Raw genomic sequence first — 112,215 nt, 5'->3', positions numbered from 1 at the left:
AGGCGCCCATGAGAACGCCGAGCGGCACTGCGATGATCGCTGCGAGCGCAAAGCCGCCGACGACGCGCCAGATCGTCATGCCGATGTCGAACACAAAACCCTGCTTGGCCAGCAGGTCATAACCTTCCTGCACCATGGTCAGCGGGTTGGCGAGAAAGGTCTTCGACACATAGCCGCCAAAGGTCGCCCACGACCAGAGGGCAACGAACACCACGAAGAATGCAAGGCCGTAGGCCACGCGCTGCTTCGATGTAACAGGGTCCAGGGGACGCATCGACGATATATCCGGGCGGTGAACAGACTTGCCGGCCCCGCCGCGAGACGGGGCCAGCAGCGCGTGAGTGACTTACTTGATGAAGCTGGCGTCGAAGAGATCCTCGACCTTCGGCGCAGCCTTGATGATGCCGATCTCGAGCAGCAGCTCGGCGGCCTCCTTGTTGAAGGTCAGGAAGTCGCCGGCGAAGAACTTCTGGTTCGCGGCCTTGTCCTGCCAGCGCAGATACTTCGCCGAGTTGCCGAACTGCTCGCCGCTCTGCTTCACGTCCGCACCCATGATCTCGTAGGCCTTGGCCTGGTCCTTGGCGATCATGTCGAGCGCCTCGAAATAGCTGTCGGCAAGCGCCTTGGCGGCCTTGGGATTGTCGGTCAGGAATTTCGGCGTGCAGCCGAAGGTGTCCATGACCATCGGATAGTCCAGCGTGGTCGCGATGATCTTGCCCTTGTCGGGCGCAGCGCGCACCGTCGACAGATACGGCTCATAGGTCATCGCCGCATCGTTCTGGCCGGAGACGAAGGCCTGCGCGGCCGCGGCCGGCTCGAGGTTGACGACGGTGACGTCCTTCACCGTGAGGCCGTTTTTCTTGAGCATCCAGGCCAGCGCGAAATAAGGCGAGGTGCCGGGCGCGGACGCGGCGACGGTCTTGCCCTTCAGGTCCTTGATCGCGGCGACATCGTTGCGCACAGCCATGCCGTCGGCGCCAAAGCTCTTGTCGAGCTGGAAGATCTGCTTGGTCGCAACGCCGTTCGCGTTCCAGGAGATCCAGGTCTCGACCGTGGTCGCCGCGCACTGGATGTCGCCCGACGCGATCGCAAGGTGCCGGTCCTTCTGCGGAATTTTCTTGATGGTGACGTCGAGGCCGTTCTTCTTGAAGATGCCAGCCTCCTTCGCCAAAGTCAGCGGCGCGAAGCCGGTCCAGCCGGAGATGCCCACGCCGACCTTGACGTCGTCGGCGAGCACGGGAGTGGCGGCCGAAAGAGCAATGATTGTCGCAAATATCGTCGAACTACGCATGATTGTCGTCCTCTTGCCGATCGATGGATAGACGTCCTGTTGATCATTGTCGGTCCGGATGGACCGTTGCCCGAAGCGTTGCACGATTTGTGCCGACATGTCCTCTCAGCCTCCCTTGAATCGCGCGACAAGGCGGTGAGAGTCACCGGGATAGAGCAGGCGCACGGCGGTGATGGTGCGTGCGCTGCGCCAGGTGTAGCGGTCGATCACGAGACAGGGCGCGCCGACGGCGATCGCGAGCGCGTCCGCCGTGCGATCGTCTGCAACGATGGCGCTGATCGTGTGCTCGGCCTCGGTCCATGGGACATGGTGCAGCAGCCAGGAGCCCGGCGGCTCGCGCGAGAAATCGGCGGTCGCAGCGTCAGGCACGGATGCAAGGTCGATCAGCCGGTCCTCGATGGCAAACGGCACCTTGTCGGCGCTGTGCCGGCAGGTGATCGCGACCACCTTGCCGACCTTCCTCACGCCGAGACGGTCACGGTCGGCAGTGGTCGCGGTGCGCAGCTTGCGGCCGATCAACTCATAGCCGTAAGCGCGCCCCAGTGCGGTGATCTCGGCGCGGATGTCGGCGATCTTGAGCACCGCCGACATGTGCTGCGGCCGCCGGACGAAGGAGCCGGCGCGCCGCCGCCGCTCGATCAAATCGGCCTGCGCCAGCTCCGACAGTGCCTTGTTCACCGTCATGCGCGAGCAGCCGTAGCGCGCCACCAGTTCATGCTCGAACGGGATGCGATGCCCCGGCGGCCATTCGCCGGTCAGGATGCGCTTCTCGATGTCGGCGCGAATCCGCTTGTACAGCGTCGGCTTGTCGGCCGCGTCGGTGGCAAGGCTCATGCGACAAGCCTCCGAACCGCCGCGTTGAAGCGCTCGCGTGCAGCTTGTCGCAACGCATGACGTCCGCCTTCGACCACCTTGTGACCGCCGGCCCAGACGCAGTCGATCGCGCCGCTGCCCGCGGCAAAGATCCAGCCGTCGATCGTGGCATCGCCGTGACGCCCTGCCAGCGAGGGATGTGCGCCGTCAAGCGTGACGATATCGGCGCGTGCGCCGGGCGCGATGCCGACGGTCGGCTGCGCCAGCGCCTGTGCGCCGCCTGCGAGCGCATGATCGAACAGCGTCCGTCCGGTCGAGCGGCCTGCACCGGCGGAGAGCACGTTGCGCTCGCGGTGCTTGAGGCGCTGCCCGTATTCGAGCTGGCGCAATTCGTCGGCGACGCCGACCAGCACGTTGGAATCCGTGCCGACGCCAAAGGCGCCACCGGCAGCGACAAATTCACGGGCGGGAAAGATGCCGTCGCCAAGGCTTGCTTCGGTGATGGGGCAGAGGCCAGCGACCGCGCCGCTCTTCGAGAACGCGCTGACTTCGTCATCCGTCATGTGCGTCGCGTGAATGAGGCACCAGCGCCGGTCGACGGGCGCGTGCTCCAGCAACCATTGCACCGGGCGCCGGCGGGACCAGGCCAGGCAATCGTCGACTTCCTTCACCTGCTCGGCGGCGTGGATATGCACCGGGCCGCCCTCGGCGAGCGGAATGATCGCTGCAAGCTCGTCAGGCGTTACCGCGCGCAGGCTGTGCGGCGCGATGCCGATGTTGGCGCCGGGCAATGTGCTGATGGCCCTGCGCGAAGCGGCCATCAATGCCGCGAACTGATCGACCGAGCAGATGAAGCGGCGTTGGCCGTCATGAGGCGCTGCGCCGCCGAAGGAACCGTGCGCATAGAAACTCGGCAGCAGGGTCAGGGCAATGCCGGAGGCTTCGGCAGCCTGCGCGATGCGCGCGGCCATCTCGGCGGGATCGGCATAGGGCGAACCGTCGCGATCATGATGCAGATAATGGAATTCGCCGACGCGGGTAAATCCCTGCTCGAGCATCTCGACATAGAGAAGTGTTGCGACGGCGGCGACGTCGTCCGGCGTCATTGCCAGGGCGAAGCGATACATCGTCTCGCGCCAGGTCCAGAACGTGTCGGTGGAATTGCCGCGCAGCTCGGCGAGGCCCGCCATGCCGCGCTGGAAGGCGTGGCTGTGCAGGCTCGCAAGTCCCGGAAGCGCGATGGCGTGGCGCTCGTCGCCGGCGGCCGGCTGCACACCCGCGGACACCGCCGCGATCGCGCCGGCGGTGATCACCACCTGCACGTCATTGGCCCAGCCCGAGGGCAGGAGCGCGGAGGCGAAATGCAGTCGGGTCATGATTACACGCCGGCTGGACAGAACGGTCCCACGATTATATGTCTAGACATATAAGTCAAGCATCCCACGCGAAGGGACCGTTGCATGGCAGAGCGCTTCGACCGGATCTGGCACAATGCCCGGCTTGCCACGATGCGGGCCGACCGGCCCGATCTCGGCGAGATCGAGCCTGGCCTGATCGCCGCGCGCGGCGGCCGTATCGTCTATGCCGGTGCGCAGTCCGATTTTCCGGCGGATGCCGACGCGGCCGAACGGATCGACTGCGAAGGTCGCTGGATCACGCCCGGCCTCGTCGACTGCCACACCCATCTCGTCTATGGCGGCAACCGCGCGCACGAGTTCGAGCTCCGCCTGAAGGGCGCGAGCTACGAGGAGATCGCGCGCGCCGGCGGCGGCATCGTCTCGACGGTGGCGGCGACGCGCAAGGCGAGCGAAGCTGATCTCGTCGCGAGCGCGCTGCCGCGGCTCGATGCGCTGATCGGTGAGGGCGCGACCACGGTCGAGATCAAGTCGGGCTACGGCCTCGACACCGAAACCGAGATGCGCCAGCTCGCGGCCGCGCGCAGCATCAGCCGCCAGCGGCCGGTTGCCATCCGCACCTCCTTCCTCGGGGCGCACGCTCTGCCGGTGGAAGCGGACGGGGACAAGGATCGCTATATCGATCTGGTCTGCAACGAGATGCTGCCCGCTGTTGCAAAGGCGGGCCTCGCCGACGCTGTCGACGCCTTCATGGAAGGCATCGCCTTTTCGGCGGAGCAGACCGCGCAGGTGTTCGAGACGGCGAGGGGGCTCGGGCTGCCGGTCAAGCTCCATGCCGATCAGTTGTCGAACCTCGGCGGTGCGGCGCTCGCTGCAAGATTCTCGGCGCTGTCGGCCGATCATCTCGAGCATACCGACGAAGCCGGCGTCGCCGCGATGGCGAAGGCCGGTACGGTGGCCGTGCTGCTGCCTGGCGCATTCTACTTCATCCGCGAGACGCAGAAGCCGCCGGTCGAGGCGTTCCGCACCCACGGCGTTTCCATGGCGCTCGCGACCGATTGCAATCCCGGTAGTTCGCCGCTGACCTCGCTTCTGCTCACGATGAACATGGGCGCGACCCTGTTCCGGATGACCGTCGCCGAATGCCTCGCCGGAATCACCCGCGAGGGCGCGCGGGCGCTGGGGGTGATCAGCGAGACCGGCACGCTGGAAGCCGGGAAATGGTGCGACCTCGCGATCTGGGGCATCGAGCGGCCCGCCGAGCTTGTTTATCGCATCGGCTTCAATCCGCTGCATCGCCGGGTGTGGAGGGGACAGTGACGGAGCAGGGCACAGCGATCGTCGTCAAGCCGGGAGCGGTCAGTCTCGACGATCTCGCGCGCGTGCTGGAAGGCGCATCCGTCGTGCTCGATCCGTCGTTCTGGCCACGCGTGGAGGCGGCTGCGGAAATCGTCGCGAAGGCCGCGCACGCCGACGCGCCCGTCTATGGCATCAACACCGGCTTCGGAAAGCTGGCCTCGAAGCGCATTCCGTCCGACCAGACCGCGTTGCTCCAGCGCAACCTCATCGTCTCGCATTGCTGCGGCGTCGGCCCAGCCACGCCCGAGCCAATCGTGCGGCTGATGATGGCGTTGAAGATCGTCTCGCTGGGGCGCGGCGCTTCCGGCGTGCGCCGCGCGGTGATCGAGCAGTTGCAGGCCATGCTGGCGCGGGGCGTCACTCCGCTGGTGCCGCAGCAGGGCTCGGTCGGCGCCTCCGGCGATCTTGCGCCGCTCGCGCATATGACGGCGGTAATGATCGGCGAAGGGCAGGCGATCGTTGATGGAAAAACGGTGTCCGGCAGCGAGGCGTTGACGGCTGCCGGTCTTGCGCCATTGACGCTCGGCCCCAAGGAGGGGCTCGCGCTGATCAACGGCACGCAGTTCTCGACCGCTTACGCTATTGCCGGCGTGCTGCGCGCGTTTCGCCTGGCCCGTGCGGCGCTCGTGACCGGTGCGCTGTCGGTCGACGCCGCGATGGCCTCGACGGCGCCGTTCCGTCCCGAAATCCAGGCACTGCGGGGGCACGCCGGCCAAATCGCCGCAGCCGCGACGCTGACCGCGCTGCTGGATGGCAGCGACATCCGCCTGTCGCATCTCGAAGGCGACGAGCGCGTGCAGGATCCCTATTGCCTGCGCTGCCAGCCGCAGGTCGCGGGCGCAGCGCTCGACCTGATCACGCAGGCCGCGCGCACATTGATCGTCGAAGCCAACGCCGTCACCGACAATCCGCTCGTCCTGGTCGAGACCGGCGAGATTGTCTCCGGCGGCAATTTCCACGCCGAGCCGGTGGCCTTCGCTGCCGACGCGATCGCGCTGGCCCTGTCGGAGATCGGCGCGATCAGCGAGCGGCGCATTGCGACGCTGGTCGATCCGGCGCTGAATTTCGGCCTGCCGCCGTTCCTGACCCCCGATCCCGGCCTCAACTCCGGCTTCATGATCGCCGAGGTGACGGCGGCCGCGCTCTATGTCGAGAACAAGCAGCGCGCAGCGGCCTGCTCGATCGACTCGACGCCGACCAGCGCCAATCAGGAAGACCACGTCTCGATGGCCGCGCATGCCGCGCGGCGACTGTCCGACATGGCCGACAATCTCGCCGCCATCCTCGGCATCGAGCTGCTGGTCGCTGCCCAGGGCATCACGCTGCGCGCGCCGCATGCGACCAGTGCTCCGCTCGTTGCGGTCATCGCCGCGTTGCGCGAGCAGGTGCCGGCGCTCAGTGCGGACCGCTACATGGCCGGCGATCTGGCCAAGGCCGCTGCACTGATCGATGCGGATGCGTTGCCGGCCATTGCGATCACTGCGCTTCCATCCGATCCGTTTCCGAGACTTGATTAAGAGGTCCGCATGAACCGCCGACTGGACAACGACCGCACCATCCGCGCCCCCCGCGGCAGCGACATCAGCGCCAAGAGCTGGCTGACCGAAGCGCCGCTGCGCATGCTGATGAACAACCTCGATCCTGATGTCGCGGAGCGCCCGAGCGAGCTCGTGGTCTATGGCGGTATCGGCCGCGCCGCGCGCGACTGGGACAGCTTTGACCGGATCGTTGCGGCCTTGCGCAAGCTCGAAGGCGACCAGACGCTGCTGGTCCAGTCCGGCAAGCCGGTCGGCGTGTTCCGCACCCATGCGGATGCACCGCGCGTGCTGATCGCGAACTCCAACATCGTGCCGCATTGGGCAACGCTCGACCATTTCAACGAGCTCGATCGCCAGGGCCTGATGATGTACGGCCAGATGACGGCCGGCTCCTGGATCTATATCGGCAGCCAGGGCATCGTGCAGGGCACCTACGAGACCTTCGTCGAGGTCGGTCGTCGCCATTATGGCGGCAGCCTTGCCGGCAAATGGATTCTCACCGCCGGCTTGGGGGGCATGGGCGGTGCGCAGCCGCTGGCCGCGACCATGGCCGGCGCTTCCATGCTCGCGGTCGAATGCCAGCCGAGCCGCATCGAGATGCGCTTGCGTACCGGCTATCTCGATCGCCAGGCGGCAACGCTCGACGAAGCGCTGGCGATCATGGAAGATGCCGCCAAGACGAAGAAGGCGGTCTCGGTCGGCCTGCTCGGCAATGCCGCCGAGATTTTCCCGGAGCTCGTGCGCCGTGGCGTCAAGCCGGATGTCGTCACCGACCAGACCAGCGCGCACGATCCGGTCAATGGCTATTTGCCGAAGGGCTGGACGCTAGCCGAGTGGGAAGCCAAGCGCGGCTCCGATCCGAAGGGGGTGGAGCGCGCGTCGAAGACGTCGATGCTCGAGCACGTCCAGGCCATGCTGGATTTCCATGCGCAGGGCATTCCGACGCTCGACTACGGCAACAACATTCGCCAGATGGCGCAGGACATGGGCCTGAAGAACGCCTTCGATTTCCCCGGTTTCGTCCCCGCCTATATCCGTCCCCTGTTCTGCCGCGGCGTCGGGCCGTTCCGCTGGGCCGCGCTCTCGGGAGATCCCGAGGACATCTTCAAGACCGACGCCAAGGTCAAGGAGCTGATGCCGGATGACAAGCATCTGCACAATTGGCTCGACATGGCCAAGGAGCGCATCAAATTCCAGGGCCTGCCGGCGCGGATCTGCTGGGTCGGCCTCGGCGATCGCGACCGACTCGGCCTTGCCTTCAACGAGATGGTGGCGCGCGGTGAGCTCAAGGCGCCGATCGTGATCGGCCGCGATCATCTCGACAGCGGCTCGGTGGCAAGCCCGAACCGCGAGACTGAAGCGATGAAGGACGGCTCGGACGCGGTGTCCGACTGGCCACTGCTGAACGCGCTGCTCAATTGCGCCAGCGGCGCGACCTGGGTGTCGCTGCACCATGGTGGCGGTGTCGGCATCGGCTATTCCCAGCACGCCGGCATGGTGATCGTCGCCGACGGCACGCCGGAAGCGGCCAAGCGGATCGAGCGCGTGCTCTGGAACGATCCCGCCAGCGGCGTCATGCGCCATGCCGACGCGGGCTACGAGACCGCGATCGACTGCGCCCGCGACAAGGGCCTCGATCTGCCCAGCCTTTCGAAGTAGCTAGCCGCGGGCTCGATCAACCTCTCCCCGCTTGCGGGGGAGGTCGGCGCGGAGCGCCGGGTGGGGCTCTCTCCAATCAGGGAGTCTCTCTGCGGAGGCACCCCACCCCAGCCCTCCCCCGCAAGCAGGAGAGGGAGCGCACCTCCTTCGGGGCAGCGTCGCCGATTCAGCCGCTGACCAAGAGCTTCGGCATCGTCGTCTTCGCGCCGTCCATGAAGGTCTGGACGGCGTCGCGGACGATGGCGTCGAGATCTGGCGGGATCGGCGTCTCGTAGATGAACTTGCGGATGGCGAGATAGAAGATGCGGCCGTGCAGGCCCCAGAACAACTCGGTCTCGCGCTCGCTCAATGAGTGAGCTTTTGCGTCGGGCAGTTTGAGCTCAAAGCGGAGTTCGGCTGCCGCCGGTTCGATGATCTCGCGCCTCACGATGTCGAGGTAGCGGCTGGTGATGCCGAACGACTTCATGCCGGAGAACACGAAGATCCGCACCCAATTATATTCGAATACGCGCTCGACATAGTCGAGATAGAAGCGCGTGAGCCTCGCTTCCAGCGACAGCGAACGGTCGCGGACCATCGGTCCCCAATCGGGCGACCAGCGGCTGAGATAGACCTCCTGGTAGACCCGCTCGATCAGCGCTTCCTTGCTGGGGAAGTGACGGTAGATCGCCGAATGAGTGATGCCCATGCGCTTGGCGAGCTCGCGGGTCTGGCCTTCGAAGCCGCGCTCGGCAAAGAAGCGGATGGCCTCGTCCACGATCGCGCGCTCGCGGTCGGCCGCGCGCATGTTGCGACGCTTTGGCGCGGGCTTGCTGCCTGTCTCAATCCGCTTGCGGACCGGTCGCCTCAAAGTTTTCTGCGCTTTTCGGGCCATCTCGTCGCTGAATCAACGTGCCACTACCTTCATAGCCCAAGGCGCTTTTGTGACCAAATGGTCATTTCCTGTTGACCGGCCTTGGGAGGCGTGTCAGGATTTTGAGACCAGATGGTTACAAATCTGGCATCCCGGCTGATGAGCCGATGGATCTCGGGGAAACGGCAGTGAAGGCGAAGGCTTTCAGCTATTTTCGGGCTGCGACGATCGACCAGGCGCTGGATGCTCACGCACGCGCCGGGGACGATGCGCGTTTCATCGCCGGCGGCCAGAGCCTGGTGCCGGCGCTGTCGCTGCGGCTGCAGGCGCCGCGGCTTTTGATCGACATCACCCACATCGGCGAGCTGCGCGGCGTCAGGCGCGAAGGCGACGCCTTGCGCATCGGTGCGCTGACGCGCCATTGCGAGATGCTGAGCGAGCCTTTGATTGCCGAGTTCGCGCCGCTGCTGCACGCCGCGGCACCGTTCGTCGCGCATCCCGCGATCCGCAACCGCGGCACCTTCGGCGGCAGCGTCGCGCTCGCCGACCCGGCTTCCGAATTTCCGGCGATGACCTTGGCGCTGGATGCCGAGATCGAGATCGCCGGCCTCTCAGGCCGCCGACGCGTGAAGGCCGATGATTTCTTCATCGACCTGTTCGAGACGGCGCTCGAGCCCGGCGAGCTGATCACCGCGGTCTACGTTCCGCTGTTCAGGGCGGATCAGCGCTTTGCGTTCGACGAGCTGGCGCGGCGGCGTGGGGATTACGCGCTGGTTGGTTGCGGTATGCTTGCGACCTGCACCGGTGAGCGCATTGACGACATTCGCATCTCATTCTTCTCCGTTGGCAATACGCCGACGCGGGTGAAGGGGGTCGAAGCCACCTTGATCGGCGCGAGGTTGGATGCAGAACGCATCGCTGCCGCGCAAGGCGCGCTCGAAGGCGATCTCGCGCCGCCCGAGGGCGACGAAGTGCCGCCCGCGATGCGGCTGCATCTCGCTCGCGTGTTGCTTGGCCGCCTGCTCGGACGTCTCGGTGAGGGCGCATGACCGGCTTCGACGATAGTCTGCTGAGCGAGGCCGACGAGACGGTGCGGGTCCGCTTCGTCGTCAACGGGCGCAAGGTCGCCTGCGAGGTCGCGCCGCGCGACACGCTGGTCGATTGCCTGCGCGACAAGCTCGAGCTGACGGGCACGCATGCCGGCTGCGAGATGGGCGCCTGCGGCGCGTGCCTGGTGCAGCTCGACGGCCGCGCCGTGCATTCCTGCCTGATCTTCGCGGTGCAGGCTGATGGCGGCAGGATCGACACCATCGAGGGGCTCAGCGAGAGCGGTCTGCTCGCCGATCTCCAGGCCGAATTCCATCGCCGCAATGCGTTGCAGTGCGGCTTTTGCACGCCGGGCATGTTGATCAACGCCTACGAGCTGCTCTCGCAAACGGCGCAGCCGAGCCGCGAGGATATCCGCGACGCGCTGTCGGGCAATTACTGCCGCTGCACCGGCTACGAGGCGATCGTCGACGCCGTCGACGCCGCGGCCAAAGCGCATAGTGAGAATGGAGGCGCGACATGAGCGCGCCGCTGACCTCGCTCGATCGCCCGAACTCCTATATCGGCCGTGCGCTGCCGCGGCCCAACGCCAAGCGGCTGCTTGCCGGGCGGGGACGTTACGTCAGCGATCTCAAGCTGCCGCGCATGCTCTACGCCGCGTTCCTGCGTAGCCCGCATGCGCACGCGAAGATCGTCTCGATCAAGATCGACGAGGCCTGTGCGCTAGAGGGCGTACATCTCGTCGCCACGGGCGCTGATCTCGCAAAAATCTGCACGCCCTGGACCGGCACGCTCGATCATTTCAAGGGCATGACCTCCGCGCCGCAATTGCCGCTGCCGCTCGATCGCGTGGTCTGGGCCGGACAGGCGGTGGTCGCCGTCGCTGCCGAGAGCCGGGCGATTGCCGAAGATGCGCTGGAGCTGATCGAGGTGGACTACGAGGACCTTCCCGTCGTCGTTGACATCGACGGCGCACGTAAGGCGGACGGTCCGCTGGTCAATCCAGGCAGTGCCAACAACACCTGCTTCCGCAGCCAGCTCGACAGCGGCGTCGTTGATGACGCCTTTGCGCATGCGGCCCATGTGGTGGAGGAGGAGTTTTTCTTCGGCCGCCACACCGCGGTGACACTGGAGCCGCGTGCCATCGTCGCCGACTACGATCCATCCGCGGGCATGCTCACCGTGCATCACGGCACGCAGACCCCGTATCAGTTTCAGGACCTCTATTCGCGCCACTACAACATTCCGGAAGCCCGCGTCCGCGTCATCGCGACCGACATCGGCGGCTCCTTCGGCATGAAGCTGCATGTCTATCACGAGGACATGGCGGTGGTCGGTCTCTCGATCCTGCTCGGCCGGCCCGTGAAATACGTCGCCGACCGGATGGAGTCCTTCGTCTCCGACATCCACGCCCGCGACCATCGCGTCCGCGCCCGGATGGCGCTGGATGCCAAGGGCGAGATCCTGGCGATGGATGTTCTGGACCTGACCGCGATCGGGGCGTTCTCGACCTATCCGCGCACCAGCGTCGTCGAGGGCAACCAGGTCATCCGCCTGATCGGCGCGCCCTATCGCTTCAAAAATTACCGAGCCACGCTGGAGGTGATCTTCCAGAACAAGGTGCAAACCAGCCAGTACCGCGCCGTCGGCCATCCCATCGCCTGCGCGGTGACCGAGCGTCTCGTCGACATGGCAGCAAGCAAGCTCGGTCTCGATCCCTTCGCCATCCGCGCGCAGAACGTCATCTCCGACGATGCCTATCCGCAGACCTCGCCGACCGGCTATCGCTTCGAGGCGCTGTCGCATCAGGCCTGCCTGAAGCGCCTGCACGAAATGATGGGCTATGACGCACTTCGTGCCGAGCAGGCCGACTTGCGCAAGCGCGGCATCTATCGCGGCATCGGCATCGCGGCCTTCGTCGAGATCACCAATCCCAGCCCGGCGTTCTATGGCGTCGGCGGTGCGCGCATCTCCTCGCAGGACGGCGCGATCCTCAGCCTGACGCCCTCTGGCGAGGTGCGCTGCCTGATCTCGGTCACCGAGCAGGGGCAGGGCACCGAGGCGATCATCAGCCAGATCGTGGCCGATCAGCTGGGCCTCGCGCAGGAGTGTGTCAAGGTCATCACCGGGGATACCGAGGTGACGCCGCATGGCGGTGCGACCTGGGCTTGCCGCGGCGCCGGCATCGGCGGCGAGACCGCGCTGCAGGCCACGCGCGCGCTCAAGCGCAACATCCTGGAGATTGCCGCGCTCATTCTGCAGGAGCAGCCATCGGCGCTCGATATCCTCGATGGCGAGATCGTCGATGCAAGCACGCGGAACCCGCGCCTGCCGATCGCCGAGATCGCGCGCATCGCCTATTTCCGCTCCGATACGCTGCCGCCGGGCACACAGGCGCAGCTCACCGTGAGCCATCATTTCGCGCCGCAGGGCTATCCGTTCGCTTTCACCAACGGCATCCAGGGCTGCTCGCTGGAGGTGGATGTCGAGACTGGCTTCATTAAGCTCCTGAAGCATTTCATCGTCGAGGATTGTGGCCGCGTCATCAATCCGATGCTCGTGGACGAGCAGCTCCGCGGCGGCATCGTGCAGGGGCTTGGTGCGGCGCTGTTCGAGGAATGCCGTTACAGCGACACCGGCCAGCTCATGAACGGCTCGCTCGCCGATTACCTCGTGCCGATGCCGATGGAGATGCCCGACATCGTCATCGGCCATGTCGAGACGCCGACCGCCGATACCGAACTTGGCGCCAAGGGCGTCGGCGAAGCCGGTACGGCCGCGGCGTCCGCCTGCGTGCTCAACGCCGTCAACGACGCGCTCGCGCCGTTCGATGCGACGATCAATTCGATTCCGATCACGCCCGCCAAAGTCCTGAAAGCCCTGAAGCGTTTCTAGAAAAAAGACAGTTGGAGGAAATCATGCTCAATTCCGGTTCGACCCCGAAAGTAACCCGCCGCACTGCGCTCGCCGGCCTTTCGGCCAGCGCGGCGCTACTCGCCCTGCCGCGGATCGGCCGTGCGGCCGACGAGACGATCCGCATCGGCTTCCCGACGCCGCTGACCGGCCCCTTCGCAGCGGAAGCACGCGATCAGGTCAAATGCGCCGAACTTGCGGTGAAGCTCGTCAACGACAAGGGCGGCATCGGCGGCCGCAAGGTCGAGCTGCTGGTGCGCGATGACAAGCTCAATGCCGGCGAGGCCGCGACGCGGACGCTCGAGCTGATCGAGAAGGACAAGGTTCATGCCGTGGTCGGCGCGCTCTCCAGCGCTGTGCAGCTTGCGGTCAACGAGGTCACGCGCGCCCGCGGCGTGATCTACGTCTCGATCAGCCAGTCCGACACCATCAACGAGGCCAAGGATTTCAGCAAATACACGTTTCACGAGGCGCTGAACCCGCACATGACGACAGCCGCGGTGGCGCGGCAGACGCTGAAGAAGGGCATGAAAGTCGCCCATCTCGTCGCCGATTATGCCTACGGTCACGAGATGCTGCGCGGCTTCAAGCGTGCGCAGGCGGCGATTGGCGCGGACCATGTCGGCGAGATCCTGCATCCGTTCGGTGCGGCCGACTATTCCACCTTCATGCCGCGCCTGATGTCGATGCGGCCGGACGTGCTCTGCATCTCCAATTTCGGCCGCGACCAGGCCAATGCGATCAAGCAGGCCGTGGATTTCGGCGTCAAGCAGCAGATGAAGATCGTGGTCCCCGTCATCCTGCACAACCAGCGGCTCGCGGTCGGCCCCGACGTGTTCGAGGGCGTGGTCGGCGGCGCCAATTATTATTGGGGCCTGGAGGCGCAGAGCAAGTCGGCCGCCAGCTTCAACGCGGCGTTCAAGGCCGCCAATGGCGGCGCGATCCCGACCGATTACGGTGCCTACGGCTATTCCGGCGTCGGATCGCTGCTGGCGGCGATGCAGGCCGCCGGCGGCACCGACACCGACAAGGTGGTCGATGCTCTCGAAAAACTGCAATATGATCTGACCAAGGGCCCGCAGCATTACCGCAAATGTGACCACCAATCGGTGCAGTCGGTGCTGGTGCTGGAGTCCAAGAAGAAGTCCGCCATGGCGGGCGACAACGATCTGTTCGCCATTCTCGCCAACGACACAGGCTCGGACGACATGCTGCGCAGCTGCAGCGAGCTCGGCCACGCCACGTAAGTCTTGAGACGATGGACCTGTCGCTGATCATCATGCAGCTTCTCTCCGGGATCGCCCTTGGGGCGGTCCTGGTGATCACTGCGCTTGGACTGACGATCGTGTTCGGCATGCTCGGGGTGGTCAACTTCGCCCATGGTGCGCTGTTCATGATCGGGGCCTATGCGGGGCTGTATCTGGCCTCTCTCACCGGAAGCTTCTGGTGGGGGCTGCTGCTGGCGCCCATCCTGATCGGCGCCTTCGGCATGCTGATCGAGTTCGTGCTGATCCGCCGGCTGTATGGACGCTCGATCGACGATCCGCTGCTGCTCACGTTCGGCCTCAGCTACGTCCTGGTCGAGGGCGTGCGCATCGTGTTCGGCAGCGACGGCATTCCGTTTCCGACCCCGCCGCAGCTGATCGGCGTGCTCGATCTCGGCATCGGCTTCTTCCCGCGTTACCGCCTGTTCGTCATCGTGCTGGTGGCGGTGGTGCTGCTTGTGCTCTGGCTGACGCTGGAGAAGACCCGGGTCGGGTTGATCGTGCGCGCGGGTGCGCGCGATCCCACCATCATGCAGGTGCTCGGCGTCGACATCGGCCGCGTCTGGCTCGCGATCTTCGGGCTCGGCGTCGGACTTGCCGCACTCGGCGGCGTGCTTGCGGGTCCCATGCGCAGCGTCAATCCGGAGATGGGCTCGCTGGTTCTGGCCGAAGCCTTCGTCGTCACCGTGATCGGCGGCCTCGGCTCGATTGTCGGCGCGGTCGTGGCCGGCCTCATGGTCGGCATTTCCATCAGCCTGGTGGCACTGTTCGCGCCTGAAATGGCGACCATCGTGATGTTCGCGCTGATGGCGGTGGTGCTGCTGATCCGCCCGCAAGGCCTGTTCGGCGTGAGAGGGAGGACGGCGTGACGCATCCTTCGAGCGGCGAGGTTCTTGCCAAGGCTGCGCCGAGCGGGCTCGGCCGGCTTCTCGACCACCGCGTGCTGCTCTCCATCGCCGTGCTGGCGATATTGCCCTGGCTGTTGCCGTCCAAGGCGCTCGCCGTCAACGTCCTGATCTACGGCGTCGTGGTGATGGGCTATAATCTGCTGTTCGGCTACACCGGGCTGTTGTCGTTCGGCCAAGCCGCGTTCTTCGGTGCGGGGGCCTACTTCACCGGCATTGCGATCGGGCGTTACGGCGTGCCGTGGTTTGCCGCGGTCGCGATCGCCGTGTGTCTCAGCACCTGCCTTGCGGCTCTGATCGGCATTGTCTCGACGCGCACGCGCGGCATCTATTTCTCCATGGTGACGCTCGCGCTGGCGCAGCTCGTCTATTACGTCGCGCTCCAGGCCTCGTCCTTCACCGGCGGCGAGAACGGCCTGCGCGGCTTCACCGTCGACCGCATCAGCCTGTTCGGCCTTCAGGTCAACTTCCTCGACCCCGTCAACAAATATTACGTGCTGATGGCCTTTGCGGCGCTGGCGATGTGGTTCCAGTCGCGCATCCTGAATTCGCCGTTCGGGGCCGTCATCGAGGCGATCCGCGAGAACGAGCAGCGGGCGCGGGCCTGCGGCTATGACGTCGAGCGCAGCAAGCTGGTCGTGTTCATGCTGTCGGGCGCGATCTCCTCGCTCGGCGGCTGCATGCTGGCGCTGCATTTGTCGATCGTGCCGCTCGACATCCTGCACTACCAGACCTCGGGCATGATCGTGATGATGGTGCTGCTCGGCGGCGCCCGCAGCTTCTTCGGACCCTTCGTCGGCGCGGCGAGCTTCCTGATCCTGGAGGACGTCATCTCGCTGTGGACGCCGCATTGGCAGATCTTCGTCGGTGCGATCTTCGTGCTGTTCGTGTTGTTCCTGCCCAAGGGCATCTGGGGAACGCTGCTGGACGTCCTCGGTACCGGAAAGGCGCGGCGATGAGCGGCGAGCTGCTTCGCGCCGAGGGAATCGGCAAGCGCTTCGGCGGCTTCGTCGCGCTCGAGGATATTACCTTGTCCTTTGCGGCGGGGCAGCTGACCTCGATTATCGGGCCGAACGGGGCCGGCAAGAGCACGTTCTTCAACATCCTCTCCGGTGTATTGACGCCGACGTCCGGCAAGCTGCACTTCCGCGGACGCGAGCTGAACGGCTTGCCGCAGCACCGCTTCGTGCACCAGGGCATTTCGCGCTCCTACCAGATCACCAACATCTTTCCGGACCTGTCAGTGCATGAGAACGTCCGCGTCGCGGCCCAGGCGCTGGCCGTGAGCTACGACATCTGGCGCAACCGCGCCCGGCTGACCGAATTGCATGCGCGTGCTGATGCGGCACTCGACGCGGTGGGGCTTCTCGGCAAGCGAAGCGAATTTGCAAAATTCCTCTCGCATGGCCAGCAGCGCGCGCTGGAGATCGCGATCGCGCTGGTCTCCGAGCCCGAGCTGCTGTTGCTCGACGAGCCGACCGCCGGCATGGGGCCGGAAGAGACCAAGGATATGGTCGCGCTGCTGGAGCGCCTTGCCGACAAGCGCACCGTTCTCCTGGTGGAGCACAAGATGAAGATGGTGCTGGGCCTGTCCAAGCGCGTCGTGGTGCTGCATCATGGCCGCCTGCTCGCCGACGGCGCGCCCGACGAGATCAGGAGCAATCCGGAGGTCCGCCGGGTCTATCTCGGACAGAGTGAAGGTTATGGCTGAAACCGCGCTGCTCGAAATCGAAGATCTCCACGCCTGGTATGGGGCGAGCCACATCCTCCACGGCATCTCCCTGCACGTGAAGGAGGGCGAGGTGGTTGCCCTCGTCGGCCGCAACGGCGCCGGCAAGACCACGACCTTGCGAACCATGATGGGCCTGATGCCGAAGGCGACCGGCCGCGTGCGCTTTGCAGGCAGGGAGCTCCTGCCGTTGCGCGCCCATCAGCGCTTCCACCTTGGCCTGGCCTACGTGCCCGAGGAGCGGCGCATCGTTCCCGGGCTGTCGGTTCGCGAGAATCTCCGGCTCGGCCTGGTCGCGGCCGGCAGCGACATCGAGGAGCGGACGGCGATCGACGAGATCGCCGAAACCTTTCCGCGCCTGAAGGAGCGCCTCGACCAGGAGGGCGTGACGCTCTCCGGCGGCGAGCAGCAGATGCTGGCGATCGCGCGCGCGCTGATCGGCAAGCCCAAGATGATCCTGCTGGATGAACTCTCGGAGGGCATCATGCCCGTCCTCGTCGAGGAGATGGGCGTGCTGTTCCGCCGTCTGCGCGACGAGGGCAAGACACTGCTGCTGGTCGAGCAGAACGTCGAATGGGCTCTTCGATTGGCCGACCGCGCCGTGATCATCGACCAGGGCGAGGTCGTGCATCAAAGCAGCGCGGCGGCGCTGCTGGCGGACAAGGACATCCAGGAACGCTACTGCGCGGTGTGAGCGGTCTCAGGCCACGACCTTGGCGCCGTCGAGGCGCTCGCGTTCGCTCGCAAGATAGTCGCCGATCGCATCGCCCGACATCGGTTTTGCGAAATAATAGCCCTGTATGAAGTCGCAGCCGAGCCGGCGCAAGGTATCGAGCTGGGCGCGGGTCTCGACACCTTCGACGACGCAGGCGATCTCCATGTCGTCGCAGAGGCCCGTCAGCGACTTGATGATCTTGTGACTGACCGGATTTTCGTTGATGTCGGCGACGAAGCTGCGGTCGACCTTGATCTTGTCGAGCGGCAGCCGGTGCACGTGGCTCAGCGACGAATAGCCCGTGCCGAAATCGTCCAGCGAAATGCCGCAGCCCATCGCCTTCAGCGTCGCGATCGACTGCTGCGCGCGCACGAAATCGAAGGTGACGGCGGTCTCGGTGATCTCGAAATCGATCCGTCGTGGCGACAGGCCGCTTTTCTCGATGATGGAGATCAGCGGCAGGATGCCTTCGGCGGCACAGACGTCGTGAGCCGACAGGTTGAACGACAGGCGGATGTCGTCGGGCCAGGTCTTGGCGGTCGCGAGTGCACGCGCCAGCAGCGTCTGCGTCAGTGGCCGGATCAGGCCGATGCGCTCGGCGGCAGGGATGAAGTCGGCAGGGGACACCCAGCCGAGACGGGGGCTGTGCCAGCGCGCCAGCGTCTCGAAACCGGCAGTGTGCTCGCTCATGGCGTCGACGATCGGCTGGAACACCAGCTCCATCTCGGCGCCAAAATCGGAGGTGCGCAACAAATTCTCGATCACGCCGCGGCTCCGGATCTCGGCCTCGAGCTCGCCCGAGAAGATCACGGTGCGTCCGCGCAGATGGCGCTTGGCGTGATAGAGCGAATAGTCGGCACATTCATAGAGAGCTTCCGACGTCGTCGCGGAGTCCGGAAACAGCGCAAACCCGATCGAGCAGGACAGGCCGGTGTGGGCGGTGTCGAGCTGGTAAGGCAGCTTGACCTGCCCGCCGATGCGTTCGCCGAGCCGTGCCAGATCGGCATCGTCGGGGTCACCACGGACGACGAGGCCAAACTCGTCGCCGCCGAGCCGGGCGAATTCCACGCGTTGCGGGCCGAAGCCCTCGCAGATCTCGCGGATGCGGCGGCCCGCCTCGATCAGCACGCGGTCGCCGACGCTGTGGCCGTAATTGTCGTTGATCGGCTTGAAGCCGTCGAGGTCGATGATGCCGACCGCGACGCGAACGTTCCTGCGCTCGGCGTCGGCAAAGGCGCTCGACAGCTCGGCGAAGAAGCGGCGGCGGTTCGGCAGCTCGGTGAGGGAATCGAGATTGGCAAGGCGGAAGTTCTCGTCCGAGAGCGCCTGGGTCGCCGCTTGCTGTGCCAGCAGCGACTTGCGGCTGGCGACGAGATCGGCGAAGTCCCGGTAGTAGATGGTCAGCACCGTCACCATCGCGCCGGTGACCAGCAAATTGTTGACGGCCATCGCCTCCAGCGTCGGCTCGCCGGTGGCGAAGTAGAACACGACGTAGGGCACGTCGACGACGAGAGTCACGATCAGTGCGGCCGAACGCAGATGCATCAGCGAGAAGATGCAGCCGATCACGGTCACCGCCATGTAGAAAGCGACCTGGCTCTTGGCAAAGGGATCGCCGTAGGGATAGAGGGCGAACGACCAGATGGTGAAGCCCGCCGCGATCGGGGCCGCGATCCAGTTGGTGAGACGCAGATTGCGCAGGATGTCGGCGTCGCTGCGGACGAGGTGGCGCTGCCGCAGCCACCAGAAGGTCCGATAACCCGCCACCGCGACCAACACGCCCGGCACGATCATGCTGAGCGAGGCCGGCGCCAGCGGCACATAGGTATATGCGACCGCGATCGTGTTGGTGATCAGGATGAAGTAGAGCAGCGGGATCTGCTTGGAGAAGGCGTCGAACTGCGCGCGCGTCAGCTCGGGATTGTCGGCGGGCACGCGAAACAGCCGCATTGCGGCGGCGAAGTGAGACTTCAAATCGGCAACAGGCATTGAAATACGAGCCCCGGATCCCTGAAATTGCCGGCGATCTTGCATAGCGTGGGTAAAGGGCGCGTTAGATCGGGTCCTGCGCGAAAGACCAGCACAGGGTTGCACGCTACCGCAGAATTTCCGGACGCGTGCAATGGTGAGGCCGTGTTAACGATACGGGGCCGCGTCGGCAGGCATATCGGCGGCGAAGTCCTGCAAAGCAGCCGTTACGCTCTGCTAACCATGCGCTTCGGCGCAACGATGCTTTGCATCGCCCGGAACTCGCCGACCTCTCCCGCAAGCGGGAGCGGTGAACGAGCCGCCGCGGGAAACGATTCAGCCTAATGCCATTCCGCTCTAGCGTCCGACCGTGACGCCGGCGGTCGAGCGCATGGCATCGCGGAGGCTCCTCGCGTTCATGTCGTCGAGGACTTCTCGCGTCAGGACGGTGGTCTGGCCGGGCGTGTTGAGGATGGTCTCGCCGCGCGAGGAGGAGAGCCGGTCCGCCTTGGAGGGCGCGGCTGGATCGGTGGCGGGCGTGTGGTGAGGCCGCTTGCTGGACGCCGCGAAGGCTCCTTGCGAGACGCAGACGGCGGCGATCACGATCAGTCGCAACAGCTTTGCAGGCATGCGATCCCCATGTTCGGGAAACCTCAGCCTAGCACAAACGTGACGGCGCTTGCAGTGGAAAGGATCAGGCCGGAGCGGCCTGGCGTTCCCGCACCGGTTCGCGAATCCGGTCGAGCTTCCCTGGCTCGGCGAGCCGGGTGAAGCTGCGGTGGCTCGCCTGCGCGGGGGCCTCGACGATGACGCCCTCACAGACGATCTGTCCGCCGAGCATCTTGAATTCCAGCTTGTCGTAGCGCGGCATCGTCTCGCCGGGTGCAGGCGGCAGCAGCCCGACGCTGCCCTGGATGTTCAGCGTGGCTTCGCCGGTGCCGTGAAGGCGGGGGTTCCACATCCTGATTCCGCTTTCGGCCCAGCGCTGCCGGATCAGCGCGGCGCGATCGGCAGGTTCCGTTGCTTTCGCGCGAAGTTTCGGCGCACTGCGAATCTCCTCAGTGGGAGCTGCGAGAGCCGGAGCCGGCTCATCATGCGTGACCAAGATGGCGTCGGCGGAAGAGTCCTCCGCGGCGAGGGGGGCAGGATCGCTTGCAGCGATCGGTTCGATCGCCACCGCGGTGTCGCAGGTGGGATCGCTGTCGATGCTGTCTTCAGCGACAGTCTCCGCCGAGACGTCGGGATCGGCAAGCGTGACCTGGGTGTCGTCTACAACAGGCTCGACATCCACGGCGGCAACAATGGAGGGATCGTCGGCAACGACGAGAGCGGGAGCGTCAACCGAAGCGACCTCGACCGAAGCGACCTCAACTGAAACGACCTCGAGATTGGACGAGGTCTCCTCCACGACATCAGGCTCAACGTCGGCCGCGAGCTCGGGAGATGGATCGCTGCTGATGACGGGCTTAGCGGCTTTGGCCGGCTCGTCCTCGATGTCGATGGCCGCTACCGCTTCCGTGGCGACGGACTCGAGCTTCGTCGAGACCTCTACAGGCGGATCATTGTCGATGACGGGTTCAGGAACATCGACTGGTTTGGAACCATCGACCGTTTCGCTGATGACCTCGTCCGAGGCCAAGACCTCTGCCACGACGACCGGCTCGACCTCTGTCGGCGACTGCTGCAGGGACTCGTCGCTGCCGGCGATATCGGCTGCTGCTTCCGCGATGACAGGGCGGGCGGTGTCGTCCTCCGCGACCGCGGCGTCGCTGCGCAGTGGATCAGTGCCGATGCCGGTGTCGAGAGCCGGAAGAGCGTCAGCACTGTCAGTAACGATGACGGGCTGTTCCGCGACGACCGCCGCACCGTCGATGCTGCCGCCCTGCGGCAAGGGCCGAAGCCGGGTGAACGCCCATTTCACCGCGGGGATGCGGCGCAGCAACGATATCAGTCTCGAAAGCACTGGGAGTTGTCCAAGAGGTACTCGGCGTGAGGCAATCGCTGATTCGCCAGCAATGTGAAAAACTGCCCCGGCCGTCACACCCCTGTCAATGTAGACGGGACCAATTGCAGAACATCCAAGCATCGGGCGCGCCGGCCGCTGCATGATGTGTCAGGCATCATCGAGAAACTGCGGTTGTCACCAGGCCGCCGCGCACCGACTGCCAATGTGACCGCTCCCACAGAGCTGCGGCACCGATCATGGATACGCTTCCTTCGAAAGCGAAGGAGAAAAGACGTGATCCGCAAGATATATCCGGCTGCGGTCCTCGCCGCATTGATCTGCGCACCTGCCTCGGCAGATGATCTCACTCCAAAGATCGCCGCTCATTTGATCCCGCCGAATGCGGAAATCCACATTTCCTGGACCAGTCCCGCATCCGACCCGCAGGGCCGTTCGATCGAGGTGGCCTGCGGCGAGGTCACTGTCCGCAATCCGAGAGGCTTCGACACCATGACGTTCGCCTATGTCATCGGCGACGACAAGCTTTGGCTGGCCAGGGACATCGGATGGATGAAGGAGCCAGAGCCGCAGGGGATCCGCAGCGTGATGAGATATTGCCCCGGCCGTTGATCGACGCCTATCGGCCTGTGGGAGGGGACGATGATCCCCTCCGGGATTTTCGCTCTTCCGACTACTTGCCGGCGCCGCCGCTGCCGCCGCCTGCGCCGCTGCCTCCGGCCTGGCTGCCCATGTTATTCGTGTTGGTGCCGCCGGCCGATGGCGACTGCGCGCCCTTGCTGTCGCTGGCCTCGTTCTGCATGTTCGACGACTTGCCGGTCGTCATTCCCTTGGTCGCGGGGCCGCGCGAGGAGGGGCCGACGTCGCCTTGACCGGAGGCGCCGGGAGCCGGTTGTGTCTGCGCGAAGGCGCTACCGGTCGCCAGCGCCATGATGCATGCGGATGCCAGAATGATCTTTTTCATGGGATTCTCCTTGACATGACATCTCCGGACAATCCGCCTGCGGCCTCGGCGTTCCTGCCGATTTGACGCCATCGCTTCAACTCTCTGCGGCCGAATGTCGGGGTTCCCGTCGCCATCGCCATCGGCTATTCAGGACCGTCATTGTTTGTGGGGGACGACGCATGAGGAAGATTGTCGCCATCGGAGCGGTGCTGCTCTGGTCCACCATCGCGTTCGCGCAGGATCGCACCATCACGGTGGCCTCGACCACGTCGACGGAACAGTCGGGCCTGTTCGGCCATCTGCTGCCGCTGTTCTCGAAGGACGAGGGCATCAGCGTGAAGGTCGTTGCCGTCGGCACCGGACAGGCGCTGGATATCGGGCGGCGCGGCGATGCCGACGTGGTGTTCGTCCACGACCGGGCCGCCGAAGACAAGTTCATGTCCGAAGGACAGGGCGTGAAGCGCTTCGACGTCATGTACAACGACTTCGTCGTTGTCGGGCCCAAAAGCGATCCGGCGAAGATCGCCGGCGGCAAGGACGTCACGGATGCGCTGCGCAAGATAGCCGCGGCGAAGGCACCGTTCATCTCGCGCGGCGACAAATCCGGCACGCATGCGGCCGAGCTCCGGCTGTGGAAGGAGGCGGGCGTCGACATCAGTGCCGGCAAGGACAGCTGGTATCGTGAGATCGGCCAGGGCATGGGCCCGGCGCTGAACATGGCGTCGTCGTCGAACGCTTATGTTCTGTCGGACCGCGGCACCTGGCTGTCGTTCAAGAATCGCGGCGAGCTCGCCATCCTGACGGAGGGCGACAAGCGGCTGTTCAACCAGTACGGCGTCATGCTGGTGAATCCCGAGAAGCACCCGAATGTGAAGGCGAAGGATGGGCAGGCCTTCATCGACTGGCTCGTGTCATCGAAGGGGCAGGAGGCGATCGCCGGATACAAGGTTGGCGGCGAGCAGCTATTTTTCCCCAACGCGTCCCACTAGCAGGAAGGCGATGGTCGACACCGCGACGCTGAGCGCGAGCAGGATCAGGCCGAGCCCGAGTGCCAGCGGCAGATCGCCCTTGCTGGTCTCCAGCGCGATCGCGGTCGTCATCGTGCGCGTGAAGCCGCGGATGTTGCCGCCGACGATGATGATGGCACCGACCTCGGCGATGGCGCGCCCGAAGGCCGCGAGAAAAGCTGTCAGCAGCGAGGTCCGGCCCAGCGCGTACAGCAGCGCCATGCAGCGGAAGATCGACAGCCCGTCGATCCGTGCCAGATCGCCATATTCCGCCCACAGCAGGCTCGCCGGCCGGTGCACCAGCGCCACCACGATCGGGGTGGCGAGCAGCGTCTGCGCGATCACCATGGCGGCGGGCGTGAACAACAGTCCCGCCGCCCCGAGCGGGCCTGACCGCGACAGCAGAAGATAGAGCGCGAGCCCGACCACGACCGGCGGAAGGCCGAGCAGCGCATTGGTCAGCACGATGATCACCTGCCGCCCGCGGAAACGCGTGATCGCCAGCAAGGCCCCGATCGGTGCACCGATCAGCAGGGCAAGGACGCTCGCGGTCAGGCTGACGCGCACCGACAATGCGACGATGCCGAGCAGCTCGGCGTCGGCTTCGCCGATCAGCGAGAGCGCCGCGCCAACGGATCGTGCGAAGTCGTTCATGCGGCCTGACGCTTCGGCGCCGGGCGGAATGCCTCCTGATCGTCGATATCGGGTGTTCGTAGCGGCTTCACTGACCGGTTCCTGCGAGTCTTGCTGACATCCACAGAATACCCGGGAGGAACGGTTTGGAAACGCGATTCAATTCAAAAAATGCGGCTGGCGCCGCGTTATGCAGGCTCTTCTGACACGATCCGACGGGAGCTTTGCCTTTCGGGGGCCCAAAGCCAGCGCGCGAGCAGAACGGCGAGAACCGCGCCGATGAACTGGGCGGCAATGAAAGCCGGCATGCCTTGTGGGGCAATACCCGCGAACGTATCGGACAGCGAGCGGGCGATAGTGACCGCGGGGTTGGCGAACGAGGTGGACGAGGTGAACCAATACGCCGACGTGACATAGAGGCCGACAGCGTAAGGCACGGCGGTGTTGGTCCGGTGCCCGACGCCAAAGATCGTCGAGAGCAGACCGAAGGTGGCTACAGCCTCGGCCAGCCATTGTCCGGCTCCGGTGCGGGCCGTGAGGGAAAGCTGGAGGACAGGAAGCTCGAACATCAGGTGCGCGATCCCGACACCCGCGACCGCGCCGGCGATCTGGGCGATGGCGTAGGTCGCCGCGTCCGTCCACGTCGTTTCGCCGCGCAAGGCGAATGCGAGCGTGACCGCCGGATTGAAATGAGCCCCCGATATCGGAGCGAAGATCAGGATCAGCACCACCAGGATTGCGCCCGTGGCGATCGTATTGCACAGCAGCGCCAGAGCGACGTTTCCGCCCGAGAGCTTCTGCGCCATGATCCCGGAGCCGACCACCGCAGCAAGCAGGAACGCCGTCCCGAGCCACTCGGCGAAGGCGCGCTGTGCAAGGCTCGGCATCAGGCGCGATCCAGCCTGACGCGCTCGCCGTCTTCCTTGACGAATTCGCCCCGCTGCGGCGGCAGCAGATCCAGCACGAGCTCGGAGGGGCGGCAGAGCCTGACGCCTTTCGGCGTCACCACGATCGGCCGGTTGATCAGGATCGGATGCGCCACCATCGCGTCGAGCAACTGATCGTCCGTCAGCGCCGGATTGGCGAGCCCGAGCTCCGCATAGGGCGCCGCTTTTTCGCGAACCGCCTCACGCACCGAAATCCCCATGCGCGCGACGAGCTGCTGCAGTAGGGTGCGCGACGGCGGCGTCTTCAGATATTCGATCACGTGCGGCTCGATACCGGCATGCCGGATCATGGCAAGCGTGTTGCGCGACGTGCCGCAATCGGGATTGTGGTAGATGATCGCGTCCATTGCAGGTGCCCTCGTGCTCAGCAGCAGGCCCGCGAGGTTGCCGGCGCCGCCTGCGGCGCGCAGCAGGCCGATTGCTGCTCCGGTTTCTCATGCGCGACCCGCGCCTGGTTCTCGCCGCTGCCGTCGCCGTAATCGGTGCTCTCGCCCGTGGTGTGGAAGGTTTCCCAGGCGATGCCGGCCGGATCGTCGATCCAGGACTTTTCCGACTTGGCGTAGCAGCAGGTGGTCTGCCCCTGCTCGACGACGTTGCCGCCGGCCTTGCGCAGTCGGGCATAGACCTCCTGGAGCTCCTCGCCGGTCTCGACCTGGATGCCGAGATGATCGAGCCCAGCCGCGCGTCCGCGCGTCGAGATCGCAAAATTCACGCGGGGGTCGTCCAGCATCCATTTGGCATAGTCGGACTTCACGACCGAGGGCTCGCTCGCAAACAGGGCGGAGTAGAATCCGATGGAATGGGAGAGATCCTCGACGGACACGTGAACATGCAGGCGCTTCATGGTCTGTCCTTTCAGGCTGGCACTTTGCTGCGCTTCCGCGCCGGTTTCGAACGCCTTGCCGGAGCGCATGACACCCCGCCGCAGCAGTTTTCGGTCAGGAATCCGACCAGCGAATTCATGGTCTCGAACCGCGCCGCATAGATCATCGAACGCCCCTCGCGACGGACGGTCGCGAGCCCGGCCATCCGTAGCCGGTCGAAATGGAAGGTCAGCGTGTTGGGGGCGAGATCCAGCGCCTCGGCCACCGCGCCGGCGGACAGGCCTTCGGGGCCGGCTTGCACCAGCAGGCGGAAAACATCGAGGCGATTGTCCTGAGCAAGCGCGGCAAGCGCCGCGACGGCATCCGTCTTTTCCATATTTCAACGATTATTGAAATAATGGCGGCCTGTCAATCGAGATTGGCATGCGGAGAGCCAATCTCGATTGACGGGCCGCCGTCGCTGTTCAGCGCTTCACGCTGGCCGATGCCGAGACCGTGGGGGCTGCCCCGATGCTCTGCTGCCAATAGCGTTCGATCTGGTCGATCAAGGCAGGCGGGAGCGGGACGTAGTTGAGCGTCTGGGCCTCGGATTTTCCGTTTTCCAGCGACCAGCGGACGAAGTCGATGGCGGCTGCCGATCGTTCCGGTGATTTCGGCGCCTTCGGCATCAGCACGAAGGTCGTCGCCGTGATCGGGTAGGCGTCTTCACCGGGCGCGTTGGTGAGCACGAGATGGAAATCCTTCTCCGCCTTCCAGTCCGCGCTTGATGCCGCCGCCTGGAATGATGCGGCGTCGGGCACGACGTAATTGCCGGCGCTGTTCTGCACGATTCCAAAGGAAATCCGGTCGAGCCGTTGCAGCGCGTAAGTGTATTCGAGATAGCCGATCGCGCCGGGAATGAGACCGACGAGCGAAGCTACGCCATCATTGCCGCGGCCGCCGAGGCCAAGCGGCCACTCGACGGAGGTGCCTTCGCCCACGCTGGCTTTCCACTGCGGGCTGACCTTCGACAGGTAGTTCGACCAGTTGAATGTCGTGCCGGAGCCGTCGATGCGATGGACCACCGTGATCGCAGCGTTCGGCAATCTGACGTCGGGGTTGATCGCGGCGATCGCCGGATCGCTCCAGGATCTGAGCTTGCCGAGATAGATATCGGCAAGCACTTGCCCGGTGAAGCGGATCTGGCCGGGCTTGACGCCGTCGATATTGACCACTGGCACGACGCCTCCGATGACGATCGGGAATTGCATCAGGCCGAGCCTGTCGAGCTCCCTGGGGTCGAGCGGCATATCGCTGGCACCGAAATCGACGGCTTCCTTTTTGATCAGGCCGAGGCCGATGCCGGAGCCGACCGCTTGATAGCTGACGACGTTGCCGGTCTTGGCCTTATATGCGTCGGTCCATTTCGCCATCACGGGCGAAACGAAGGTTGAGCCGGCTCCTCTGGTCTCGGCTGCCAAGCCTGGCGTTGCGACGAGCAGAGCGGCGAGGATGATGGGAAGTGCAATATGTGTCTTCATTTGCGCGAGGCTAACAGGTGGGGCACGAAGCCGATGTGGTCGATCTCACAATTGCGTCGCGAGGCATTCGCGGTGGCCATTGCGCGCCGACTACACCACGCCGTCAGCTCCGCCGCGTCGTCCGATTGAGGGAGGCCGCTGTCCCGGCCGGGTAGGGACGCAATTTTGGGGCAAATTACGCGCCATGCGGCCAAATCGGGCCGTTTCGCGCCCGTCGGCGGCTTTATTCCCGCCGTGGATGCTTTAAGGAGAGGCAGGATCAGGTCGCAGGCGCCCCTCGGCGGTGCTAGAGCCTGATGCAGGGAATAATGGGCCGTGCCGTGTCGGCGGGGCCGCAAGGATGAAGGATATGGAGCAATGATCCAGACCGTTGGCATCATCGGGGCAGGGACCATGGGGAATGGTATCGCGCAGGTCTGCGCGGCGGCCGGGCTCTCGGTCGTGATGGTCGACATTTCCGATGCGGCGGTGAACCGCGGGCTGTCGACCGTCGGCGGCAGTCTCGAGCGTCTGGTCAAGAAGGAGAAGATGTCGGCGGCCGATCGCGAGGCGGCGCTCAAGCGCATCACCGGCACCACCGACCGGGCGAAGCTTGCCGATTGCGATCTCGTCATCGAGGCCGCAACCGAGAACGAGGAGCTCAAGGTCAAGATCCTGAAGGATCTCTGCGCGACCTTGTCGCCGCGAACGCTGCTTGCGACCAACACCTCGTCGATCTCGATCACGAAGCTCGCTGCGGCGACCGATCGTCCCGACCGCTTCATCGGCATGCACTTCTTCAACCCGGTGCCGGTGATGGCGCTGCTGGAGTTGATCCGCGGCCTGCAGACCTCCGACGACACCCACGCCAAGGCCCTCGATTTCGCCAAGCGCGTCGGCAAGGTGGCGATCACCGCCAAGAACAGCCCGGGCTTTGCCGTCAACCGCATCCTGTGCCCGATGATCAACGAGGCGATCTTCGCGCTCCAGGAGGGGATTGCGACCGCGGAAGAGATCGATGCTGGCATGAAGCTTGGTTGCAACCATCCGATCGGGCCGCTGGCTCTGGCCGATCTCGTCGGGCTCGACACCATGCTTTCGGTGATGGAGGTCTTTTACAAGGGCTTCAACGATCCTAAATACAGGCCAGCGCCGCTGCTCAAGGAGATGGTCGATGCAGGCCATCTCGGCCGCAAGACCGGGCAGGGCTTCTATACCTATGGTACGTGATCTTGTCATCGCGACAAAGACGGTTCCGTAGGGTGGGCAAAGCGAAGCGTGCCCACGTTCCGTGGCCGTATCGGACTGATGGTGGGCACGGCGCAAGTGCGCCTTTGCCCACCCTACGATACTGATCAAGGAGCAGGCGCCGGGCTCGAAACGCCCGCGGCCCAATCCCGCAATTTGCGCCAGGACAAAGATGTCGGGCGCATTTGGCCTGACGATGTCGAACGGGCGGCTCGCGGGAACGCGGGGAACAACGAACGGAAAACGAAGGACATGTCGGATCGACTGAAGGCCGAGCGCGAGGCGGCGGCCGCGCGGCGGAACCTGTTGACCCAGGATGCGATCGAGCGCACCGGGATTACCGAAGAGATGATCGGGGAACTCGTCACCCGCTTCTATGGGCGCGTGCGCGAAGATGCACGGCTGGGCCCGGTGTTCGGGATCGTGCAGAACTGGGACGAGCATCTCGCCAAGCTCAAAGATTTCTGGTCCTCAGTCGTGCTGATGAGCGGCCGCTATCACGGCTCGCCAATGCGGGCGCATTTACCACTGAGCCTGGTCGGCGATCATTTCGACCGCTGGCTCGATCTGTTCGAGCAGACCGCGCGCGAGGTCTGCCCGCCGCCAGCAGCTGCACTGTTCATCGACAAAGCGCGCCGCATCGCCGACAGTTTCGAGATGGCATCGGCCACCGTCTCCGGTTCTATCGCCGCGCCGCGCCACGTGCTTAGGTCCTGACGACGACCGGCTGCCTGCAAAACATGCAGGGTCGTCGCGCTGCGTTTGCGCAGCGCGACGAATAGCGCGTTGCACCAATTCCAACATCATCGGTCTGATCTGCAAAATCATCATGCCGCTCGCGCGGCGCGACGTTGAATTGTGAAAAGGCGCTTGAACACGTTCATCGTTGTTCAATCAACGCGAGCAAAGCCACATTGATGCACTGCGGTGCCAACTCTTCGCCTTGTTTTCGGCAGAGTTCCAGTGCCTGCTTGTGAACATGTCCCGCGCATCGTTCACAACCAATTCATCACCGTCCGAGAGTCCTGGGAAACCCGAAGCCGACGCCTGTGCCGAGCAGACGCGGCGAACGATCCTGCTTGGCGCGCTCGCCACCACCGCCTGCCTCGGTTGCTCCGCGTCTGCGCACGCGGGCGAGGATCCGCCCGGGTCCGACGAACGGCCGCAGAAAGGCGATGTGCTCGTCTTCTCCGAAGGCGACAAGGAGGGAAAGCCCATCACCGCGGCCGACCTGCCGGCCGGCGGACCGCCGGTGCATGCCTGGCCGAAGGATCCCAAGACATCGGTGGTGCGCAGCGCCTCCCGGCTCAACGAGATCCTGATCATCAAGCTCGATCCCGCCGAGCTTGACGAGAAGACGGCCGCGCGCGCGGTCGACGGCATCATCGCCTATTCGGCGATCTGCTCGCATGCCGGCTGTCCCGTCACCGCCTGGGTGAAGAGCGATGTCGGCGACAAGGAGGTGTTCAAGTGCATGTGTCACAACTCCGAATACGATCCTCGTGCGGGCGCACAGGTCGTGTTCGGCCCGGCGCCGCGACGGCTCGCGGCGCTGCCGGTGGCGCTCGCTGACGGCTCGCTCAGCGTCGCCGGCAATTTCATCGGAAAGGTAGGTGGCGCGCAGCCAGGATGACGGACGGTGCGGGCCCACGCCCGCGTCACGAGAGGTCGTATCCGCCGTTGGGCGGACGACGGGACGAACGACAAGAATTCAACACAAGAATTCAAACGGATGAAAAGGGGAACGTCCATGACCAGGAAGCAATGGTACCTGTCCGGCTTCGTCGCCTTCACCTGCCTCGCCTCGACCGCCGCCGTGTCAGGTCCGATCGAGAATTACGCACCGGTCACCGCGCAGCGGCTGGAGAATCCGGAGCCAAACAACTGGATGCTCTATCGGCGCACCTATGACGGGCACGGCTACAGCCCGCTCGATCAGATCAACACCTCCAACGTGAAGAATCTCACGCCGGTCTGGACCTTTGCCACCGGCGTCGTCGAAGGCCACGAGGCGCCGCCAATCGTCAACAACGGCGTGATGTTCGTGGCGACCCCGATGGGACAGGTGATCGCGCTCAACGCCAAGACCGGCGACGAATATTGGCGCTACAAGCGGCAGCTCCCCGACGATCTGTTCCAGCTGCACCCGACCAGCCGCGGCGTTGGCCTCTGGGAGGACAAGCTCTACCTCGCCACCACGGACGACCACGTCGTCGCGCTCGATGCCAAGACCGGCAAGGTGGTCTGGGACACCAAGGTGCAGGACTACAAGAAGGGCCAGTACATGACCCTGATGCCGCTGGTCGTCGACGGCAAGGTCATTGTCGGCGGCTCCGGCGGCGAGTTCGGCGTGCGCGGCTATATCGCGGCCTATGATGCCAAAGACGGCAAGGAGCTGTGGCGAACCTTCACCATTCCAGGCGAAGGCGAGCCGGGCCATGACACCTGGCAGGGCGACGACTGGAAGAACGGCGGTGGCTCGGCCTGGATGACCGGCAATTACGACAAGGAGACCAAGACGATCTATTGGGGCGTCGGCAATGCCGCGCCATGGCCCGGCGAGACCCATCCCGGCGACAATCTTTACACCTCCTCGGTGCTTGCGCTCGATCCGAGCACCGGCAAGATCAAGACCTATCACCAGTACCACCAGAACGATTCCTGGGACTGGGACGAGGTCGATGCGCCGATGCTGATCGACCTGCAACGCGATGGCCGCAACATCAAGAGCCTGGTCCATCCGGGCCGCGACGCGATCTTCTGGGTGCTCGAGCGCACGCCGACCAAGATCAACTACGTCGCCGGCTGGCCGTTCGTCTCGACCGACGTCTGGAAGGGCATCGAGCCCGAGAGCGGCAAGCCGATCGTCGACCCCGCGCACAAGCCGGTGATCGGCAAGCGTGTCGAGTTCTGTCCGTCGCTGTGGGGCGGCAAGGACTGGCCGTCGGCGGCCTACAGCCAGAAGACCGGCCTCGTCTACGTGCCCGCCAACGAGAATTTCTGCGGCGGGTTCACCGGCGAGAAAGTCGCCCTCAAGCCGGGTGAGCTCTGGCTCGGCACCAAGCCGGAAGACATCGGCCTGAAGACGAAGCCGGGCGCGGATCATTTCGGCGAGCTGCAGGCCTGGGATCCCACTACGGGCAAGAAGGTGTGGCAACACAACTTCCCGAAGTCGCAGCTGTTCGGCTCGGTGACGGCGACCGCGGGCGATCTCATCTTCGTCGGCGGCACCAATGACCGCAATTTCCGCGCCTTTAACGCCAAGACCGGCGAGCTCCTGTGGGAGCAGAAGACCAACTCCGGCATCATGGGCATGCCGGTGTCCTATGAGATCGACGGCACCCAATACATCGCGATCCAGTCGGGATGGGGCGTCGACGCGCAGCGCATCCAGGACGCGCTGGTGACCAACAACATCGGCATCGAAGCCAATGTGCCGCAAGGCGGCGTCATCTGGGTGTTTGCGCTGAAGAAGTAGCTCCGCGGCGGATCGAAAGAAGCGGAGCAGCAGGGGGGTGGCGAATGCGGCGGACGGCAACGTCCGCCGCATTTTTGCGATGGAAGGCGTCGAACGCGCTTACTTCCCTTCTCCCCTTGCGGGAGAAGGTGGCGCGAAGCGCCGGATGAGGGGTTCTATCCGCGCTCTCATCGCGAGGGGGACTCGCCGAGACAACCCCTCACCCAAGTGAGCTCGTGTCAGCCAGCGTCGCTGCCCTCTCCCGCAGGGGGAGAGGGCGCATCAATGCGCAGACGCGAAGGCTACTTCCCCTGACGCTCCACCTTGTCCTTTTCCTTCTGGTTCATCTCGCGAACCTTGGGATCCGGATTGTGCTGTCCGGTGGTCTGGGTGGTGGAGGCAGGCGGGGCGGCGTTGGGCAGCGAGTTCTGGTCCGGCGCGGTGGGGCGTGTCGCGGTGGCCGGCGGCGTCGTGTTGCTCTGGGCGAATGCGCCGGAGGCCGTCACAAGAAAGGCGCCCGACAGCAACGAGACTGCGAGCGCCTTTGAGATATTTGTCATCGATCTGCTCCTGTCAGATCGATGGAAACGGCGCGAGACCGCTTGTGTTCCGTCTCGCGCCTCTGTTCCGTCTCAGGCTTCCAATTGTTTGCCGATCGGAAGCGAGCGGATGCGTTTTCCGGTCGCCGCGAAGATCGCATTGATCAGCGCCGGTGCGAATGGCGGAACACCGGGCTCGCCGACGCCGCTCGGCGGCGTGTCGGGTCCGGGCGGCACGATGTAGACGTTGGTCACCACAGGAGATTCATCCATCCTGACGACCTGGAAGTCGTCAAAGTTCTTCTGCTGCACCTTGCCGTCCTTGAAGGTGATCTCGCCGTATTTGGCGAGGCTCAGCCCCATGATCGCCGCGCCTTCGATCTGCGAGGCGATGCGCTCGGGGTTGACATAGGTGCCGCAATCGATCGCCGTGTCGACCCGTGGCACCGTCAGCTTGCCCTTGTCGTCGACGGCGACCTCGACGATGGTCGCGATGTAGCTGACGAAGCTGCGGTGCACCGCGATGCCAAGGCCGTGGCCCTTCGGTACCTTGCGTCCCCACTCACCCTTCTCGGCGACCAGTTCGACCACCTTGCGCAAGCGCGCGGTGTCGATCGGGTAGCTCTCCTGGGGCTCGCCGTAGTTCCAGAGGTCTTTCACCTCCGGTTTGACGATGCGCGGGCTTCCGATCAGCGCGAGCAGCGTCTCCTTCTGGTCGCGGCCGGTCGCTTGCGCGATCTCGCCGACCATTGATTGCACCGCGAAGGCGCGCGGGATGTTCGAGACCGAGCGGAACCAGCCGATGCGGGTGAACGCCGCGGCTTCCGGATTCTCGCACGAGATGTTGGCGATCTCGAACGGCATGTCGACGAGGCCCATGCCGATCTCGAACGGGGCCTGGTGCACGGTCCCGGCAGCGAACGTCGAGGCGATGCTGGGGGCCACGCTGCGATGGCGCCAGGCGACCACCTTGCCGCTCTTGTCGAGGCCGGCCTCGATCCGCTCGACCGAGACGGTATGCAGGAAGCCGTTGTGGATGTCGTCCTCGCGCGTCCACTGCACCTTCACCGGTGCGCCGAGCTCTTTCGAGAGCAGCGCGGCCTCGAGCGCAAAGTCGCATTTCGACTTGCGTCCGAAACCGCCGCCGAGAAGCGTGACGTTGACGGTGACGTTGCCCTCGGGGATGCCGAGCGTCTTGGCGACGTCCTCGCGGGTGCCGCCGGGGCTCTGCACCGGCGCCCAGATCTCCGCCTTGTCGCCCTTGACGTCGGCGACCGCCACCGGCGTCTCCATGCTGACATGAGCAAGATGCGGGACGTAGTACTCGCCGACGATCACCTTGTCGGCGCCCTTCAGGGCAGCGTCCGCGTCGCCCTCCTTGCGCAAGACGAGGCCCGGCTTGCGCGAGGCTTCCTCGAGCTCCTTACGGTAGGCGACGGAGTCGTATTTGCCGTTGGGACCATCGTCCCAGACCAGCTTCAACGCATCCCGGCCCTTGATCGCCGCGCCAGTGTTGCGCGCGATCACGGCGACGCCGCCGAGCGGCTGGAACTTTGATGGCCACGGCCAGCCTTGAACCTTCAGCACTTTCTCGACGCCGGGGATCTTCAGCGCCGCATCGGGATCGAACGAGACCAGCTTGCCGCCGGTTACCGGCGGGCGCGCGATCACGGCATATTTCATGCCCGGCAGCCGCACATCGGCGCCGTAATGCGCCTTGCCGGTGGTGATGTCGTGGAGATCGACGATGCCGACCTGGCCCTTGCCGAGATACCGGAAATTCTTGGGGTCCTTCAGCTTGAGGCCTTCGATGCTGGGCACCGATTCCTTGGCGGCGTCGGCAGCGAGCTCGCCGAAGCCGAGCTTGCGGCCGCTGGCGCTGTGGACGACCTCGTGATTGACCGCCTTGACCTCGGTCGCCGGTACGCCCCAGCGCTTCGCCGCGGCCTGCTCCAGCATGGTGCGGGCCGAGGCGCCAATCTGGCGCATCGGGATCAGATAATGCCGCGTGCTGCGCGAGCCGTCGGTGTCCTGGTTGCCGAACTTGACCTCGTCGCCATGGGCTTGCTGCACCTTGACCCTGGACCAGTCGGCTTCCATCTCCTCGGCCACGATCAGCGGCAGGCTGGTGCGGACGCCGGTGCCCATTTCCGAACGGTGACCCACGATGGTCACGATGCCGTCGGGCCCAACCGAAACGAACACGCGCGGATCCACCACGACGCCGTGCGGCATCTTGCCGGCGCCGGTCTCGTAGGCCAATGCTTGGCGCGACATCACGGGTGCGGCGAGCACGAAGCCGCCGGTGATGCCGAGCCCCTTCAGGATGCTACGGCGCGAGACCTTCTCGACCTTGATGTTCTTTTCGAAGCCACGTTTTTCGAAGCTATGGAGCTTGCCGGGATTGTCGATGAAATTCATGTCACACCCCCGTCGATGCGAGATGGACCGCGTTCTCGATGCGCTGGTAGCAGCCGCAGCGGCAGATGTTGCCTGACATCGACTCGCGGATCTGGTCGTGCGAGGGTTTCGGGTTGTCCATCAGCAGGGCCGCAGCCTGCATGATCTGACCGGCCTGGCAGAAGCCGCATTGCGGCACGTTGACCTGGCGCCACGCCTTCTGCACCGGATGATCGCCAGTCGGATGCAGCCCTTCGATCGTAGTGACCTCGCGTCCGGCGACGTCGTTGACCGATGTGATACAGGCGCGCACGGCCTGCTTGTCGACGATGACGGTGCAGGAGCCGCACAGGGCCTGGCCGCAGCCGTACTTGGTGCCGGTCAGTCCGGCCTCGTCACGCAGGAACCAGAGTAGTGGGAGATCCGGGTCGCCGTCCCAGCTCTGTTCCTGGCCGTTGATCTTCACCTTGATCATGATCGTCCCTCGCTCTTCATAAGCATGCCAAATTCAAAACTTGCCGACGCCGGTCGGCGACGGTTCGTGCCGGGTCGCGCCACATCCCGCCCTCGTCCCGCGCGGGCAGATCCCGGAGGGAGGCAGGAACGCCGATGGCGATGTCTGGATGTGCTCGATACCTCCCCCGTTTTTGTTCTTAATTGATTGAACGTCGTGCGGCATCGTGACGGCGCGATCGTAGCAGAGATCACCACCGCCCGGCGTTCACAGCCGGGTGTTCTCACCGGGAAAAGATTGCATCGATGGTTTGTCAAAAGCAGGGCGCGTCAGCGCGCCGCGTGGGCCCACGTGTTCGCAAACAGGGGGTGCGATGAAAAAAGCTTCGTCCGCCAGAAAGACTGCGCGGACGAAGCAAGGTGCCTCAGTCGAGGGAGGGAGAAACGCAGGGGCCGGGAACTTCAAGACGGAAGTTGGCGGCGCTGCGCAGTCATTCAGAGACCAGGACTGAGGGAGCCAATCACGCTCGCATACGCGTAGCTTGCAGGGACGGCGGCATCGCCGCGACTGTCTCGGGGCCGGGCCCGGGCTCGCTGGCACTGATCGAGGCCAGCGAGCGGATAGGGCATGGCGAACGTCCGACCGCCTTGCTCAGGCGGCCTTGTTAGGCAGCCTTGGCTTTGGCGACGTGGGTCGCGATCGCGTCCATCAGCGCCGGTGACAGGCAATCATAGGGCTCGAGCCCGATTTCCTTCAGCCGCGAACGGATGCCCGCCATCTGCTCCGGCTTCACGCCCGCTTCGATCACCGAGGAGACGAAGGCGGCGAATTGCGGCGCCTGCGAGCCCTGCTCCTGGAACAGCTCGGGATGAATGAAGTCGAGACCGTAGAACGGGTGGCCCTTGTTCTCGATGCGGCCGTACATGTGGGTGCCGCACGCCTTGCAGGCGTAGCGCTGGATCACCGCGGACGGATCGACGATCTGGAGCTTGTCGCCGTTCTCGAGCACGGTGACGTTCTGGCGCGGCACCACGGCGACGACGGAGAACGTCGCGCCCTGCGGCTTCCAGCACTTGGTGCAGCCGCAGGCGTGATTGTGGGCGACGTCGCCCTTGATGCCGACCTTGACCTGGTGGTCCTTGCATTTGCAAGCCAGCGTGCCGCCGGCGAAGCTGCCGCTGCCCTGTTTGAGGCCGTTGTCGATCGATGGATGGAGTGCAACAGTCATGGGTCGATCCTCCTTGGGGTGACGCTTTCGAGCTAGTAGACGACGACTGAACGGATGGATTTGCCCTCGTGCATGAGGTCGAAGCCCTTGTTGATCTCTTCGAGCTTGAGCACGTGGGTGATCATCGGATCGATCTGGATCTTTCCGTTCATGTACCAGTCGACGATCTTCGGCACGTCGGTGCGGCCGCGGGCGCCGCCGAAGGCCGTGCCGCGCCAGTTGCGCCCGGTGACGAGCTGGAACGGGCGGGTGGCGATCTCCTTGCCGGATTCGGCAACGCCAATGATGATCGAGGTGCCCCAGCCGCGATGGCAGGCTTCCAGCGCCTGGCGCATCACCGTGGTGTTGCCGGTGCAATCGAAAGTGTAGTCGGCGCCGCCATCGGTGAGGCCGACGAGGTGCTGGACGATGTCGCCGGTGATCTTCTTGGGGTTGACGAACTCGGTCATGCCGAACCTGCGGCCCCAATCCTCCTTGGAGTCGTTGATGTCGACGCCGATGATCTTGTCGGCGCCGGCCATCTTGGCGCCCTGGATCACGTTGAGGCCGATCCCGCCGAGGCCGAACACGACCACGTTGGAGCCGGGCGTGACCTTCGCGGTGTTGACGACGGCGCCGACGCCGGTGGTGACGCCGCAGCCGATGTAGCAGCTCTTGTCGAAGGGGGCGTCCTCGCGGATCTTGGCGACCGCGATCTCCGGCAGCACGGTGAAGTTCGAGAAGGTCGAGCAGCCCATGTAGTGATAGACCGGCTTGCCCTTGTAGGAAAAGCGGCTGGTGCCGTCGGGCATCACGCCCTTGCCTTGCGTCGCGCGGATCGCGGTGCAGAGATTGGTCTTCTGGCTGAGGCAGCTTTTGCACTGCCGGCATTCCGGCGTGTAGAGCGGGATGACGTGGTCACCCGGTTTCACCGAGGTCACGCCAGGGCCGATCTCGCGGATGATGCCCGCCCCCTCATGCCCCAGGACCGACGGGAAAATTCCCTCGCTGTCGAAGCCGTCGAGCGTATAGGCGTCGGTATGGCAGATGCCCGTCGCCTTGATCTCGACCAGGACTTCGCCGGCCTTCGGTCCTTCCAGATCGAGCTCGACGATCTCGAGCGGCTTCTTGGCTTCGAAAGCGACGGCGGCACGTGTCTTCATTGGTAGCTCCTCAAATTCTCGCAAGGTGCCAAGAGGTAGTCTCGGCAGCCTCAGCAACGTTCATTTATGGCCCATACAGGCGTCTTCCGCCTTGGTGTAGGCCTCCGTTTTCTCCTCCTTCTTGGAGGGACGCTGCCGGCCCCATGCTTCGGTGGAGCGGGCGCGCAGATAGACGTACAGATCGTCCATGTAGCAGGCGACGTTCGGATTATCGCCGAAGGCGGGCATGACGTTCTCCTGCGCGGTCGAGATGTTCTTGCGACCGGAGGCGACAACGCCGAGGAAGTCGCCATAGCTCATGGACTTGACGGAATCCTTGAGCGCCGGCGCGTAGGTGGAGCCCATGCCGTCAGGCCCATGGCAGACGTGGCAGTCGGAGTGATAGCGGCGGTATCCGGAATAGGTGAACCAGTCCACGGTGCCGTCGGAAATCTTGTAGGTCGGAGTGCCTTCCTTATCGAGCCACTTTCCGTCGTCTTCCTTCTTCACGGCGGTCGGATCGCCCGGACCGTCCGCGACCGCAATTCCTCCGGACGCAACCAAGATCATCGCAGCAATGACAGAGCAGATTTTACGCAAGAGATTCATCCTCGAAGGAGCCCGGGGGAGACGAGCCGGCGCGTGGATTTGATTCCACGCGCCGGAGCGATGCTGATGGGCCTAGTTCGGCAGCGCGAACACGGTCAGCGTACCGCCGAGTGCCGTGTAGTTGCTGAGAGCCGCGTAGCCACCGACCGCGCCGAGACCTGCGGTCGGATCGGTCAGGCCTGCCGCCAGACCGATGCCGGCCCAGCCGCCGACGCCGGAGAGCACTGCGACATACTGCTTGCCGCCGTTCTCATAGGTGGTGACGTTGCCGATGATGCCGGAGGGAGTCTTGAACTTGTAGAGCTCCTTGCCGGACTTGGCGTCGACCGCCTTCAGGTAGCCTTCGAGCGTGCCGTAGAACACCACGCCGCCGGCGGTTGCGAGTGCACCCGACCAGACCGAGAACTGCTCCTTGTTCGACCAGACGATCTTGCCGGTCTTGCCGTCCCAGGCGATGAAGTTGCCCATGTGGGTTTCACCCGCCGGCGGATACATCGAGAGCGTCGCACCCACATAGGGCTGGCCCGCGGTGTAGCTCACCTTGAACGGCTCGTAGTCCATGCAGACGTGGTTGGTCGGAACGTAGAACAACTGCGTGTCCGGCGAGTAGGCTGCCGGCTGCTCGTCCTTGGTGCCGAGCGCGGCCGGGCAGATGCCCTTCACGTTGACGTCCTCGCCCGCCTTGTCGGTCGAAGCTGCGTCCAGCACCTTCGGACGGCCGTAGGTCGGCGAGTTCTTGTCCATGTCGACGCCGGAGGTCCAGTTCACCTTCGGATCGTACTTTTCGGCGACCAGGAGTTCGCCGTTGGTGCGGTCCATGGTGTAGGCTAGGCCGTTACGGTCGAAATGCGTCAGCAGCTTGCGCGGCTGGCCGTTGATCGACTGGTCCGAGAGGATCATCTCGTTGACGCCGTCATAGTCCCATTCGTCGTGGGGCGTCATTTGATAGACCCACTTGGCGACGCCGGTATCCGGGTTGCGCGCCCAGATCGTCATCGACCATTTGTTGTCGCCGGGACGCTGCTTCGGATTCCAGGTCGAGGGGTTGCCCGATCCGTAGTAGACGAGGTTCAGCTCGGGATCGTAGGAGATCCAGCCCCAGGTGGCACCGCCGCCGATCTTCCACTGATCGCCTTGCCAGGTCTTCAGGCTGGAATCCTTGCCGATCGGCTTGCCGAGCGCGGTGGTCTTGTCGTCGACCAGGAGCTGGTTGTCCGGTCCTTCCGAATATCCGCGCCATGCCAGCTTGCCGGTCTTGATATCGTAAGCCGACATATGGGCCTGGACGCCGAACTCGCCGCCGGAGATGCCGATCAGCACCTTGTCCTTGACGACCATGGGGGCCGACGTGCCGGTCTCGCCCTTGCTCGGATCGCCATTCTTGGCGGTCCATGCGACTTGACCGGTCTTGACATCGAGCGCGACGAGGGTGGTGTCGGCTTGATGCAGGAAGATCTTGCCGTCGCCGTAGGCCAGGCCGCGGTTGACGGTGTCGCAGCACATCACCGGGATGACGTTCGGATCCTGCTTCGGCTCGTACTTCCAGACGATCTTGTTCTCCTGCGAAAGGTCAATGGCATAGACCTTGTTCGGGAACGGCGTGTGGACGTACATCATGTTGCCGATGATCAGCGGGCCGCCTTCATGGCCGCGCAGCACGCCGGTCGAGAAGGTCCAGGCCACCTGGAGCTTGCCTACGTTCTGTGCGTTGATCTGGTTGAGCTTGGAATAGCGGGTATTGGCGTAGTCGCCGGTCGGCATCACCCAGTCTTTCGGGTTCTGCGACATCTTGACCAGCTCGTCATTGGCTGAGGCGCCCCCGACGGCGAGCGCCGCCGCGGAGCCAAGAAAGGTCGCCAGTAGCACCTTGCGCATAGTTATTCCTCCGTTGGTCTCGTTTATTGTTTCCGAAGCAATACTGATTCACCGGGCTTCTCGTCCGGCGTCTGCTCGTGCAGGGCGGTCACGATTGGGACCAGAAACGATGCTGTGCTGTTTCCTCCTCCTGATGAGAGCCACGGGTCCACGTGCAGGAGCGGCCCGTTCTTGTTGTTCCTGCCGCAATCCCTAACGACTTCGTCATCGGGAAACTTGCCCAAGAGAGAAGGCGGTTTGCTTGATAGCGCACGGACGCGAAGATTTTGATTTTGCAGTAGCGAATTCAGCGGCTTCCGCATCGCTTTGACAGTGCCTTCAACGCTCAGGTTCCCCTTGACGGCGCTGCAACTAAGGCGGAGGATTAAGTTTCAAGGGTGGCAATGGAACGATGGCGCTCGTGCCAAAAGACCGCTCAAATTCGAGGTAAACGTCACGCAATCACGGCTGAGGGCTCCGGCAGCGCTGGTTGCGATTCGCGTCTCTCCGGATCAAACCAGTGGCTGGATTAATGTCCGACACCATTCACACGCTCTCGACGACCGGCATGACGCCGAAGCGCCAGATCCAAAGCTGGATCGACGGGCTGACGAGTCTGTGTGGGCATTTCGACGTCGATCCGCTGGAGGCGTCCTCGCTCGAGGGCCGCATCGACTACACCAGCGTCTCGCGCCTGAAGCTCTGCCAGATCGAAGTGAGTCAGCATCGCATCGCCCATACGCTGGCGCGCGCCAAGGCCAACGAGCATCCGTACATCAAGATTCACTTCCAGACTTACGGCGTGTCTTATTTCGAACAAGAAGGCCGCCACATCGAAATCAACCCGGGCGACATCATCGCCTATGACGTCTCCTGCCCGCATTCGATCATCAGCCCGGCCTTCACCCGTCACGACGTCGTGATCGTGCCGAAGGCGCTGCTGCGCGATCGCGGATTCCCCTCGCAGCGGATGCCCGCCTGCAAGCTGTCGTCGAAGACAGGGACGGGGCGGATCGCCCATGATTTCGTTCACGCGACTTTCGACGAGGCGGCAAAGCTGTCGGCAAACAGCGCGGTCGGCGTCGCCGATTCGCTGATCGACCTGTTGCTGCTGCCGCTGCGCGAAGCCGACACGATGTTCGACCGTGTCGGGCCCGAAGCGATGTATGTGCGCGCGCAGTTCTTTATCCGCGAGCACCTGCGCGATCCGGATCTTTGCATCGACCAGATCTCGACCGAGCTCGGCTGCTCCAAGCGCTATCTACACATGCTGTTCTCGGAGCGCGGCACCACGGTGAGCGACTACATCTGGCAGGCGCGCCTACAGAACTGCCGCCAGGAGCTCGAGGCCCACGCCGGCAAGACCATCACCGACGTCGCGTTCTCCTGGGGCTTCTCCAGCTCATCGCATTTCAGCCGGGTGTTCCGGAAATATTTCGGCGTGGTGCCGTCCTCGATCCACAAGGCGCAGCAGGCCACCGCGAGTTCGGGCGAGCACTAGGCCGGACGCGAGGGGCTGTCAGCGATTGCGATCCCGCTTACGCCGACGTCGCAATATAGGGAATGCTGACCACGAGAGCGACGAGCAGCACCGCGTTGCCCAACATTCCGCTCCAATGTAGCCTGCGCAACCGACGCGGGGCTTCGGCATCGCCGGCGTCCCTTGCACTGAGCTGGTCGTCCATCCGCCGCATGAACCAGCTGCGCCCCCAGATTGCCAGGGCAGCGATCATGCCGACGCCCATCGCAGCCGCCAGGCGGCCGTCGAGGAGGAAGGCCACCGTTCCAATCACGGTGGCGATGCGCATCACCAGAAAATGGGCGTTGAACATTCCACGCAGCAGCTGGGCGACGGGCTGGATATCGAGCTTCACCAGCAGGAAGGCGGGCGATGCCAGCGTGAAATAGCCCATCGGAAAGAGCAGGATGACCATGACGGCGACAGCGACTCCATCCGGTGTCATGCAATCGGCCTTTCCCGTTCCGCCCCGATGAAGGCTCTCGGCGGTGGCGCACAATCATAGCGTGAAATTGCGCTTCCGACACTAGGCTTTGGTCGGAAGCCGGCCCGGGAAGGACGGCGGGCGCGTTGCGCCGCGCCTCGATCCTCAAGCCGGCTCGAGGCCGAGAGACTTCGCGCTCTCGATCCAGATCGGCAGTTCGCGCTGATACAGGGCGTTGCTCTCCTTGAAGCCGATTGCGGGTTCGAGCACGAAGGTCGCGAGGACTTCCTTCACTTTCGGATCGTTGTTGGCGGCAACGCACAGCTCAGCCAGGCGGTCGACGACCGCTTGCGGCGTCGCCTTCGGCACGGCCCAGCCCGAGAAGCCGCTCACGGTGAAGAATTTCGAGGTCGCGCCCTGCTCCGGGAGGGTCTTGATAGCAGGGATCGCATCGACCTTCTTCGAATGCACCGCGAACACGGTGCCGCGGTCGCTTTGCAGGACCGACTGGGCCGCCGTGTAGCTGCCCATCGCGGCATCCAGCGTGCCTTCGAGCATCCCCGTCCACATCGGGGCCTCGCCGCGGTAATGGACCGGCTCGATGGACAGGCCATACTGCTTGTTGAGCTCGTTGATCGTCATGTGCGGGGCCGAGCCGGCGCTATAGGTGCCGAAGTTCACCTTGCCGCTCTTGCGTGCGAACGCGACGAAATCCTCCAGCGTCTTGACCCCGGTCTTGGGGTTCGCGACCAGCAACAGGCCGGCACCCGGAATGACGCTGACGAGCGCCAAATCCTTGTCCATGTCGTAGCCGGGATTCTTCATCACCACCCGGTTCATGATGTAGGTGGTCGAGATCGAGCACAGCATGGTGTGGCCGTCGGGCTCGGCGCGGGCGACTTCGGCGGTGCCGATCGCGCCGGAGGCGCCGGGCTTGTTCTCGACGACGACAGTCTTGCCGACCTGCTTGGAGATGAACTCACCATAGGCGCGCGCGAGCAGGTCGGTCTGCCCGCCGGCGGGATAGCTGCAAATCATGCGAATCTGCCGCGACGGCCACGCGGCTTGCGCCGAGGCGTTGCGCATGACGAAGGGCATCGCAAGTGCGGTGGTACCGGCGGCGACGAAGTGGCGGCGATCGAATTTGGCGGACATGATTCCCTCCTGATTTTGGCCGAACCTACTGCATCAGGCTGGCGCCGCCATGGCCGGCGAGCGAGACAGATTGGCGCATTCGACACAGCGGCGAGGTGCCCATTCGCGCCTCACCCGGGGGGCGACCGCGCCTTACGCATGATGCGCAGCCACACGATCTCGGTCAGGGCCACGGCAATCAGGCCAAAGCTGCCGCCGATCAGCACGTTGACGATGCGCTCCTCCGCGATGCCGCTGGCGCCGCCGGCAAAGGAGGCCGCCAGCGCGATGAAGAAGCAGCGCAGGCCGAAGCCGAGGATGTAGCGGGAAAACGAGATCAGCGTGAGGGTCGCCGCCAGCACCGCGAGCGCGTAGCCGACGCGGCTCTGCGGCAATACGATGCCGGCGAGGAAGCCCAGCGGCACGCCGACGAAGGCGCCGATCGTACGCTGCTTCAGCTTGTCGGTGGACGTCGAGAGATCGCCGACCACGACGCTCGCGGCCGACCACATCACCCATTGCCCCTGCGCAAGGTTCAGGATCTCGACCAGCGCCGCCGCCGCGAACACCGCCATGGCGGTTGCCAGCGCGGGCAGAAACCATTCGGCCGCGGGCGGTCCGAACGAGGTTGCGGCATCGCCTTGCCCTCGCTGGTCGTAAATCCGGATGCCGCAGACCAGTGCCAGCGCGATCGGCGAGGAGGCGACGATCACGCCGGCATGGCGCAGCGCTTCGGCGGTGCTCACGCCCTCCCGCACCTCGCAGGCGAGATAGACGGCGGGGATGAATACCCAGTTGCCCAGCGTGCGGAAATGCTCGCCATAGCGGGTCCCTGCCACCGCCAGAAAACCGGCAAGCGCCGTCAGCACCGCGAATAGCGGCTTGATCGGGGCTGCCAGGAAGAGTGCGGCAAAGGTCACGAGGATGGCGAGGTAGTGCCAGACGATGACTTTCGGCGGAAAGTGCTGCCTGAGCGCGGGAATGAGCAACGAGACCGCGACCAGCCCGAGATTGAGCAGCGCCGTTTCGCGCGCGATGAAATAGGCGGCCACCATCGGTCCGACGACAATCAGCGCGCGCAGCAGCTCGGCGGTTTTGATTTCGCGGGAGAGCAGGTCGCGCAGGTTGGTGGCGGACGGGCTGATGGGCGAATTCACGGATCACCAAAGGGGCGAATGAAAAAGCCAAGCATAGCACGGAATGATGCAGAACTTTGCGTAGGGCTCGACGGCCTTGCCGCACCCTCGCTGTCATCGCCCGCCTTGTGCGCAATTGCGCACTGGGGCGGGCGATCCAGTACTCCGTGACGGTTGTGATTGACCCGTTGGGCCGCGGCGTACTGGATGCCCGCCTTCGCGGGGCATGACAGCGGAGCGCGCGGAGGTGCTGCCGCTCGCCGCGACCAGCTCTACCGCTGAATGATCTTCATCCAGACATCGCCCAGAATCGCAGGCTCGCGCGGTGGCAGATAGGTGAGCCCGGCCTGCTTGCCGAGTTCTGCGATCCTGCCTTCGGCCGCGAGCCCCGTCAGCGCCTTGTTGACGGCGTCGATCAGCGCGCCATCGCTGCCCAGTCCGACATAGCCGCGATTGGCGCCGATCGGATAATAGTAGCCCGACGCGGTGATCGCCGTGTCCGGATGCGCGGCGCGATGGGCGTCGAAGCGGCCGAGGTCGATCAGCGTCGCGTCATGGTCGCCGCGCTGGAGTGCGCCCAGCAGATCGTCGCGGCCGGGGACGAGATGGGTGATGTTGTCGATCAGCCGCCCCTTGTCGAAGGTCATCAGGATGGCATCGCCGAGCGAGCCGCTTTCGATGACGAGACGAAGGCCGGCGAGATCGCCGATGTCGCCGATCTTGCGGCCGCTTGCCTTCGGCCCGAGCACGACCGTCATCGGTGAATAGACGTAAGGCTGGCTCGGCGCGAGCACGCCGAGTGCGACGCGGCGCCGCCGATCGTCGCGCGTGGCCCCGGCGAAGTCAGGCAAGCGCGCCGTCTTCATCCCGGGGGCGACGAGCGAATCCTTCGTCAGCGCGTAGCCGCCGACGAGCGAGCAGCGGCCATCCGAGAGCAACGCATTGGCCTCGAGCTGGGGACTCGAATCCTCGTCCAGCTTGCTCTCGAACCACTGGATCGTCAGCTTCCGTCCGAGCCGCTCCGCCATCGCCTGCGCCAGCAGCACGTCGAAGCCGGCATCCGGCTTGCCGCGGTGGTGCATCGAGAACGGCGGCCGGTCCTCGTCGAGACAGATCTTCAGGGGATCGTCGGCCGCAAGGGCGACCGACGCCATCGTCGAAAGGAGGGCCGCAATGCTCCATGCAGCACGCCGGCCCCTCATGGCTTCCTCCGGCTGGAGATGAAGGCCCAGAGGGAGCCGATCTCCTCGTCGTTGAGGATATCGCCCCACGGCGGCATCTTGTTGTTCTTGCCGTTCTTCACTGTGGTGACGAAGCGCGTCTTGTCGTCGGGGATGGCACGCAGGTCCGGCGTGATCGTGCCGGAGTTCATCAGATTGGGGCCGTGGCAGTGCGAGCATTTCGAAGCATAGGTCGACTTGCCGTGGTCGATCTGTGCCTGCATGGGATTGCCGGTTGCGTCGTCCGCGGCGCGAACGGTCGCCGCAAGCGCGACCGTCAGCCCCGCGACGGCGGCGAGGACCGCCGCCGTCTTGTGAGATGGTTTTCTCAGCATCATGCCGTGGATTACTGCTTGACCGCAAAGACCCACAGCGAGCCGCCGGGCGGCACGTTGGCAAGCCGCTCGTCGCCCGAGAACAGCGAGTAGACGCCGCCATAGCCGCTGGTCACCGCGACATACTGCACGCCATCCTGCTGCCAGGTCACCGGCTGGCCCTCGATGCCGGACCCGGTCTGGAACTGCCAGAGCTTCTTGCCGGTGTCCGCATCGAAGGCCTCGAACTCGCCGGTCAGGGCACCCGAGAACACGACGCCGCCGGCGGTCGACAGCACGCCCGAGAAGCGTGGAATGTCGCTCGGCGCTTCCCATTTCGACTTGCCGGTCATGGGATCGATCGCCTTGAGATGACCGCGCGGCCCATCGCCGTACTCCCAGAGATCGGTCAGGTCCATCCCGAGATACCATTCACCCTGCTTGAAGGTGACGGGCTCAGTCTTGTACCTGCCGCCGAAGGCGAGCGTGTTGGCATAGGCAAGGCCGGTCTGCGGGTTGAAGGACATCGGCTCCCAGTTCTTGCCGCCGAGGATCGACGGATAGACCGTGACCTTCTTGCCCTCGCGCGCGTCCTTCGACACGTCGGTCTCGATCGGACGTCCCGTCTTCATGTCGATGCCGGTTGCCCAGTTGACCTTCACGTAAGGGTTGGCCGCGAGCAGCTTGCCGTTGGTGCGGTCGAGCACGTAGAAGAAGCCGTTGCGGTTGGCGTCCATCAGCACCTTGGTCGGCTTGCCCTCGACATTCATGTCGGCGAGGACCATCTCGGCCACGCTGTCATAGTCGAACGGATTGTTCGGCGAGAACTGGTAGTGCCACTTGATCTTGCCGGTCTTGGGATCCATCGCCAGCACCGAGCAGGTGTAGAGATTATCGCCGGGACGCACCGCCGAGTTGAACGGTCCGGGATTGCCGATGCCCCAATAGATCGTGTTCAGCTCGGGGTCATAAGACCCCGTGATCCAGGTCGAGCCGCCGCCGAGCTTCCAGGTATCGCCCTTCCAGGTATCGCCGCCGGGCTCTTCCGGCGAGGGGATCGAATGGGTGCGCCACAGATGCTTGCCCGTCGCAGGATCCCAGCCGTCGATGAATCCCCTGGTGCCGAACTCGGCGCCGGAGATGCCGGTGATGACGACGCCGTCGGCGACCAGCGGCGCCACCGTCATCGAATAGCCTTCCTTGATGTCGGCCGCCTTCTGCCGCCACAGCTCCTTGCCGTTCTTGGCGTCGAGCGCGATCACGTTGGCGTCGAGCGTGGTGCGAAACACCTTGCCGTCATAGAGCGCCGCACCGCGGTTGATGATGCCGCAACAGACGATGCGCGGCGTCTCGGCGGGATATTCGACCTTGGTCTTCCAGATCTGCTTGCCGGTCTTGGCGTCGACCGCCATGGTCGCGTTGTGCGAGGTCACGTAGATCACGCCCTGGTACACCAGCGGCTGCGATTCCTCGCTGCGATCGTCGTTGAACGAGTAATTCCAGACCGGGACGAGGTTCTTGACGCTGTCCTTGTTGATCTGGTTCAGCGTCGAGAAGCGCTGCAGATTGTAGCCCATCCCGTAATTGAGAACGTTCGATGTATCGGTCGCGCCCTTGACCAGTTGCTCGGTGGTCTGTGCGCTTGCACAAGTCGATGCAAGCATGACGAGGCTCGCGGCCATCGCAAAGCGTTTCATCCGTTCCTCCCAATATGCGCGCCTTTTGACGCTGCGGGAGCAACACTCCGTCGGAAACCAAAACGCGTCAATACGAAAGTCATAAGTGTCGTGTCGATATCGTTGAACAGGCGCCGGTCACCTTACGGAAACCTGACGGCAACCGAGTCCCACTTGTGCGGAGACGCTGAAAAATCCCGCGACGCGACGCAGCTCCGGGCGTCGGTCGTTCGGGGGCGCAAGCCGGGTTCCCCTGGGTTGTCGCGCGCGCAAGTTGCAGTTACGGACTTGAACCTGGGACTGCTTGTGGATTTATTTCGTTGTGTCCCGCCCGAACCGGGGCTCTTCATCTGGGAGGTCTTGATGATTTCGCGTCGCTCAGTTGCGCTTGCACTCACCATTGCATTGTTGTCCGGTCCGGCGTGGTCGGCCTCCGGCAGCGCGGTCAAGTTGTTCGACACCGACAATGACGGCACGCTCGATCTTGCCGAGGTGAAGAAGGCGGCCGCCGCAACGTTCGCAAAGCTCGATCCCGATCATGACGGCACGCTCGACGCGCGCGAATTGCGCGGGCGGTTGACGGCGAAAGAGCTTGCCGCGGCCGATCCCGATCGCGACGGGACCCTGACGCTCGACGAATATCTCGCCGTGGTCGAGCAGCGCTTCAACGCGGCCAATCCCGACAAGGACGGAACGCTGGATGCGAAGGAGCTGAATTCGCGCGCTGGCCGGTCGCTGCTGCGATTGTTGCGGTGAACGGTAAATCGGAACAGACGAGGGGACGTTTGCGGGCATTTCCGCTCCGACACTCGGAACATCAGGCTGTTCGGCCTGTTCTCTTCGCGAGTCCTGCTCGGCGCCGGGGCAGCGCGGCGGGAGAAGAGGAGATGCAGATGAACACGAAACGTTCCATTCTTACTGCCTGCGCGATCCTGGCGTTGAGCGCCGGCGTCGCCGTCGCCGGCCCGTGCAACACGGGCAGCGCCAGCACTGACAAGGATGCCGGTTCTGGTCCCGTGACGGTGGGCGCAGCGCAGTCGCACTCGTCCAGTTCAGCGGGCGACACCAGCCAGCATCCGCCGACCAGCACGATGAATCGTGCAAGTGGCGAAACGCCGGCTTCATCCGAAGATGCGCAGCGGCAGATGCAGAGCCAGCCGACGGCGGCTCAGCGCGCCGAAGGTGCCAAGCCGGACGCCGCAATGGCCGACAAGGGCTGCTGACGGCGACGGTGCCATTCGTGTCGATTCGACGTGCGGTGCGTCGCACAAGACGGTGTCCCGCAGGTCGTGTTTGACCAAGAGGGAACTGGCTTTGTCCGAGAGAGAAATGCAGCCGCGAAGAATCGACACGGACGCGCTCGGCAGGCGAATCGAGGCTTGAACTGCACCTAACGCAGCCCTAGGTTTTGCGCCGCGCGATGTCGCGCTCAATACCTTGGGGAGACCCCGAATGGCTTGGAAAGCTCCGAAGATCGTGGAAGTGCCGGTCGGCATGGAAATCAACATGTACGCCTGCGCTGCGCGCAAGTAAGACTGACGACCTGCCGCGGCTTCGACGGTGAACGCCGTCGAAGCCGTGGCAGTGTCGGATCTCAGGCCTGGCATCGTTGTGCTCTGCGTCTTGCCATCGACGCGATGACACGCCTGCGCAGGCTTCAATCATCTTCCATCAAAATCTCGACCACGCTCTTGCTGCAGTGTGTTACGCTGATGGCCGGTCAGCGCTGCTGCCGCATCAAAGCGGCGCGCGCCTTCGGGGCATGGGGATGCGCGGCGGAGCTCGCAGATTTCTGATGGTGCTTGCCTGCGCGGTCGCGCTGACACCGACGCATGGGCACGCCGAGGAGGGCTTCGATACCGAGCACATCTTCGGCTTCATGATCGGCACCGATGTTGGCAATCCCGGCGAGCGCGAATTCCAGAGCCAGACGACGGGGCGCTTCGGCAAGGGCGGCGGGACCTATCGCGCTCTTGAGAAAGAGGTCGAGATCGAGATCGTGCCGCTGCCGAACTTCCGCATCGAGGTCGGCGCCGCCGCCAGCTTGCACGACATCACCGGTGTCCCTGATATCGACGACCGCCGCCAGATCAACTTCCAGGGCGCCTCGCTCGACCTGCGTTATCGCCTGCTCAACCGCGAGCACGCCCCGTTCGGACTCACCATCGCCGCCGAGCTGCATGGCGACCGCATCGACGAGACCAGCGGCGCGAAGGGGCGGATGTACGGCACCGAATTCACCCTCGCTTTCGACCGCGAGCTCATCCCCAACTTCGCCATTGGCGCCCTCAACCTGATCTATCAACCGGAATGGGCGCGCTTCGAGGTGGCGGGGCAGTCGGAGAAGAGTTCGACGATCGGTGCGGCGTTCGCCGGCCTGGTGCGTGTGCGGCCCAACATGCTGCTCGGCGGCGAGCTGCGCTACTTCCGGCAATACGAAGGCATCGGCCTCGGCGAGTTTTCAGGCCAGGCCCTGTTCGTCGGCCCGACCGCTTATTTCCAGCTCTCCGAGCGCTCGCGGCTGACCTTGAGCTGGAGCATGCAGGCCTGGGGGCGCCCGGCCGGATCGGGCGGCAATCTCGACCTCGTCAATTTTGAACGCCACCAGGCCCGGATGGTGTTCGGGGTTAATTTTTAGCAGAGAGCGTCGTCATGCCCGGGCTTTGCTTTGCCCGGGAGCACGGGAAGAGCCCAGTTCCGGCCCCATTTCTCGCCCGGATCTGAAACTTCCGCTTCCGTGGAACGTAACCTTTCGTGCTAATCTTGACCGCCCCTTGCGAGAGGATCCCGGCATGAACCCGATTGACTTGGTGGTGACTGTGTGTGCGGTGCTCTCGCCTGCGACCTGCGAGGAACAGCATCTGATGTTCAACTATGGCGGGTCGCCGCGGCAATGCGCGATGGCCGCGCCCCCCTATATCGCGCAATGGGTCGGCGACCATCCGAAGTGGCAGGCGGTGCGGTGGCGCTGCGAATATCCGCACCCGAACGACAAGGCGTAAGGCGTCTCGCTACTTGCTGCAGTCTTTCAGATCCTTGTCGGCGATCGAGAACACCGCGTCCGCCCTGATCTCGATGTCGCGAACGACGCATTGCCGCGCATTGGGATAGCTGACCTTGGCGTCGTAGCGGCCCGGCTCGACGCCGGTGATGCGCAGCCGCTCGTCGTGGTCGACCTCCTTGTCCTTGTCGTTCAAGCACTGGTTCGGGCCCCAGTCGGTCTTGCCGGCGGGTGAGAGCTGGAATCCGGAGATCGTCTCCGTCGTCAGGTTCCAGAGCCTTATGCCCTTGCCCTTGGCCTGCGCGGCGGCTTCGCCGGCAAGCGTCAACGACGCGATCAAAGCTAGAACCCAACGCATCAGCCAGTCCTCCCAAAGGCGGGCCATCATTCCCTGATCAGGCGCTCGCGGTTCTTTGCCTTGTCGAAATTTTTGGCGCGGTCAAGGCCGTTCAGTGCGATCAGCTTCGCCGAGACGAGATCGGCGCCGTCGAAATCGGCGTCGATGACGATGGCGCCCGTCAGATCGGCTCCGCCGAGTTGGGCGTTTTTCAGTGATGCGCCGCTCAGATCGGCGCCCCTGAGGACTGCGAATTCGAGGTCGACGCGCGACAAATCGGCGTTGCGCGCGTTCAGCCGTTCCAGATTGGCGGATCTCAGCACCGCGCGCATCAGCCCCATCGACTGGTTGCGCATATCGGCGCCCAGATTCGCGTCCGCGATCGAAGCGCCGACCAGGCTTGCGCCGGTGAGATCGGCAGCGATGCGCGCTCCTGACAGGTTCGCGCCGTCGAGACGCGCGCGGGCCATTTGCGAGGCGAACAGATTGGCGCCCTTCAGGCTTGCGCCGGTAAGATCCGCATCCAGCAGCCACGCCTGATCGAGGATTGCACGGTCAAGCCTGGCGTCTCGGAGTATTGTCTTGTTGAGCCGCGCGGCGCGGAAGACCGCGTTGGACAGGTCCAGCCCCGAGAGATCGAGGCCCGACAGGCGTTTGCCGGTGAAATCGGCAGGCTGCGCGGCGCTCGCTTTGGCCAGCACGGCCTCGACCTCTGGCCTGGTCATTTCGGACGAGACCATCGCGGGGGAGGTGAGGTCGACGTCGCGCATCATGTCCTGCGCGCCCGCCGTCATCGTGACGAGTGCAAGACCAAGCGTTGCCAGCGTTGAGAGGGCGACCGTCCGCGTCATCATCGACTCCGCCGCCGGCCCAGTCTAGCACGTCCGCCAGGCGACCGGCTATGAGACATCTCGCTCAGTGCGGTCGCCTTGAGTTCGTTGGGCGAGGCCGGCCTTGATCGCCGCAATCTCGGCTTCGCCGCGTCTGTCGCGCGGGATGCCGATAGGCACCTCGGCCACGATCCGCGCTGGCCGCGGCGACAGGAAGAACAGCCGGTCGCCGAGGCGCACTGCATCGTCCAGGCTGTGTGTCACCAAAAGCGTCATCACCGGACGGCTGGCCACCAGCGTCGCGATCTCGCCGCGCAAGCGGCCGGCGAGCGCATCGTCGAGCGAGGCGAGGGGCTCGTCGAGCACCAACAGATCGGGCTCGACTGCGAAAGCGCGCGCGAGCGCGACGCGCCGGGCAAGACCGAGCGACAACTCGCCGGGAAAGTGGCTTCGATGCGCTTCCAGCTCCAGAATCCTGAACAGCTCCGACAGCTTCGCCTCGGTCACGTTGGGCGCCGCCAGCCGCACATTCTGCTCGACCGAACGCCACGGCAACAGCCGCGGCTCCTGGAACACCATCCCGATCCGCGCCTGCGGCGGACGCGCAACGTGGCCCCTGAAATCGCTATCGAGCCCGAGGATGATGCGCAGCATCGTGCTCTTGCCGCAGCCGGACGGGCCGATCAGCACGCCGACCTCGCCGGGGCAAAGCGCGAATTTGAGCGGCGCCAGTACCTCGTGCGTTCCGCCCGCGGCACTCCTGAACGTCTTGCCTGTGATCTCGACCTCAAGCCGCACGGGGCCGCCACCTGTTTGCACGAGCTTCGAACGGCTGCACCAGCAAGGTTTCGATCACTAGCACGACCGCGGCGAATGTCAGCGAATAGGCCAGCAGCCGCGGCGTATCGAACAGCTGGAAGGCGACGCCGATCTCGAAGCCGACGCCGTTCGGACGGCCCAAGAGCTCGGCGACCAGCACGATCTTCCACACCAGCGACAGTCCGGAGCGGGCGGCGGCGGCGATATAGGGCGCAAGCTGCGGCAGCACGACATGGCGGAACGCGCGCCAGCGCGGCATCGCGAACACGCTCGCCATCTCGTCCAGCGAGCGGTCGAGCGCCCGGGTGCCCTCGCGCAAGGTGACGACTGCGGTCGGCAGCTTGTTGATGGCGATCGCCGCGATCGCGGCAGCTTCGGTGAGACCGGCCCAGATATAGGCCAGCACGATCACGACCAGCGCCGGCAAATTGAGCAGCAGGATCAGCCAGGGATCGCCGAGCTTATCCGCAAGCCTGACCCGCCCCATCAGGTAGCCGATGGCGCTGCCGAGCGACATCGCCAGCACGAAGGCGAGGGTGACGCGCGCCAGCGTGGCGCCGAGATGCAGGAACAGCGCGCCGGATGAGGCTTCCGCGATCATCACCTCGAGCACGGCCGGCGGGGAGGGCAGCTTCGCGCCGCCGACGAACAGCGCGGCAATCCACCAGATCGCGAGAAACAGGGCGAACGACAGAAGACGCAGCACCTCAATCTCCGGGGACCGCGTGATAGAACGTGCCCGGATCGAGCTCGGCCGCCGGGCCGACGAGGTCGCGGCCGCCGATCTCGGCCAGCACGCGGTAGAGCACGCGCGCGTCTTTCTCCTCGTCGTCGATGCTCCGGCGCGGAATGCCGTCGCGATAGCGGTCGCGATAGGTCTTCAGCATGGCTGCGTCGGACGTGCCGGTGAGCGGCGCGATCTTGTCCCAGGCCGCATCCGATGTCACCAGCAGCTCCTTGGCCTTGCGCGTCATCGTGATGAAGCGCGCCACGGCGTCGCGATGGCTCGCCGCCCAATTCTCGTCGAAGACATAGCCGACCGCGGAGACCGCGCCTTTGGCACCGAGCTTCGGCAGAATGTCCTCGATGCCGGCGAGGCGGCGAAATCCCTTGGCCTCGAGCTGGGCACAGAAATTCCAGAAATTGAGGCTCGCCTCCATCTCGCCGTCGAGCGCCTTGGCGGCGATCAGGGGCGGGGCGCCGTAGGCGATGGTCGCCTCCGACTTCAGGTCGATGCCGTCCTGCTTCATGCTCGCCTGGAGCAGCAGCCAGCTCTTGTCGATCGCCCCGCCGGCGACCGCGAGCTTGCGCCCCTTCAGGTCGGCGAGCGTCTTGATCGGAGAGGATGCGGGTACCATCACCGCGCCGAGCGCGCTGGAATAGGGATAGAAGGTGAGCTTGGCACCGAGCGCGCGCTCGCGCGACACCCACAGCCAGTCCGACAGGATGATGTCGGCGCTGCCTGCGCGCATCGCGATCTTGCCGGCCTCGGTGCTCGCGAGCTCGGTGACCTCGAGCGAAAGGCCCGCCTCCTTGTCGAGTCCGCTCGCGCGGATCGCGGCCAGCTCCCAGGAGAATGTTCCGGTTTTCTGCACCGCAAGGCGGATCGTATCCGCGGCGCGGCCGGGCGCGGCCAATGTCAGCGCCAGCGTCGTCGCCAGCGCAAATGTCCGACCAAGTGCCCTTATCACGCCAAGTGCTCTCATCACCTTGTGAGCCGTTTCCTCTGACAGAGTGCTTTTCAGGACAATACGCATAGCATAGCTTTGCTCGCAACCCGCGGGAGGATGCGCATGAAACTGGCCGGACAGCTACGACCGATTGTCGCCGCATTGACGGTGTTGGCGGCGACCGCGTGCGTGGCGCGGGCCGAGGAGGCCAATGATTATCCGACGTCGGCGCGCGCGGAGTACGTCTATGGCTGCATGAAGGCCAATGGCGAGAGCCGGCAATCGATCGAGCAATGTTCCTGCTCGATCGATGTGGTCGCCTCGATCGTCACCTATGAGCGCTACGTGACTGCCGAGACCGCGCTCAGCATGTCCCAGGTCCGCGGCAATCTCGGCGTCCAGTTCCGCACCTCCGAGCAGGCGAACACGGCAGTGAACGATTTGCGGCGCGCGCAGGCGGAAGCCGAGGTGAGGTGTTTCTGATGATAGCGGCGATGTCTTACCCTTCCCTGGAGGGGGAGGGTCGATCGCGCGCAGCGCGAGCGGGGTGGGGTGATCTCTCCACTCGGCAGTGTCGGATGTGGAGAGACCGTCACCCCACCCCGTCTCACATTTCGCTGCGCTCCATGTGAGCCGACCCTCCCCCTCCAGGGCAGAGTGATCCGCCTCTCACGTCCCCGGCTTCTCTACATCCCACTCATTCCGGAACACGTGCCCATCCGTGTCCTTTGCTTCCGCGCGGAAACGCTTGGCACCGTTGGAGACGTAGGTGAAGCGCAGATTGGGATCTTCCGAGATCGAGATGCCGCCTTCCATCGATAGCACCGGGCTGTCGTCCTGCGTCAGCTTCAGCTGGTTGACGAAGAAGGCGGGAATGTAGAGCTGCGTGACCTGGTCCATCTGCAGGCCGGAATTGTTGGGATGGCCGATCATGATCTGTGCTTCGCGGATGCGGCTCGCGGGCGCTTCCTCGCGCGCGAATTGCCGGTAGCGCATCTGGCCGAGCCGGTTTTGCGCCTCCTCGGCGTTCTTTCCTGCCGGCGCCGAGCAGCCGCCCGAGGCCTTCACATAGACTTTCGAGACATAGAGCTGGCCGTCGCTGAGCTCGGCCACCGCGTGCACATCGGTGTAATTGTTGACACGCACGCGCGTCGAGATCTCCGTGACATTGGCATCGGAGCCGAGCTCGAACTTAGCGGCCATCGGCGCCGGGTTACGGTCGATCACGAGCGTGATCGAACGGATACGGCGACTGTCTGCGGGTGACAGCTTGCTACGCAGGGTCACCGGCACGATCGCCGCGTCCTCTGCGCGATACGGCATCTCGATGCCGATGACGGCGCTGCCGTCATTCATCGCACGGCTGTTGAAGATGTCCTGCACCAGGCCCGGCCAGGGATCGTCGGCTTCTTCAGCCTGCACTGGTGCGGCGAAGGCGATGCCGAACAGGGCGGCGATCAAGGGCAGGTGGCGTGTCCATCGGGTCATGGTCATGGTCCCCGGAGTCAGCGAGGCTGATCTCCTGCACCCATCGTAGCGCGCCTGCTACTCCCATTCAATTTCCGAAAATGCTGCAGTTGCGTTTCGGGCATTGTAATCGCCGAACAACTCCCAGCGCGGTCGCTCCAGTGCAGCCGCCTTGTCGGCGGCGGCTCGGATCGGCTCGCCATTCTTGTTCAGCGTGCGCACGTCGGACAACAGCGTTGACAGGTAACGCCGCTCATCGGCCAGCGCGGCAGGCCAGTCGCTCACGGGGCCGTGACCGGGAACGACGCGTTGCGCCGGGATGGTCTCCAATTCCTTCAACGCATCGAGCCAGCCGCGGATACTGCCGTCCATGACCGGAATGTGGCGAAGAAAGACGAGGTCGCCTGCGAACAGGGTTTTCGTCGTCTCGTCGTACACGGTCAAATCGCTGTCGCTGTGCCCGGTCCGCCAGGCGCGCAAGGTCAGGCGACGCGACCCGAGATCGAGCGTCATCGTGTCCGAAACCAAGAGGGTCGGGGCAACGATCTTCACGGGATCGATCAATTCGCTGCCCATGATGCGGCGAAAATTGTCGAGATAGTAGGGTCCGCGCGTCGCGAGCGCCTGCGGCAGCTTGCTGTGACCGACGAAGCTGGTGTCTCCGGCGGCGAAGGCCGCGTTGCCGAAGACGTGGTCGGGATGGCCGTGGGTGTTGATGACATAGCGAATCGGCTTGGGCGTGCGGGCCCGCACCGCGGCCAGCAGGGCCTCGCCTTCGCGGAGGCTGCCGCCGGTGTCGATGACGGCTACGGCATCATCGCCCACGATGAAGCCGACATTGGCAATGTCGCCCTCGTTCTCGCGGGTCATCAGGGCAATGGCCCCGGAGTGTACGAAGATTCCCGGTGCGACTTCGCTCACAGGCAATTCGGCCGCCCCGGCCCGTGCTAGCGTTACGATCCCCAGCAGGGACAAGGCTGCGATCACTCGAGCGATGCGAGACACTTTTCCGCCTCAGTTCAAAGGGTTGCTGCATTGCACTGCAACAAAGCAAAGCCAGCGAAGTCTGGCAAAACATGGCGCGTCATGCGTTGCATGGATAGCATTCAAACAAAACGAGGAGGAAGCGCGATGACGGAGGCCGGACGACATCGTCGCTGGTTGTTTTCACTGGGGGTCCTGGTTGCGTCCTGTGCGTTCGGCGATGTCGCCATCGCACAGACCAGCGACAGCGGCGACCTCTCGTTCGAGCTGGTCGACCCGAACGTGCTGCGCGTCTGCGCCGATCCGCGCAATCTGCCGTTCTCGAACGAGAAGGGCGAGGGGTTCGAGAACAAGCTGGCCGAGCTGTTGGCAGACAAGCTCAAGAAGAAGCTCGACTACGTCTTCTTCCCGCAGGCCACCGGCTTCGTTCGGATGACGCTGGGCGCGCATCGCTGCGACGTCATCATGGGCTTTCCGCAAGGTGATGACGTCGTGCAGGGCACCAATCCCTATTACCGCACGTCGTACGCGCTGGTCGCCAAGGCCGGCAGCGGGCTCGAGGACGTCGATACGCTCGAGGATCCGAAGCTGAAGGGCAAGCATGTCGGCATCGTCGCCGGAACGCCGCCGGCGACCAACATGGCCATCGCCGGCCTGATGAGCGATGCAAAGCCCTATCCGCTGATGATCGACACGCGCTACGACAATTCGGCGCAAGCGATGGTCGACGACCTCGCCGCCGGCAAGATCGACGCCGGGGTGCTGTGGGGACCCATGGCCGGCTACTACGCGAAGAAGGTCGGCTCGCTTCACGTAACGCCGCTGGTGAAGGAAACCACGGGGCCGAAGCTGGTCTATCGCATCGGCATGGGCGTGCGTCCCGCCGACCAAAACTGGAAGCGACAGCTCAACAAGTTGATCCAGGAGAACCAGGGCGAGATCAACAAGATCCTGGTCGACTTCGGTATACCGCTGCTCGACGAGAGCGATCGGCCGCTCAGCGCGGAGGCGGCCAAGAAGTCGCCATGAGGCGGCGTCTTGCCGCTGCGCTCGTCGTTGCCGCGTTGGCGGTGCCGGCATCCGCGCAGCAGCAGGAGCCGTTCGAGCCCGAGGGTTATCGCGCCGACAATTATCGCGCACCGGTGCCGGCGACGCTCGCCGGCGCGCGCGTGCTTAACACGGTGGAAGCCGAAGCGATCTGGCGCGCCAGGAGCGGTGCGTTCGTCGACGTGCTGCCGCGCCCGCCGAAGCCGAAGAACCTTCCAGCAGGCACGGTGTGGCGCGATGCGCCGCGCAAGAACATTCCGGGCAGCATCTGGCTGCCGGATACCGGCTACGGCAGTTTGCCGCCGGCCATGGACGATTATCTCCAGCGCGGCCTCGCACAGGCCTCGCGTGGCGACAAGGCCGCGCTGCTGGTGATCTATTGCCTCGCCGACTGCTGGATGTCCTGGAACGCCGCCAAGCGCGCGCAGGCGTATGGCTACACCAACATCGCCTGGTACCCTGACGGCACCGACGGCTGGGAGCGCGCCAAGTTGCCGACGGAAGAGGTGCAGCCGGAGCCGCGGCCGGAGCAGTAGACGAGTGAACGCAGGTCTGCTCCCTCGCCCCGCTTGCGGGGAGAGAGTTGGGGTGAGGGGGACTCTCCTCCGGGACGGTGAGAGTTGGACTCGCGGAGACTCCCCCTCCGCAAGCGGGGAGAGGCGAAGCGCCTACTGCTTCTGCAGCTTCGTCAGCGTGCCCGTGCCGTTGTTCTCGGTTGCAGAATAGTTCACCCTGTCGCCGGCATGAACGGCCTCCAGCATCGCGGCGTCCTTGGTTTTGTACTCCTGGAGCGCGCCGGCGCCGCCAGCGCTGCCACCGACGGTGCCCTTCTGCGTCTGCTGGATCGAGATCGTGCCGTTGAGCCGGTCGATCCGCATGACCATTCCGGTCATGTCGTCAGCAAGAGCGCTGGTTGCGAGCATGCTGAGGGCCGCAGCGCCCGCACAGATGAATCTTGTGGTTCCCATCGAGGCCTCCCGACGTCTTGGAGTTCACTTCGACAAGCCATCCTAGATCGATTTGGTTCCGGCAGATAGCAGGGCAAAGGTTAACCGGGCCGATCCGGGAACCTGTCGTGGGCGCCAGCGAGGCGGGCGCTATTCCATTTCCTGCTGGATCACGCGGCCAAGTGCGAACAGGCGCTGGTCGATCGTGGTTGGAACCTCGCAGACGAATCGCACGACCTTGTGACGGTCCTCGAAAATGCGGGTCTTCCAGATCAGTTCGTTGCCGAGCGCCTCGACCTTGGCCTCGTCGCGCGGCGTCGCGCCCTGCAGCGCATGAAGGGCGATCGTCTCCTCGCGAATCTTGTCGGCGGCTTCGCGCTGCTTGCGGCTGACGCGTTCGAGCCCGGCCATCACCTGGGAGCGCTGGGCATTGAGCGTGTCGAACAGGCCGGCGAACAGGAGCTTTGCCTTCGCGGTCTTGTCGGTGGCGGAGGCGGCCAGAAATTCCTTCACGGACTTTTCGGCCTCATCGAGCGGCGTTTTGCGCGCCGATAGTTTTGCGACCAGCGCGCTGACCTTGGCGTCGTCTTTCCATGTGTTCTGGACGTCGTCGAGCGCCGGGCCCGCCCAGACGGCGGCAAGCGAAATCTCCGGCACCTTGGCTTGCGTGCAGGGCCAGTCGGGATAGCGCGGATCGGCCGCGCGCGCGGCCGTGCCCGACAGCGCCAGCGCCACAACAGCCATTGCCAGAACCTTCATCCTTCGCCTCCTGCGGGCCCCCGTCGCGCCAGCCCACGCGAGGGATCATAGGCCAGAATTGCGCCGATCATGAAGACGATTGTGCAAGCCGCGACCACTGCCAGCGAGACCCAGTTGATTTGCCCGTAGAGTGCAAAGCGTATCAGCTCGACCGCATGGGTGAACGGATTGGCCTCGCAGAGATAGTACAGATAAGGGCTGCCCTCCTGCACTCGCCACAGCGGATAGAGCGCGGACGAGGCGAAGAACATCGGGAAAATGACAAAATTCATCACCCCGGCGAAGTTCTCGAGTTGCTTGATGCCGGAGGAGATCAGCATGCCGAGCGAGCCCAGCATCAGCCCGGACAGGATCAGCGCCGGCAGCACGGTGAGATAGCCTGACGACGGCGGAGTGATGTCCCAGAACCAGGCGATCAGCAGGAACGCATAGACCTGGAGCAGCGACACCGCGGTGCCCGCCAGCAGCTTGCAGAACAGCAGGAACCCGCGCGGCAGCGGGCTCACCAGCAGCGTGCGCATGTTGCCCATCTCGCGGTCGTAGACCATCGAGAGCGAGGACTGCATGCCGTTGAAGAGCTGGATCATCGCCATCAGCCCGGGCGCGATATAGACCTCGTAGAGGATGTAGGTCTCGTAGGGCGGGATGATGGAGATGCCGAGCACCTGACGGAAGCCGGCGGCGAAGATGAACAGCCACACCAGCGGCCGCACCAGCGCCGAGACGAAGCGTTCGCGCTGATGCAGGAAGCGCAACCCCTCGCGCCAGACGATTCCGGTGAGGCAGGTCAGGTACTGCTGGACCGAGAAGCCGCGCGGCACCTCGCGCGTGGTGATGCTGCTCATGCGCCGCCTCCCGGCATGGTTTGCGCGCCGGTCAGGCGCATGAAGGCGGTGTTGACGTCCTGCGCGCCTGCCTCGGTGACGACGCGGTTCATCGGCCCCTGCGCCAGCACCTTGCCCTGGTGCAGCACCACGAGGGCGTCACTGGGCATGATCTCGTCGAACAGATGCGTGGCCCAGAGCACGCCGATGCCTTGCTCCGTCACGAGCTGGCGGACCTGGCTGATGATGTCGGCGCGCGCCTTGACGTCGAGGCCGACGGTCGGCTCGTCCAGCAACAGCAGCCGCGGCCGGTGCAGCAGCGCCCGGGCGATTTCCAGCCGCCGCATCTGTCCGCCGGAGAGATCGCGCACCTTGCTGCCGGCGCGGTCAGCGAGCCCGATGCGGCCGAGCAGCTCGGTGCTGCGTGCGGCGGCTTCGCTCCGGCTGATGCCGTGGAGCGCGGCGTGATAGAGCAGGTTCTGCGTCAGCGACAGGTCGAGATCGAGCGTGCGTGGCTGGAACACGACGCCGAGTAGCCGCAGCGCTTCGCCGGGGCTTTTGCTGATGTCGTGGCCGAAAATGCCGACCCGGCCGCTCTGGATGCCGAACAGGCGCGTGATCAGCGAGAACAGCGTGCTCTTTCCGGCGCCGTTGAGGCCGAGCAGGGCGGTGAAGCTCGCCGGCTGCACGTTGAAGGAGACGTCGATCAACGCCCGGCGCGGCCCATAGGCATGGCTGACGCCGTCGATCGACAACGCCGGCACCGCGGCCGGATCCGGCTTGGACGCCTCCTGTGGCTCGGGAATCGGAGCGGGGCTGGTCATGGCGCGATCGTGATGCCCCAGGGCAGTTCGCCCACCTGAATCGTCTTGATCACCTTTTGCGCGGCGACGTCGATGACGGAGACGTCGTTCGACACGCCGTTGGTGGTGAGCAGGTATTTTTCATCGGGCGTGAACGCCATATGCCAGACCCGCTGACCGACCAGCAGATATTTCGTGACGTTGCGCGAGGCGACGTCGACGACGGCGATGCGATTGGCGGGGCCGAGCGCGACGAAGGCGGTCTTGTCGTCCTTGGTCATGCCGATGCCGACCGGCTGGATCGCCTCTTTCCGCAGGCCCGGGATCTCGAAATTGACCTTGCCGATCACCTCGTGCTTTTTCGGGTCGATCACCGAGACGGTGCCGCCGATCTCGGAGGAGACCCACACTTCGGAAGCGTCGTGCTTGAACTCGGCAAAGCGCGGCCGCGCATCGACCAGCACGTTGGCGACGATCTGGCGCGACGCCGTGTCGATGAAGTGCGCCATGTTGGTCGTTTCCGACGTGTTGATCAGCGTCTTGCCGTCGGGGCTGATGGTCATGCCCTCGGGCTCGACGCCGACCTGGATGTCGCCGAGCCGGGCGCGCTTCTCGAGGTCGATCACGGTCACCGTGTTGTCGTTCTCGTTGGCGACATAGAGGATCTTGCCGGCCGCATCCTGGGCGAACAATTCCGGGTCGGGTCCGGAGGGCAGGCTGTCCACCACGGCTTGCGTCTTGGCGTCGATCACCTGGATGGTGTCGTCGTCGCCGACGGCGACCATCACGAACTTGCCGTCGCGCGTGAAGTCGATGCCGCGCGGGCGCTGGCCGACCTTGATGGTCTTGGTCACGGTCCAGCTCTCGGTGTCGATCACCGTCACCGTATTGCTCTTCTCGTTTGAGACATAGGCGATGAATGCATGGGCGGGCGCTGCCGCGAGCGCCAATCCGGACAGGAGCCCCACACCCCACATGCGCAACATTTGCGTTCTCACTTCAGCTTGCATTTGCTCTCCGGACGATCGTAGCCGAGCGTGTCGAGCTCGGAGACCTGGTGCAGGAAACCCTCCTGCGGCGAGACCGACACCACCATGCGGCCGTCGACGAGCAGGATCGGCTGGCGCAGCTGCCAATTCCAGTCGCGCAGGGTCAGCCGCGTGCCCTTGAAGGCGGCGACCGAAAAATCCGGGGCCTTGATGAAGTCGGTGACTTTCTTGACGTCGCCGGAATTGGTGCGCGAGGTCGCTTCGCCGATCATGCGGGCTGCGGTCCAGGCCTGCATGTCGAGCGCGGTCATGCGCCGCGAGTTCAGCTTGACGAAGCGGTTCTGCATCTGGATCGCGCCCCACTGGTCTTGCGCGGCGTCCCAGCTGCGCGGCACCAGGCCGGCCGAGCCTGCGACGGGGCGGGGATCCCAGGTGCGGTAGGGCAGGTAGGCGCCGAACACCTCGCTCTCGTCGGCGGCGACCAGCACGTCATAGGCAGGCGCGCCTTGCGTGAACACGGGCATCTGGCGCTGGATCAGCGTTACGCCGCTATCGGTGCGGCGCGCGCCGCCTTTGTCCTCGAAGGTTTTTTCCTGGACGATCTTGGCGCCGAACCGCGCGGCGGTGCGCCGGAGCGCATCGGCAAACAGCTTGTCCTCGTCATGCGAGCCGACCACGAGCAGCCAGCGCGACCACTTCTTCCATACCAGATACTGTCCGAGCGCATCGGCCAGCATCGCCCGCGTCGGCGCGGTGTGGATGACGTTGGCACGGCAATCGGCCTCGCGCAGCCGCTCGTCGATCGCGCCTGCGTTGAACAGAAGTGTGCCGCGGTCGCGCAAGGCGTCCGAGACTTTCAGCAGCGCTTCGGCCGGCAGGTCGGTGATGATGAAGCCGTTCTTCTCCGCGAGCGCGGTCGCGGCCTGGACGACGTCCTCGCCTTCTTTGATGCGGCGCTCCTCCAGCGTGAAGCGCTGGCCCAGGAATTTTCCGGTGGTGTTGTTGTCCTCGATCGCGAGCCGCGCGCCGGCGACGCCGTCATTCTCCGCGGGCTGCTCGACCAGCGACAGCGTCGATCTGGTGCCGGCGAGGCCGAGATAGCCGACGCCGATCAGGGCAGGCTCCGCCGCGAGCGCGCTCGTCGCAGCAAGACCTAAGCCAATCAGGCCGACCAACCATCGGATCATGTTTCCTCCGAACGATCTCCCCGGCTTGACCGCAGGTGGAGAATTGTCTCTGCTTCGAGCATGACCGATTTGGCAGGGCATGCAACCCCGCATTTCGTCCCTGCGCGCGCGAGGCCTGGAATCACGATCATGCGAGCATTGATGATGATCGCCGCTTTGCTGTTGACGCCTTCGCTCGCGCGCGCCGATCCACCGAAACTGGCCGTGTTCGATTTCGAGCTGATCGACACCAGCCTGCCAGGGGAGTTCTACGGCTCCAGGCCCGAAGAGGCACGGCTCGTGCTCATCAGCGAGCAGTTGCGCAAGGAATTGAGGGAGTCCGGCAGGTTCCAGGTACTCGACATCGCGCCGGTCAGGGATGCCGCCCGTCACGCCAACTTACAGGCCTGCGGCGGCTGCGATCTCAAGCTCGCCGGCGAATTGGGCGCTGACCTCGAGATCACCGGCATGGTGCAGAAGGTCTCGAACCTGATCATCAATCTCAACATCTATTTGCGCGACGTGAAGACCGGCAACATGATCGCCGCCGCCAGCGCCGACATGCGCGGCAACACGGATGAAGCCTGGACCCGCACGATGAGCTATTTGATCCGCAACCGGCTATTGGCGCCGAACTACGGCAAGCGGGAGTAGGTTCTTTCTCTCCGCGAACGCTGCTGCACCCTCTCCCCTTGGGGGAGAGGGTGGCTTCGCGAAGCGAAGCCGGGTGAGGGGTTCTCTCCGCGAGTCCAACTCTCACCGAATTTGCGGATAGATACCCCTCATCCGGCGCTTCGCGCCACCTTCTCCCACAAGGGGGAGAAGGAAAAGAGAACTCATCCCTTCAGAATCGTAGGGTGGGCAAAGGCGCACTTGCGCCGTGCCCACGATCAATCAATGATTCGAGAGAAATCGTGGGCACGCTTCGCTTTGCCCACCCTACGATACTGGGCTCGCGGAGAGATATCCCTCATCACGAGGGGAGAAGAAAGCCGATCACCCCTTCAATTTCTCCGCATGCCAGTGCAGGTGATCGCCCATGAAGGTCGAGATGAAATAATAGCTGTGGTCATAGCCCGCCTGACGCCGCAGCGTGAGCGGGATGCCCGCCTTGGTGCAGGCGGCTTCGAGCAGCTCCGGCTTGAGCTGTTCTTTCAGGAAATTGTCGGCCTCGCCGACGTCGACCAGGAAGCCGGAAAACTTCGCGCCGTCCTCGATCAGCGCCACCGTGTCGTGGCCGCGCCAGGCGTCCTTGTTGGGTCCGAGATAGCCGGTCAGCGCCTTGGTGCCCCAGGGCACCAGCGAGGGCGCCACGATCGGCGCGAACGCGCTCGCGGCGCGATAACGGTGCGGGTTGCGCAGCGCCACCGTCAGCGCGCCATGGCCGCCCATCGAATGGCCCATGATCGATTGCCGCTTGGCGTCGACGGGAAAATTTCCCGCTATGAGCTTCGGCAACTCGTCGGTGACATAGCTCCACATCCGATAGTTGCGCGCGAAGGGCTCTTGCGTCGCGTCGACATAGAAGCCGGCCCCTAAGCCGAAATCATAGGCGTTGTTGGCGTCGCCCGGCACGTCGGCGCCGCGCGGTGAGGTGTCCGGCGCGACGAAGATCAGGCCGAGCTCGGCGCAGGCTTTGCGGAATTCGCCCTTCTCTGTGACGTTGGCATGGGTGCAGGTGAGCCCGGACAGATACCAGACCACCGGCAGCTTGGCGCCGTCGGCATGCGGGGGAACATAGACCGAGAACACCATGTCGGTTCCGGTCGCCTGGCTCGCATGGCGATACACGCCCTGCACGCCGCCGAAGGATTTGTTGGTCGAGACAGTCTGAATCGTCATGCCTTCACTCCGTGGCATCTCACCACATCAATATTGCAACGCTTGTGTGACCGAATTTGTGGCAGCTGCCTGCGTCAGGCAACACCGCTGTCGATCGCCAGCCGCACCAGCTCGACCGAGGTCTTCACCCCGAGCTTCTGGCGCATGATGGACGAGGTGTTGGCGACCGTCTTGTAGGACGATTGCACCAGCCAGGCGATCTCGGACAGGCTCTTGCCGGCGCTGAGCAGCCGCAGGATCTCCATCTCGCGCGCATTCAGCTTCGACAGCGGGCTTTGCGCCAGCGTCGGTCCTGCGAAGGCGATGCTGCGCGCGATCGCGCTCGGCAGGTAGGTGCCGCCGCCGCCGACGGCGCGGATCGCCTCGACGAGGTCGTCGGGGTCGCCGGTCTTGGAGACGTAGCCCTTGGCACCGCACTCGATCGCGCGCGCGGCAAAGGCCGGGTCGTCGTTCATGCTGAACATGATGATGCGGGCCTCCGGCGCGCGCTCGAGGATGCGGCGTGCGAGCTCGAAGCCGGAGACGGTCGGCAAATTGATGTCGATGATGCAGAGGTCGGGGCGCTCGACGATGAAGACGCACTCACCGTCCTCGGCGTCGGCGGCCTCCAGAATCTCGATCTCGCCCTCGTCGGCCAGCACGGCACGGCAGCCGGAGGCGACAATGGGATGATCGTCGACGATCAGAATGCGCATAGGCGTTTCCTTGTGACAGCGTCGGCCTGTTTCGCGCCCGGCCGGGATTGCTGTACGCTTCCGATTAGATATCGGGCGCTTCGCCGCTGTCAACGTCATCGGACAGCGGCAGGCGAGGCTTCGCGAGGCACGGGCGACACCAATGTGGCAAAATCTATCCTTGCGCGGGCGCATCAACCTCTTGCTGGCGCTGCTGCTGGCGCTGGGGCTCGCCGTCAATATCGGCCGCCAGGTCGCGGAGGCAGGTCCCCGCGTGCAGGCCGAGGATCAGAGCGTGATCCGGCTCGCGCGCGAATTCATCGAGATGATCGTTGCCGATCTCAACGAGGCGCCAGATCCGGATGCCAGGTTGAACCAGATCGCGCGCGATCTCAGCCGCCTGCGCCATGTCAGCATCACGCTTCGGGACACCGGCGGCAATGCGCAGACGCCGCCCCGGCTTGACACTGACGCCGACACGCGCGGGCCGCCGGCCTGGTTCGTCAGCCTGGTCCATCCCGAGCAGACCGCGGTGAGCGTGCCGGTCTCGATCCGTGGCAAGCCCGGCTCGCTCCTGATCACCTCGCATCCCGATGACGAGATCGCGGAAATCTGGGACGGCATCGTGACCCAGCTCGAGGTCGGCACGGCGATCGCGCTGGCGCTGTTTTTCCTGATGATGAAAGTGGTCGGCCGGGCGCTGGCCCCGCTGCAGTCTCTGGCCGAGGCAATGGGGAAGCTCGAAGGCGGACATTACGAGGCCCGCGTCGCACCGGGCGGCGCGCCGGAGCTCGCTGCAATCTGCACCAAGCTCAACCACCTTGCCGCAACCCTCGGTGAGGCGGTCGAGGACAAGCGGCGCCTCGCCGAGCGGGCGGTGTCGCTCCAGGACATCGAGCGCAAGGAAATCGCGCGCGAGCTCCACGACGAGTTCGGGCCGTATCTGTTCTCGCTGCGCGCGCATGCCGGCGCGCTGGCGAAGCAGGCGGATGGACGCGTCCCGAGTGCGGAGGCCGTGCGAAAACACGGCAGCGCCATGCTGGAGCAGATCAACGCGCTGCAGCAGTTCAACCGCCGCGTGCTGGAACGGCTCCGGCCGGTCGGCCTCGCCGAACTCGGGCTGCGCCAGGCGCTCGAATCGCTGTCGCGGCTGTGGCGGGAGTCGCATCCCGATGTCGCCATCGAGACCGTGATCTCGCCGTCGCTGGGGGTCACCGGCGAGACCGCCGACCTCACCATCTATCGCATCGTGCAGGAGGCGCTCACCAACGTGTTCCGCCACGCCGGCGCGACCTCGGTCAATGTCGTCATCGAGCCGGCGCAGCAGACGGCGCAGGACGGCCGCTTTTGCGCGCGGGTGCGGGTCAGCGACAATGGCCGCGGCATGGAGCCGGGCCAGAAGCTCGGCTTCGGCCTCGTCGGCATGCGTGAGCGGATTCTGGCGCTGGGCGGCACGCTCAACGTCGTCTCCGGCGACGGCGGATTGACCGTGGAAGCGCTGGTTCCGACCGCGGCCGCCTGACCGCTCCCGAAGCGATCGGGAATAATTCCCGATTTCGTCGGGAAAACGGGAGCCGATATTGCCCGACCTTTTGTGGCTGGCGCGCGATCGGCCGCCGAATACACTCGTTCCGACCAATCGGCGAAAATCAAAACAGCCGGTGGTCACGGATGGGAAGGCGGGGATGGGCAAGGTTCTTTCGTTCAGGCGTCGTTTGTTGATGGCCTCAGTGTCGACCGGTCTGGTGTCCGGGGTGGTCTTGGCGGGCCCTGCCGGCGCCGCGCAGGACGAGGAGACCAACGTCCAGAATCTGCCGCCGGTCGAAGTGGCGGCGCCGCCGCCGTCGGTGGCGAGGCGTACTGCGCCGGTGCGGCCGGTCGCGCATATCGGAGCGGCCTCGTCTGCCAGTCCCCGGACCCGCATCTACGTCTATCCGACCGCGCCGGGCACCGGCAGGGGTCTCGATGTCGACAAGGTCCCGTCGGCGATCAACGCCGTCGATGCCAGCCAGATCAAGCGCACCGGCTCGCTGAACGTCACCGACGCGCTGCGCGACAACATCGCCGGCGTCAACATCACCGAGGTCACCGGCAATCCGTTCCAGCCGGATGTCGAATTCCGCGGCTTCGTGGCTTCGCCCGTGACGGGCACGCCGCAGGGCCTTGCGGTGTACCAGAACGGCGTCCGCATCAACGAAGCCTTCTCGGACGCGGTCAATTGGGACCTGATCCCGACCGCCGCCATCAGGTCGGTGACGCTGGTGACCAACAATCCCGCCTTCGGCCTCAACGCGCTGGGCGGCGCCATCAATTTGCAGATGAAGGACGGCTTCACCTATCAGGGCGCCGAGATCGACGTGATGGGCGGCTCGTTCGGCCGCGTCCAGGGCTCGGCGCAATGGGGCAAGCAGGTCGACAAGAACTACGGCGTCTATGCCGCGCTCGAAGGCCTGCGCGACAACGGCTTCCGCAATTTCTCGCAATCAACCGTGCGGCGCTTCTACGGCGATGTCGGCTACAAGGCCGGCGACAGCGAATTCCACGCCAATATGGGCGTGGCCAAGAACGATTTCGGCGCCAGCGCCACCGTTCCAGCCGAGCTGCTCGACAAATATTGGGGCGCGACCTACACCACGCCGCAAACCACCTCCAACCGCGTCGGCTATCTCAACCTGACCGGAAAGGTCGATCCGACGCCGACCTGGACGCTCGAAGGCACCGCGCATGTGCGCAGGTACGAGCAGAAGCTCGTCGACGGCAATCCGACCGACGTGCAGGAATGCGCCGCCTTGGGGCTGTTGTGCTTCGGCGATGATACGACGCCGGCGAATGGCACCAACGGCGCGCAGCTCGTCAATCCGTATCCGTTGGGGACCATCCTCGGCGAGATCGACCGGAGCACGATCCGCTCGACCAGTTTCGGCGTGTCAGGCCAGGCCACCAACACCGATCAACTGTTCGGGCATGACAATCGCTTCGTGATGGGCGCGACTTACGATGCCAGCGTGACGCGCTACAACGCCACCGCCGAGATCGGCTCGATCGGTGAAAACTACGTCGTCAGCGGCAGCGGCCTCTTCCTGGGGCCGACCGGTCAGCCGGAAACAATTGCCGGTCCCGTCTCGCTGCGGACCGTCAACCAATATAACGGCCTGTATGCGATGGACACGTTCAACGTCACGGACGCCTTCGCCATCACCGGCGGCGGCCGTTTCAATGTCGCGCGCATCAAGCTGGAGGATCAGCTCGGAACCGATCTCAACGGCGATCACACCTTCACCCGCTTCAATCCGGTGATCGGGGGCACTTACAGGATCACGCCGGGGCTGACCGCCTATGCCGGCTATTCCGAGGCCAACCGCGTGCCGACGCCACTCGAGCTCGGTTGCTCCGATCCAGCTCGGCCCTGCCTCATTGCGGCGTTTCTGGTCTCCGATCCGCCGCTCAAGCAGGTCGTGTCCAGGACCGTCGAAGCCGGCCTGCGCGGCTCCAAGGAGCTGAACATTGGCACGCTCGGCTGGAAGATCGGCGGATTCCGCGCCACCAATAACGACGACATCGTCGCGATACCCGCGGTAGGACGGACCGGCTTCGGCTATTTCTCCAATGTCGGCCGTACCAGGCGGCAGGGTCTCGAGGCCGAAGTCAACATCAAGTCTCCCACGCTCCAGTTCCAGGCGAGCTATGCGTTCGTCGACGCGCGCTTCCTCGATCCGCTCGAGCTGGGCTCCGAAAGCCCGTTTGCCGATCCGGCCACCGAGACCATCCGGGTCTCACCCGGCAACCAGCTTCCCGCGATCCCGCGCCACCGCATCAAGGTCGGCATCGACTATGCCGTGACCGACGTCTGGAAGGTCGGCGGCAACGCGCTGTTCGTCTCCAGCCAATACCTGGTCGGCGACGAATCGAACCAGTTCGCGAAGCTGCCGTCCTATACCGTGTTCAATCTCCACACCTCCTACCAGGTGACGAAGAACATCCAGCTTTATGGCAAGATCGACAACATCTTCGACAAGCGCTACGCGACCTACGGACAGTTCTTCGACCGCGAGGCCTTGCCCAACTTCACCAACGGCGGCGCCGAGTTTACCGACCCGCGCTCGCTGAGCCCGGCGAGGCCCCGTGCGTTCTACGCGGGGATGCGGGTGACCTTCTAGGCGCGGGTGCCGTATCCAAGGCCAGCGGCGAAGCATCGGCTCCGAGTGCCGCGGCCGGAGCCAGCGCCTCTTGTTCCGCTCGCTGAGCTTGCAGAATATCCCGCCTCCGGCATGATGGGCTCGGAGGCTCGCTTTGCTGTGGCGTTGAAGAATCCGGATGCCGTCGCTGCTATCGTTTCAGCACTTCGGCACGTCTACGGTGACGAGGTCGCGCGACTTATGCTCGTCGAGGGCATGAGCCTCGCCGACCTGATCGATGCGATGTTTTCTGCGCCTTTGACCCATCGCGAGGCCGTTCGCGATATCACCGACGGATTGGACGATTTTGTCATTTCACCGGACCTGGGTCCCATGTGGCACCTCAGGTACATCTATGGAGACGAGCCCGGCTCTCTACACGTCGTGGACATGGAGATCGCCACGCCGAATGGCACGCTGGCAAGCAGAGATGTCTGGCTTCGTCTGGTCTCCTAGAGAGGCCGCCCTTGGACGGTTGGGCCCGGCGGCTGCGTCGTCTTTACCAACCGGAAACCATGTCAAATGATCTGAAAATTTTAATGCAACTGCCTGGCTGTCTCCGCGTCAGTTCGTCGGAGGGCCCATGTGATGACAGAGCACCAATTGATGGAGCAGGAGTGCCGGATCGCACGTTATCGGCGCTTGGAGCGGGAGGTGACGGATCCGCTTGCCGCGTGCTTGCTTCACGGCATCGTCGAGGAGCTTGAAGCCGAGCTGCGCAAGGAAAGGCCGGATTGGCACGGGCCGCGTGATTAACGGTTCCTTAGCGCTAATCATGCGGATTATCGTGCGGGAATGGCCAAGGGAGTCTGCTCCCATGCTGAAGGACGGCACATATGCGGCGTGGTACAAGACGCCGATCGACCAGGGCACCGGGATCGTCCATGTCGCAGACGGGCAGATCTGGGGCCGTGACAGCCTGATGACGTATCACGGCTCGTGCCGGGTCGATGGAGATCGCTTCACCGCCACCGTATCAACGAAGCGTCATACCGACGGGCGTGCGACGGTCTTCGGCGTGGAAGACGAGCTCACCCTGGACATTGAGGGAAACTGCCCCGGCAAGATCGCGACTTACACCGCGACGGCCCAACAGGTGCCCGGAATGATCCTCCAGGGCACGCTCATTCTGACCGAACAGCAGCCGCCGGCAGATGAACGAACCGAGCAGTTCCCGGCATTCAATCCCGACAAGCTGCCAAAGCTGCCGAAGCGCTCGCGCTGAAAATTCTCTATCGCGACGCGTGATGTCACGAGCCAGCTGGCAGGCCGCTCCAGCGAGGTGAGGGATATCATTTTTCCTCCGGCCAGCCCCGGGCGAGTATCGCGGCTTGTTGCAAGGTGATGCTTCGGACCAGCGGATCGGCATGACGGTGCACGAGTTGCCAATCCGTGCCATCCTTGCGGTAGACCTCGGTCACGCGCAGCGACCAGTCTTGAGCCGGCAATCCGCCCACTTCGGCCCGCTGGTGTTCGATCATGACGAGAACGACGAGCGCGTCCGATGCATAGGTTTGCAAGACATCGAGCTCGGTTTCGCCTTCCCTGAAGTATCGCGACAGGTCGGCCAGGCGTTTGGGACTCGCGTCGAATCCGCGACTGGCAGGCCCGCCGAAGGGCTGCATCAACGTGAAATCCGGCGCGATGCGGACGAGCTGGAGCCAGCGATCCATGTCGCCGCGCATGAAGGCGGCATTTTTCGCGCGGGCACGTTCGATGAGGCTCGCTATCGCGTCGTTTGCGACGGCCTCGTCGGCTGAAAGCTGAACGGACAGCGGAATTGCAGCCGTGGCGGCCATCATCGAGCGCCGCGACATCTTCTCCTGCCAGTCCGGCCAATTGTTCACGCCGGGCGGTCTCTGGGTCATTTCACGTCTCCTGGTCGAACGACGAACGACCTCATCCATGAGACCTTGAACTTGATGAATCCAGCGATATGATTTCAGCATCATGCTGAACCAAATTGATCTATCCAGGATTGATCTGAATCTCCTCGTGCTCTTCCGCGTGGTTCTGGAAGAGCGTCATGTCGCGCGTGCTGCAGGCCGGCTGAACCTGACGCCGTCGGCTGTCAGCCATGCTCTTGGCCGGCTCCGTCTCCTGCTGAACGACCCGCTGTTTCTGCGGACACCAAAGGGCGTCGTTCCAACGGCGCGGGCCTTGGAGCTCGAGGAGCCCGTGACCGAGATCATCGCGCGGATCGAACAGCTGATCGGCTCGGCTGCACCGTTCGACCCCGCGAAGAGCCGCCGCCGGTTCACGATTGGCGCCCCCGATGCCGTACTGGTCTCGACATCCGTTCAGCTCCTGCGATCGATCGCGACTGCGGCCCCCCATATCGACCTCGCCCTGATCCACCTGATGCCTGCGCCACGCGGCGGCGCGATCGGGGAGCCCTGGCACCAAAGCCTCGATATGCTCGAAAGACGCGAGCTCGATGTCGCAATGCTGCCGCTGCCGACGGTATCGCCGCGATTCGAGGCGCGCAGGCTCTACGACGAGGATTTTGTCCTGGCCATGCGCAAGGGGCATCCTCTCGCAAAAGCGCCAACCCGTGCTGCATTCTCGCAATCACAGCATCTGCTGGTGTCTCTCAGTGGTGAAGCGCGCGGTTTCGTCGATCAGATGTTGGCCAAGCGCGGCCTCGAGCGCCGCATCGCCTTGACTGTCCCGAATTTCATGATGGCGCTCGTCCAGCTTTCAGGATCTGATCTGATCGCAGCATTGCCGCGAAGATTGGTGGAGCACCACGCGGGCCGTTTCGGCTTGGTGTTCGTCGAGCTGCCTTTTGCGCGTAAACCGGATGCGATCCGCGCGATCGCAACCAAGGCAGCAATGAGAGATGCCGGCATCGCGTGGCTCATGCGGGTCGTGGTCGGCGCAATCGGAGCAGGTCGGCCCTAAAGCCGCCCCTCTGACGCCGAAAGGTCTTCATTCGACGCCGAAAAGTGACGTTATTGCGTCTGCCGATCCGCGCCTTACCGAAGAGCAGGGTTGGAGGTTTACCTAACGAAGAGAGCAACCAGCAATATGGCGACCGGCAGAAGCCCGAAACAGGTCACAATAATCGCAAAGACCGTCTCGTTCGCGAAAGTCTGTCGGAGATGCCGACGCATGAGCGATGTGCTCCAGCTTAACACAGCTTCATTTGCGGCCGAAGCATGCGCCAGCTAAACACAATCGCGAGCGAAGACAATGGTGGCGAAAATGGCCGGAGAAATCCCAAACAATTCAGATGCAGCAGTGACGAAGCGCGAGAAGCAGTCGGCTATTGTCGGCAGGTTGTTGGTGACGTGCTTCGTGGCGATGCGCAGCGGCTATCCTCGCAAGCACCTCGGCGCGGTGTTTGAAGAGCTGCTGGTCGCGATGATGATTCGCGTGAGCGACGAGCTCGGCGCTCCGCCGCGTACGGCCTCCGACGTTTCCAAATATCTCGGGCTCCCGCGCTCGAACGTCCGGCGCTGCCTCAACGTGCTGATCAGCGAAGGCGTGATCCGCAAGGTGAATGAGCACGGCCATACGGGCGAGCTGGACTGGCTCGCGTCGCGGATCGATGCGGAATATTTCGTCAAGATTCGGAGCGCGATCATCGCTGCGGCTGACGAGTTGAAGGCGCTGGACGCTGCATGACGCGGAACGCGCCGGCCTGTAGATCGGGGTGGGCCTTTCCGTGCTTCTTCAATCATATCGATACTGGATGTGGCCACGCGCTTTTGGCTGCGAAGCCCAATTGCAGGTGTCCGGTCGTTCGACGGGTTTGACACCGCAATTCCGCATTCTGCTACTGAAACCTCGCTTCTCAAACCGCTCGCCGCCCGTCATTGTGCGGCCGCAGCAATCATCTCAGGAGCAGCATCAATGTCGGACAAGGTCTCGCGTCTGCGACAAATCGCGCGACCTAATTCGTGCCAATAAAGAAGAATTTCGCTCCAGTGACTGATAGCTCCGTTTATTCGTACCGGCTGAGCACTGGCCAGAACCGATGATCCTGCTTCGATCCGAATGTCCTCCGATCCTGGTTCCCAGGGTTCGGATCAATCGTTCTCTGCGCCCACGACACGTTGTTGGGTTGCTGCCGCCGGAAGGTCAGCGCTCGCTCGGTGCCTTCGCTGAGCTGTCGACCGATCGACCATCAGGGCGCTGAGGGCTGGGCAGGCGATGGCGGGTCCGGAAATCACGTTTGGACCGTTTCGTTTCAGCTTGGCCAGACGCTTGCTGTTGCACGGTGAGACTCACGTCAGACTCGGCTCGCGTGCGGCCGCGATTCTGGGCGCCCTGCTGGAAGCTCCGGGTGAGCTCGTTTCAAGGGCCGTGCTCTACGATCGCGCATGGCCCGGGCGAACCGTGACCGAGGACAACCTGAAGGTTCAGATCTCCGGCCTGAGAAAGGCTCTGCTTGAATACGGAGACCTGATCCGCGCAGAGGCGTCCTTCGGCTACCGCTTCGTCGGAGACGTCGGCGTCTATCACCCATCGAAGCGCCGATCGCGCGCGCCCGGCGCGATGCATGCGCCGATCGGCCGCGCTGCGGTGATCGGCGACATCAGCGAGCTTCTGCAGAACGACCGGCTCGTCACCATCCTTGGGCCCGGCGGCATCGGCAAGACGACCGTCGCGCTTGCCGTGGCGAGCGAGCTTGAGAAATCCTATTGCGACGGAGTCTGCCTTGTCGAGCTCGACCGTATCACTGACGGAAGTCAGATCTATGCGGCCGTCACCGGCGCGCTTGATCTGCCGGTTCAGATGGCTGCAAGTCTCGATCAGGTCCTGCTTGCCCTTCATGGCCGGCGTCTGTTGCTTGTCCTGGATTCCTGCGAGCATGTCACCGAGAGCGTCGCGCTCCTCGTTGAAAGCGTGCTCAGCGGCACCCGCGACGTCCATATTCTGGTGACGACCCGCGAAACCCTGCGGATCGAAGGCGAACTTGTCTGGCGTCTCGATCCGCTCGAAACCCCGCCGTCGTCTGTTCCGGTGACAGCCGGAAACGTTCAGGATTATTCATCGGCAGAATTGTTCACGCGAACCGTCTGCCGGAGAACGCCGAACTTCGCGATCGATGATACCGTCGCGGCCGCGATCGCGGATGTTTGCCGGCGCCTCGACGGGATGCCCCTGGCGATCGAACTCGCGGCGTCGATGGTCGACGTCCTCGGCATCGAAGAGGTTCGTCGCGGGCTCGACGAACGATTCTCCCTGCTCTGGGTGGATCGTCGGACCGCAATTCCGCGTCATCGCTCGCTCGCCGCAACGATCGACTGGAGCTACAATCTTCTTCCCAAAAGGGAGCGGGTGGTGCTCGGGCGCCTCTCCATTTTTGCCGGGCCTTTCACCCTCGGTGCTGCAATTGCGGTTGCAGGCGATGACGATCTGGACATGGGAGGTGTCCGCGAAGCGGTTGCCGCATTAGCGAGCAAGTCGTTTCTGAGCCTCGATCATCGGGCCGCGCCGCTGGAATATCGCTTGCTGGAGACCACCCGGGCCTACGCCACTCGGGCATCGGACGCGGCAGACGATCGGGAACGGGTGCACGAGCGCCATGCGCGCTATTTCCTCGACATGCTGGAGCGGAGGGATTGGGATGCCTGCGATTCCGTCGCGGACAGTGCACAGCTGCGTGGTTACATCGACGAGGTTCGCGTCGCTCTCGATTGGGCGTTTTCCGTCAAGCCCGGCCTCGGAATAGCGCTGGTTCTTGCAGCCGAACGTCTATGGCTCGAGTTCACCTCACTCGCGCAAGGCGTTCCTCATCTGGAGCTGGCGTTGCGCTTTGCCGACAGCAGTCCCGATGTCGGACCCGCCGTGAGATCTCGCGTGCTGGTCGCGCTCGCGGCGGCGCAGGTCTATGTACCGGGTCTTGAGGGTGCGAGCCTCTACGAGCACGCCTGGCGCGCAGCACAAATCGCGCGTGACGATCTCCTGGAGATGCGGGCGCTCTACGGCATCATCCAGAACATGCTCCTGACCAGGCGTCCCGCCTCGCCCTACATCGATGCGTTCGCGGCGGTATGCAGGAGATCGAACGATGCCGTGATGTCGAGGCTTCTCCTGCGCTGGTCCGCCTTCCAGGCCTTTGAGGCCTCCGATATGACGCTGGCGCACCAGAAATTCGAGGCGTTCTTGAATGACCGATCGGCGATTCCCCGGAGAGTTTCGCTCTATTTCGGCGGCATCGACTCGATCATCTCCTGCAAGGTCGGGCTCGGGCTTACGAAGTTCTATTTGGGTTATCCCGATCAGGCGCGGTCTCTGCTGGCATCTACCGTCAGCCAAGCGGAAAGCCAGGGCCACGTGACGACCCTGTACTTCGTGCTCGCGCAGGGAGCTATCTGGGCTCATCTTGCATCTGGCGATTTTCAACGTGTCAGACTCTATCTGCGGAAGCTCGAAGCTGTGTCCAGCCTCTATCGTCCATGGCGCGTTCTGGTCGATGTCTTTCAGGCTCTTCTGATCCGCGAGGAAGCCCGTGACCTGGAAGCGGCAGAACGCAGCCTGACTCACAATCTGCAGGACAGATTCATCCTGAAGACAGGGACGCTTCATCCGACCCTTTGGGTTGAGCTCGCGGATACGCGACGCAGGCTGGGCGATCTGGATGGGGCGGAGGCGGCGGCAAAGCAGGCAATGACACAATGTCTCGGTGATCGGGACGGCCGACTCATTGGACGGCATCACCCCGTCCTCGCAAGGATCCTAATGGCGCGGAATCGGCCGGGCGATCTGAGCGCCGCAAGGAGCCTGTTCAGGGGCGCGATCGAGTTGACGCGCGCTCAAGGTATCTATTTCCATGAATGCGATGCCAGTGTCGGTCTCGCCGAACTGGAGTTGATGGCCGGACGGGCGGAAGTCGCGCACGCCGTGCTCAAGGAGCTGTTGGGGCGTCTCGGCGATCGAGAGTGTGTGCCCGGACTTGACCGGGCACGCGAGATTCTTGACGAGCCAGCAGCGGGGTCGATCGCCCGGCGGCAGATTGCCCGCTTGTCCTGAAGGTAAATTCAGCAATCAGGTTCAAGCGCTCGCCGCGGGCTCGCTGCGACGGCGAGGCGCGACTTCAACCTCCGTTGTGGCCGAGTATCTCCAGCCGCCTGACCACGACGCCCCCCTCGGCGAGCTCGGGGAGCCGGCCGAACCACTGCTGGACGTAGGGCATGGCATTGTGGGCCTCGAAGTCGTCGCGGCTTGCGAAGATCTCATAGAAGATGAAGCGTCCTGGTGTCTCGCGGTCCTCCTGGAAGAAGTAGACCAGGTTCTTGGGATCGCTTCGGACAAGCGCGACAAGCGGCAGCGTTGCCTCTCGAAGCGCGCGTTCCTTGCCCGGTTTGGCGCGGACTTCGGCGACGACCGAATAGGCGCCATCGGGAATAGTACGATAGCGAACGCCGTCGCGTTCCTGAGCGGTGGCTGATGCTGCGCCGGCCAGTGAAGCTGTGGCGACGAGGGCCAGGATCATTCGTTTCCGTGACATCATGGAGATCGTCCTTCTCTGCGATAATTGCTCTAGCCCCGCTGCTGGCGGGCGGCGAGCGCGTCGCTGAAGCGCTTCTTCACTGGACCCAGAGCCTTGACGAACTCGAGCTGCTCTCCCTCTGGGCCCTTGCAATAAATCAGCTCCCAGCCTTCCGAGAGGCCCTGCGTGATGCGATTGGTGTTCGCCTCCATCGGGGCGGCGCGGCGCTGCTGCTCTGATGTCACGGTGATCACACGATTGGCCCGCACCTGGGTCATGCCGCGGCGCGCCGATTCTGCCTCCAGGTCGTGGATGAACTTGTTGAAGTCGACGTCATCCCTCACATAGAAGCAGATGTGCATGGAGCGCGGAAACGCCGGGCTCATGTGGTCGCGCGCTTCTGCGAAGCTGTCGCCGCTGCCCGATGGCTGGCCAGCGTCGCGATACTGCAGAAGCTCGATCACGACGTTGTCGAACTGGACGAAGCGTACGTCCAAGCGTTGTGTGCCTCCCCTGAGATCGGGAACCCCGATCGTGCGCGGGTTGACATGGCGTTCGCGCGCTTCGATTTCCTGATCGGTCAAAAGCGTGTTGTGGATCGGTTCACCCTGGAAATCTCCGTCGCGGAAAATCTCGGTGCCGCCGAGCACTTCGGTGTAGAACTCGAAGGCGCGATTCATGTTTTGCACGGTCACGCCGAAATGCTGAACGCCTTGCAGCCGCGCGCCGAGTGGCGCGGAATCGCGAGCAACCGAAGCGGGGCGCGGAGCGCCTTGGGCATTTGCAGCCGCCGGGTTGGTTGCCGCCATTCCTGCCAGCATGGCCCCTGCCGTAAGGAGAACATCCCGGCGTCCAATGCCGGTCGTCTCAAAGTCTGTCTCTTCGCTCATCTTCCGTCTCCATCGCTTGACCGACATGGCGCGACGTAGAACTTGCTGGAGAACGGAGGGTTTTGCAGGTTAATTGAAGTAAATTCTGTCGTGGGTCGGTGTGCCACAATTCTGCATCCGCAAATCCCGACCCCACGGCTTCTCAAACCGCCTGCGACGCGCCATTGTGCCGCAGCATCAGCATCACCCTTGGAGCAGCATTACCATGTCGGACAAGGTCTCGCGTCGCCAGTTTGCCAAGCTGGCGGGATTGTCCGCGGCCGGAATGGCAAATCCTCTGGAGGCAGCCGACGCCAGGCCGGCATCGCCGCCGCGCAGCGGCAGCGGTTTCCCGGCGGGCTTCGTCTGGGGCACGGCGACCTCGTCCTATCAGGTCGAGGGCGCGGTCAACGAGGACGGGCGAGGGGCCTCGATCTGGGACAAGTTCGTGCGCATCCCCGGCAAGATCGAGGACGGCACCAATGGTGACCGCGCCAATGAGCACTATCACCGCTACAAGGAGGATATCGCGCTCATCAAGGCGCTCGGCTGCAAGGCCTACCGCTTCTCGGTGGCCTGGCCGCGGCTGTTTCCGGACGGCGACGGCAAGCCCAACCCGAAGGGGCTCGACTTCTACAATCGGCTCATTGACGAGCTCCTGAAGAACGGCATCGAGCCGTGGCTGACGCTCTATCATTGGGACCTGCCGCAATCACTGCAGGATCGCTTCGGCGGCTGGCGCTCGACGGAAACCTGCAAGATCTTCGGCGACTACGCCGCCTATGTTGCCGAGCATCTGACCGACCGCGTCAAAAACGTGTTCACGCTGAACGAGAGCGGCCGCTTCGTCTATTTCGGTTACGGCATCGGCATCGACGCGCCGGGCGTGACGCTGCCGCAAGCCGAGGTCAACCAGATCAGGCACAACAGCGCGCTCGCGCACGGGATCGCGGTGCAGGCGGTGCGCGCCCATGGCCGCCGCGGCACCAGAGTGGGGCCGGCCGAGAACATCGATGCCTGCGCGCCCGCGATCGACACGCCGGAGAACGTCCGTGCCGCGGAGATCGCGCTGCGCGAGATGAATGCCGGCTATCTCAACGTCATCATGACGGGCCGCTACACCGACGCCTTCCTGCAATTCGCCGGCCCCAATGCGCCGAAATACACCGATGCGGAGCTGAAGATCATCTCCTCGCCGGTCGATTTCCTCGGCCTCAACATCTACGCGCCGCAGAACTATGTGGTGGCCTCCGACCAGGGCGCGGGCTTCATGCCGCTGCCGATCCCGAAATCGTTCCCGCACATGAACTCGGACTGGCTGCGCGTCGGGCCGGAGACGCTCTATTGGGTGCCGAAGCTGGCGGCAAAGATCTGGAAGACGGATGCGATCTATATCAGCGAGAACGGCGCCTCCGGCGACGACGTCGTCACGCCGGACGGCAAGATCTACGACACCGACCGCATCATGTATCTGCGCAACTATCTCGCCCAGCTCCAGCGCGCCACCGCCGAGGGCGTGCCGGTGCGCGGCTATTTCCTCTGGAGCCTGATGGATAATTTCGAGTGGGTGTATGGCCTCAACAAGCGTTTCGGGCTGTACCACGTCAATTTCGACACCCAGGTCCGCACGCCGAAACTCAGCGCCAGCTTCTATCGCAACGTGATCGCGAAGAACGCGGCGGGGGCGTGATGTCTTCGCCTCTCCCCGCGCGCGGGGAGAGGCTGGAATTTGCGACAGCAAATTCGGGGTGAGGGGAACTCTCCGCGAGTCCATCTGCCTCCGTCCCTGCCCCTCACCCGGATTTTCCGCTGCGCGTAAAATCCGACCTCTCCCCCGCAAGCGGGGAGAGGTGAAGTGGGCGCCGCGCATTGACTCTCTTCTCCCCCTTATTCAGAAACGTCCTCAACAACCCACAACAAGAGGACAACGCCAATGGCTGACGCGCTGATCATCGATGCCTGCCGGACCCCGCGCGGCGTCGGCAAGGCCGGCAAGGGAGCACTTTCGGGAATTCATCCGCAGCAGCTCGGCGCCACCGTGCTGCGCGCGCTCGCAGACCGGAGCGGCATCAACACCGCCGATGTCGACGACATCGTCTGGGGCTGCAGCGCGCAGGTCGCGACCCAAAGCGGCGATCTCGGGCGGATGTCGGCGCTCGATGCCGGCTATGACGTGCGCGCCAGCGCCGTGACGCTCGACCGGTTCTGTGGAAGCGGCATCACCAGCGTCAACATGGCGGCATCCTCGATCATGGCGGGCGCGGAAGACCTCGTCATTGCCGGCGGCTGCGAGATGATGTCGATGGAAGGACGCCGCGGCGGCGGCCCGATGATGATGGACGGCGGCAATCTGCGCCTGCGCGCGCGGCATCCGCAATCGCATCAGGGCGTCTGCGCGGATGCGATTGCGACGCTCGAAGGCATCACGCGAAGGGATGTCGACGCGCTCGGGCTGGAGAGCCAGAAGCGCGCAGCGTATGCCATGGCGAACGGCCACTTCGACAAGAGCCTCGTGCCCGTCCATCGCGAAGACGGCAGTCTGGCGCTCGACCACGAGGAATATCCGCGGCCGCAGACCACGATGGAGGGCCTCAGCAGCCTGAAGCCGGCATTCCCGGCGATCGCCGACTACGCGCTCGATGACAAGGGCACGACCTATCGCGGCCTGATCCTGCAGCAATATCCGGACCTGAAGATCGACTTCGTGCACCACGCCGGCAACTCGTCCGGTGTCGTCGACGGCGCCGCCGCGATCCTGTTGGCCTCGCCCGCTTACGCCAAAGCGCATGGCCTTAAAGCCCGCGCCCGTGTCGTCGCGATGGCCAATATGGGGGACTCGCCGACCCTGATGCTGAACGCGCCGGTGCCGGCCACGCGCAAGGTGCTCGCGAAGGCGGGGTTGACCGTTGACGACATCGACCTGTTCGAGATCAACGAGGCGTTTGCGGTGGTTGCGGAAAAATATATCCGTGACCTCAAGCTCGATCGCGCCAGGGTCAACGTCAATGGCGGCTCGATCGCGCTCGGCCATCCCATCGGCGCCACCGGCTCGATCCTGATCGGCACCGTGCTCGACGAGCTCGAACGGCGCGACCTCAAGCGTGGTCTCGTCACCATGTGCGCCGCTGGCGGCATGGCGCCGGCCATCATCATCGAGCGCATCTAGCGCGAGCGAAGCTCGCCGCGCCCCTGTGGGAATAGGGTGAGGGAGCGGGTGAGACGTCCCAACGCGACGATCTAGCCTTATTTTCTAGGGCGAAACGCGCTCCTCCGCGCACAAAGAGGCACCTCGTCGCTTGTCGAAAGCGGCGAATCAGCTTTAGCAAGGTTGCGTGCGGGCCTTTGAAACAAGGTAAAATCCGCTGCCTGAGGCTTCTCCCGCTCCGGAAGTAGCTAAAAAGCAGGGTTTTTTGCCGCTGAGGGCCAAAAAAGCCCGTAAAACCGCGACAAAACTGTGCAGAAGGCTATAGGCCTTCGCCGGTTGGTCTAATATGCAACCGGCAACGAATCAGAGGAGACACGATGCCAACCCAAATGTCCAAATCGCAGTTGATCGAAAAGATTGCGACCGCCACCGAGCTTTCCAAGCGCGACGTCAAGAACGTCATGGAGACGCTGACCGACGTCGGTCACAAGGAGCTCAAGAAGAACGGCCTGTTCCTGGTGCCGGGCTTCGCCAAGTTCGTGGTCATCAAGAAGCCCGCGACCAAGGCGCGCAAGGGCACCAACCCGTTCACGGGTGAAGAGATGATGTTCAAGGCCAAGCCGGCCCGCAAGATCGTCCGCGCCCGCCCGGTCAAGGCGGCCAAGGACGCCGTGGGCTAACAACGCAAAGGCCCCCTCGGGTCGGAGGGGGCCTTTTGATTGGGGCAGCCGCGAGGGCCTGAGACGGAGGGCTCAACCCTTGCGGCGCTTCACCCGGACCGGAATGGGTTGAAGCTGCGGCCTTGAACCCAGTCCTGGCGCCGCCAGCCCATCGCGAACCCGGTCGATCGCGCGATCGAGCAACTGGCGCAGCCGCTGTGTCGTCCGCGATCTCTTCGCTTTCTCCAGCAGTTTCTTCATCGCAGTCACTCCGCCGCTTCGACCTTGACCTCGACCGGCTCGAGCGCCTCGGCGATGGCTTCGTCGACGCGCTCCAGCCAGATGAATTCGAGGCTGTCCCGCGCGCTCTTCGGGATGTCGTCATAGTCCCGCTTGTTGCGCGCCGGCAGCATCACCCGCTTCAGGCCCGCCGCCGCGGCCGCCACCACCTTCTCCTTGATCCCGCCGACCGGCAGCACCAGGCCGCGTAGCGAGATCTCGCCGGTCATCGCGGTGTCGCTGCGCACCGTGCGGTTGGTGAGCAGGGAGGTCAGCGCCGTGAACATCGCAACGCCCGCGCTCGGTCCGTCCTTCGGGGTTGCGCCCGCCGGAACGTGAACGTGGATGTCGCTCTTCTCGAACACCGACTGATCGATGCCGAGCTGCGTGGCCTTGCTCTTCACCAGCGTCAGCGCAGCCTGCACGCTCTCGCGCATGACCTCACCGAGCTGGCCGGTCAGGATCATGCCGCCCCGGCCGGGCACTCGCGAAGCCTCGATGAACAGGATGTCGCCGCCAACAGGCGTCCAGGCAAGGCCGGTGGCCACACCCGGAATGCTGGTGCGCTGCGCGATCTCGCCTTCGAAGCGCGGCTGGCCGAGCACGGTGGCGATGTCCTTCGCTCCCACCACGATCTTCACGGCGGTGCCCTCGGCGACCTGCACCGCGGCATGCCGGAACAGCTTGCCGATCTCGCGCTCGAGGTTACGCACGCCGGCCTCGCGGGTGTAGCCCTTGACCACCAGCTTCAGCGCCTCCGGCTCGATCTCGGCCTGCTCGGCGGTCAAGCCGTTGGCCTCGAGCTGGCGCCGTACCAGATAGCGCTTCGCGATCTCCAGCTTCTCCTCTTCGGTGTAGCCGGCGAGGCTGATCAGCTCCATGCGATCCAGCAGCGGACCCGGGATCTGGTCCAGCATGTTGGCGGTCGCGATGAACACCACGCGCGACAGGTCGAAGGGCACGCCCAGGTAATTGTCCCGGAACGTCCCGTTCTGCTCGGGGTCGAGCACCTCCAGCATGGCGGCTGACGGATCGCCCTGCACGCCACGGCCCATCTTGTCGATCTCGTCCAGCATCATGACGCAGTTGCGGCTGCCAGCCTTCTTGATGCCCTGGATGATGTTGCCGGGCAGCGCGCCGATATAGGTGCGCCGGTGACCGCGGATCTCGGCCTCGTCATGCACGCCGCCTAGGCTGACGCGCACGAAGGGGCGATCCATCGCACGCGCGATGGACTGGCCGAGCGAGGTCTTGCCGACGCCGGGCGGGCCGACAAAGCACAGGATCGGCGCCTTGCCCTGCGGGGCGAGCTTGCGCACCGCCAGATATTCGATGATCCGGCCTTTGATCTTCTCCAGGCCGAAGTGATCAGCGTCGAGGATGGCTCGCGCTTCCTTGATGTCGATCGGCTTCTCCGCGGGCAGCGCCCAGGGCAGCTCGATCAGCCAGTCGAGATAGGTGCGGACCATGCCGGCTTCGCCGGCGGCCTCCGGCATGCGCTCGTAGCGGCGCAGCTCCTTCCTGGCGTGCGCGTCCGCCTCCGGCGGCATGTTGGCCTTGGCGATGGCAGACGTCAGCTCGGCGACCTCGGCCGCCTTGCCGTCGCCTTCGCCGAGCTGACGCTGGATGGTCGCCATCTGCTCGCGCAGGATCGCCTCGCGCTGCCGCTCGTCGAAGCTGGCGCGGGTCTTCTGGCCGATTTCGTTCGAGATGCGCAGCACCTCCAGCCGCTCGGCCAGATGCTTGGACACCTTCTCGACGCGCAAGGCGAGGTCGATGGTCTCCAGCACCTCCTGCTTGTCCTGCGGCTTGATGTCCATGAACGAGGTCGCCAGATCCGCCAGCGCGCCGGGCGCGGTGGTACCCTGGAACATCGCGGCGAGCTCGGGCGGCGCCTGCGGCAGCAGCTCGATCGCCTCGATCGCCTGGCGCTGCAGGTTCAGCGCGCGCGCCTCGATCTCCGGCGAAGTCGTGGTCGGCTCCGGAATCTGCTGGATGCGCGCGGCCGGGAACGGCGTCCCCGGCAGGAAGTCGAGGATGCGCGCACGCTGCACGCCCTGGCAGACGATGTGATGGGTGCCGTCGGGCGCGGTGATGTAGCGCACGATGTTGGCGATGGTCGCGACCCGGTAGAGGTCGTCCGGCGTGGGATCGTCGACTTCGGGATTGCGCTGCAGGACGATGCCGATAGGCCGCTGCTCGCGCAGCGCTTGTTGCGCCGCCGCGATCGATTTCGGTCGCGCGATCGCGATCGGCCCGATCGCGCCGGGAAACAGCACCATGTCGCGTACGGCGACGATGATCAGCGCGTCTTCGGGGATCTTCACGTCGTTATTGGTCTGTTCGTTGTTCATCTGTTCGGTGGCCATGATCGACCTCAGGATTTGGCGAGGCGTAGCGCGACGCAGCCGTCCATCACGAAGCGGCTGATGGCGTAGCGGCCGAGGGGCAATGCAATGCGGCGCTCAAAACGCCCCTGCGGCAGCTCGAGCCGGTGGATGCGGGCGTTGCGAAGCTCCGGCGGAAGCGTGCGCTGGCCGGAGACGACGAGCACGCCGTCATGAATCACCGTCTCGACATTGTCCGGATTGACGCCGGGAAGCGCGACCAGGATCAGCAGCTCATGCTCGGTTTCGAGCACGTCGATCGGCGGCTCCCAGCAGGCTTCCTGGCGGCCGAACTGCTGGCGCAGCCGGTCGGCGCGCGTCAGCTGGTCCAGGGCTTCGGACAGCATCCAGTCGAGGGGATTTTTGGGTTGCATGATGCGGGCTCAGGGGTGGGAAAGCCTGCATATGGGGCTGGTTCCCGGGAAATCCAGTGCGGTGGCGCTGACGTGCCATGCGCCGTCGTGCGATCGCAAAAGCAAACGCCGCGGCTTTGGCCCAAAATGCAAACGCCGCGGCTTTGGCCGCGGCGTTCCGTCATCGGCAGGGGCGCGGGTCAGGCCGCGGCGCGGTAATCTTCTTCCGCCTCGAGGTTGATCACGGACGTCGCCAGCTCGGTCAGCGTATGGTCGGTCGCCTCTTCTTCCTCCAGCGTCGCCTGAAGCAGCCTTGCTGCGTCCTGCATGCCGAGCTCCTCGGCCCAGGTGCGCAACGTGCCATAGCGGGAGATCTCGTAGTGCTCGACCGACTGGGCGGCCGCGAGCAGCCCCGCATCGAGCGCAGGTGCGCCCTTGAACTCCTTCATGATCTCGGCGCCCTCGTCGGTAATGCCGTTGATGGCCTCGCAGGGCTTGCCGCGTGCCGGCTTGCCCAGCATCTTGAAGATCTGGTCCAGACGCTTGACCTGGCCCTGGGTCTCACGCAGGTGCTTGTTGAAAGCGGCCGCCAGATCCTTCGATTGCGCGGCCTTGGCCATCTTCGGCAGCGTCTTGATGATCTTGTTCTCGGCGAAATAGATGTCCTTCAGCGTTTCCAGAAACAGGTCGCTGAGCATTTTCGGCGCCTGACGCGGTCGGCGCGCGGCGGTCTTCTTGGGTGCGCGTTTCTTCGCTCGTTTAGCCATATGTCCTCCTCTTGAGGTGACACGGGAAGGCATCTCCTTCCCCAATCCTCAGGCGTTCAAAGCCGGTTGGAGAACGAAAGTTCCAAACTGCAACCGGCGCGCGCGGCAACCGTTCAGGTCGGGCGCTTGTAGGGATCTTCCTGGCGCTGCCGTGCCTCGGTATTGCGATCGAGCTGCGCCCGCTCGCTGCGCCTGAGGTGGCCGGCCTTCATCACGCCATAGACGAGGACCCCGCCGAGCACGAAGGCTCCGATGAACCAGAGCCAGAGCAGGTTGGCCGAGAGCTGGCCGAGAAGCATTCCGATTCCACTGTCGCTCATTGTCGCCTCCAGTGATTTCCAAAGCGGCTTTGCTGGGCTAAGTCAGCCCGGCAGCCATCGTTCCAGCGTCCAAGGATCCCACCGACACATGCTCGACTTCGCCCTGTCCGCCTTCGTGACGCTGCTGCTGGTGGTCGACCCGGTCGGCCTTGCGCCGGCCTTCCTGGCCGCGACGGGGGGCATGCCCGACAAGGTCAAACGAACCATCGCGCTGCGCGCGCCGCTGATCGCGGCCTCGATCCTGGTGGTGATCGCGCTGGTCGGAAACTGGTTGCTGCGCCAGCTCGGGATCGGGATCCCCGCCTTCCAGATCGCCGGCGGGTTGCTGCTGTTCGGCGTGTCCTACCAGATGATCTTCGGCGATCGTCCGCATCGCGAGGCCCGCGAGGCCGACAAGGCGACGTCCGAGCACGCCTCCGATGTCGCGGTGTTTCCCCTGGCCATCCCCATGATGGCCGGCCCCGGCGCGATTGCGACCACGCTGCTGCTTTCGGGCGATGCCGGCTATGGGGCGAGACTCGCGGTGATCATCGCGGTCGTCCTCTCGGTCTGCCTGCTCTGCATGCTGTGCTTCGTCTCGGCACATTTGATCGCGACGACCCTCGGACGCACCGGAAATGCGGTGCTGTCGCGCGTCCTCGGCATGCTGCTCGCGGCCTATTCCGTGCAGTTCGTGATCAACGGGATTGCGGCCGTCCGCTTGAGCCTGTCATAGGGCTGCGACAATCTGTGAATTCGTTGATTTTGCCGTCGATTTCGTGGTCTGGCAGGAGGGGCGACAAGGTGGCACCGGATCCGGGCCGCTTTCGCTTGCACTGCCATGTTGCTTTGACGTACTCCCGGTCTAACAAGCCCATCGTCAGGAAATCGGGATGTCGACGACAGAGGAAGAGCTCGCCAAGAGACAGGCCATCATCGACGCCTGCCGGCGCATGAACGCGCTCGGCATCAACCAGGGCACCTCGGGCAACATCTCTGTCCGGCATGTGGACGGTCTCCTGGTCACGCCGACCAGCGTGCCCTATGAGGCGATGACGCCGGACCAGATCGTCTTCATGGCCATGGACGGCACACATGCGCCCGATCAGAAGCCGTCGAGCGAATGGCGCTTTCATCGCGACATCCTGAAGTCACGGGGTGACGTCAACGCCGTCGTGCACGCCCATCCGACCTATTGCACCATCCTGGCGATCATGGGCATGGAGATTCCGCCGGTGCACTACATGATCGCGGCGGCCGGCGGCGACAGCATCCGCTGCGCGCCCTATGCGACGTTCGGAACCGTGGAGCTGTCCGAACATGCGGTGCAGGCGCTGGAGGGGCGGCTTGCCTGCCTGCTGGACCATCACGGCATGATCGCGATCGGCAAGACGCTGGACAAGGCGATGTGGCTCGCCGTCGAGGTGGAAACGCTGGCGCGGCAATATCACGGTTGCCTCCAGATCGGACAGCCGCCGCTGCTCCCCAGCGCCGAGATCGAGCGGGTCCGCCAGCGCATGGCCGGCTACGGCCTGTCGGAAGGGTAGGGCAGGCAGAAGGTGTTCGTGCGGATCAGGCATCTCGTGGATCGCAAGGGGACGAACCGCACCATGGTTCGGCTGCGCGCCCTCTTGCGCAGCAACGAGTTCTACCTGATCCCGCTGGCGCTGGTGATCGGCACGCTGGCCGGCGCGGTGGTGACGCTGATGGCGCATATCGCGCAGATCGCGCACGTGGTGATCTATGGAATTCCCGTCGATGTCCACTTGTCGGCCCACGCGAGCGTCAGCCCGTGGGCGGCACTGATCGCGCCGGCGCTGGGTGGGCTTTCGCTTGGCATCATGGAATGGTCGCGGCGTCGGATGAAGATTTCGAATGCGGTCGATCCGATCGAGGCGAACGCGCTGCGCGGCGGCAATCTGTCGATGCGGGACAGCGTCATCGTGTCGAGCCAGACGCTGATCTCCAACGGCTGCGGCGCCTCGGTCGGCCTTGAGGCGGGCTATACCCAGATCGGCTCGGGGATCGCCTCGCTGTTCGGCAAGTTCTTCAATCTGCGCCGCAACGATCTTCGCCTGATGGTCGGCTGCGGCGCGGCGGCTGCGATCGCGGCGGCGTTCGGCGCGCCGATCACCGGGGCCTTCTATGCCTGTGAGCTGATCGTCGGCGTCTATTCGGTCGGCAGCGCCGCCCCGATCCTGGCAGCTTCGCTCGCCGGCGCGCTGACCGCGCAATGGCTCGGCGGCGCGCCATACTCGCTGGAGATACCCAAGGTCAGCGCCGTCGGCGTCGAGCAATATCTGGCCCTGATCGGGCTTGCGCTCATCACCAGCGGGGTCGGCATCGCCGTGATGCGCTCCTCGCCGATGTTCGAGCGCCTGTTCGCCTGGCTGCCGATCTGGCTCCGGCCCGTGATCGGCGGCCTCATCGTCGGCGGCTTTGCCATCGTGACGCCGCAGGTGCTGGCGGCCGGCCATGGCGCCATGGTGCTCGATCTCTTTCACGACATGACGATCGGCCTGATCGCGCTGATCATCGCCCTGAAGGTGACGGCCTGCCTGGTCTCGCTCGCCTCCGGCTTTCGCGGCGGTCTGTTCTTCGCCTCGCTGTTCGTCGGCAGCCTGATCGGAAAGTTCTTTGCCGCGGTGCTGCTCTTGATCAGCCCGAACTTCGCGATCGATCCGCTGGTGGCGATGCTGACGGGCATGGCGACGCTCGGTGTCGCCATCGTCGGCGGCCCCCTGACCATGTCGTTCCTGGTGCTCGAGATGACCCGCAACGTCGACGTCACCGCCGTGGTGCTCGCCGGCTGCATCGTCACCTCGATCTGCGTCCGCTTCATGTTCGGCCACTCCTTCTCGACCTGGCGCCTGCATCTGCGCGGCGAGACCATCCGCAGCGCCAACGACGTCGGCTGGCTGCGCAATCTCACCGTCGAGCGGCTGATGCGCTCCGACGTCGGCAAGGTGCCCTCGACCACGACGATCGCCGCGGTCCGCCGCGAGTTCGCGCTGGGATCGCGGCCCGGTATCGTCATCGTCAACAATTCCGACGAATATGTAGGCCTGGTCCTGCTGCCGGACCTGTTCTCCAGCGACCTCGACACCATCGCCGACGACATCCAGGTGATCGAGCTCGCCCGCCTGATCGACATCGTGCTGATCCCGGAAATGAACGTGAAGTCGGCGATGGCGGTGTTCGACGAGGCCGAAGCCGAGATGCTGGCGGTGGTGGATTCCACCGACAGCCGCAAGGTGGTCGGCTTCCTCACCGAAAACTTCGCCCGCCGCCGCTATGTCGAGGAGATCGACAAGGCGACGCGCGGCGTGCTTGGGGCGCTGTCGTAGGCGCCTTCTAGCGGCCTGGTTGAGGCGGGGCTGCGACGAGGAGCGTCACGATCCGCCGCACCATCGGCAGCACCACCAGCAGCGTCGGAAAGGCGACCAGCCAGGACAGCGCCCAGGCGCCCGGCCAGGTCGCGAGGAACGCCGGCGTCGCCCCTAAGCTCCGGAGCGTCGAAATGACCGACACCACGGCCGTCATGAGGATGGACAGCACGAACGGCATCACGATCGGCGCATAGCGCGCCGGCAGTTTGCGAACCACAATCATCTGATTTCTCTTGGAAAGGACGCGTCGATCACGTTGAACCCTGCAAATGGCATCGATCCCGACGGCGTCGGTTGATGCGTTGGTTCACGTGAAACGCTTACGGCGACCGAAAAACGGCGCGGCTGTTCATTATCCGCTCAGGTTCGATGGTTCAAGCTGCGAGTTGGTCGTTCGGTTTACAATCGTTCAAAGCGTGGCAGATTGCCGCGAACATGAAACCATCTCAACGGTTTGCGCATTGAATCCGGTTTGCACATCCCTACGTTTGGCAAGAGCATCGGCAAGATTATAGGAAGGTCAAAATGACTGTGAGACCCATGATTTCCGCAGCCGGCCGCAACATGGTGCTGGCCGCGTTCGCAAGCCTGGCATTGGTCGCAACCTCCGCATCGCCCTCGGCTGCGGCGTCCCCCGGGGCGGTGTCTGGAAAGCCCGTCACGGCAGGGCAGGGCTCCTCCGACGTCACCGATTTCAGCGCCCGGCGGCGCCACTATTATCGGCGCGGGTCGAACGCCGCAGGCCTCGCCTTCATGGGCGCCGCGGCGGGGATCATCGGCGGGGTGATCGCCGAGCAGCGGCGCCGCGACTACTACGAGAACCGCTATTATTATGGTTCGCGTCCCTACTACGGCGGTCCGGGCTATTATGGCGGTCAAGGCTATTACGGCGGCGGCAGTCCGTTCTATTACGATCCGGGCTACTGAGCGGCTGTTTTCAACGCGGCCCGGATTGGGTTGTGGGAAAAGGGCGGTACTTTGTGCCGCCCCTTTTTTTTTGATGCCTCGGTACGCTTGTAGCCCGGATGGAGCGACTTGTCCGCCATAGCTCGAAGAGCGACGGCGGAAGCGCAATCCGGGTCCGCCCGCCCGGCATCTCGCACCGTCCCGGATTACGCTGGCGCTCCATCCGGGCTACGCGATCGTGCCTGTGTCGCCCGCTGTCAATCCGCTTCGCTAAAAATATTCCACTTTACCGAAATTCGGTTTCGACGTATGTGTCGTCCATCCCGGCTCACCCAAGAGGGGCGACTATGTGGTCGTCACTGTCGCGAGCCGGGTCTGCGGTGGACGCGGCAGCGTCGGCACGAGAGGTGCGGGCAGGGCGGGTAGTCCCTGTGAGCCCGAGGCTTCGTGCGGACGACGGCGCTGTTCAGTTCGTCTCGCCACATTCTTCCGGCAACGTCGACAAGGCCGGGAGATAATGTGGTGACCAGCGAATGCGCGTACGGCAAAACCGTGTGGTCCTGGCCGTCGTTGCTACGGTCAAGCTGTTCGAAGATGCGCGCGAGCCCAACCGGGTGGACGGCATCATCCAATTCGAACGGCGAGGGAGGCCAGAAGGAATGGTCGGCTCCCGGGAGATCACGGCATAAGCCGTCCAACCACCGCGCAGGGAAGGCCGAGTGATCGGCACCACCTGTATGCTGCTGTGCGGTTCTTCCTGCGTGTGCATTTCGCGCAGCGGACCGCGGGTGCGAGCCAGCACCCGGCCTTCCCTGCGCCCTCTTGGCTTTATGAGGGTGGAGTGACCAAGCAAAGCTCGGGCGAATTGCGCCGCGAGGACGAAGAGGCGTGTCTGCGAGCTGAGCTACGTGCCACAAACTCGATCTCGTAGGGTGGGCAAAGCGCAGCGTGCCCACGCCTTGTCGCTTATGGACGGAGATCGTGGGCACGGCGCAAGTGCGCCTTTGCCCACCCTACGGCACCGCCGCTGGGATGTGCACTGGAGCATCGCAATGACATGTGGAGACAGCGTGCGCCCGCTCCGCGTCGTACCGTGTCGCCATCTGGATCCGAGCTATGCGCAGCAGCGGCAAGACGCGCTGCGGCTTGTCCGGGACACGGCTAAATATTCGGCAATCGCGCCCTCCGGCGCCGATGGACTTGCCCGCTTCAATCCGGTTCAATGGCCAATCGAGCTTTCAGGCGACAATGATGTCGAGATATCTGCTGGTCCTGCTGCTGCTGGCGTCACCGGCGGCCGCGCAAGTCAAGTTGGCGCCGAAGACCGCGGCCGGACATCCCGATCCCTGTGCCCCGATCGGGCGTACCGCGGACGGCAAGCTGGTCTACTCCATGAAATGCGAGACCCTGCCGGCACCGCCTCCGACGCCGCGGGCGGAACTGAAGGAAGCCCCTCCGCCGGCCGCCGAGCCGGAACCGGAGACGCGGCGGAGCGGCATTTTCGGCTGGTCCTACGACCGCAGGTGATGCGTCCGCGCCCCTTGCGCGAAACTGTCGGGAGTGCTCTTTGCTTGAAAATTATCCGTGGGGCCACCGGCCCCGATCCAGAGAGATGAGATGAGCAAACTCGTTATCCGTGCCGGCGACTTCACCTTCGATGCCCGTTTCGAGGAGCAACTGGCACCCAAGACCGTCGCCGCCTTCCGCAAGGCACTGCCGTTCGAAAGCCACATCATCCATGTGCGCTGGAGCGGCGAAGGCGTGTGGATGCCGCTCGGCGATCTCGATTTCGGCGTCGGCTACGAGAACCACACCAGCTATCCCGCGCCGGGCCAGATCATCCTCTATCCCGGCGGCATCAGCGAGACCGAGATCCTGCTGGCCTATGGCGGTGTTCACTTCGCCAGCAAGATGGGCCAGCTCGCCGGCAACCACTTCATCACGCTGACCTCGGGCCTGGAGAATCTGGCGACGCTGGGCAAGAGCGTGCTGTGGAAGGGCGCGCTGCCGATCCGCTTCGAGGAAGTCTGAGTGGCTGACACACGCTACCCGCGCGATCTCCGCGGTTACGGCCGCAACCCGCCGCACCCCGAGTGGCCCGGCAACGCGCGAGTCGCGGTGCAGTTCGTCGTCAATTTCGAGGAAGGCGGCGAGAACAACATCCTGCACGGCGACCGCGCCTCGGAAGCGTTCCTGTCCGACGTGCTCGGCGCGCAGCCCTGGCCGGGCCAGCGCCACGCCAATATCGAATCGATGTTCGAATATGGCTCGCGCGCCGGCTTCTGGCGGCTGTGGCGGATGTTCACCGCACGCAACTGGCCGACCACCGTGTTCGGTGTCGCCACCGCGCTGAAGCGCAACCCCGAAATCGTCGCCGCCATGAAGGAGGCGGGCTGGGATATCGCCAGCCACAGCCTGAAATGGATCGAGCACAAGGACATGACCGAGACGCAGGAGCGCGCCGAGATCGCGGAAGCGATCCGCGTCCACACTGAGGCCACCGGCTCGCGGCCGCTCGGCTGGTACACCGGGCGGTCCTCGATCAACACCAACCGTTTGCTGATGGAGGAGGGCGGCTTCCTCTATCTCTGCGACTCCTATGCCGACGATCTGCCCTATTGGGTCAAGAGCGCGGGCGGCAAGCAGCTCATCATTCCCTATACGCTAGACGCCAACGACATGCGCTTCATCAACCCGCAAGGCTTTGCCGAGGGCGAGCAGTTCTTCACCTATCTGAAGGACGCCTTCGACGTGCTCTATGCGGAGGGCGAAACCGCGCCGAAGATGATGTCGGTAGGTCTGCACTGCCGTCTCGCCGGCCGGCCCGGCCGCGCTGCGGGCCTGATGCGCTTCCTCGATTATATCGGCAAGCACGAACGCGTCTGGGTGCCGACGCGTTTGCAGATCGCCCAGCACTGGCACGACAAGCATGCTCATCTTGCGGCCGACGCATTCGAGATCGGTTGAAGGACGATGTCGCAGATTTCGCTCGCCGATCTCAATGCCGCAAGCAAGGCCGACTTCGTCGCGGCCCTCGCCAATGTCGTCGAATATTCGCCGTGGATCGCCGAGCAGCTCGCCGACAAGCGGCCGTTCGCCGGCGTCAACCAGTTGCACGCAGCGCTGATGGCGGCGATCCAGAGTGCCGAACCCGACGCGCAACTGGCGCTGATCCGGGCGCATCCCGATCTCGCCAGCAATACCCAGCGCGCGGCGGGGCTGACGGCGGAATCGACCGATGAGCAGAACAGCGCCGGCCTCGACCGGTTGTCGGATGCGGAATACGCGGCGTTCGAGCGCGTCAACAGCGCCTATCGGGACAAGTTCGGCTTCCCCTATATCGTCTGCGTGCGTCGTCACACCCGGGATTCCGTGCTGCGCGACTTCGAGACGCGGTTACGCAATATCGCCAAGACCGAGACACGGCGCGCGATCGAGGAGATCGGCCGCATCTCCGCGCTGCGGCTGGATCAGCTCGTCATGGCCGACGACAGGCTGAAGGTGCACGGCCGGCTCTCGACTCATGTGCTGGACAACCACGTCGGCAAGCCGGCGTCCGGTATCCCGGTCGAGCTCGTCGAGCTCGCGAGTCTCGGCGAGAGCCGTGTAATCGCGCGCGCGGTCACCAATGCGGACGGCCGCACCGATCAGCCGCTGATCGGCGGCCGTCCGCTGCCGATCGGCCGCTATGAGCTCAAATTCAGCATTGCCAGATACTACGCCGAGCGCAACGTGCCGCTGTCAGACCCGCCGTTCCTCGACGAGATCCCGTTGCGCTTTGCCGTCAGCGAGCCAGAGGGGCACTATCACGTGCCGCTGTTGGTCACGCCATGGAGCTATTCGACCTATCGCGGCAGCTAAATGCAAGGCGCGCTCTTCACCTCGCCCCGCTTGCGGGGCGAGGGAGAACGGCGTCGCCGTGGTCGAGCTATCGTGTCCCAGTGGAGTCGCCAAACTTGTCGAGCAGCGCCGGAAACAGCCGGTCCGGCTTGAACGGTGGCGCGGTGAAGCGGATGCCGGTGGCATTCGCGATCGCGTTGCCGAGCGCGGCTGCGACCGGATTGTACGGGCTCTCGCTCATCGACTTCGCACCCAACGGACCGATCGTGTCGGACGTCTCGGCGAAGAACACGTCGGTGCGCGGGACGTCGGCGAACGAAGGCAGGTGGTAATCGCGGAATTTCGGGTTGGTGACCCGGCCGGTCGCGTCGATCACCATCTCCTCGTAGAGCGCGGCGCCGAGCGCCTGCGCAACGCCGCCTTCGACCTGACCGCGGCACTGCATCGGATTGGCAACGATGCCGGCGTCCGCGGCGTGGACGCTCCGGAGTATCCTGAGCTCGCCGGTGGCCTTGTTCACGGCGATGCGAAAACCCTGGACGTTGAAGCCGACCGAGCGCGGCGTGCCGGTGGAATTGCCGCTGCCTGCGAACGGCTGTCCGCGCTCGCGCGCGAGCTTCGCCAGCTCCGTAAACGGCATGCGCCGGACGCCGCTGACGACGGCATTGTCCTCGAGCACGCAGCTCCCGATGTCACACAGCCACGCGCCGGCGGCGGCCACCTTCAATTGGGTCGCGAGCTGAATGGAAGCCGCATGCGTCGCCTTGCCGGCGACGAACATGCCCGCGCTGCCATAGGCGCCGGTGTCGTGGCCGCCATGGGCGGTGTCGGACTGGCGCAAGCGGATCCGGTCGACGGTGGTCGCCAGCGTGGTCGCGGCGATCTGCCGGTGCACGGTGCTGGTGCCGTTGCCGAATTCGGCGGTGCCGACGCTGAGATCGAAGCCGCCGTCGTCGTTGAGCGTAATCGTCGCGTCGGCGAGGTGGCCCGCCGGCGGCACGGTGTCGATCATGGTCAGCGCGACGCCGTCGCCGATCAGCCAGTCCGGCGACAGGTCCGGCTGCGGGCCGTCAGCCTGCATCGCGCGCTCGACGAGGTCGAGGCACTGGTCGAGACCGTAGGAGCCGTAAAGCACGTCGTGAAATTCGGACGGCGGCGGCGACAGCATGGGATCGCCGTCCCTCACGATGTTGCGCCGGCGCATCTCGTAGGGGTTGATGCCGAGCTGCTCGCCCAGCTCGTCGATCGCGGCCTCGATCGCGATCAACGTCTGCGGCAGGCCATAGCCGCGAAACGCGCCCGCCGGCACCGTGTTGGTGTAGACCGCGTAGCCGTCGACCCGCTTGTTCGGGCAATTGTAGACCGCGATGGACTCCGACAGCGAATGGAACATCACGGGGCCGGCGTGATTGCCGTAGGCGCCGGTGTTGGAGAGCACGTCGAGCTGGAGCGCGGTGAGCTTGCCGTCGGCATCCGCTCCGGCCTTGATGTGGACCCGCATCGGGTGCCGCGTCGAGGTCGCGATGAACTGCTCCTCGCGGGTGAGCTCCAGCTTCACCGGACGTCCCGTCTTGAGCGCAGCGAGCGCCAGAATGTCCTCGACGAACATCTCCTGCTTGCCGCCAAAGCCGCCGCCGACGCGCTCGCAGAACACGCGAACCTTGTCGGGCGGAAGCTTGAAGATGTCCGACAGCGCGCGCCGGGTCAGGAACGGCACCTGCGTCGAGGTGCGGACATTGAGCACGCCGGAAGTATCGAGCCAGGCGAGGCCGCCATGGGTCTCCAGCGCCGCATGCTGGACGCGATGACTGTGGAAGGTGGCCTCGTAGGTGACGGCAGATGTCGCGAGCGCCGCCGCGACGTCGCCGAACTCGCCATGTGTCTCCGCAGCGAGGTTGCGCTGGGCGTCGGCGATGCGGTTCGCGGTGGTGCGGTCGGGATGAATGATGGGCGCGCCCGGCGCCATCGCCTGCTCCGGATCGATCAGCGCAGGCAAAATCTCATAATCGAGCTTCAGCCGGCGGCAGGCCTCCTCGGCGGCGGCCTCGCTCTCGGCGACGATGGCGGCGACCCTCTGGCCGATGAAGCGGACGACGTCGTCGAGAACGCGGGTGTCCTCGGGGTCCATCCAATCCATCTCATGCCGCGCGGTCGAGATCAGCATCGAAGGTGCGTCTTCATGCGTCAGCACCGCGTGCACGCCGGAAACCTTCAACGCTTCCGACTTGTCGATCGCGACGATCCTGGCGTGGGCATGCGGCGACCGCACCAGTTTGACGTGGAGCAGTCCGTCGATGGCAGTGTCGAAGGTGTAGCGCGCCTCGCCGCGCACGATGTCGGGGCCTGCGGGCGCCGGCAGGCTGCGGCCAAACGCGGCTCCGGCCTCGACGCTTGCCTCGACATTGGTGTTGCCGAGCAATGCGTCCTCGATCGAGCGATAGCCGGTGCAGCGGCAGATATTGCCCTTCAGCGCCGCGCCGAGATCGGTCCGCTGCGCCTGGTTCAGCGAAGCGCAGGTCAGGATCATGCCGGCGGTGCAGAAGCCGCATTGAAAGCCCTGCGCGTCGAGGAAGGCCTGCTGCATCGGATGCGTGCCGTGGTCTCCGCCCAGACCTTCGATCGTGGTGATGGCGCGTCCCTCGGCCCGGAACGCCGGGATCAGGCAGCTGTGCACCGGCTCGCCGTCGAGCAGCACGGTGCAAGCGCCGCAGTCACCGGCGTCGCAGCCCTTTTTCACGCCGAAATGGCCGAGCTCGCGCAGGAACGTGCGCAGGCACTGGCCGGCGCGCGGTTCCTGCGCAAACGGTTTGCCGTTGATCTCGAAGCTCATGACGGCATTGCCCCCAGCAACTCGCGGCGAACCTCTTCGGCGAGCCGCAATGTCATGTGCTTGCGCCAGAGCGGCTGGCCGTGGATGTCGGTGTGGTACAGGTCATCCGTGATCTGCTGTATGATGGCATCACGAAGCGCGCCCGCATCGGGCGGCTTGGCGAACGACAGCTGGATCGGCCGCGCCGTCGATGCGGTGACCGTCAGCGTCAGCGTGCCATCGGCATCGAGGCTGCCGATCAGGAGCGCCGCCGAGCGGCCGACCGGCGCCAGCGAGATCTGGCGATATGCCGTGCGGCGCTTCAGCGCGGCAATCGGAATATCGATCTGGCGAAGCAGGTCGCCCGGCGTCAGGCGATTGCGCTGGTTGCCGGTGACGAAGTCGACAACAGGAATCTTCTGCTCGCCGCCGCCGGCCTTCCAGATGGTGCAGACGCCGCCCAGCGCTGCGGTGAGCGAGATCATCGGTCCCGCCGGCAGCGACATGCAGACATTGCCGCCGACGGTCGCGGTCTTCCAGATCTTGAACGAGGCAAGGAAGGCGCGGCAGCATTGGTTGATCAGCGGCGCGGCCAGCCAATCGGACGGGCAGGCAAGTCCGTCGAGCTGCGCGACCGTGCAAGTGGCGGCGATGGAGAGATGGCTGTCTGTGATCGTCAGCGCCGGCCATTTCAAATCGGTCAGATCGATCAGCCGCTTCAGATGGACCTGCGGCTCCGAGAACAACCACGTGCCGCCCGCGAGCCAGGCGTCGCCTGCCGTCCAGGCCGGCAATTGTGTCCGTGTTTGCGGACGGGCCACTGTCGTGATGGTATTCAAATCCATGACTGCGCCAAAGCTTCCGCCGGTGAATCGTGTCGATGATTCTTGCAAGACCGGAGCCAAGTCGCAACAAGCAAGTCGTGGCGCGAAGGTGATCGAGCCAGCGTTTACCTGGCTGGCCTGTCAGCGGGTATGAGGAGAATCGGGATCATGAGCGACACAAAGCCGATCTGGATCAGGGATCCCCTGGCCGTCCTCGCCGACGGTGCCGAGCGCGGAATCGTGGTCACCAACGGCCGCATCGTCGAGCTGGTGCCGGCCGGCGCCACGCCTGCGACCGCTGATGTCGCGGTGTTCGACGCGAGCGCACATGTCGTGCTGCCGGGCCTGATCAACACCCATCATCATTTCTACCAGACCCTGACCCGGGCGCTGCCGGCGGCGATGGATCGGGAGCTGTTCCCCTGGCTCAAGGCGCTCTATCCGGTGTGGGCGAGGCTGACGCCTGAGGCGCTCGAGCTCGGCGTCACCGTGGCGATGTCCGAGCTGTTGCTCTCGGGCTGCACCACCACGACGGATCATCACTACGTCTTCCCCGCGGGTCTCGAGGACGCCGTCGATATCGAGGTCGGCGTCGCAAGTCGTCTCGGCGTGCGGGTGCTGCTGACGCGCGGCTCGATGAACCTGTCGCAGCGGGACGGTGGCCTGCCGCCTGACAGCGTCGTGCAGGACGAGGACACGATCCTCGCCGACAGTGCGCGTGTGGTGGCGAGGCACCACCAGCGCGGCGCCGATGCGATGGTACAGATCGCGCTGGCGCCGTGCTCGCCGTTCTCGGTGACGACGTCGCTGATGCGCGCCACCGCCGATCTCGCCGACAAGCTGGATGTGCGCCTGCACACCCATCTCGCCGAGACCGAGGACGAGAACAAATTTTGCCAGCAGATGTATGGCTGCCGTCCACTCGACTATCTCGAGCAATGCGGCTGGCTCAATGCGCGGACCTGGCTCGCCCACGGCATATTTTTCAATGCCGACGAGATGAAGCGGCTGGGCAAGGCGAAGACGACCATCAGCCATTGCGCGTGCAGCAACCAGCTGCTGGCGTCCGGCTGCTGCCCGGTCTGCGAGATGGAGGAGGCCGGCGTCGGGATCGGGATCGGTGTCGACGGCTCGGCCTCGAACGACGGATCGAATCTGATGCAGGAGGTGCGGGCCGCGTTCCTGCTGCAACGGGCGCGTTATGGCGTGGCCAAGGTCAGCCACAAGGACGCGCTGCGCTGGGCCACCAAGGGGTCGGCAGCCTGCGTCGGCCGGCCGGAACTCGGAGAGATTGCGGTCGGCAAGGCTGCGGACCTCGCGCTGTTCAGGCTCGACGAATTGCGCTTCTCCGGCCATGGCGACCCCTTGGCCGCATTGGTGCTGTGCGGGGCGCATCGGGCCGACCGGGTGATGGTGGGGGGACGATGGGCCGTGATCGACGGCGCGATCCCCGGCCTCGATGTGGCAGACCTCATCCGCCGTCACAGCTCGGCGGCGCGGCTCATGCGGATGGGATGAAAGAGGGGGCGACCACAAGTGCCGGGTGCTTCTGGCCACCCCCTCCGAACCTCCTCCGGGAGGAGCAGGTGATCTAGCCCAAGCAAGAAGCGTGCTACTTGCCCGGCAGCTTGTCGTCGATGCCTTTGACGTAGAAATTCATGCCGAGGATCTGGCCGTCGTCGAGGTGATCGCCGCCTTTGCACTCGACCGGCTTGCCGTCCTGCCCAACGATCGGGCACTTGAACGGATGCAGCTTGCCTGTAGTGATCGCGGCCTGGGCATCCTCGGCGAGCTTTTTTACCTCGTCGGGCATGTTGGTGTAGGGCGCCATCGCGAACATGTGACTGTCGAGGCCGCCCCAGCTGTCCTGGGACTTCCAAGTGCCGGCAAGCTCGGCCTTGACCCGCTCGATGTAATAGGGGCCCCAGGTGTCGAGGATCGAGGTCAGCTGGGTCTTGGGCCCGAACTTGATCATCTCGGAGTCCTGGCCGAAGGCGAGCTTGCCGCGTTCGCTGGCGATCTGCATCGCGGCGGGCGAATCCGTGTGCTGCATGATGACGTCGGCGCCCTGGTCGATCAGCGCCTTGGCGGCGTCGGCCTCCTTGCCAGGGTCGAACCAGGTGTTGGCCCAGATGATCTTGACCTTGATGTCAGGCTTGATGGTCTGCGCCGCCAGGATCGTCGCGTTGATGCCGGAGACGACCTCCGGAATCGGGAACGAGCCGATATAGCCGAGCACGCCGGACTTCGACATCTTGGCCGCGATCAGCCCCTGGATGTAGCGGCCCTGATACCATCTGGCCGAGTAGGTCGACATGTTCGGATTGCGCTTGTAGCCGGTGGCGTGCTCGAAATGCACGTTCGGATACTTCTTCGCGACCTTCAGCGTCGGATCCATGTAACCGAACGAGGTCGTGAAGATCAGCTTGTTGCCGGCACGGACGAGCTGCTCGATGGAGCGCTCGGCGTCCGGGCCTTCTGGCACGTTCTCCAGATAGGTGGTCTCGATCTGGTCGCCCAATTCCTTCACCAGCGCCTGCCGCGCCAGATCATGCTGATAGGTCCAGCCCAAATCTCCGATCGGACCCAGATAGATGAAGCCGACCTTCAGCTTGTCGGCGGCGGAGACTGCACTGACGCTGCCGGCGAGCAGGAGTCCGGCGGCCAGCGCAAGAAGTGATTTCCTCATCATCGATCTCCAAACATCAGGGGAAAGCCACGATCCGCAACGTGCGCGCCCCATCGCGCGCGCCGCGGAAATGAAATTCAGCGGTCGGGCACGAACACGGTGCCGAGCGCGGCCGGTGCGGTCGAGCCGCCGCTGCGCGCGCGGGAGAGCAGGACCAGCACGATGATCGTCGCAAGATAAGGCAGCGCCGACATGAATTGCGAGGGAATGCCGATGCCCCAGCCCTGCGCATGCAATTGCAGGATCGTCACGGCCCCGAAGAGATAGGCGCCGATCACGAGCCGGCCCGGCCGCCAGGATGAGAACACCACCAGCGCCAGTGCGATCCAGCCGCGGCCCGCGGTCATGCCGGGAATGAAGAACGGCGTATAGGCGAGCGGCAGATAAGCGCCGGCAAGGCCGGCGCAGGCGCCGCCGAACATCACCGCGAAGGTGCGGATACGCAGCACGGGATAGCCGAGCGCATGCGCGGAGACGTGGTTGTCGCCGCAGGCGCGCAGGATCAATCCCGCCCGCGTGCGGTACAGGAACCACCAGACGCCGACGACGAGTGCAATCGAGAAGTAGACGAAGCCATCCTCGCCGAACAGCACGCGCCCGACCAGCGGGATGTCGGTGAGGCCCGGAATGGCGAGATGGACCGCCGGCGTGATGCGCTCGCCGACGAAGCCGGCGCCGATCAGTCCGGACAGCCCGACGCCGAGGATGGTCAGTGCGAGTCCCGTCGCCACCTGGTTGACGGCGAGCCCGAGGGCCATCAATGCGAAGATCAGCGACATCATCGTGCCCGCGATGATGCCGAACAGCGCGCCGACGAAGACCGATCCGGTGAGCCAGGCGCCGGCAAAGCCGCAGGCCGCGCCAACGATCATCATGCCCTCGACGCCGAGATTGAGCACGCCGGAGCGCTCGGTCACGAGCTCTCCGGTCGCGGCGATCAGGAGTGGCGTGGACGCGGCGAGCACGGCCAGGATGATGGCTTCAATGAGTTCCACGGGCCACCTGACGGTTCGGGAAGCTCAGCTTGAAGCGATAGAGAATCAGGGAATCGCAGGCGAGCACGTAGAACAGCAGAATGCCCTGAAAAACCTTGGTGACATCCAATGGAATCTTCATCGCGATCTGCGCCTGCTCGCCGCCGATAAAAGTCAGCGCGAGGAAAAGGCCTGCAATTAATATTCCAAGCGGATTCAGCCGGCCGAGGAAGGCGACGATGATCGCAGTAAAACCGTAGCCGGGTGAGATGCCGGGCTGGAGATGTCCGACCGGACCTGCCACCTCGATGATGCCGGCGAGCCCTGCGAGCGCGCCTGATATCGCGAAGGTCAGGATGATCAGTTGATTGGCGTTGAAGCCGCCGAACCGGGCCGCGCGGGGCGCCGCGCCGACGACACGAATCTCGAACCCCTTGATGGTTCGCCCGAGCAGGATTGCAGCCGCGGCGACGACTAGAAGCGCAATGATCGAGCCGAGATGCAGCCGGCCGCCCTCGATCAGCAACGGCACCGTCGCCACCGGATCGAACTCGGCCGTGGTCGGGAAGTTGAAGCCGTTGGGGTCGCGCCAGGGGCCGCGCACGAGATAATCGAGGAAGAGGTCGGCGACATAGACCAGCATCAGGCTGGTCAGGATCTCGCTGGCGCCGAACTTCACCTTGCAGATCGCCGGGATCAGCCCATAGAGCGCGCCCGCAGCGGCAGCGAGGACGAGCATGGCCGGCAACACCCAGGCGCCGGCGTCGGTGCCTTGCGTCTTCACGGCGATCCAGCTTCCCGCCACCGCGCCAATCAGGAATTGGCCTTCGGCGCCGATGTTCCAGGCATTGGCGAGATAGCAGAGTGACAGGCCGATGGCGATCATCACCAGCGGCGTTGCCTTCACCACGATCTCCTGCAACGAATAGCCGTCGGTCAGTGGCGCGATGAAGTAGGCGTGCAGGGCGAGCAGGGGATTCTTGCCGAGTATCGCGAACAGGATGACCATGGTCACGACGGTGAGGCCGATCGCGATCAGCGGCGAGACCAGCGCGATCGTGCCCGAGCGCTCGGCGCGCTTCTCAAGCACCAATTGCATGCGCGACCTCCTTTGGCTCGAGGCTGCTGCCGCCCATGAGAAGGCCCAGCTTTTCGCGCGTTGCCTCGCGGGTCGCGAGCGGTGCCGACAGCTTGCCGTGGAACATCACGGCGATGCGGTCGGCGATCTCGGCGAGTTCGTCGAGATCCTGGCTTGTCACGAGCACGGCGGCGCCCGCGGTTGCCAGATCAAGCAGCGCCTGGCGAATGACGGCGGCGGCGCCGGCATCGACACCCCAGGTCGGCTGGCTCACCACCAGCACAGCGGGGTTGCGCAGGATCTCGCGTCCCACAATGAACTTCTGCAGATTGCCGCCGGAGAGGGATGCGGCTTCCGGATCGCGCTTGGCCTTGCGGACGTCGAATGTCTCGGTCGCGCGGTCGACGGTCTTCAGCGTGGCCGCGGTATTGATGAAGCCGCGATGGACCATGCCGCTCGCGGCATGTCCGGTGAGCAGCGCGTTCTCCGAGAGCTTCATGCGCGGCGCGGTGCCATGGCCGAGCCGCTCTTCGGGAACGAAAGCTGCTCCGAGCCTGCGTCGCTGCGTGATGGAGAGATGGCCGGCGGCAATGCCTTCGATCACCACGGTACCGGGGTCCTTCGACAACCGCTCGCCGGACAGCGCGGCGAACAACTCCTCCTGGCCGTTGCCGGCGACGCCGGCGATGCCCAGGATCTCGCCGCCCTTCAGTTCGAACGAGATGTGCTCGAGCCGGACGCCATGCGGCTCGCTCGGCGCGAGCGAAAGATCGTTGACGACGAGCCGCGGCACGGTGGTTGTCCGGCCGGATGCCGCCTTCACTTCCTTGATCTCACCGCCGACCATCATGCGCGCCAGCGAAGCGGCGGTCTCGCGCCGGGGATTGCAGGTCTCGACCTTCCTGCCGCCACGCAGGATCGTGGCGGTGTCGCAGAGCCGCTTCACCTCCTCGAGCTTGTGGCTGATGTAGAGGATGGCGCGGCCTTCGGCCTTGAGCCGCTCCAGCACGACGAACAACTGATCGGCTTCCTGCGGCGTCAGGACGGCGGTGGGCTCGTCCAGGATCAGGAATTTCGGATCCTGCATCAGCGCCCGGACGATCTCGATGCGCTGGCGCTCGCCGACCGACAATTGCCAGACCTCGCGTTTGGGATCGAGCGGAAGGCCGTAAGCCTTCGATACCTGCTCCAATCGCGCCGACATGTCCTTGAAGGATTCCCGTCCGTCGAGGCCGAGCGCGACGTTCTCGGCGACGGTGAGATTGTCGAACAGCGAGAAGTGTTGGAACACCATGCCGATGCCGAGGCTGCGTGCTTCCGAAGGTCCGGACAGCAGGATTCGTCGGCCCTGCCAGCGAATCTCGCCAGCGCTCGGCTGGATCAGCCCGTAGATCGCCTTGACCAGCGTCGACTTGCCGGCGCCGTTCTCGCCGAGCAGCGCGTGGATTTCGCCTGGCCAAATATCGATGTCGATGGAATCATTGGCGAGGAAATCGCCATAGCGTTTGGTGAGTCCGATCGTCCGCAGCAGCGGGGACTCGCCGGAATTCAGGCCGTCAGGTGTCGAATCCAACATTCGCTGATGCGCTTGCATGGTGAAATGCCCCAATAGTGGGCCAGTTTGAACCCCGGCGTAAGGTGGGAAAATGCGTCATCCCTTGCTCAACGCTTTGGCAGGCAGCTTGTGGCAGCGCGCCGGCTCTCGCCGGGACGAAGTCCCGTGTTCAGGCGCCCGCACATTGCCTTACGGACGCGGCTTCTGCGGGCGCCTGTTGCAGATTTGTGACGGTTCAAGGCAAATCGGAACCCGCTATGCAGCCTTGACGTCGCAGTGAGCAAAGTTGCGCCATCGCACTTATGCATTGCGGATCGACGCAACATTGGCCCCTGACCGTCCGTCCCCCAACATCCGCTCGACATGAAAGAAGAGCGAAATCAAACGGGAATGTCCGGCAATAGCCGGCCATGCGGGCCGCATGCCCGCTGCAAGAAAACCTCCTAAATCCCACGAAGAAACGCCGCCCCTTGCCAAAACAAGCGGCACGCCTTGAAAAAAGTTGAGGCTTCTCCCTCCGGGAGATCGGCGCAAGTCTCGCACCCAAGGGCGTTCATTGACGTGTCCAAACTTGGGGGTATTCAGGATGTCGTTTCGTTTCAGGGCAATTGCAGCAACGGCGCTGTCACTTGCCACGCTGGCCACCGGTGGCCCGGCTTTCGCGGCGGATCTGCCGGTCAAGGCTGCCAAGAAGGCGGCGGATCTCCCGTTCTTCCTGGTGATCGATAACCGCGTCACCTTCTCCTACATCTTCAACGCCTCGCAGCCCGGTGCATGGTCGTTCCGGCCGGATGGGTCGATCGACAGCAAGACCACCAAGCAGGTTTACTCGTTCACGCATTTCGATCTCTGGGCATACGGCACGAACTTCTTCACCATCTCGATGTTCAAGTCCGACCACAATGACCCGTCTGCGCCCTGCACCAACGCGGGCACGATCTTCGGCGCGCCGGCAACGTGCGCCGGTGCAACGGAGATCTACGGACTGTTCCGCTCGACGTTCGGCTGGAATGAGCTCTTCGACACCAAGGCCTTCACCGCGGGGCCGCTTCACAACATCTCGTTCGAGGTTGGCATGGATGCCAACACGGAAAACCGGTATTTCGGCGCGGCCAAGCGCGACGTCGTCGGCGGTCTCCAGTTTGCGTTCGATCTGCCCTACAAGGGTTACATCAACGTCGCGCCGCTGGTGTACTGGGAGTTCGCCAATCACAACTCATTCAGCCAGTGCGGACTGTTCGGTGCGGGCGTTCCCGGCGTGACCTGTCTTGCAGACGGCAACACCTCGTTCAAGCCGACCTGGGCGGTCGAGGTCAATTACTACATGGATCTCGGCTTCCTCCCGCCGAACATGCAGTATTTCTCGATCAGCGGTCGCGCCGGCTGGTACGGCAAGAAGGGTACCGACACCCAGCCGCTTCCCTACAGCCCCGCGAACAGCGTCTACAACACGGCGGTCGAGTTGAATTCGGAGCCGATCCGGCTGACCCTCGATGCCTCGAAGGCCGCCTGGGGTGACAAATATTCGCACTTCGTGGACGTCTGGGTGGCTTACCGCTATTGGCAGAACAAGTTCGGTCTCGATCACAACCTTGCCGTCGGATGTACCACGGCGGTCGGTGGCCGGACGGTGAGCACGGGGTCGTGCACCGAATCCTCGCTCTACTCCGGTATCACCGTGAAGTTCTGACTGATTGACACGTGGCAGCCGTAGGGTGGGCACAGCGAAGCGTGCCCACGACTTCTGCTGCCGTAGCAATCCGATGGTGGGCACGGCGCAAGGGCGCCTTTGCCCACCCTACAGATCCGAACTTGTGGTAACGCCTACTTCGTCCAGACACCATCGTGCAGCGCTGCGGCTTCGTCCTCGAGCAGCGGACCAACGACCTCGGTCGGCCGCTGGCCGCTGGCAAAGACCTCGCGGCACGGCAGGTCGAGGGTCGGGTTGTCAGGATGGTTGCCGGTGACGCCGCGCAGGCGATGCTCGCTGAGCCCATAGACGACGCGGCCGATGCCAGCCCAGTAGATCGCGCCGGCGCACATCGCGCAGGGCTCTGCCGAGGAATAGAGCGTCGCTGTCGCCAGCACCTCGCGGCTGAGTGTGCGGCAGGCCTGGGTGGCCGCGAGACGTTCGGCATGCGCGGTGCCGTCATGATCCGGCATGTAGCCGTTCTCGGTCTCGATCAGCACCCTGCCGTCCGCATCGACGACGATGCAGCCGAACGGGTGGTTGCCATGGGTGAGGGAGCGGCGGGCGACCGCGAAGGACAAACGCAGCAACTGCTCGTCACGCTTCGATGTGCCGGCCATCAATCCTCCGCGGTCAGTGCCCCGCCATGCGCCGACCGATCGCGGCGAGACCGGCTTCGCCGGTTCGTCCTTCATACACGAATTCGCCGTGGAACATTCTCCACCAGCCGCCCCCGGCTTATTGACGGTATATTCCGGATAAGCGATTGAAAATATTGATTATACGGGCGGTTCGGGTCCTGATATTGGGTGAACGGTTGCCGCGCCTGTGCATGACCGGCGCGACGCAGCCTGCCGCGTACGCGCATTCATGCTAACCACGCGGCGGTTGGGACGGGCGCCGGTGCGTGATTTGCCGCCGAACGTGTACCGATGGTCGCCAGGACAGCCGCTGCCGCGGTCCAGAGAAGAGAAAGCTCGTCGAGATGGGTGCCGCCAACGCCGTTCAAAATGCATCGCTCGGCGAAGAGATCGTGCGTCGGATCAACGATCTGGCTGCGATCTCGGAAGGCGGCGACAACCTCACCCGCATCTATCTCACCAAGGAGTTGCGCAAGGCAGCGGACCTCCTGCTGAGCTGGATGCGCGAGGCCGGTATGAGCGCGCGCCTTGACGCGATCGGCAATGTCTGCGGCCGCTACGAAGGCGAGCGGCCCGGCGCGCCTTGCCTGATGCTCGGGTCGCACTACGACACCGTACGCGATGCCGGCAAATGGGACGGGCCGTTGGGGGTGATCACGGCCATCGCCTGCGTTGCCGATCTCAATCGCCGTGGCAAGCGCCTGCCGTTCGCGATCGAGATCGTCGGCTTTGCGGATGAGGAGGGCGTGCGCTTCGCTTCGACCTTGCTCGGCAGCCGTGCGGTGGCCGGCACCTTCGACGAGAGTGTGTTGAATGTGCGCGACCGCGACGGTGTGTCGATGCGCGATGCGCTCGTACAGTTCGGCCTCGATCCCGATCATATCGGAGCAGCCGCGCGGACACGGCGCGAGCTGCTTGCCTATCTCGAATTGCACATCGAGCAGGGGCCGGTGCTGGAAGCGCAGGATCTGCCTGTCGGTGTCGTCACCGCGATTGCCGGTGCGACGCGGCTTGCCGCGCGGCTGACCGGCATGGCGGGGCACGCCGGTACCGTGCCGATGGTGCTTCGGCGTGATGCGCTCACGGGCGCGGCCGAATGCATCGGCGCGATCGAGCAGTTTTGCCGCACCGACGAGAGCGGCCTTGTCGGCACCGTCGGCTACATCCAGGCGAGGCCCGGCGCCACCAACGTCATTCCGGGCGAGGTGTCGTTCACCATCGACATGCGCGCGCCGACCGATATGCACCGCAAGCGCGCGGTCGCCGATATCGTCCGCCAGATCGAGGCGATCGCCAAGCGCCGGCACCTGGCCCTTCAGCTCGACGTCACCCACGAGAACCGCACCGCGCCTTGCGCGCCGTGGCTCAAGGAGCAGATCGCGCGGGCGATCGGAGCTGAGGGGTTCTCCGTGTTCGAGCTGCCGAGCGGAGCGGGGCATGACGGCATGGCCATGATCGACATCGCCGATGTCGGCATGATCTTCGTCCGCTGCCGCGGCGGCATCAGCCACCACCCGGACGAGCATGTGGAGCTCGCCGACGCCGACGCCGGTGCGCGGGTGCTGCTGCGGGTGATCGAGAATTTCAGGCCGCGGGAAGGTTAGCCCGATCAGGTCGTAAGGTGCCCCGCCGGAAGCCGGTACGTCATCTGGACGAAATACGAATCAGCCATGCTTCGGATGGTGGCCGCACCATCGGAGTGACCTTAGCCACATATGAATAGCGATATCTCGTTGCCCTCAGATCGCGGAAACCGATTTTACCAAGGCGCGGCCGCGACGTTTTTCGCCAACGCCCTCCAGGCGGTCAATTTTCTCGGTGATCGATTCCTGAGGAAGTCGCACCATTCGTTGTCGGCCATCGAGGACCTTTACCGGCACTCGATGGACAGCGCCTTTTCGGTCACCGAGGCCTTCCTCGTCACGGGCGCGCCGCACGCATCCGCCTATTATCCCCGTGACTTCGCCTGGTTCTATCCTGATGTTCTCGACCCCGAGACCATCATGGATGCGCAGGACGCAGTGCGGCGGGCCCGGCTGCTCGACAAGAGCATCCGTCTGTTGCTGGAGGCGGTTCGCGCCGACGTCGTCACGACGACCATCGTCCCGGCGGGGCGCGGCCGGTACCTCGGCGTGAACTATTTCTCGCAGCCCTCGGATACGCTGCTCGGCATTCTGGCCGGCCTGCAGCAGATGATCTCGGCCGATCAGAGGGCGCCGTCCTATCTGGCGATGTCGCAATGCGCGCATGCCGGCCGCCTGCTGCTGGCAGAATATGGCGGCGACCTGAAGCGTGCGATCCTCCAGCTCGCAAGCGAGCTCGAGCCGTTCGACGATGACGGCACCAGGTATTTGTTGTGTGATGCCCGCGGCTCTCGCTCCGCTGCAACGGATACCCGTGCGGAACGCAGGCGCTTTGTCACCAATGCTTGCGTCTACACGACCTTCGTGTGGAGCGTGCAGCTCGGCATCGTCGACGAGAGCGAGCTAAAGCGGCTGCTTGGACGCGGCCTCGCGCAGTACAAGAAAGACCTGCTCCATCTGTTCGGCAAAGACGGCTACATCAGGCATTCCCTGGATGGTCCGAAGGGCCCGCCGGTGTCCTCGGTTGCGCTGGACTTCGTCGGCGTGCATCGCGGCTTTTGGGACATGACCGATGCCGGCGAACGTGCACTGTTCGCGGCCACGGCGGATCTGATCATTGCGGAGCCGCGCTTCCGCATACCCTCTACGTTCCACTTCCTGGTGTCAGCGGATAATCCGCGGAACAAGATCATCCACAAGATTGCGGCCCCCGCCTATCAGGGGCGCTCATCCTGGCCGACGTTCAACGTCGAGTTCGCGGACCGGATGCTCGATTACGACGAGGTCTCCGGCGGTGATCGCTACCGGGCCTGCGCGCAAGGCATATTGAAGGACATTCGCACCGCGACCGAAGTACACGGCGGATATCAAGAGCTGATCTCGGAACAGGGGCTGAAGTATCGCACCTGGGCCTACAAGGGCGCCGTGGCCCATTCCTGGTTTCCGCGCTTCCTGTCGGTCTGGAGGAGAGCGTATGGAACGCCGCTCCTCCAATGGAATGACTGATCCGTAGGGCGCTATCCCGCCGTCACGTCCACCAGCTCGCCGCCCTCCAGCACCTTGGCCGCCTTGGTGCGATCGAGATCGCCTTCCCAGGCCGCGACCACGACGGTCGCCACGCAATTGCCGACGAGGTTGCCGAGTGCGCGGGCCATGCCGATGAACCAGTCGACCGACAACACCAGCACGAGGCCGATTGCAGGAATGCTCGGCACCGCATTGAGCGTCGCGGCCAGGATCACGATGGCCGAACCCGGCACGCCATGCGCGCCCTTCGAGGTGATCAGAGAGACGCCGAGAACCAGCAGAAGATCGCCGAAGGACAGCGGCGTGTTGGTCGCCTGCGCGATGAAGACGACGGCCAGCGTCAGATAGATCGAGAAGGCGTCGAGGTTGAAGGAATAACCGGTCGGGATCACGAGACCGACCACGGAATCCTTCACGCCCATCCGCTCCAGCTTCTTCATGATCTGCGGCAGCACGGCATCGGAGGAGGCGGTCGCGAGCACGATGGTCAGCTCTTCGCGCAGGTAGGCGAGGAATTTGAGGATGTTGAGTCCGGCGAGGGCCATCACGCCGCCGAGCACGCCCAGCACGAAGATGCCGACCGAGACGTAGAACAGCATCACCAGCGACACGAGCTGCTTCAGCGAGCCGACGCCGTATTTGCCGACAGTGTAGGCGACCGCGCCGAGCACGCCGAGCGGGGCAACGCGGACGATCAGCCCCATGACGCGGAACAGCACGGTGGAAGCCGCATCGATCAGGCTGGTGACGAGCTTGCCCTTCTCGCCGCCGACGAGCGCGAGGCCGACGCCGAACAGGACCGCGAAGAACAGCACCTGGAGCACGTCGTTGCGCGACAGCGCATCGAAGGAGGTGGTCGGGATCACGTTCATCAGAAAGGCGCCGATGCCGCCGCCTGACAGCTTGTGGGCGTTGTCGGCATAGGTGTTCAGCGCCTTGGCATCCAGCGTCGAGGGATCGATGTTCATGCCGTGGCCGGGGCCGAAGAGATAAGCGAGCAACAGGCCGACGACGAGTGCAACGGTCGTCATGATCTCGAAATAGACCAGCGCCTTGACGCCGACCCGGCCGACCTTCTTGAGGTCGCCGGCGCCGGCAATGCCGTGCACGACGACGCAGAACACGATCGGCGCCACGATCATCGAGATCAGCTTCAGGAAGGCGTCGCTGAGGATCTTGAGCCCGATCGCGAAATCCGGGACGGCCATGCCCAGGATGACGCCAAGCACCAGCGCGGCCAGGACCTGGACGAACAGCGAGGTGTAGAGCGGCTTCGGCTCGGCGGCGGGTGCCGCGGTGATGGTCGACATGGTGGATTCCCCCGGTTTGACGCGACGTGGACGTCAAACAGGAGCAACAACCGTGCCAGATTGTCGCGGGAGTCCGGAAAGCGACGCTGGACATCGCTCTGATATCGCGGGAGCGACGCAACGCTTCTTGCGTCGTCTGCTGCGTCGGGAGCGCGGGACCTGCGGTCAGCCGTTATGCCTTCGCCGAAACGAAAGGCGTTGTCACGCCGCAAGATCCAGTAGCCGGCATGATCCGCGCACGAGCGCCTTGCGTCCGGTGGGCGTCATCACGGGTACGCCGTCATTGACGACAACGAGGCCGAACTTGACCAGACTTTCGATAAGATAGGCCTTGGAGAGGCGACCGCCCGACACGGGGTTGCGAAGTGTGCGCAGAGCTTCCCACTGGTCCGGCGAAAGATCGAAGTCGACGTCGTTGCTCATGTTGCCTCAAGCGATAGTACCATTCGCGCGCCTCTGTTAGCGGCGCTGCATGAAGACCATGCGACGACAATGAGTCGGGAATTCGGTGCGCAGTTTAGAACCTCTCTTCACGAATTGCCGCACTTCATTGCGCCACAAGAGTAAAGATCGTTCGACCGCGAATATCGTCCCGAGCTTCGATCACATATTGATGATTTTGGATTGATGTTGCACTGCAAGTTGCCGCGACGCACGGGAAACGCTGCTGTCCCATTCTGCGTCGCAATATGCACAGAAATCGTGAGGCGAAAGGTTGAGGACTCTGTTACGGTGATTCCCGGGGAATGACTTCACGCTGCAGGAGTGGAGTGCATGAACAGGCTTGTCGAAATTCGCAGTCAGGAATCCCTGTGCCGGGAGCGTGCCGCGCTCGATTTCAATCGCCGGGTTTTTTGGCTCGCGCAAGCCGAGGAATGGGAGCAGCGCGCGCTCGACGAAATTGCCTATCACTTCCGGGAGTGTAACGTCGGCCAAGTGGAGCTTGCGCGGAGCTGACGTTAGCCGCGGGCAAAACCTACTGATAAGTCGCCACGATATCTGACACCGCGCGCTCGAGCTGCTGCGCGGTGGCGCATTGGCGCACGACCGTACAGAAGGTCGTATAGCGCGGCATCTCGGAATCACCAAAGCCCCAGGCGAGCCGTCCTTCGGGATTGAGCCAGACCAGCCGCTTCGAGCGCTCGGAGATGCGGCGCAGGATGTCGGCACGCGGGTCGAGATTGTTGCTGCGAGCATCGCCGAGCACGATAACCGTGGTCTGCGGCGTCAGCGTGCCCATGAAGTCCTTTTCGAAATCGACCAGCGAAGAGCCGTAATCGGACGAGCCGAAGCCGACCTTGG

Annotated in this window: 113 protein-coding genes (2 of these 113 only partly in view); 51 read left to right on the top strand and 62 right to left on the bottom strand. The window is 64.5% G+C overall.

What is annotated here, in order from left to right; translation table 11 throughout:
• From GGD67_RS22325 to GGD67_RS22310, 4 genes are all read right to left on the bottom strand, one after another.
• Positions 1-274, bottom strand: the 5' portion of a protein-coding gene (locus GGD67_RS22325; protein ID WP_028142738.1) for an ABC transporter permease. Its footprint begins 500 nt before the window's first position; the window shows 274 of its 774 coding nt (coding positions 1-274); the start codon lies at positions 272-274; its stop codon lies beyond the left edge, outside the window.
• Between the two features lie 72 nt (positions 275-346).
• On the bottom strand, positions 347-1,291 hold the full coding sequence (locus GGD67_RS22320; protein WP_026202420.1) for an ABC transporter substrate-binding protein: 945 nt from the start codon (positions 1,289-1,291) through the stop codon (positions 347-349).
• A gap of 105 nt (positions 1,292-1,396) precedes the next feature.
• Positions 1,397-2,125 (bottom strand): histidine utilization repressor, encoded by a 729-nt coding sequence (gene hutC / locus GGD67_RS22315; protein WP_018320770.1) that lies wholly within the window; start codon positions 2,123-2,125, stop codon positions 1,397-1,399.
• Positions 2,122-3,480, bottom strand: a complete 1,359-nt coding sequence (locus GGD67_RS22310) for a formimidoylglutamate deiminase (protein WP_179735864.1) — start codon at positions 3,478-3,480, stop codon at positions 2,122-2,124. Before GGD67_RS22310 ends, hutC begins: the two co-directional genes overlap by 4 nt.
• 84 nt (positions 3,481-3,564) lie before the next feature.
• Between GGD67_RS22310 and hutI the strand changes: the two genes are divergently transcribed.
• Genes hutI through hutU form a run of 3 tightly spaced genes read left to right on the top strand, consistent with a single transcriptional unit; the run spans position 3,565 to position 8,015 of the window.
• Positions 3,565-4,779: an imidazolonepropionase gene (gene hutI, locus GGD67_RS22305; protein ID WP_179735862.1), complete on the top strand. Its 1,215-nt coding sequence runs from the start codon at positions 3,565-3,567 to the stop codon at positions 4,777-4,779.
• Complete coding sequence (gene hutH / locus GGD67_RS22300) at positions 4,776-6,335, top strand: histidine ammonia-lyase (RefSeq protein WP_179735860.1); 1,560 nt, start codon at positions 4,776-4,778, stop codon at positions 6,333-6,335. Before hutI ends, hutH begins: the two co-directional genes overlap by 4 nt.
• A 9-nt stretch (positions 6,336-6,344) precedes the next feature.
• Positions 6,345-8,015: a urocanate hydratase gene (hutU, locus tag GGD67_RS22295; protein WP_179735858.1), complete on the top strand. Its 1,671-nt coding sequence runs from the start codon at positions 6,345-6,347 to the stop codon at positions 8,013-8,015.
• 166 nt (positions 8,016-8,181) lie between these two features.
• On the opposite strand, the gene GGD67_RS22290 is transcribed toward hutU, so the two are convergent.
• Positions 8,182-8,802 carry a TetR/AcrR family transcriptional regulator gene (locus tag GGD67_RS22290; protein ID WP_179735856.1) on the bottom strand — a complete coding sequence of 207 codons (621 nt, stop codon included), beginning with the start codon at positions 8,800-8,802 and terminating at the stop codon, positions 8,182-8,184.
• A gap of 254 nt (positions 8,803-9,056) precedes the next feature.
• On the opposite strand from GGD67_RS22290, the gene GGD67_RS22285 reads away from it, so the two are divergent.
• From GGD67_RS22285 to GGD67_RS22250, 8 genes are read left to right on the top strand one after another with little or no spacing between them, the layout of a single operon-like run.
• A complete protein-coding gene (locus tag GGD67_RS22285; RefSeq protein WP_179735854.1) occupies positions 9,057-9,917 on the top strand; it encodes a xanthine dehydrogenase family protein subunit M in 861 nt (286 codons plus the stop codon).
• On the top strand, positions 9,914-10,438 hold the full coding sequence (locus GGD67_RS22280; protein ID WP_179735852.1) for a (2Fe-2S)-binding protein: 525 nt from the start codon (positions 9,914-9,916) through the stop codon (positions 10,436-10,438). Before GGD67_RS22285 ends, GGD67_RS22280 begins: the two co-directional genes overlap by 4 nt.
• Complete coding sequence (locus GGD67_RS22275; RefSeq protein WP_179735851.1) at positions 10,435-12,810, top strand: xanthine dehydrogenase family protein molybdopterin-binding subunit; 2,376 nt, start codon at positions 10,435-10,437, stop codon at positions 12,808-12,810. The genes GGD67_RS22280 and GGD67_RS22275 overlap by 4 nt, the downstream gene beginning before the upstream one ends.
• A 23-nt stretch (positions 12,811-12,833) precedes the next feature.
• Entirely contained in the window at positions 12,834-14,075 is a 1,242-nt protein-coding gene (locus tag GGD67_RS22270) for an ABC transporter substrate-binding protein (protein WP_179735849.1), read from the top strand.
• 11 nt (positions 14,076-14,086) lie between these two features.
• Positions 14,087-14,962 carry a branched-chain amino acid ABC transporter permease gene (locus GGD67_RS22265; RefSeq protein ID WP_179735847.1) on the top strand — a complete coding sequence of 292 codons (876 nt, stop codon included), beginning with the start codon at positions 14,087-14,089 and terminating at the stop codon, positions 14,960-14,962.
• The gene (locus tag GGD67_RS22260; RefSeq protein ID WP_179735845.1) at positions 14,959-15,957 is read left to right on the top strand and encodes a branched-chain amino acid ABC transporter permease; all 999 of its coding nucleotides are present in this window, start codon (positions 14,959-14,961) and stop codon (positions 15,955-15,957) included. Before GGD67_RS22265 ends, GGD67_RS22260 begins: the two co-directional genes overlap by 4 nt.
• Positions 15,954-16,709, top strand: coding sequence for an ABC transporter ATP-binding protein (locus tag GGD67_RS22255; RefSeq protein WP_092261840.1), 756 nt, complete (start codon positions 15,954-15,956; stop codon positions 16,707-16,709). The genes GGD67_RS22260 and GGD67_RS22255 overlap by 4 nt, the downstream gene beginning before the upstream one ends.
• Positions 16,702-17,421 (top strand): ABC transporter ATP-binding protein, encoded by a 720-nt coding sequence (locus tag GGD67_RS22250; RefSeq protein WP_179735843.1) that lies wholly within the window; start codon positions 16,702-16,704, stop codon positions 17,419-17,421. Before GGD67_RS22255 ends, GGD67_RS22250 begins: the two co-directional genes overlap by 8 nt.
• A 6-nt stretch (positions 17,422-17,427) precedes the next feature.
• Here GGD67_RS22250 and GGD67_RS22245 read toward each other — a convergent pair whose 3' ends face one another.
• From GGD67_RS22245 to GGD67_RS22235, 3 genes are all read right to left on the bottom strand, one after another.
• Complete coding sequence (locus tag GGD67_RS22245) at positions 17,428-19,431, bottom strand: bifunctional diguanylate cyclase/phosphodiesterase (protein ID WP_179735841.1); 2,004 nt, start codon at positions 19,429-19,431, stop codon at positions 17,428-17,430.
• A 336-nt stretch (positions 19,432-19,767) separates the two neighbouring features.
• Entirely contained in the window at positions 19,768-20,040 is a 273-nt protein-coding gene (locus GGD67_RS22240) for a TonB-dependent receptor plug domain-containing protein (RefSeq protein WP_179735839.1), read from the bottom strand.
• 64 nt (positions 20,041-20,104) lie between these two features.
• A complete protein-coding gene (locus GGD67_RS22235; protein ID WP_179735837.1) occupies positions 20,105-21,352 on the bottom strand; it encodes a hypothetical protein in 1,248 nt (415 codons plus the stop codon).
• A gap of 297 nt (positions 21,353-21,649) precedes the next feature.
• Here GGD67_RS22235 and GGD67_RS22230 point away from each other — a divergent pair, with 297 nt between their 5' ends.
• The gene (locus tag GGD67_RS22230; RefSeq protein WP_018320753.1) at positions 21,650-21,985 is read left to right on the top strand and encodes a hypothetical protein; all 336 of its coding nucleotides are present in this window, start codon (positions 21,650-21,652) and stop codon (positions 21,983-21,985) included.
• A gap of 61 nt (positions 21,986-22,046) precedes the next feature.
• On the opposite strand, the gene GGD67_RS22225 is transcribed toward GGD67_RS22230, so the two are convergent.
• Entirely contained in the window at positions 22,047-22,337 is a 291-nt protein-coding gene (locus GGD67_RS22225) for a hypothetical protein (protein WP_179735835.1), read from the bottom strand.
• Positions 22,338-22,498: 161 nt separating this feature from the next.
• On the opposite strand from GGD67_RS22225, the gene GGD67_RS22220 reads away from it, so the two are divergent.
• The gene (locus tag GGD67_RS22220; RefSeq protein ID WP_179735833.1) at positions 22,499-23,308 is read left to right on the top strand and encodes a substrate-binding domain-containing protein; all 810 of its coding nucleotides are present in this window, start codon (positions 22,499-22,501) and stop codon (positions 23,306-23,308) included.
• Here GGD67_RS22220 and GGD67_RS22215 read toward each other — a convergent pair.
• From GGD67_RS22215 to pstS, 6 genes are all read right to left on the bottom strand, one after another.
• The gene (locus tag GGD67_RS22215; protein WP_018320750.1) at positions 23,282-23,980 is read right to left on the bottom strand and encodes an ABC transporter permease; all 699 of its coding nucleotides are present in this window, start codon (positions 23,978-23,980) and stop codon (positions 23,282-23,284) included. The two genes, GGD67_RS22220 and GGD67_RS22215, sit on opposite strands and share 27 nt — an antisense overlap.
• 167 nt (positions 23,981-24,147) lie before the next feature.
• Entirely contained in the window at positions 24,148-24,846 is a 699-nt protein-coding gene (locus GGD67_RS22210) for an MIP/aquaporin family protein (RefSeq protein WP_018320749.1), read from the bottom strand.
• Entirely contained in the window at positions 24,846-25,253 is a 408-nt protein-coding gene (arsC, locus tag GGD67_RS22205) for an arsenate reductase (glutaredoxin) (RefSeq protein ID WP_179735831.1), read from the bottom strand. The genes GGD67_RS22210 and arsC overlap by 1 nt, the downstream gene beginning before the upstream one ends.
• Before the next feature lie 17 nt (positions 25,254-25,270).
• Positions 25,271-25,750 (bottom strand): ArsI/CadI family heavy metal resistance metalloenzyme, encoded by a 480-nt coding sequence (locus tag GGD67_RS22200; protein ID WP_026202415.1) that lies wholly within the window; start codon positions 25,748-25,750, stop codon positions 25,271-25,273.
• Between the two features lie 11 nt (positions 25,751-25,761).
• Positions 25,762-26,106: a helix-turn-helix transcriptional regulator gene (locus tag GGD67_RS22195; RefSeq protein ID WP_179735829.1), complete on the bottom strand. Its 345-nt coding sequence runs from the start codon at positions 26,104-26,106 to the stop codon at positions 25,762-25,764.
• Positions 26,107-26,194: 88 nt separating this feature from the next.
• Positions 26,195-27,250 carry a phosphate ABC transporter substrate-binding protein PstS gene (gene pstS / locus GGD67_RS22190; protein ID WP_179735827.1) on the bottom strand — a complete coding sequence of 352 codons (1,056 nt, stop codon included), beginning with the start codon at positions 27,248-27,250 and terminating at the stop codon, positions 26,195-26,197.
• Between the two features lie 357 nt (positions 27,251-27,607).
• Here pstS and GGD67_RS22185 point away from each other — a divergent pair, with 357 nt between their 5' ends.
• The 4 genes from GGD67_RS22185 (at position 27,608) to GGD67_RS22170 (ending at position 31,955) form a co-directional block, all read left to right on the top strand.
• A complete protein-coding gene (locus tag GGD67_RS22185) occupies positions 27,608-28,459 on the top strand; it encodes a 3-hydroxybutyryl-CoA dehydrogenase (RefSeq protein WP_179735825.1) in 852 nt (283 codons plus the stop codon).
• Between the two features lie 270 nt (positions 28,460-28,729).
• Positions 28,730-29,194, top strand: coding sequence for a group III truncated hemoglobin (locus GGD67_RS22180; protein WP_179736013.1), 465 nt, complete (start codon positions 28,730-28,732; stop codon positions 29,192-29,194).
• Positions 29,195-29,456: 262 nt separating this feature from the next.
• Positions 29,457-30,110 carry a ubiquinol-cytochrome c reductase iron-sulfur subunit gene (locus GGD67_RS22175; RefSeq protein ID WP_092261860.1) on the top strand — a complete coding sequence of 218 codons (654 nt, stop codon included), beginning with the start codon at positions 29,457-29,459 and terminating at the stop codon, positions 30,108-30,110.
• A gap of 117 nt (positions 30,111-30,227) precedes the next feature.
• Positions 30,228-31,955: a methanol/ethanol family PQQ-dependent dehydrogenase gene (locus GGD67_RS22170; protein ID WP_092261827.1), complete on the top strand. Its 1,728-nt coding sequence runs from the start codon at positions 30,228-30,230 to the stop codon at positions 31,953-31,955.
• A gap of 281 nt (positions 31,956-32,236) precedes the next feature.
• On the opposite strand, the gene GGD67_RS22165 is transcribed toward GGD67_RS22170, so the two are convergent.
• The 7 genes from GGD67_RS22165 to xoxF5 form a co-directional block, all read right to left on the bottom strand.
• Positions 32,237-32,494 carry a hypothetical protein gene (locus GGD67_RS22165; protein ID WP_018320740.1) on the bottom strand — a complete coding sequence of 86 codons (258 nt, stop codon included), beginning with the start codon at positions 32,492-32,494 and terminating at the stop codon, positions 32,237-32,239.
• Positions 32,495-32,566: 72 nt separating this feature from the next.
• A complete protein-coding gene (locus GGD67_RS22160) occupies positions 32,567-34,894 on the bottom strand; it encodes a molybdopterin cofactor-binding domain-containing protein (RefSeq protein ID WP_179735823.1) in 2,328 nt (775 codons plus the stop codon).
• Between the two features lies 1 nt (position 34,895).
• Entirely contained in the window at positions 34,896-35,348 is a 453-nt protein-coding gene (locus GGD67_RS22155; protein WP_179735821.1) for a (2Fe-2S)-binding protein, read from the bottom strand.
• Positions 35,349-35,991: 643 nt separating this feature from the next.
• Positions 35,992-36,555: an S-(hydroxymethyl)glutathione synthase gene (gene gfa, locus GGD67_RS22150; RefSeq protein WP_018320737.1), complete on the bottom strand. Its 564-nt coding sequence runs from the start codon at positions 36,553-36,555 to the stop codon at positions 35,992-35,994.
• Positions 36,556-36,587: 32 nt separating this feature from the next.
• Positions 36,588-37,697, bottom strand: a complete 1,110-nt coding sequence (locus tag GGD67_RS22145; protein WP_018320736.1) for an S-(hydroxymethyl)glutathione dehydrogenase/class III alcohol dehydrogenase — start codon at positions 37,695-37,697, stop codon at positions 36,588-36,590.
• A gap of 60 nt (positions 37,698-37,757) precedes the next feature.
• On the bottom strand, positions 37,758-38,246 hold the full coding sequence (locus GGD67_RS22140) for a c-type cytochrome, methanol metabolism-related (protein WP_018320735.1): 489 nt from the start codon (positions 38,244-38,246) through the stop codon (positions 37,758-37,760).
• A 111-nt stretch (positions 38,247-38,357) separates the two neighbouring features.
• Positions 38,358-40,160, bottom strand: a complete 1,803-nt coding sequence (gene xoxF5, locus GGD67_RS22135) for a lanthanide-dependent methanol dehydrogenase XoxF5 (RefSeq protein ID WP_018320734.1) — start codon at positions 40,158-40,160, stop codon at positions 38,358-38,360.
• Positions 40,161-40,671: 511 nt separating this feature from the next.
• Here xoxF5 and GGD67_RS22130 point away from each other — a divergent pair.
• Positions 40,672-41,640: a helix-turn-helix domain-containing protein gene (locus tag GGD67_RS22130; protein ID WP_018320733.1), complete on the top strand. Its 969-nt coding sequence runs from the start codon at positions 40,672-40,674 to the stop codon at positions 41,638-41,640.
• A gap of 37 nt (positions 41,641-41,677) precedes the next feature.
• On the opposite strand, the gene GGD67_RS22125 is transcribed toward GGD67_RS22130, so the two are convergent.
• The 6 genes from GGD67_RS22125 to GGD67_RS22100 form a co-directional block, all read right to left on the bottom strand.
• Positions 41,678-42,103, bottom strand: a complete 426-nt coding sequence (locus tag GGD67_RS22125; protein WP_179735819.1) for a hypothetical protein — start codon at positions 42,101-42,103, stop codon at positions 41,678-41,680.
• Between the two features lie 144 nt (positions 42,104-42,247).
• Positions 42,248-43,237, bottom strand: a complete 990-nt coding sequence (locus tag GGD67_RS22120; protein WP_179735817.1) for a tripartite tricarboxylate transporter substrate binding protein — start codon at positions 43,235-43,237, stop codon at positions 42,248-42,250.
• Positions 43,238-43,347: 110 nt separating this feature from the next.
• A complete protein-coding gene (locus GGD67_RS22115) occupies positions 43,348-44,373 on the bottom strand; it encodes an FUSC family protein (protein ID WP_179735815.1) in 1,026 nt (341 codons plus the stop codon).
• A gap of 251 nt (positions 44,374-44,624) precedes the next feature.
• Positions 44,625-45,554, bottom strand: a complete 930-nt coding sequence (locus GGD67_RS22110) for a transporter substrate-binding domain-containing protein (RefSeq protein WP_179735813.1) — start codon at positions 45,552-45,554, stop codon at positions 44,625-44,627.
• Positions 45,551-45,907 (bottom strand): c-type cytochrome, encoded by a 357-nt coding sequence (locus tag GGD67_RS22105; protein WP_091966698.1) that lies wholly within the window; start codon positions 45,905-45,907, stop codon positions 45,551-45,553. The genes GGD67_RS22110 and GGD67_RS22105 overlap by 4 nt, the downstream gene beginning before the upstream one ends.
• 11 nt (positions 45,908-45,918) lie before the next feature.
• Positions 45,919-47,583: a methanol/ethanol family PQQ-dependent dehydrogenase gene (locus GGD67_RS22100; RefSeq protein ID WP_018320727.1), complete on the bottom strand. Its 1,665-nt coding sequence runs from the start codon at positions 47,581-47,583 to the stop codon at positions 45,919-45,921.
• Positions 47,584-47,925: 342 nt separating this feature from the next.
• Here GGD67_RS22100 and GGD67_RS22095 point away from each other — a divergent pair, with 342 nt between their 5' ends.
• The 5 genes from GGD67_RS22095 to GGD67_RS22075 all read left to right on the top strand — a co-directional run bounded on the left by GGD67_RS22095 (position 47,926) and on the right by GGD67_RS22075 (position 50,564).
• A complete protein-coding gene (locus GGD67_RS22095) occupies positions 47,926-48,318 on the top strand; it encodes an EF-hand domain-containing protein (protein ID WP_179735811.1) in 393 nt (130 codons plus the stop codon).
• A gap of 131 nt (positions 48,319-48,449) precedes the next feature.
• Positions 48,450-48,785: a hypothetical protein gene (locus tag GGD67_RS22090; protein WP_179735809.1), complete on the top strand. Its 336-nt coding sequence runs from the start codon at positions 48,450-48,452 to the stop codon at positions 48,783-48,785.
• Between the two features lie 229 nt (positions 48,786-49,014).
• On the top strand, positions 49,015-49,095 hold the full coding sequence (gene pqqA / locus GGD67_RS22085; protein ID WP_012029362.1) for a pyrroloquinoline quinone precursor peptide PqqA: 81 nt from the start codon (positions 49,015-49,017) through the stop codon (positions 49,093-49,095).
• A gap of 262 nt (positions 49,096-49,357) precedes the next feature.
• A complete protein-coding gene (locus GGD67_RS22080; RefSeq protein ID WP_179735807.1) occupies positions 49,358-50,200 on the top strand; it encodes a hypothetical protein in 843 nt (280 codons plus the stop codon).
• 154 nt (positions 50,201-50,354) lie between these two features.
• The gene (locus GGD67_RS22075) at positions 50,355-50,564 is read left to right on the top strand and encodes a hypothetical protein (RefSeq protein ID WP_018320724.1); all 210 of its coding nucleotides are present in this window, start codon (positions 50,355-50,357) and stop codon (positions 50,562-50,564) included.
• A gap of 9 nt (positions 50,565-50,573) precedes the next feature.
• On the opposite strand, the gene GGD67_RS22070 is transcribed toward GGD67_RS22075, so the two are convergent.
• The 5 genes from GGD67_RS22070 to GGD67_RS22050 are packed head-to-tail and all read right to left on the bottom strand — an operon-like array spanning position 50,574 to position 54,255.
• Positions 50,574-50,921: a hypothetical protein gene (locus GGD67_RS22070; RefSeq protein WP_026202409.1), complete on the bottom strand. Its 348-nt coding sequence runs from the start codon at positions 50,919-50,921 to the stop codon at positions 50,574-50,576.
• A gap of 26 nt (positions 50,922-50,947) precedes the next feature.
• The gene (locus tag GGD67_RS22065) at positions 50,948-51,751 is read right to left on the bottom strand and encodes a pentapeptide repeat-containing protein (protein ID WP_177237451.1); all 804 of its coding nucleotides are present in this window, start codon (positions 51,749-51,751) and stop codon (positions 50,948-50,950) included.
• 48 nt (positions 51,752-51,799) lie between these two features.
• Entirely contained in the window at positions 51,800-52,528 is a 729-nt protein-coding gene (locus tag GGD67_RS22060; protein ID WP_179735805.1) for an ABC transporter ATP-binding protein, read from the bottom strand.
• The gene (locus GGD67_RS22055; RefSeq protein WP_179735803.1) at positions 52,518-53,255 is read right to left on the bottom strand and encodes an ABC transporter permease subunit; all 738 of its coding nucleotides are present in this window, start codon (positions 53,253-53,255) and stop codon (positions 52,518-52,520) included. Before GGD67_RS22055 ends, GGD67_RS22060 begins: the two co-directional genes overlap by 11 nt.
• A gap of 1 nt (position 53,256) precedes the next feature.
• On the bottom strand, positions 53,257-54,255 hold the full coding sequence (locus GGD67_RS22050) for an ABC transporter substrate-binding protein (protein ID WP_179736011.1): 999 nt from the start codon (positions 54,253-54,255) through the stop codon (positions 53,257-53,259).
• An 87-nt stretch (positions 54,256-54,342) separates the two neighbouring features.
• Between GGD67_RS22050 and GGD67_RS22045 the strand changes: the two genes are divergently transcribed.
• Positions 54,343-54,702, top strand: coding sequence for a hypothetical protein (locus GGD67_RS22045; protein ID WP_026202407.1), 360 nt, complete (start codon positions 54,343-54,345; stop codon positions 54,700-54,702).
• A gap of 186 nt (positions 54,703-54,888) precedes the next feature.
• Here the strand turns inward: GGD67_RS22045 and GGD67_RS22040 are convergent, their stop codons facing one another.
• Both GGD67_RS22040 and GGD67_RS22035 read right to left on the bottom strand, forming a co-directional pair.
• On the bottom strand, positions 54,889-55,707 hold the full coding sequence (locus GGD67_RS22040) for a quinoprotein dehydrogenase-associated SoxYZ-like carrier (protein ID WP_177237449.1): 819 nt from the start codon (positions 55,705-55,707) through the stop codon (positions 54,889-54,891).
• Positions 55,708-55,764: 57 nt separating this feature from the next.
• Positions 55,765-56,691 (bottom strand): quinoprotein relay system zinc metallohydrolase 2, encoded by a 927-nt coding sequence (locus tag GGD67_RS22035; protein ID WP_179735801.1) that lies wholly within the window; start codon positions 56,689-56,691, stop codon positions 55,765-55,767.
• A 126-nt stretch (positions 56,692-56,817) separates the two neighbouring features.
• Between GGD67_RS22035 and GGD67_RS22030 the strand changes: the two genes are divergently transcribed.
• A complete protein-coding gene (locus GGD67_RS22030) occupies positions 56,818-57,699 on the top strand; it encodes a substrate-binding domain-containing protein (RefSeq protein WP_177237448.1) in 882 nt (293 codons plus the stop codon).
• On the top strand, positions 57,696-58,253 hold the full coding sequence (locus GGD67_RS22025; protein ID WP_179735799.1) for a PQQ-dependent catabolism-associated CXXCW motif protein: 558 nt from the start codon (positions 57,696-57,698) through the stop codon (positions 58,251-58,253). The genes GGD67_RS22030 and GGD67_RS22025 overlap by 4 nt, the downstream gene beginning before the upstream one ends.
• Positions 58,254-58,385: 132 nt before the next feature.
• On the opposite strand, the gene GGD67_RS22020 is transcribed toward GGD67_RS22025, so the two are convergent.
• The 6 genes from GGD67_RS22020 to GGD67_RS21995 form a co-directional block, all read right to left on the bottom strand.
• Positions 58,386-58,685, bottom strand: coding sequence for a copper-binding protein (locus tag GGD67_RS22020; protein WP_018320714.1), 300 nt, complete (start codon positions 58,683-58,685; stop codon positions 58,386-58,388).
• Positions 58,686-58,814: 129 nt separating this feature from the next.
• Positions 58,815-59,423 carry a hypothetical protein gene (locus tag GGD67_RS22015; protein WP_018320713.1) on the bottom strand — a complete coding sequence of 203 codons (609 nt, stop codon included), beginning with the start codon at positions 59,421-59,423 and terminating at the stop codon, positions 58,815-58,817.
• Positions 59,420-60,268 carry an ABC transporter permease gene (locus tag GGD67_RS22010; protein ID WP_179735797.1) on the bottom strand — a complete coding sequence of 283 codons (849 nt, stop codon included), beginning with the start codon at positions 60,266-60,268 and terminating at the stop codon, positions 59,420-59,422. The genes GGD67_RS22015 and GGD67_RS22010 overlap by 4 nt, the downstream gene beginning before the upstream one ends.
• On the bottom strand, positions 60,265-61,071 hold the full coding sequence (locus tag GGD67_RS22005; RefSeq protein WP_179735795.1) for an ABC transporter ATP-binding protein: 807 nt from the start codon (positions 61,069-61,071) through the stop codon (positions 60,265-60,267). Before GGD67_RS22005 ends, GGD67_RS22010 begins: the two co-directional genes overlap by 4 nt.
• Positions 61,068-62,036: a YVTN family beta-propeller repeat protein gene (locus tag GGD67_RS22000; protein WP_179735793.1), complete on the bottom strand. Its 969-nt coding sequence runs from the start codon at positions 62,034-62,036 to the stop codon at positions 61,068-61,070. Before GGD67_RS22000 ends, GGD67_RS22005 begins: the two co-directional genes overlap by 4 nt.
• A gap of 8 nt (positions 62,037-62,044) precedes the next feature.
• Complete coding sequence (locus GGD67_RS21995) at positions 62,045-63,226, bottom strand: ABC transporter substrate-binding protein (protein WP_179735791.1); 1,182 nt, start codon at positions 63,224-63,226, stop codon at positions 62,045-62,047.
• Positions 63,227-63,286: 60 nt separating this feature from the next.
• On the opposite strand from GGD67_RS21995, the gene GGD67_RS21990 reads away from it, so the two are divergent.
• A complete protein-coding gene (locus GGD67_RS21990; protein ID WP_018320708.1) occupies positions 63,287-63,859 on the top strand; it encodes a DUF3280 domain-containing protein in 573 nt (190 codons plus the stop codon).
• Between the two features lie 342 nt (positions 63,860-64,201).
• On the opposite strand, the gene fghA is transcribed toward GGD67_RS21990, so the two are convergent.
• Positions 64,202-65,047: an S-formylglutathione hydrolase gene (gene fghA / locus GGD67_RS21985; protein ID WP_179735789.1), complete on the bottom strand. Its 846-nt coding sequence runs from the start codon at positions 65,045-65,047 to the stop codon at positions 64,202-64,204.
• Positions 65,048-65,121: 74 nt separating this feature from the next.
• Positions 65,122-65,742, bottom strand: a complete 621-nt coding sequence (locus GGD67_RS21980) for a response regulator transcription factor (protein WP_018320706.1) — start codon at positions 65,740-65,742, stop codon at positions 65,122-65,124.
• Between the two features lie 142 nt (positions 65,743-65,884).
• On the opposite strand from GGD67_RS21980, the gene GGD67_RS21975 reads away from it, so the two are divergent.
• The 5 genes from GGD67_RS21975 to GGD67_RS21955 all read left to right on the top strand — a co-directional run bounded on the left by GGD67_RS21975 (position 65,885) and on the right by GGD67_RS21955 (position 71,121).
• Entirely contained in the window at positions 65,885-67,243 is a 1,359-nt protein-coding gene (locus GGD67_RS21975; RefSeq protein WP_179735787.1) for a histidine kinase, read from the top strand.
• Positions 67,244-67,406: 163 nt separating this feature from the next.
• On the top strand, positions 67,407-69,878 hold the full coding sequence (locus tag GGD67_RS21970) for a TonB-dependent receptor (protein WP_179735784.1): 2,472 nt from the start codon (positions 67,407-67,409) through the stop codon (positions 69,876-69,878).
• A gap of 111 nt (positions 69,879-69,989) precedes the next feature.
• On the top strand, positions 69,990-70,352 hold the full coding sequence (locus GGD67_RS21965; protein WP_092261803.1) for a hypothetical protein: 363 nt from the start codon (positions 69,990-69,992) through the stop codon (positions 70,350-70,352).
• Between the two features lie 132 nt (positions 70,353-70,484).
• Positions 70,485-70,652 carry a hypothetical protein gene (locus GGD67_RS21960; protein WP_018320702.1) on the top strand — a complete coding sequence of 56 codons (168 nt, stop codon included), beginning with the start codon at positions 70,485-70,487 and terminating at the stop codon, positions 70,650-70,652.
• Positions 70,653-70,713: 61 nt separating this feature from the next.
• Positions 70,714-71,121: a hypothetical protein gene (locus GGD67_RS21955; RefSeq protein ID WP_018320701.1), complete on the top strand. Its 408-nt coding sequence runs from the start codon at positions 70,714-70,716 to the stop codon at positions 71,119-71,121.
• 67 nt (positions 71,122-71,188) lie between these two features.
• Here the strand turns inward: GGD67_RS21955 and GGD67_RS21950 are convergent, their stop codons facing one another.
• The gene (locus GGD67_RS21950) at positions 71,189-71,764 is read right to left on the bottom strand and encodes a nuclear transport factor 2 family protein (protein WP_179735782.1); all 576 of its coding nucleotides are present in this window, start codon (positions 71,762-71,764) and stop codon (positions 71,189-71,191) included.
• A gap of 82 nt (positions 71,765-71,846) precedes the next feature.
• Between GGD67_RS21950 and GGD67_RS21945 the strand changes: the two genes are divergently transcribed.
• The 3 genes from GGD67_RS21945 (at position 71,847) to GGD67_RS21935 (ending at position 76,880) form a co-directional block, all read left to right on the top strand.
• The gene (locus tag GGD67_RS21945) at positions 71,847-72,800 is read left to right on the top strand and encodes a LysR family transcriptional regulator (RefSeq protein ID WP_179735780.1); all 954 of its coding nucleotides are present in this window, start codon (positions 71,847-71,849) and stop codon (positions 72,798-72,800) included.
• Positions 72,801-73,139: 339 nt separating this feature from the next.
• Positions 73,140-73,526, top strand: coding sequence for a helix-turn-helix domain-containing protein (locus GGD67_RS21940; RefSeq protein WP_312009931.1), 387 nt, complete (start codon positions 73,140-73,142; stop codon positions 73,524-73,526).
• A 528-nt stretch (positions 73,527-74,054) separates the two neighbouring features.
• Complete coding sequence (locus tag GGD67_RS21935; protein WP_179735776.1) at positions 74,055-76,880, top strand: winged helix-turn-helix domain-containing protein; 2,826 nt, start codon at positions 74,055-74,057, stop codon at positions 76,878-76,880.
• A 64-nt stretch (positions 76,881-76,944) separates the two neighbouring features.
• On the opposite strand, the gene GGD67_RS21930 is transcribed toward GGD67_RS21935, so the two are convergent.
• Together GGD67_RS21930 and GGD67_RS21925 are read right to left on the bottom strand one after the other, a co-directional pair.
• The gene (locus tag GGD67_RS21930; protein ID WP_018320695.1) at positions 76,945-77,343 is read right to left on the bottom strand and encodes a putative quinol monooxygenase; all 399 of its coding nucleotides are present in this window, start codon (positions 77,341-77,343) and stop codon (positions 76,945-76,947) included.
• Positions 77,344-77,390: 47 nt separating this feature from the next.
• Entirely contained in the window at positions 77,391-78,230 is an 840-nt protein-coding gene (locus tag GGD67_RS21925; protein WP_026202401.1) for a VOC family protein, read from the bottom strand.
• Between the two features lie 205 nt (positions 78,231-78,435).
• Between GGD67_RS21925 and GGD67_RS21920 the strand changes: the two genes are divergently transcribed.
• The 3 genes from GGD67_RS21920 to GGD67_RS21910 all read left to right on the top strand — a co-directional run bounded on the left by GGD67_RS21920 (position 78,436) and on the right by GGD67_RS21910 (position 82,034).
• Positions 78,436-79,899, top strand: coding sequence for a GH1 family beta-glucosidase (locus tag GGD67_RS21920; protein WP_179735774.1), 1,464 nt, complete (start codon positions 78,436-78,438; stop codon positions 79,897-79,899).
• Between the two features lie 243 nt (positions 79,900-80,142).
• Entirely contained in the window at positions 80,143-81,375 is a 1,233-nt protein-coding gene (locus tag GGD67_RS21915) for an acetyl-CoA C-acetyltransferase (RefSeq protein WP_179735772.1), read from the top strand.
• A 356-nt stretch (positions 81,376-81,731) separates the two neighbouring features.
• Complete coding sequence (locus GGD67_RS21910; protein ID WP_018320691.1) at positions 81,732-82,034, top strand: HU family DNA-binding protein; 303 nt, start codon at positions 81,732-81,734, stop codon at positions 82,032-82,034.
• A 72-nt stretch (positions 82,035-82,106) separates the two neighbouring features.
• On the opposite strand, the gene GGD67_RS21905 is transcribed toward GGD67_RS21910, so the two are convergent.
• From GGD67_RS21905 to GGD67_RS21885, 5 genes are all read right to left on the bottom strand, one after another.
• Positions 82,107-82,274, bottom strand: a complete 168-nt coding sequence (locus GGD67_RS21905; RefSeq protein ID WP_179735770.1) for a hypothetical protein — start codon at positions 82,272-82,274, stop codon at positions 82,107-82,109.
• 5 nt (positions 82,275-82,279) lie between these two features.
• On the bottom strand, positions 82,280-84,661 hold the full coding sequence (gene lon / locus GGD67_RS21900) for an endopeptidase La (protein ID WP_179735769.1): 2,382 nt from the start codon (positions 84,659-84,661) through the stop codon (positions 82,280-82,282).
• An 8-nt stretch (positions 84,662-84,669) separates the two neighbouring features.
• Positions 84,670-85,053 (bottom strand): Hsp20/alpha crystallin family protein, encoded by a 384-nt coding sequence (locus GGD67_RS21895; RefSeq protein ID WP_018320688.1) that lies wholly within the window; start codon positions 85,051-85,053, stop codon positions 84,670-84,672.
• 179 nt (positions 85,054-85,232) lie between these two features.
• Complete coding sequence (locus GGD67_RS21890) at positions 85,233-85,799, bottom strand: ferritin-like domain-containing protein (RefSeq protein WP_092261794.1); 567 nt, start codon at positions 85,797-85,799, stop codon at positions 85,233-85,235.
• Between the two features lie 113 nt (positions 85,800-85,912).
• The gene (locus GGD67_RS21885) at positions 85,913-86,119 is read right to left on the bottom strand and encodes a hypothetical protein (protein WP_018320686.1); all 207 of its coding nucleotides are present in this window, start codon (positions 86,117-86,119) and stop codon (positions 85,913-85,915) included.
• 88 nt (positions 86,120-86,207) lie between these two features.
• Between GGD67_RS21885 and GGD67_RS21880 the strand changes: the two genes are divergently transcribed.
• The 3 genes from GGD67_RS21880 (at position 86,208) to GGD67_RS21870 (ending at position 89,445) form a co-directional block, all read left to right on the top strand.
• The gene (locus GGD67_RS21880) at positions 86,208-86,834 is read left to right on the top strand and encodes a MarC family protein (RefSeq protein WP_018320685.1); all 627 of its coding nucleotides are present in this window, start codon (positions 86,208-86,210) and stop codon (positions 86,832-86,834) included.
• A 157-nt stretch (positions 86,835-86,991) separates the two neighbouring features.
• A complete protein-coding gene (locus tag GGD67_RS21875; RefSeq protein WP_179735767.1) occupies positions 86,992-87,645 on the top strand; it encodes a class II aldolase/adducin family protein in 654 nt (217 codons plus the stop codon).
• A gap of 12 nt (positions 87,646-87,657) precedes the next feature.
• Positions 87,658-89,445, top strand: a complete 1,788-nt coding sequence (locus tag GGD67_RS21870; RefSeq protein WP_018320683.1) for a chloride channel protein — start codon at positions 87,658-87,660, stop codon at positions 89,443-89,445.
• 7 nt (positions 89,446-89,452) lie between these two features.
• On the opposite strand, the gene GGD67_RS21865 is transcribed toward GGD67_RS21870, so the two are convergent.
• Complete coding sequence (locus tag GGD67_RS21865) at positions 89,453-89,710, bottom strand: DUF2798 domain-containing protein (RefSeq protein ID WP_026202400.1); 258 nt, start codon at positions 89,708-89,710, stop codon at positions 89,453-89,455.
• A 302-nt stretch (positions 89,711-90,012) separates the two neighbouring features.
• Here GGD67_RS21865 and GGD67_RS21860 point away from each other — a divergent pair, with 302 nt between their 5' ends.
• The 5 genes from GGD67_RS21860 to uraD all read left to right on the top strand — a co-directional run bounded on the left by GGD67_RS21860 (position 90,013) and on the right by uraD (position 94,254).
• The gene (locus GGD67_RS21860) at positions 90,013-90,414 is read left to right on the top strand and encodes a hypothetical protein (protein WP_092261791.1); all 402 of its coding nucleotides are present in this window, start codon (positions 90,013-90,015) and stop codon (positions 90,412-90,414) included.
• Between the two features lie 1,230 nt (positions 90,415-91,644).
• A complete protein-coding gene (locus GGD67_RS21855) occupies positions 91,645-91,920 on the top strand; it encodes a hypothetical protein (protein ID WP_179735764.1) in 276 nt (91 codons plus the stop codon).
• 90 nt (positions 91,921-92,010) lie between these two features.
• A complete protein-coding gene (locus GGD67_RS21850) occupies positions 92,011-92,424 on the top strand; it encodes a DUF3830 family protein (protein ID WP_014493672.1) in 414 nt (137 codons plus the stop codon).
• Entirely contained in the window at positions 92,425-93,360 is a 936-nt protein-coding gene (gene puuE / locus GGD67_RS21845) for an allantoinase PuuE (protein WP_179735762.1), read from the top strand.
• 6 nt (positions 93,361-93,366) lie between these two features.
• A complete protein-coding gene (uraD, locus tag GGD67_RS21840; protein ID WP_179735760.1) occupies positions 93,367-94,254 on the top strand; it encodes a 2-oxo-4-hydroxy-4-carboxy-5-ureidoimidazoline decarboxylase in 888 nt (295 codons plus the stop codon).
• A gap of 67 nt (positions 94,255-94,321) precedes the next feature.
• On the opposite strand, the gene GGD67_RS21835 is transcribed toward uraD, so the two are convergent.
• A complete protein-coding gene (locus GGD67_RS21835) occupies positions 94,322-97,063 on the bottom strand; it encodes a molybdopterin cofactor-binding domain-containing protein (protein WP_179735758.1) in 2,742 nt (913 codons plus the stop codon).
• The gene (locus tag GGD67_RS21830) at positions 97,060-97,887 is read right to left on the bottom strand and encodes an FAD binding domain-containing protein (protein ID WP_179735756.1); all 828 of its coding nucleotides are present in this window, start codon (positions 97,885-97,887) and stop codon (positions 97,060-97,062) included. Before GGD67_RS21830 ends, GGD67_RS21835 begins: the two co-directional genes overlap by 4 nt.
• A gap of 147 nt (positions 97,888-98,034) precedes the next feature.
• On the opposite strand from GGD67_RS21830, the gene GGD67_RS21825 reads away from it, so the two are divergent.
• Positions 98,035-99,384, top strand: coding sequence for an 8-oxoguanine deaminase (locus GGD67_RS21825; RefSeq protein ID WP_179735754.1), 1,350 nt, complete (start codon positions 98,035-98,037; stop codon positions 99,382-99,384).
• A gap of 94 nt (positions 99,385-99,478) precedes the next feature.
• Here the strand turns inward: GGD67_RS21825 and GGD67_RS21820 are convergent, their stop codons facing one another.
• The 4 genes from GGD67_RS21820 to GGD67_RS21805 all read right to left on the bottom strand — a co-directional run bounded on the left by GGD67_RS21820 (position 99,479) and on the right by GGD67_RS21805 (position 104,201).
• Positions 99,479-100,555: a BMP family ABC transporter substrate-binding protein gene (locus GGD67_RS21820; protein WP_179735752.1), complete on the bottom strand. Its 1,077-nt coding sequence runs from the start codon at positions 100,553-100,555 to the stop codon at positions 99,479-99,481.
• Positions 100,556-100,632: 77 nt separating this feature from the next.
• The gene (locus GGD67_RS21815) at positions 100,633-101,550 is read right to left on the bottom strand and encodes an ABC transporter permease (RefSeq protein WP_018319150.1); all 918 of its coding nucleotides are present in this window, start codon (positions 101,548-101,550) and stop codon (positions 100,633-100,635) included.
• Positions 101,537-102,628 (bottom strand): ABC transporter permease, encoded by a 1,092-nt coding sequence (locus GGD67_RS21810; protein WP_179735750.1) that lies wholly within the window; start codon positions 102,626-102,628, stop codon positions 101,537-101,539. Before GGD67_RS21810 ends, GGD67_RS21815 begins: the two co-directional genes overlap by 14 nt.
• On the bottom strand, positions 102,612-104,201 hold the full coding sequence (locus GGD67_RS21805) for an ABC transporter ATP-binding protein (protein WP_409411110.1): 1,590 nt from the start codon (positions 104,199-104,201) through the stop codon (positions 102,612-102,614). Before GGD67_RS21805 ends, GGD67_RS21810 begins: the two co-directional genes overlap by 17 nt.
• Positions 104,202-104,748: 547 nt before the next feature.
• Between GGD67_RS21805 and GGD67_RS21800 the strand changes: the two genes are divergently transcribed.
• A complete protein-coding gene (locus GGD67_RS21800) occupies positions 104,749-105,852 on the top strand; it encodes a hypothetical protein (protein ID WP_179735746.1) in 1,104 nt (367 codons plus the stop codon).
• Positions 105,853-105,986: 134 nt separating this feature from the next.
• Here GGD67_RS21800 and GGD67_RS21795 read toward each other — a convergent pair whose 3' ends face one another.
• Positions 105,987-106,472: a nucleoside deaminase gene (locus GGD67_RS21795; RefSeq protein ID WP_179735744.1), complete on the bottom strand. Its 486-nt coding sequence runs from the start codon at positions 106,470-106,472 to the stop codon at positions 105,987-105,989.
• A 365-nt stretch (positions 106,473-106,837) separates the two neighbouring features.
• Between GGD67_RS21795 and GGD67_RS21790 the strand changes: the two genes are divergently transcribed.
• Both GGD67_RS21790 and GGD67_RS21785 read left to right on the top strand, forming a co-directional pair.
• Positions 106,838-108,097: an allantoate amidohydrolase gene (locus tag GGD67_RS21790; RefSeq protein WP_179735742.1), complete on the top strand. Its 1,260-nt coding sequence runs from the start codon at positions 106,838-106,840 to the stop codon at positions 108,095-108,097.
• Positions 108,098-108,208: 111 nt separating this feature from the next.
• Complete coding sequence (locus GGD67_RS21785) at positions 108,209-109,582, top strand: hypothetical protein (protein WP_179735740.1); 1,374 nt, start codon at positions 108,209-108,211, stop codon at positions 109,580-109,582.
• 11 nt (positions 109,583-109,593) lie between these two features.
• On the opposite strand, the gene GGD67_RS21780 is transcribed toward GGD67_RS21785, so the two are convergent.
• A complete protein-coding gene (locus tag GGD67_RS21780; RefSeq protein ID WP_179735738.1) occupies positions 109,594-110,913 on the bottom strand; it encodes a dicarboxylate/amino acid:cation symporter in 1,320 nt (439 codons plus the stop codon).
• Between the two features lie 201 nt (positions 110,914-111,114).
• Positions 111,115-111,336: a hypothetical protein gene (locus GGD67_RS21775; RefSeq protein WP_018319158.1), complete on the bottom strand. Its 222-nt coding sequence runs from the start codon at positions 111,334-111,336 to the stop codon at positions 111,115-111,117.
• 351 nt (positions 111,337-111,687) lie between these two features.
• On the opposite strand from GGD67_RS21775, the gene GGD67_RS21770 reads away from it, so the two are divergent.
• Positions 111,688-111,870 carry a hypothetical protein gene (locus GGD67_RS21770; RefSeq protein WP_179735736.1) on the top strand — a complete coding sequence of 61 codons (183 nt, stop codon included), beginning with the start codon at positions 111,688-111,690 and terminating at the stop codon, positions 111,868-111,870.
• Between the two features lie 19 nt (positions 111,871-111,889).
• Here GGD67_RS21770 and GGD67_RS21765 read toward each other — a convergent pair whose 3' ends face one another.
• Positions 111,890-112,215, bottom strand: partial view of a VWA domain-containing protein gene (locus tag GGD67_RS21765; RefSeq protein ID WP_179735733.1) — the 3' end only. It continues 1,054 nt past the right edge of the window; only the last 326 of its 1,380 coding nucleotides appear in the window; the start codon falls outside the window, past its right edge; the stop codon is at positions 111,890-111,892.

Source organism: Bradyrhizobium sp. IAR9 (assembly GCF_013408065.1).
Taxonomy (GTDB): Bacteria; Pseudomonadota; Alphaproteobacteria; order Rhizobiales; family Xanthobacteraceae; genus Bradyrhizobium.
Note: the sequence above shows the minus strand (reverse complement) of the source record. Positions and strands in the feature narration are given on the sequence as shown.

Coding starts and splice junctions, on each gene's coding strand:
- GGD67_RS22320 (WP_026202420.1), bottom strand. CDS start 1,291: ATGCGTAGTTCGACGATATTTGCGACAATCATTGCTCTTTCGGCCGCC.
- hutC (WP_018320770.1), bottom strand. CDS start 2,125: ATGAGCCTTGCCACCGACGCGGCCGACAAGCCGACGCTGTACAAGCGG.
- GGD67_RS22310 (WP_179735864.1), bottom strand. CDS start 3,480: ATGACCCGACTGCATTTCGCCTCCGCGCTCCTGCCCTCGGGCTGGGCC.
- hutI (WP_179735862.1), top strand. CDS start 3,565: ATGGCAGAGCGCTTCGACCGGATCTGGCACAATGCCCGGCTTGCCACG.
- hutU (WP_179735858.1), top strand. CDS start 6,345: ATGAACCGCCGACTGGACAACGACCGCACCATCCGCGCCCCCCGCGGC.
- GGD67_RS22290 (WP_179735856.1), bottom strand. CDS start 8,802: ATGCGCGCGGCCGACCGCGAGCGCGCGATCGTGGACGAGGCCATCCGC.
- GGD67_RS22280 (WP_179735852.1), top strand. CDS start 9,914: ATGACCGGCTTCGACGATAGTCTGCTGAGCGAGGCCGACGAGACGGTG.
- GGD67_RS22275 (WP_179735851.1), top strand. CDS start 10,435: ATGAGCGCGCCGCTGACCTCGCTCGATCGCCCGAACTCCTATATCGGC.
- GGD67_RS22270 (WP_179735849.1), top strand. CDS start 12,834: ATGCTCAATTCCGGTTCGACCCCGAAAGTAACCCGCCGCACTGCGCTC.
- GGD67_RS22265 (WP_179735847.1), top strand. CDS start 14,087: ATGGACCTGTCGCTGATCATCATGCAGCTTCTCTCCGGGATCGCCCTT.
- GGD67_RS22255 (WP_092261840.1), top strand. CDS start 15,954: ATGAGCGGCGAGCTGCTTCGCGCCGAGGGAATCGGCAAGCGCTTCGGC.
- GGD67_RS22250 (WP_179735843.1), top strand. CDS start 16,702: ATGGCTGAAACCGCGCTGCTCGAAATCGAAGATCTCCACGCCTGGTAT.
- GGD67_RS22245 (WP_179735841.1), bottom strand. CDS start 19,431: ATGCCTGTTGCCGATTTGAAGTCTCACTTCGCCGCCGCAATGCGGCTG.
- GGD67_RS22240 (WP_179735839.1), bottom strand. CDS start 20,040: ATGCCTGCAAAGCTGTTGCGACTGATCGTGATCGCCGCCGTCTGCGTC.
- GGD67_RS22225 (WP_179735835.1), bottom strand. CDS start 22,337: ATGAAAAAGATCATTCTGGCATCCGCATGCATCATGGCGCTGGCGACC.
- GGD67_RS22220 (WP_179735833.1), top strand. CDS start 22,499: ATGAGGAAGATTGTCGCCATCGGAGCGGTGCTGCTCTGGTCCACCATC.
- GGD67_RS22215 (WP_018320750.1), bottom strand. CDS start 23,980: ATGAACGACTTCGCACGATCCGTTGGCGCGGCGCTCTCGCTGATCGGC.
- GGD67_RS22210 (WP_018320749.1), bottom strand. CDS start 24,846: ATGCCGAGCCTTGCACAGCGCGCCTTCGCCGAGTGGCTCGGGACGGCG.
- arsC (WP_179735831.1), bottom strand. CDS start 25,253: ATGGACGCGATCATCTACCACAATCCCGATTGCGGCACGTCGCGCAAC.
- GGD67_RS22200 (WP_026202415.1), bottom strand. CDS start 25,750: ATGAAGCGCCTGCATGTTCACGTGTCCGTCGAGGATCTCTCCCATTCC.
- GGD67_RS22195 (WP_179735829.1), bottom strand. CDS start 26,106: ATGGAAAAGACGGATGCCGTCGCGGCGCTTGCCGCGCTTGCTCAGGAC.
- pstS (WP_179735827.1), bottom strand. CDS start 27,250: ATGAAGACACATATTGCACTTCCCATCATCCTCGCCGCTCTGCTCGTC.
- GGD67_RS22185 (WP_179735825.1), top strand. CDS start 27,608: ATGATCCAGACCGTTGGCATCATCGGGGCAGGGACCATGGGGAATGGT.
- GGD67_RS22180 (WP_179736013.1), top strand. CDS start 28,730: ATGTCGGATCGACTGAAGGCCGAGCGCGAGGCGGCGGCCGCGCGGCGG.
- GGD67_RS22175 (WP_092261860.1), top strand. CDS start 29,457: ATGTCCCGCGCATCGTTCACAACCAATTCATCACCGTCCGAGAGTCCT.
- GGD67_RS22170 (WP_092261827.1), top strand. CDS start 30,228: ATGACCAGGAAGCAATGGTACCTGTCCGGCTTCGTCGCCTTCACCTGC.
- GGD67_RS22165 (WP_018320740.1), bottom strand. CDS start 32,494: ATGACAAATATCTCAAAGGCGCTCGCAGTCTCGTTGCTGTCGGGCGCC.
- GGD67_RS22160 (WP_179735823.1), bottom strand. CDS start 34,894: ATGAATTTCATCGACAATCCCGGCAAGCTCCATAGCTTCGAAAAACGT.
- GGD67_RS22155 (WP_179735821.1), bottom strand. CDS start 35,348: ATGATCAAGGTGAAGATCAACGGCCAGGAACAGAGCTGGGACGGCGAC.
- gfa (WP_018320737.1), bottom strand. CDS start 36,555: ATGACTGTTGCACTCCATCCATCGATCGACAACGGCCTCAAACAGGGC.
- GGD67_RS22145 (WP_018320736.1), bottom strand. CDS start 37,697: ATGAAGACACGTGCCGCCGTCGCTTTCGAAGCCAAGAAGCCGCTCGAG.
- GGD67_RS22140 (WP_018320735.1), bottom strand. CDS start 38,246: ATGATCTTGGTTGCGTCCGGAGGAATTGCGGTCGCGGACGGTCCGGGC.
- xoxF5 (WP_018320734.1), bottom strand. CDS start 40,160: ATGCGCAAGGTGCTACTGGCGACCTTTCTTGGCTCCGCGGCGGCGCTC.
- GGD67_RS22130 (WP_018320733.1), top strand. CDS start 40,672: ATGTCCGACACCATTCACACGCTCTCGACGACCGGCATGACGCCGAAG.
- GGD67_RS22125 (WP_179735819.1), bottom strand. CDS start 42,103: ATGACACCGGATGGAGTCGCTGTCGCCGTCATGGTCATCCTGCTCTTT.
- GGD67_RS22120 (WP_179735817.1), bottom strand. CDS start 43,237: ATGTCCGCCAAATTCGATCGCCGCCACTTCGTCGCCGCCGGTACCACC.
- GGD67_RS22110 (WP_179735813.1), bottom strand. CDS start 45,554: ATGAGGGGCCGGCGTGCTGCATGGAGCATTGCGGCCCTCCTTTCGACG.
- GGD67_RS22105 (WP_091966698.1), bottom strand. CDS start 45,907: ATGCTGAGAAAACCATCTCACAAGACGGCGGCGGTCCTCGCCGCCGTC.
- GGD67_RS22100 (WP_018320727.1), bottom strand. CDS start 47,583: ATGAAACGCTTTGCGATGGCCGCGAGCCTCGTCATGCTTGCATCGACT.
- GGD67_RS22095 (WP_179735811.1), top strand. CDS start 47,926: ATGATTTCGCGTCGCTCAGTTGCGCTTGCACTCACCATTGCATTGTTG.
- GGD67_RS22090 (WP_179735809.1), top strand. CDS start 48,450: ATGCAGATGAACACGAAACGTTCCATTCTTACTGCCTGCGCGATCCTG.
- pqqA (WP_012029362.1), top strand. CDS start 49,015: ATGGCTTGGAAAGCTCCGAAGATCGTGGAAGTGCCGGTCGGCATGGAA.
- GGD67_RS22080 (WP_179735807.1), top strand. CDS start 49,358: ATGGTGCTTGCCTGCGCGGTCGCGCTGACACCGACGCATGGGCACGCC.
- GGD67_RS22075 (WP_018320724.1), top strand. CDS start 50,355: ATGAACCCGATTGACTTGGTGGTGACTGTGTGTGCGGTGCTCTCGCCT.
- GGD67_RS22070 (WP_026202409.1), bottom strand. CDS start 50,921: ATGCGTTGGGTTCTAGCTTTGATCGCGTCGTTGACGCTTGCCGGCGAA.
- GGD67_RS22065 (WP_177237451.1), bottom strand. CDS start 51,751: ATGACGCGGACGGTCGCCCTCTCAACGCTGGCAACGCTTGGTCTTGCA.
- GGD67_RS22050 (WP_179736011.1), bottom strand. CDS start 54,255: ATGAGAGCACTTGGCGTGATAAGGGCACTTGGTCGGACATTTGCGCTG.
- GGD67_RS22045 (WP_026202407.1), top strand. CDS start 54,343: ATGAAACTGGCCGGACAGCTACGACCGATTGTCGCCGCATTGACGGTG.
- GGD67_RS22040 (WP_177237449.1), bottom strand. CDS start 55,707: ATGACCCGATGGACACGCCACCTGCCCTTGATCGCCGCCCTGTTCGGC.
- GGD67_RS22030 (WP_177237448.1), top strand. CDS start 56,818: ATGACGGAGGCCGGACGACATCGTCGCTGGTTGTTTTCACTGGGGGTC.
- GGD67_RS22025 (WP_179735799.1), top strand. CDS start 57,696: ATGAGGCGGCGTCTTGCCGCTGCGCTCGTCGTTGCCGCGTTGGCGGTG.
- GGD67_RS22020 (WP_018320714.1), bottom strand. CDS start 58,685: ATGGGAACCACAAGATTCATCTGTGCGGGCGCTGCGGCCCTCAGCATG.
- GGD67_RS22015 (WP_018320713.1), bottom strand. CDS start 59,423: ATGAAGGTTCTGGCAATGGCTGTTGTGGCGCTGGCGCTGTCGGGCACG.
- GGD67_RS22010 (WP_179735797.1), bottom strand. CDS start 60,268: ATGAGCAGCATCACCACGCGCGAGGTGCCGCGCGGCTTCTCGGTCCAG.
- GGD67_RS22005 (WP_179735795.1), bottom strand. CDS start 61,071: ATGACCAGCCCCGCTCCGATTCCCGAGCCACAGGAGGCGTCCAAGCCG.
- GGD67_RS22000 (WP_179735793.1), bottom strand. CDS start 62,036: ATGTTGCGCATGTGGGGTGTGGGGCTCCTGTCCGGATTGGCGCTCGCG.
- GGD67_RS21995 (WP_179735791.1), bottom strand. CDS start 63,226: ATGATCCGATGGTTGGTCGGCCTGATTGGCTTAGGTCTTGCTGCGACG.
- GGD67_RS21990 (WP_018320708.1), top strand. CDS start 63,287: ATGACCGATTTGGCAGGGCATGCAACCCCGCATTTCGTCCCTGCGCGC.
- fghA (WP_179735789.1), bottom strand. CDS start 65,047: ATGACGATTCAGACTGTCTCGACCAACAAATCCTTCGGCGGCGTGCAG.
- GGD67_RS21980 (WP_018320706.1), bottom strand. CDS start 65,742: ATGCGCATTCTGATCGTCGACGATCATCCCATTGTCGCCTCCGGCTGC.
- GGD67_RS21975 (WP_179735787.1), top strand. CDS start 65,885: ATGTGGCAAAATCTATCCTTGCGCGGGCGCATCAACCTCTTGCTGGCG.
- GGD67_RS21970 (WP_179735784.1), top strand. CDS start 67,407: ATGGGCAAGGTTCTTTCGTTCAGGCGTCGTTTGTTGATGGCCTCAGTG.
- GGD67_RS21965 (WP_092261803.1), top strand. CDS start 69,990: ATGATGGGCTCGGAGGCTCGCTTTGCTGTGGCGTTGAAGAATCCGGAT.
- GGD67_RS21960 (WP_018320702.1), top strand. CDS start 70,485: ATGACAGAGCACCAATTGATGGAGCAGGAGTGCCGGATCGCACGTTAT.
- GGD67_RS21955 (WP_018320701.1), top strand. CDS start 70,714: ATGCTGAAGGACGGCACATATGCGGCGTGGTACAAGACGCCGATCGAC.
- GGD67_RS21950 (WP_179735782.1), bottom strand. CDS start 71,764: ATGACCCAGAGACCGCCCGGCGTGAACAATTGGCCGGACTGGCAGGAG.
- GGD67_RS21945 (WP_179735780.1), top strand. CDS start 71,847: ATGCTGAACCAAATTGATCTATCCAGGATTGATCTGAATCTCCTCGTG.
- GGD67_RS21935 (WP_179735776.1), top strand. CDS start 74,055: ATGGCGGGTCCGGAAATCACGTTTGGACCGTTTCGTTTCAGCTTGGCC.
- GGD67_RS21930 (WP_018320695.1), bottom strand. CDS start 77,343: ATGATCCTGGCCCTCGTCGCCACAGCTTCACTGGCCGGCGCAGCATCA.
- GGD67_RS21925 (WP_026202401.1), bottom strand. CDS start 78,230: ATGAGCGAAGAGACAGACTTTGAGACGACCGGCATTGGACGCCGGGAT.
- GGD67_RS21920 (WP_179735774.1), top strand. CDS start 78,436: ATGTCGGACAAGGTCTCGCGTCGCCAGTTTGCCAAGCTGGCGGGATTG.
- GGD67_RS21915 (WP_179735772.1), top strand. CDS start 80,143: ATGGCTGACGCGCTGATCATCGATGCCTGCCGGACCCCGCGCGGCGTC.
- GGD67_RS21910 (WP_018320691.1), top strand. CDS start 81,732: ATGCCAACCCAAATGTCCAAATCGCAGTTGATCGAAAAGATTGCGACC.
- GGD67_RS21905 (WP_179735770.1), bottom strand. CDS start 82,274: ATGAAGAAACTGCTGGAGAAAGCGAAGAGATCGCGGACGACACAGCGG.
- lon (WP_179735769.1), bottom strand. CDS start 84,661: ATGGCCACCGAACAGATGAACAACGAACAGACCAATAACGACGTGAAG.
- GGD67_RS21895 (WP_018320688.1), bottom strand. CDS start 85,053: ATGCAACCCAAAAATCCCCTCGACTGGATGCTGTCCGAAGCCCTGGAC.
- GGD67_RS21890 (WP_092261794.1), bottom strand. CDS start 85,799: ATGGCTAAACGAGCGAAGAAACGCGCACCCAAGAAGACCGCCGCGCGC.
- GGD67_RS21885 (WP_018320686.1), bottom strand. CDS start 86,119: ATGAGCGACAGTGGAATCGGAATGCTTCTCGGCCAGCTCTCGGCCAAC.
- GGD67_RS21880 (WP_018320685.1), top strand. CDS start 86,208: ATGCTCGACTTCGCCCTGTCCGCCTTCGTGACGCTGCTGCTGGTGGTC.
- GGD67_RS21875 (WP_179735767.1), top strand. CDS start 86,992: ATGTCGACGACAGAGGAAGAGCTCGCCAAGAGACAGGCCATCATCGAC.
- GGD67_RS21865 (WP_026202400.1), bottom strand. CDS start 89,710: ATGATTGTGGTTCGCAAACTGCCGGCGCGCTATGCGCCGATCGTGATG.
- GGD67_RS21860 (WP_092261791.1), top strand. CDS start 90,013: ATGACTGTGAGACCCATGATTTCCGCAGCCGGCCGCAACATGGTGCTG.
- GGD67_RS21855 (WP_179735764.1), top strand. CDS start 91,645: ATGTCGAGATATCTGCTGGTCCTGCTGCTGCTGGCGTCACCGGCGGCC.
- GGD67_RS21850 (WP_014493672.1), top strand. CDS start 92,011: ATGAGCAAACTCGTTATCCGTGCCGGCGACTTCACCTTCGATGCCCGT.
- uraD (WP_179735760.1), top strand. CDS start 93,367: ATGTCGCAGATTTCGCTCGCCGATCTCAATGCCGCAAGCAAGGCCGAC.
- GGD67_RS21835 (WP_179735758.1), bottom strand. CDS start 97,063: ATGAGCTTCGAGATCAACGGCAAACCGTTTGCGCAGGAACCGCGCGCC.
- GGD67_RS21830 (WP_179735756.1), bottom strand. CDS start 97,887: ATGGATTTGAATACCATCACGACAGTGGCCCGTCCGCAAACACGGACA.
- GGD67_RS21825 (WP_179735754.1), top strand. CDS start 98,035: ATGAGCGACACAAAGCCGATCTGGATCAGGGATCCCCTGGCCGTCCTC.
- GGD67_RS21820 (WP_179735752.1), bottom strand. CDS start 100,555: ATGAGGAAATCACTTCTTGCGCTGGCCGCCGGACTCCTGCTCGCCGGC.
- GGD67_RS21810 (WP_179735750.1), bottom strand. CDS start 102,628: ATGCAATTGGTGCTTGAGAAGCGCGCCGAGCGCTCGGGCACGATCGCG.
- GGD67_RS21805 (WP_409411110.1), bottom strand. CDS start 104,201: ATGCAAGCGCATCAGCGAATGTTGGATTCGACACCTGACGGCCTGAAT.
- GGD67_RS21800 (WP_179735746.1), top strand. CDS start 104,749: ATGTCGTTTCGTTTCAGGGCAATTGCAGCAACGGCGCTGTCACTTGCC.
- GGD67_RS21795 (WP_179735744.1), bottom strand. CDS start 106,472: ATGGCCGGCACATCGAAGCGTGACGAGCAGTTGCTGCGTTTGTCCTTC.
- GGD67_RS21790 (WP_179735742.1), top strand. CDS start 106,838: ATGGGTGCCGCCAACGCCGTTCAAAATGCATCGCTCGGCGAAGAGATC.
- GGD67_RS21785 (WP_179735740.1), top strand. CDS start 108,209: ATGAATAGCGATATCTCGTTGCCCTCAGATCGCGGAAACCGATTTTAC.
- GGD67_RS21780 (WP_179735738.1), bottom strand. CDS start 110,913: ATGTCGACCATCACCGCGGCACCCGCCGCCGAGCCGAAGCCGCTCTAC.
- GGD67_RS21775 (WP_018319158.1), bottom strand. CDS start 111,336: ATGAGCAACGACGTCGACTTCGATCTTTCGCCGGACCAGTGGGAAGCT.
- GGD67_RS21770 (WP_179735736.1), top strand. CDS start 111,688: ATGAACAGGCTTGTCGAAATTCGCAGTCAGGAATCCCTGTGCCGGGAG.